Origin of the sequence: Streptomyces sp. NBC_00273 (assembly GCF_036178145.1) — a bacterium.
Taxonomy (GTDB): domain Bacteria; phylum Actinomycetota; class Actinomycetes; order Streptomycetales; family Streptomycetaceae; genus Streptomyces.
In genome coordinates, this window is record NZ_CP108067.1 from 9579209 (window position 1) to 9692390 (window position 113182).

General features: G+C 69.4%; 107 protein-coding genes and 12 pseudogenes (2 of these 119 cut by a window edge). 61 read left to right on the plus strand and 58 right to left on the minus strand.

Annotated elements, in window-relative coordinates:
- Positions 1-428, plus strand: partial view of an HAD family hydrolase gene (locus OG386_RS43090; RefSeq protein WP_328792747.1) — the 3' portion only. It extends 259 nt beyond the left edge of the window; only the last 428 of its 687 coding nucleotides appear in the window; its start codon lies beyond the left edge, outside the window; its stop codon occupies positions 426-428.
- Between the two features lie 7 nt (positions 429-435).
- Positions 436-543, plus strand: a pseudogene (locus tag OG386_RS43095) (IS5/IS1182 family transposase); the annotation flags it as partial.
- 260 nt (positions 544-803) lie between these two features.
- Here OG386_RS43095 and OG386_RS43100 read toward each other — a convergent pair.
- Positions 804-1391, minus strand: coding sequence for a TetR/AcrR family transcriptional regulator (locus OG386_RS43100; RefSeq protein ID WP_328792748.1), 588 nt, complete (start codon positions 1389-1391; stop codon positions 804-806).
- Between the two features lie 54 nt (positions 1392-1445).
- Here OG386_RS43100 and OG386_RS43105 point away from each other — a divergent pair, with 54 nt between their 5' ends.
- The 5 genes from OG386_RS43105 to OG386_RS43125 all read left to right on the plus strand — a co-directional run bounded on the left by OG386_RS43105 (position 1446) and on the right by OG386_RS43125 (position 9014).
- On the plus strand, positions 1446-2330 hold the full coding sequence (locus OG386_RS43105) for a DUF2867 domain-containing protein (protein ID WP_328792749.1): 885 nt from the start codon (positions 1446-1448) through the stop codon (positions 2328-2330).
- A gap of 954 nt (positions 2331-3284) precedes the next feature.
- Entirely contained in the window at positions 3285-3749 is a 465-nt protein-coding gene (locus OG386_RS43110; protein WP_328792695.1) for a lamin tail domain-containing protein, read from the plus strand.
- Between the two features lie 904 nt (positions 3750-4653).
- On the plus strand, positions 4654-7155 hold the full coding sequence (locus tag OG386_RS43115; RefSeq protein WP_328792750.1) for a WD40 repeat domain-containing protein: 2502 nt from the start codon (positions 4654-4656) through the stop codon (positions 7153-7155).
- Between the two features lie 215 nt (positions 7156-7370).
- On the plus strand, positions 7371-7634 hold the full coding sequence (locus OG386_RS43120) for a hypothetical protein (RefSeq protein WP_328792751.1): 264 nt from the start codon (positions 7371-7373) through the stop codon (positions 7632-7634).
- Positions 7635-7943: 309 nt separating this feature from the next.
- Positions 7944-9014 carry an outer membrane protein assembly factor BamB family protein gene (locus OG386_RS43125; RefSeq protein ID WP_328792752.1) on the plus strand — a complete coding sequence of 357 codons (1071 nt, stop codon included), beginning with the start codon at positions 7944-7946 and terminating at the stop codon, positions 9012-9014.
- Positions 9015-9253: 239 nt separating this feature from the next.
- On the opposite strand, the gene OG386_RS43130 is transcribed toward OG386_RS43125, so the two are convergent.
- Both OG386_RS43130 and OG386_RS43135 read right to left on the minus strand, forming a co-directional pair.
- The gene (locus tag OG386_RS43130) at positions 9254-10705 is read right to left on the minus strand and encodes an NF041680 family putative transposase (RefSeq protein WP_328792753.1); all 1452 of its coding nucleotides are present in this window, start codon (positions 10703-10705) and stop codon (positions 9254-9256) included.
- 148 nt (positions 10706-10853) lie between these two features.
- Positions 10854-11639, minus strand: coding sequence for a hypothetical protein (locus OG386_RS43135; RefSeq protein ID WP_328792754.1), 786 nt, complete (start codon positions 11637-11639; stop codon positions 10854-10856).
- A gap of 235 nt (positions 11640-11874) precedes the next feature.
- Between OG386_RS43135 and OG386_RS43140 the strand changes: the two genes are divergently transcribed.
- The 6 genes and pseudogenes from OG386_RS43140 to OG386_RS43165 form a co-directional block, all read left to right on the plus strand.
- Positions 11875-12729 carry a class I SAM-dependent methyltransferase gene (locus OG386_RS43140; protein ID WP_328792755.1) on the plus strand — a complete coding sequence of 285 codons (855 nt, stop codon included), beginning with the start codon at positions 11875-11877 and terminating at the stop codon, positions 12727-12729.
- A gap of 257 nt (positions 12730-12986) precedes the next feature.
- Positions 12987-13634 carry a helix-turn-helix domain-containing protein gene (locus OG386_RS47090; RefSeq protein WP_443053281.1) on the plus strand — a complete coding sequence of 216 codons (648 nt, stop codon included), beginning with the start codon at positions 12987-12989 and terminating at the stop codon, positions 13632-13634.
- Positions 13635-13897: 263 nt separating this feature from the next.
- On the plus strand, positions 13898-14839 hold the full coding sequence (locus tag OG386_RS43150; RefSeq protein WP_328792756.1) for an endonuclease/exonuclease/phosphatase family protein: 942 nt from the start codon (positions 13898-13900) through the stop codon (positions 14837-14839).
- A gap of 35 nt (positions 14840-14874) precedes the next feature.
- Positions 14875-15102 carry a hypothetical protein gene (locus OG386_RS43155; RefSeq protein WP_328792757.1) on the plus strand — a complete coding sequence of 76 codons (228 nt, stop codon included), beginning with the start codon at positions 14875-14877 and terminating at the stop codon, positions 15100-15102.
- Positions 15103-15174: 72 nt separating this feature from the next.
- The gene (locus tag OG386_RS43160) at positions 15175-15363 is read left to right on the plus strand and encodes a hypothetical protein (protein WP_328792758.1); all 189 of its coding nucleotides are present in this window, start codon (positions 15175-15177) and stop codon (positions 15361-15363) included.
- 439 nt (positions 15364-15802) lie between these two features.
- A pseudogene (locus OG386_RS43165) lies at positions 15803-15918 on the plus strand (TIGR03842 family LLM class F420-dependent oxidoreductase); the annotation flags it as partial.
- 105 nt (positions 15919-16023) lie between these two features.
- Here OG386_RS43165 and OG386_RS43170 read toward each other — a convergent pair.
- Positions 16024-16260, minus strand: a complete 237-nt coding sequence (locus OG386_RS43170) for a hypothetical protein (RefSeq protein ID WP_328792759.1) — start codon at positions 16258-16260, stop codon at positions 16024-16026.
- A 369-nt stretch (positions 16261-16629) separates the two neighbouring features.
- Between OG386_RS43170 and OG386_RS43175 the strand changes: the two genes are divergently transcribed.
- Positions 16630-16914, plus strand: coding sequence for a hypothetical protein (locus tag OG386_RS43175; protein ID WP_328792760.1), 285 nt, complete (start codon positions 16630-16632; stop codon positions 16912-16914).
- On the opposite strand, the gene OG386_RS43180 is transcribed toward OG386_RS43175, so the two are convergent.
- Positions 16915-17742: a transposase gene (locus OG386_RS43180; protein WP_328792761.1), complete on the minus strand. Its 828-nt coding sequence runs from the start codon at positions 17740-17742 to the stop codon at positions 16915-16917.
- Between the two features lie 152 nt (positions 17743-17894).
- On the opposite strand from OG386_RS43180, the gene OG386_RS43185 reads away from it, so the two are divergent.
- Positions 17895-18221: a hypothetical protein gene (locus tag OG386_RS43185; protein WP_328792762.1), complete on the plus strand. Its 327-nt coding sequence runs from the start codon at positions 17895-17897 to the stop codon at positions 18219-18221.
- A 50-nt stretch (positions 18222-18271) separates the two neighbouring features.
- Here OG386_RS43185 and OG386_RS43190 read toward each other — a convergent pair.
- Positions 18272-19063 (minus strand): annotated as a pseudogene (locus OG386_RS43190) (IS5 family transposase).
- A 124-nt stretch (positions 19064-19187) separates the two neighbouring features.
- Positions 19188-19847: an NADPH-dependent F420 reductase gene (locus OG386_RS43195; RefSeq protein WP_328792763.1), complete on the minus strand. Its 660-nt coding sequence runs from the start codon at positions 19845-19847 to the stop codon at positions 19188-19190.
- Between the two features lie 76 nt (positions 19848-19923).
- Here OG386_RS43195 and OG386_RS43200 point away from each other — a divergent pair, with 76 nt between their 5' ends.
- On the plus strand, positions 19924-20274 hold the full coding sequence (locus OG386_RS43200; protein ID WP_328792764.1) for a winged helix-turn-helix transcriptional regulator: 351 nt from the start codon (positions 19924-19926) through the stop codon (positions 20272-20274).
- Between the two features lie 40 nt (positions 20275-20314).
- On the opposite strand, the gene OG386_RS43205 is transcribed toward OG386_RS43200, so the two are convergent.
- Positions 20315-21129, minus strand: a protein-coding gene (locus tag OG386_RS43205; RefSeq protein WP_328792765.1) for an IS5 family transposase whose coding sequence is annotated in 2 segments (ribosomal slippage) — positions 20315-20800 and positions 20803-21129 — 813 coding nt in all. Because the reading frame shifts where the segments join, the coding sequence is not laid out codon by codon here.
- Between the two features lie 222 nt (positions 21130-21351).
- Here OG386_RS43205 and OG386_RS43210 point away from each other — a divergent pair.
- Entirely contained in the window at positions 21352-21894 is a 543-nt protein-coding gene (locus OG386_RS43210; protein ID WP_328792766.1) for a nuclear transport factor 2 family protein, read from the plus strand.
- A 660-nt stretch (positions 21895-22554) separates the two neighbouring features.
- The gene (locus OG386_RS43215; protein WP_328792767.1) at positions 22555-22983 is read left to right on the plus strand and encodes a hypothetical protein; all 429 of its coding nucleotides are present in this window, start codon (positions 22555-22557) and stop codon (positions 22981-22983) included.
- A gap of 110 nt (positions 22984-23093) precedes the next feature.
- On the opposite strand, the gene OG386_RS43220 is transcribed toward OG386_RS43215, so the two are convergent.
- Positions 23094-23786: a hypothetical protein gene (locus OG386_RS43220; RefSeq protein WP_328792768.1), complete on the minus strand. Its 693-nt coding sequence runs from the start codon at positions 23784-23786 to the stop codon at positions 23094-23096.
- 407 nt (positions 23787-24193) lie between these two features.
- Complete coding sequence (locus OG386_RS43225) at positions 24194-25642, minus strand: NF041680 family putative transposase (RefSeq protein WP_328792769.1); 1449 nt, start codon at positions 25640-25642, stop codon at positions 24194-24196.
- A gap of 282 nt (positions 25643-25924) precedes the next feature.
- On the opposite strand from OG386_RS43225, the gene OG386_RS43230 reads away from it, so the two are divergent.
- Positions 25925-26431, plus strand: coding sequence for an N-acetyltransferase (locus tag OG386_RS43230; RefSeq protein ID WP_328792770.1), 507 nt, complete (start codon positions 25925-25927; stop codon positions 26429-26431).
- Positions 26432-26869: 438 nt separating this feature from the next.
- A complete protein-coding gene (locus OG386_RS43235) occupies positions 26870-27046 on the plus strand; it encodes a hypothetical protein (RefSeq protein WP_328792771.1) in 177 nt (58 codons plus the stop codon).
- A 229-nt stretch (positions 27047-27275) separates the two neighbouring features.
- Here OG386_RS43235 and OG386_RS43240 read toward each other — a convergent pair whose 3' ends face one another.
- The gene (locus OG386_RS43240; protein ID WP_405790569.1) at positions 27276-27851 is read right to left on the minus strand and encodes a helix-turn-helix domain-containing protein; all 576 of its coding nucleotides are present in this window, start codon (positions 27849-27851) and stop codon (positions 27276-27278) included.
- Between the two features lie 176 nt (positions 27852-28027).
- On the opposite strand from OG386_RS43240, the gene OG386_RS43245 reads away from it, so the two are divergent.
- The 5 genes from OG386_RS43245 (at position 28028) to OG386_RS43270 (ending at position 33105) form a co-directional block, all read left to right on the plus strand.
- Entirely contained in the window at positions 28028-29014 is a 987-nt protein-coding gene (locus tag OG386_RS43245; RefSeq protein WP_328792773.1) for an alpha/beta hydrolase, read from the plus strand.
- Positions 29015-29323: 309 nt separating this feature from the next.
- Complete coding sequence (locus OG386_RS43250) at positions 29324-29926, plus strand: hypothetical protein (protein ID WP_328792774.1); 603 nt, start codon at positions 29324-29326, stop codon at positions 29924-29926.
- Entirely contained in the window at positions 29923-31530 is a 1608-nt protein-coding gene (locus OG386_RS43255; protein ID WP_328792775.1) for a hypothetical protein, read from the plus strand. Before OG386_RS43250 ends, OG386_RS43255 begins: the two co-directional genes overlap by 4 nt.
- A gap of 210 nt (positions 31531-31740) precedes the next feature.
- Entirely contained in the window at positions 31741-32181 is a 441-nt protein-coding gene (locus OG386_RS43260; protein WP_328792776.1) for a hypothetical protein, read from the plus strand.
- A gap of 633 nt (positions 32182-32814) precedes the next feature.
- Complete coding sequence (locus OG386_RS43270; RefSeq protein WP_328792777.1) at positions 32815-33105, plus strand: hypothetical protein; 291 nt, start codon at positions 32815-32817, stop codon at positions 33103-33105.
- A gap of 501 nt (positions 33106-33606) precedes the next feature.
- On the opposite strand, the gene OG386_RS43275 is transcribed toward OG386_RS43270, so the two are convergent.
- The 6 genes from OG386_RS43275 to OG386_RS43300 all read right to left on the minus strand — a co-directional run bounded on the left by OG386_RS43275 (position 33607) and on the right by OG386_RS43300 (position 39489).
- The gene (locus tag OG386_RS43275) at positions 33607-33903 is read right to left on the minus strand and encodes a hypothetical protein (RefSeq protein ID WP_328792778.1); all 297 of its coding nucleotides are present in this window, start codon (positions 33901-33903) and stop codon (positions 33607-33609) included.
- Between the two features lie 142 nt (positions 33904-34045).
- Complete coding sequence (locus OG386_RS43280; protein WP_328792779.1) at positions 34046-34672, minus strand: SMI1/KNR4 family protein; 627 nt, start codon at positions 34670-34672, stop codon at positions 34046-34048.
- Positions 34673-35388: 716 nt separating this feature from the next.
- Positions 35389-37107 (minus strand): amidohydrolase, encoded by a 1719-nt coding sequence (locus OG386_RS43285; RefSeq protein WP_328792780.1) that lies wholly within the window; start codon positions 37105-37107, stop codon positions 35389-35391.
- A gap of 418 nt (positions 37108-37525) precedes the next feature.
- A complete protein-coding gene (locus OG386_RS43290; protein ID WP_328792781.1) occupies positions 37526-37681 on the minus strand; it encodes a hypothetical protein in 156 nt (51 codons plus the stop codon).
- A gap of 169 nt (positions 37682-37850) precedes the next feature.
- The gene (locus tag OG386_RS43295; protein WP_328792782.1) at positions 37851-38678 is read right to left on the minus strand and encodes a HEAT repeat domain-containing protein; all 828 of its coding nucleotides are present in this window, start codon (positions 38676-38678) and stop codon (positions 37851-37853) included.
- A 403-nt stretch (positions 38679-39081) separates the two neighbouring features.
- Positions 39082-39489, minus strand: a complete 408-nt coding sequence (locus OG386_RS43300; protein WP_328792783.1) for a hypothetical protein — start codon at positions 39487-39489, stop codon at positions 39082-39084.
- A 53-nt stretch (positions 39490-39542) separates the two neighbouring features.
- Here OG386_RS43300 and OG386_RS43305 point away from each other — a divergent pair.
- Positions 39543-40289, plus strand: a pseudogene (locus tag OG386_RS43305) (TIGR02679 domain-containing protein); the annotation flags it as partial.
- Here OG386_RS43305 and OG386_RS43310 read toward each other — a convergent pair.
- Together OG386_RS43310 and OG386_RS43315 are read right to left on the minus strand one after the other, a co-directional pair.
- A complete protein-coding gene (locus tag OG386_RS43310) occupies positions 40177-41094 on the minus strand; it encodes a Vgb family protein (RefSeq protein ID WP_328792784.1) in 918 nt (305 codons plus the stop codon). The pseudogene OG386_RS43305 and the gene OG386_RS43310 overlap by 113 nt on opposite strands.
- A gap of 54 nt (positions 41095-41148) precedes the next feature.
- Positions 41149-42828 (minus strand): ABC-F family ATP-binding cassette domain-containing protein, encoded by a 1680-nt coding sequence (locus OG386_RS43315; protein WP_328792785.1) that lies wholly within the window; start codon positions 42826-42828, stop codon positions 41149-41151.
- 124 nt (positions 42829-42952) lie between these two features.
- Here OG386_RS43315 and OG386_RS43320 point away from each other — a divergent pair, with 124 nt between their 5' ends.
- Positions 42953-43597, plus strand: coding sequence for a TetR/AcrR family transcriptional regulator (locus OG386_RS43320; RefSeq protein WP_328792786.1), 645 nt, complete (start codon positions 42953-42955; stop codon positions 43595-43597).
- Positions 43598-44250: 653 nt separating this feature from the next.
- Here OG386_RS43320 and OG386_RS43325 read toward each other — a convergent pair.
- The 3 genes from OG386_RS43325 to OG386_RS43335 all read right to left on the minus strand — a co-directional run bounded on the left by OG386_RS43325 (position 44251) and on the right by OG386_RS43335 (position 45679).
- Positions 44251-44682: a DUF5958 family protein gene (locus OG386_RS43325; RefSeq protein WP_328792787.1), complete on the minus strand. Its 432-nt coding sequence runs from the start codon at positions 44680-44682 to the stop codon at positions 44251-44253.
- An 83-nt stretch (positions 44683-44765) separates the two neighbouring features.
- Positions 44766-44963, minus strand: coding sequence for a hypothetical protein (locus OG386_RS43330; RefSeq protein ID WP_328792788.1), 198 nt, complete (start codon positions 44961-44963; stop codon positions 44766-44768).
- Between the two features lie 83 nt (positions 44964-45046).
- On the minus strand, positions 45047-45679 hold the full coding sequence (locus OG386_RS43335) for a hypothetical protein (protein ID WP_328792789.1): 633 nt from the start codon (positions 45677-45679) through the stop codon (positions 45047-45049).
- Between the two features lie 973 nt (positions 45680-46652).
- Between OG386_RS43335 and OG386_RS43340 the strand changes: the two genes are divergently transcribed.
- Positions 46653-47432 carry a hypothetical protein gene (locus tag OG386_RS43340; protein ID WP_328792790.1) on the plus strand — a complete coding sequence of 260 codons (780 nt, stop codon included), beginning with the start codon at positions 46653-46655 and terminating at the stop codon, positions 47430-47432.
- Positions 47433-47532: 100 nt separating this feature from the next.
- A complete protein-coding gene (locus tag OG386_RS43345; RefSeq protein ID WP_328792791.1) occupies positions 47533-48186 on the plus strand; it encodes an alpha/beta fold hydrolase in 654 nt (217 codons plus the stop codon).
- A gap of 570 nt (positions 48187-48756) precedes the next feature.
- On the opposite strand, the gene OG386_RS43350 is transcribed toward OG386_RS43345, so the two are convergent.
- Positions 48757-49896: an abortive infection protein gene (locus OG386_RS43350; protein WP_328792792.1), complete on the minus strand. Its 1140-nt coding sequence runs from the start codon at positions 49894-49896 to the stop codon at positions 48757-48759.
- Positions 49897-50047: 151 nt separating this feature from the next.
- Here OG386_RS43350 and OG386_RS43355 point away from each other — a divergent pair, with 151 nt between their 5' ends.
- Entirely contained in the window at positions 50048-50272 is a 225-nt protein-coding gene (locus tag OG386_RS43355; RefSeq protein ID WP_328792793.1) for a hypothetical protein, read from the plus strand.
- A 269-nt stretch (positions 50273-50541) separates the two neighbouring features.
- Positions 50542-51171, plus strand: a complete 630-nt coding sequence (locus tag OG386_RS43360) for a hypothetical protein (RefSeq protein ID WP_328792794.1) — start codon at positions 50542-50544, stop codon at positions 51169-51171.
- A 332-nt stretch (positions 51172-51503) separates the two neighbouring features.
- Here OG386_RS43360 and OG386_RS43365 read toward each other — a convergent pair whose 3' ends face one another.
- From OG386_RS43365 to OG386_RS43375, 3 genes and pseudogenes are all read right to left on the minus strand, one after another.
- Entirely contained in the window at positions 51504-52001 is a 498-nt protein-coding gene (locus OG386_RS43365; RefSeq protein WP_328792795.1) for a hypothetical protein, read from the minus strand.
- A 242-nt stretch (positions 52002-52243) separates the two neighbouring features.
- Positions 52244-52420: a hypothetical protein gene (locus OG386_RS43370; protein ID WP_328792796.1), complete on the minus strand. Its 177-nt coding sequence runs from the start codon at positions 52418-52420 to the stop codon at positions 52244-52246.
- 312 nt (positions 52421-52732) lie between these two features.
- Positions 52733-53420: pseudogene (locus OG386_RS43375) on the minus strand (NAD-binding protein); the annotation flags it as partial.
- Between the two features lie 184 nt (positions 53421-53604).
- Between OG386_RS43375 and OG386_RS43380 the strand changes: the two are divergent.
- A complete protein-coding gene (locus OG386_RS43380; RefSeq protein WP_328792797.1) occupies positions 53605-54267 on the plus strand; it encodes a class I SAM-dependent methyltransferase in 663 nt (220 codons plus the stop codon).
- Here the strand turns inward: OG386_RS43380 and OG386_RS43385 are convergent.
- The 3 genes from OG386_RS43385 to OG386_RS43395 form a co-directional block, all read right to left on the minus strand.
- The gene (locus tag OG386_RS43385; protein ID WP_328792798.1) at positions 54237-54734 is read right to left on the minus strand and encodes a hypothetical protein; all 498 of its coding nucleotides are present in this window, start codon (positions 54732-54734) and stop codon (positions 54237-54239) included. The genes OG386_RS43380 and OG386_RS43385 overlap by 31 nt on opposite strands.
- Positions 54731-55984: a molybdopterin-dependent oxidoreductase gene (locus OG386_RS43390; protein WP_328793555.1), complete on the minus strand. Its 1254-nt coding sequence runs from the start codon at positions 55982-55984 to the stop codon at positions 54731-54733. The genes OG386_RS43385 and OG386_RS43390 overlap by 4 nt, the downstream gene beginning before the upstream one ends.
- Before the next feature lie 317 nt (positions 55985-56301).
- Complete coding sequence (locus OG386_RS43395) at positions 56302-56478, minus strand: hypothetical protein (protein WP_328792799.1); 177 nt, start codon at positions 56476-56478, stop codon at positions 56302-56304.
- Between the two features lie 897 nt (positions 56479-57375).
- Between OG386_RS43395 and fabG the strand changes: the two genes are divergently transcribed.
- On the plus strand, positions 57376-58167 hold the full coding sequence (gene fabG / locus OG386_RS43400; protein ID WP_328793556.1) for a 3-oxoacyl-ACP reductase FabG: 792 nt from the start codon (positions 57376-57378) through the stop codon (positions 58165-58167).
- A gap of 379 nt (positions 58168-58546) precedes the next feature.
- On the opposite strand, the pseudogene OG386_RS43405 reads toward fabG, so the two are convergent.
- The 3 genes and pseudogenes from OG386_RS43405 to OG386_RS43415 form a co-directional block, all read right to left on the minus strand.
- Positions 58547-59356, minus strand: a pseudogene (locus OG386_RS43405) (IS5 family transposase).
- Positions 59357-59925: 569 nt separating this feature from the next.
- Positions 59926-60525, minus strand: a complete 600-nt coding sequence (locus OG386_RS43410) for a hypothetical protein (RefSeq protein WP_328792800.1) — start codon at positions 60523-60525, stop codon at positions 59926-59928.
- A gap of 394 nt (positions 60526-60919) precedes the next feature.
- Positions 60920-63283, minus strand: a complete 2364-nt coding sequence (locus tag OG386_RS43415; protein WP_328792801.1) for a hypothetical protein — start codon at positions 63281-63283, stop codon at positions 60920-60922.
- 394 nt (positions 63284-63677) lie between these two features.
- On the opposite strand from OG386_RS43415, the gene OG386_RS43420 reads away from it, so the two are divergent.
- Positions 63678-64685 carry a terpene synthase family protein gene (locus OG386_RS43420; protein WP_328792802.1) on the plus strand — a complete coding sequence of 336 codons (1008 nt, stop codon included), beginning with the start codon at positions 63678-63680 and terminating at the stop codon, positions 64683-64685.
- A gap of 292 nt (positions 64686-64977) precedes the next feature.
- Here the strand turns inward: OG386_RS43420 and OG386_RS43425 are convergent, their stop codons facing one another.
- The 4 genes from OG386_RS43425 to OG386_RS43440 form a co-directional block, all read right to left on the minus strand.
- Entirely contained in the window at positions 64978-65169 is a 192-nt protein-coding gene (locus OG386_RS43425; RefSeq protein ID WP_328792803.1) for a hypothetical protein, read from the minus strand.
- Positions 65170-65549: 380 nt separating this feature from the next.
- The gene (locus OG386_RS43430; protein ID WP_328792804.1) at positions 65550-66788 is read right to left on the minus strand and encodes a hypothetical protein; all 1239 of its coding nucleotides are present in this window, start codon (positions 66786-66788) and stop codon (positions 65550-65552) included.
- On the minus strand, positions 66785-67750 hold the full coding sequence (locus tag OG386_RS43435) for a hypothetical protein (RefSeq protein ID WP_328792805.1): 966 nt from the start codon (positions 67748-67750) through the stop codon (positions 66785-66787). Before OG386_RS43435 ends, OG386_RS43430 begins: the two co-directional genes overlap by 4 nt.
- 142 nt (positions 67751-67892) lie before the next feature.
- Positions 67893-69113, minus strand: coding sequence for a phospholipase D-like domain-containing protein (locus tag OG386_RS43440; protein ID WP_443053283.1), 1221 nt, complete (start codon positions 69111-69113; stop codon positions 67893-67895).
- 747 nt (positions 69114-69860) lie between these two features.
- On the opposite strand from OG386_RS43440, the gene OG386_RS43445 reads away from it, so the two are divergent.
- The 12 genes from OG386_RS43445 (at position 69861) to OG386_RS43500 (ending at position 79114) form a co-directional block, all read left to right on the plus strand.
- Entirely contained in the window at positions 69861-70211 is a 351-nt protein-coding gene (locus OG386_RS43445; protein ID WP_328792806.1) for a MerR family transcriptional regulator, read from the plus strand.
- Between the two features lie 383 nt (positions 70212-70594).
- Positions 70595-70798: a cold-shock protein gene (locus OG386_RS43450; RefSeq protein WP_328792807.1), complete on the plus strand. Its 204-nt coding sequence runs from the start codon at positions 70595-70597 to the stop codon at positions 70796-70798.
- 323 nt (positions 70799-71121) lie between these two features.
- The gene (locus tag OG386_RS43455; RefSeq protein WP_328792808.1) at positions 71122-72642 is read left to right on the plus strand and encodes a DEAD/DEAH box helicase; all 1521 of its coding nucleotides are present in this window, start codon (positions 71122-71124) and stop codon (positions 72640-72642) included.
- 46 nt (positions 72643-72688) lie between these two features.
- Positions 72689-73093, plus strand: a complete 405-nt coding sequence (locus OG386_RS43460; RefSeq protein ID WP_328792809.1) for a CBS domain-containing protein — start codon at positions 72689-72691, stop codon at positions 73091-73093.
- Between the two features lie 129 nt (positions 73094-73222).
- On the plus strand, positions 73223-74026 hold the full coding sequence (locus OG386_RS43465; protein ID WP_328793558.1) for an alpha/beta fold hydrolase: 804 nt from the start codon (positions 73223-73225) through the stop codon (positions 74024-74026).
- Positions 74026-75312 (plus strand): PP2C family protein-serine/threonine phosphatase, encoded by a 1287-nt coding sequence (locus OG386_RS43470; protein ID WP_328792810.1) that lies wholly within the window; start codon positions 74026-74028, stop codon positions 75310-75312. Before OG386_RS43465 ends, OG386_RS43470 begins: the two co-directional genes overlap by 1 nt.
- On the plus strand, positions 75309-75668 hold the full coding sequence (locus OG386_RS43475; protein WP_328792811.1) for an STAS domain-containing protein: 360 nt from the start codon (positions 75309-75311) through the stop codon (positions 75666-75668). The genes OG386_RS43470 and OG386_RS43475 overlap by 4 nt, the downstream gene beginning before the upstream one ends.
- 148 nt (positions 75669-75816) lie before the next feature.
- Positions 75817-76260: a hypothetical protein gene (locus OG386_RS43480; protein WP_328792812.1), complete on the plus strand. Its 444-nt coding sequence runs from the start codon at positions 75817-75819 to the stop codon at positions 76258-76260.
- Positions 76261-76403: 143 nt separating this feature from the next.
- Complete coding sequence (locus OG386_RS43485) at positions 76404-77630, plus strand: PP2C family protein-serine/threonine phosphatase (RefSeq protein ID WP_328792813.1); 1227 nt, start codon at positions 76404-76406, stop codon at positions 77628-77630.
- A gap of 202 nt (positions 77631-77832) precedes the next feature.
- Positions 77833-78408, plus strand: coding sequence for a DUF5994 family protein (locus OG386_RS43490; RefSeq protein ID WP_328792814.1), 576 nt, complete (start codon positions 77833-77835; stop codon positions 78406-78408).
- 5 nt (positions 78409-78413) lie between these two features.
- A complete protein-coding gene (locus OG386_RS43495) occupies positions 78414-78602 on the plus strand; it encodes a hypothetical protein (protein WP_328792815.1) in 189 nt (62 codons plus the stop codon).
- Positions 78603-78805: 203 nt separating this feature from the next.
- Entirely contained in the window at positions 78806-79114 is a 309-nt protein-coding gene (locus OG386_RS43500) for a hypothetical protein (RefSeq protein WP_328792816.1), read from the plus strand.
- 13 nt (positions 79115-79127) lie between these two features.
- Here the strand turns inward: OG386_RS43500 and OG386_RS43505 are convergent, their stop codons facing one another.
- The 5 genes from OG386_RS43505 to OG386_RS43525 all read right to left on the minus strand — a co-directional run bounded on the left by OG386_RS43505 (position 79128) and on the right by OG386_RS43525 (position 83745).
- On the minus strand, positions 79128-80369 hold the full coding sequence (locus tag OG386_RS43505) for an HTTM domain-containing protein (RefSeq protein WP_328792817.1): 1242 nt from the start codon (positions 80367-80369) through the stop codon (positions 79128-79130).
- Positions 80359-81099 carry a DUF5819 family protein gene (locus tag OG386_RS43510; protein WP_328792818.1) on the minus strand — a complete coding sequence of 247 codons (741 nt, stop codon included), beginning with the start codon at positions 81097-81099 and terminating at the stop codon, positions 80359-80361. The genes OG386_RS43505 and OG386_RS43510 overlap by 11 nt, the downstream gene beginning before the upstream one ends.
- A 110-nt stretch (positions 81100-81209) precedes the next feature.
- The gene (locus OG386_RS43515) at positions 81210-82544 is read right to left on the minus strand and encodes an ice-binding family protein (protein WP_328792819.1); all 1335 of its coding nucleotides are present in this window, start codon (positions 82542-82544) and stop codon (positions 81210-81212) included.
- 642 nt (positions 82545-83186) lie between these two features.
- Positions 83187-83360, minus strand: coding sequence for a hypothetical protein (locus OG386_RS43520; RefSeq protein ID WP_328792820.1), 174 nt, complete (start codon positions 83358-83360; stop codon positions 83187-83189).
- Between the two features lie 28 nt (positions 83361-83388).
- Complete coding sequence (locus tag OG386_RS43525) at positions 83389-83745, minus strand: PRC-barrel domain-containing protein (protein ID WP_328792821.1); 357 nt, start codon at positions 83743-83745, stop codon at positions 83389-83391.
- Positions 83746-84131: 386 nt separating this feature from the next.
- On the opposite strand from OG386_RS43525, the gene OG386_RS43530 reads away from it, so the two are divergent.
- Positions 84132-85010 (plus strand): helix-turn-helix domain-containing protein, encoded by an 879-nt coding sequence (locus OG386_RS43530; protein WP_328792822.1) that lies wholly within the window; start codon positions 84132-84134, stop codon positions 85008-85010.
- A gap of 171 nt (positions 85011-85181) precedes the next feature.
- Here OG386_RS43530 and OG386_RS43535 read toward each other — a convergent pair whose 3' ends face one another.
- Positions 85182-85550 (minus strand): PRC-barrel domain-containing protein, encoded by a 369-nt coding sequence (locus tag OG386_RS43535; RefSeq protein ID WP_328792823.1) that lies wholly within the window; start codon positions 85548-85550, stop codon positions 85182-85184.
- A gap of 259 nt (positions 85551-85809) precedes the next feature.
- Between OG386_RS43535 and OG386_RS43540 the strand changes: the two genes are divergently transcribed.
- Positions 85810-86253 carry a hypothetical protein gene (locus OG386_RS43540; protein WP_328792824.1) on the plus strand — a complete coding sequence of 148 codons (444 nt, stop codon included), beginning with the start codon at positions 85810-85812 and terminating at the stop codon, positions 86251-86253.
- Between the two features lie 43 nt (positions 86254-86296).
- On the opposite strand, the gene OG386_RS43545 is transcribed toward OG386_RS43540, so the two are convergent.
- From OG386_RS43545 to OG386_RS43560, 4 genes and pseudogenes are all read right to left on the minus strand, one after another.
- The gene (locus tag OG386_RS43545) at positions 86297-86878 is read right to left on the minus strand and encodes a DUF2231 domain-containing protein (protein WP_328792825.1); all 582 of its coding nucleotides are present in this window, start codon (positions 86876-86878) and stop codon (positions 86297-86299) included.
- Positions 86879-87014: 136 nt separating this feature from the next.
- Positions 87015-87482 (minus strand): hemerythrin domain-containing protein, encoded by a 468-nt coding sequence (locus OG386_RS43550; RefSeq protein WP_328792826.1) that lies wholly within the window; start codon positions 87480-87482, stop codon positions 87015-87017.
- A 188-nt stretch (positions 87483-87670) separates the two neighbouring features.
- Positions 87671-89911, minus strand: coding sequence for a catalase (locus tag OG386_RS43555; protein ID WP_328793559.1), 2241 nt, complete (start codon positions 89909-89911; stop codon positions 87671-87673).
- 81 nt (positions 89912-89992) lie between these two features.
- A pseudogene (locus OG386_RS43560) lies at positions 89993-90213 on the minus strand (NADPH-dependent oxidoreductase); the annotation flags it as partial.
- 191 nt (positions 90214-90404) lie between these two features.
- Between OG386_RS43560 and OG386_RS43565 the strand changes: the two are divergent.
- A complete protein-coding gene (locus OG386_RS43565; protein ID WP_328792827.1) occupies positions 90405-90572 on the plus strand; it encodes a hypothetical protein in 168 nt (55 codons plus the stop codon).
- A gap of 55 nt (positions 90573-90627) precedes the next feature.
- Here OG386_RS43565 and OG386_RS43570 read toward each other — a convergent pair whose 3' ends face one another.
- On the minus strand, positions 90628-90846 hold the full coding sequence (locus OG386_RS43570; protein WP_328792828.1) for a hypothetical protein: 219 nt from the start codon (positions 90844-90846) through the stop codon (positions 90628-90630).
- A 268-nt stretch (positions 90847-91114) separates the two neighbouring features.
- On the opposite strand from OG386_RS43570, the gene OG386_RS43575 reads away from it, so the two are divergent.
- The 6 genes from OG386_RS43575 to OG386_RS43600 all read left to right on the plus strand — a co-directional run bounded on the left by OG386_RS43575 (position 91115) and on the right by OG386_RS43600 (position 95196).
- The gene (locus tag OG386_RS43575) at positions 91115-92164 is read left to right on the plus strand and encodes a YihY/virulence factor BrkB family protein (protein WP_328792829.1); all 1050 of its coding nucleotides are present in this window, start codon (positions 91115-91117) and stop codon (positions 92162-92164) included.
- 193 nt (positions 92165-92357) lie between these two features.
- The gene (locus tag OG386_RS43580) at positions 92358-92735 is read left to right on the plus strand and encodes a DUF3618 domain-containing protein (protein WP_328792830.1); all 378 of its coding nucleotides are present in this window, start codon (positions 92358-92360) and stop codon (positions 92733-92735) included.
- Positions 92732-92998: a DUF4235 domain-containing protein gene (locus OG386_RS43585; protein ID WP_328792831.1), complete on the plus strand. Its 267-nt coding sequence runs from the start codon at positions 92732-92734 to the stop codon at positions 92996-92998. The genes OG386_RS43580 and OG386_RS43585 overlap by 4 nt, the downstream gene beginning before the upstream one ends.
- 269 nt (positions 92999-93267) lie before the next feature.
- The gene (locus tag OG386_RS43590) at positions 93268-93909 is read left to right on the plus strand and encodes a HemK2/MTQ2 family protein methyltransferase (protein WP_328793560.1); all 642 of its coding nucleotides are present in this window, start codon (positions 93268-93270) and stop codon (positions 93907-93909) included.
- The gene (locus tag OG386_RS43595; RefSeq protein WP_328792832.1) at positions 93893-94159 is read left to right on the plus strand and encodes a CDGSH iron-sulfur domain-containing protein; all 267 of its coding nucleotides are present in this window, start codon (positions 93893-93895) and stop codon (positions 94157-94159) included. The genes OG386_RS43590 and OG386_RS43595 overlap by 17 nt, the downstream gene beginning before the upstream one ends.
- An 11-nt stretch (positions 94160-94170) precedes the next feature.
- Positions 94171-95196: an iron-containing redox enzyme family protein gene (locus OG386_RS43600; RefSeq protein WP_328792833.1), complete on the plus strand. Its 1026-nt coding sequence runs from the start codon at positions 94171-94173 to the stop codon at positions 95194-95196.
- A gap of 113 nt (positions 95197-95309) precedes the next feature.
- Here the strand turns inward: OG386_RS43600 and OG386_RS43605 are convergent, their stop codons facing one another.
- Together OG386_RS43605 and OG386_RS43610 are read right to left on the minus strand one after the other, a co-directional pair.
- Positions 95310-95759 (minus strand): hypothetical protein, encoded by a 450-nt coding sequence (locus tag OG386_RS43605; protein WP_328792834.1) that lies wholly within the window; start codon positions 95757-95759, stop codon positions 95310-95312.
- Between the two features lie 218 nt (positions 95760-95977).
- Positions 95978-97738, minus strand: a complete 1761-nt coding sequence (locus OG386_RS43610; protein WP_328792835.1) for a SpoIIE family protein phosphatase — start codon at positions 97736-97738, stop codon at positions 95978-95980.
- 405 nt (positions 97739-98143) lie between these two features.
- Here OG386_RS43610 and OG386_RS43615 point away from each other — a divergent pair, with 405 nt between their 5' ends.
- The 3 genes and pseudogenes from OG386_RS43615 to OG386_RS43625 form a co-directional block, all read left to right on the plus strand.
- The gene (locus tag OG386_RS43615) at positions 98144-98467 is read left to right on the plus strand and encodes a helix-turn-helix transcriptional regulator (protein ID WP_328792836.1); all 324 of its coding nucleotides are present in this window, start codon (positions 98144-98146) and stop codon (positions 98465-98467) included.
- Between the two features lie 1321 nt (positions 98468-99788).
- On the plus strand, positions 99789-100061 hold the full coding sequence (locus tag OG386_RS43620) for a delta-60 repeat domain-containing protein (RefSeq protein ID WP_328792837.1): 273 nt from the start codon (positions 99789-99791) through the stop codon (positions 100059-100061).
- 29 nt (positions 100062-100090) lie between these two features.
- Positions 100091-100374: pseudogene (locus OG386_RS43625) on the plus strand (glutamate-cysteine ligase family protein); the annotation flags it as partial.
- A 646-nt stretch (positions 100375-101020) separates the two neighbouring features.
- On the opposite strand, the gene OG386_RS43630 reads toward OG386_RS43625, so the two are convergent.
- The gene (locus OG386_RS43630) at positions 101021-101308 is read right to left on the minus strand and encodes a DUF6207 family protein (protein WP_328792838.1); all 288 of its coding nucleotides are present in this window, start codon (positions 101306-101308) and stop codon (positions 101021-101023) included.
- 133 nt (positions 101309-101441) lie between these two features.
- The gene (locus OG386_RS43635) at positions 101442-102791 is read right to left on the minus strand and encodes an Ig-like domain-containing protein (RefSeq protein ID WP_328792839.1); all 1350 of its coding nucleotides are present in this window, start codon (positions 102789-102791) and stop codon (positions 101442-101444) included.
- Between the two features lie 332 nt (positions 102792-103123).
- Between OG386_RS43635 and OG386_RS43640 the strand changes: the two are divergent.
- Positions 103124-103225 (plus strand): annotated as a pseudogene (locus OG386_RS43640) (MerR family transcriptional regulator); the annotation flags it as partial.
- A gap of 259 nt (positions 103226-103484) precedes the next feature.
- On the opposite strand, the pseudogene OG386_RS43645 reads toward OG386_RS43640, so the two are convergent.
- From OG386_RS43645 to OG386_RS43660, 4 genes and pseudogenes are all read right to left on the minus strand, one after another.
- Positions 103485-103844: pseudogene (locus tag OG386_RS43645) on the minus strand (transposase); the annotation flags it as partial.
- 55 nt (positions 103845-103899) lie between these two features.
- Complete coding sequence (locus OG386_RS43650; protein WP_328792841.1) at positions 103900-105537, minus strand: beta-1,3-glucanase family protein; 1638 nt, start codon at positions 105535-105537, stop codon at positions 103900-103902.
- Positions 105538-105669: 132 nt separating this feature from the next.
- Positions 105670-106929, minus strand: coding sequence for a family 16 glycosylhydrolase (locus tag OG386_RS43655; RefSeq protein ID WP_328792842.1), 1260 nt, complete (start codon positions 106927-106929; stop codon positions 105670-105672).
- Positions 106930-107203: 274 nt separating this feature from the next.
- Positions 107204-107584, minus strand: a pseudogene (locus tag OG386_RS43660) (S1 family peptidase); the annotation flags it as partial.
- Between the two features lie 1164 nt (positions 107585-108748).
- On the opposite strand from OG386_RS43660, the gene OG386_RS43665 reads away from it, so the two are divergent.
- Together OG386_RS43665 and OG386_RS43670 are read left to right on the plus strand one after the other, a co-directional pair.
- A complete protein-coding gene (locus tag OG386_RS43665) occupies positions 108749-109291 on the plus strand; it encodes a hypothetical protein (RefSeq protein WP_328792843.1) in 543 nt (180 codons plus the stop codon).
- Positions 109292-109420: 129 nt separating this feature from the next.
- Positions 109421-109625 (plus strand): annotated as a pseudogene (locus tag OG386_RS43670) (HNH endonuclease); the annotation flags it as partial.
- A gap of 612 nt (positions 109626-110237) precedes the next feature.
- Here OG386_RS43670 and OG386_RS43675 read toward each other — a convergent pair.
- The 3 genes from OG386_RS43675 to OG386_RS43685 all read right to left on the minus strand — a co-directional run.
- The gene (locus OG386_RS43675) at positions 110238-111443 is read right to left on the minus strand and encodes an aromatic ring-hydroxylating oxygenase subunit alpha (protein ID WP_328792844.1); all 1206 of its coding nucleotides are present in this window, start codon (positions 111441-111443) and stop codon (positions 110238-110240) included.
- Positions 111440-112135, minus strand: a complete 696-nt coding sequence (locus OG386_RS43680) for a VC0807 family protein (protein ID WP_328792845.1) — start codon at positions 112133-112135, stop codon at positions 111440-111442. Before OG386_RS43680 ends, OG386_RS43675 begins: the two co-directional genes overlap by 4 nt.
- A gap of 345 nt (positions 112136-112480) precedes the next feature.
- Positions 112481-113182: the 3' portion of an MFS transporter gene (locus OG386_RS43685; protein WP_405785943.1), read on the minus strand. 330 nt of this gene lie beyond the right edge of the window; 702 of the gene's 1032 nt are visible here — the last part of the coding sequence; its start codon lies beyond the right edge, outside the window — the gene reads right to left on this strand; it ends in the stop codon at positions 112481-112483.

Below are 113182 nucleotides of genomic sequence, written 5' to 3' on the forward strand. Positions count from 1 at the left end.
GCACCTATGCGGCTTTCGATGGTGCCTCGGAGCTGCTGAACGCTCTGCGGCCCGGGGCCTGGGCGTTGGTGACGTCGAACTATGAGCACCGGGTACGTGGACGTTTCGCCCGAACGGGCTTGCCGGTCCCGGAAGTCCTCGTGGACGCCGCCGCGGTGGAGGAGGGCAAGCCGTCGCCGGTGCCGTACCTGCAGGCAGCTGCGCGACTTGGTGCCCAACCGGAGGACTGCCTGGTCGTCGAGGACGCCCCCTCCGGAGTGCAGTCCGGGCTGCGTGCAGGGATGACGGTGTGGGGCGTCAACACCCCCGCAGGGGTGGACGGCGCGCATCGCCACTTCGGCACCTTGCGCGAAGCGGTCCGCGACATCCTCGCCTTCGTCTCCCGACCCCACCCTCACCAGCTGGAGGGTTCCGCCAGAGTGCAATGATCTTGCTGTGGCTGGTGTGATCACAGCGTCGGAGCCGTCTTGGATAGTCCCGTTGACCGGGTTGAGCCCGCGCCGGTTCACGAAGCTGGTGACGGCACTGCGTCGCACGGGAGCCTGCCGATCCCCCCAAGAAGGGTTGGCTGCGCAGGTGACCAGCCGTCTTCAAGGATGTCGCCATCCGCGTCGCGCGGCGCATGTGTCAGCCGCGCCGATCTGACACAACCGCAAGACCGCATGCCGCGATCTCTGATGGGTTATGACGTGATCACATCGGAATGACTCGTGTAGGGCTGACGGCCAGGGATAAGGGTGCATCGCACCGCAGAGCGGTGACCGCCGTCCTTGCCTGCGTCGAGCGAGAACCGCTGCGGTTGATCAGCGCTTAAGCAGTGCGGCCGACACCTCGGCCAGATACGTGGGGTCGGTGGGCACGGCGCCCGGTACCGCATGGGCGAGCTGGGCGTGGCCCAGGTAGCTCGTGTAGGCGAAGAAGCCGCGGCGGCGTGCCTCGGGGGCAGGGAATCCGAGCAGTTCGAAGAGGTGGGCGAGGTAGCCGACCCTGCGTTCGGTGACGCGGGCGAGTGCGGCTGCAACCTCGGGATGGTCGCTGGCAGCCAGCAGCCGCACCTCCCGCGGGTCGTCGACCGCGGCGGCGGTTGCCCCGCGCAGGAGCGCGTCGAGCCGGGCGGCGGGGTCGGGCTCGACCGCCTCCATCGCTCGGATGATCCGCTCGGTGGACGACTCCTCCCAGCGCGCGAGTGCGGCGGCTACGAGGGCATCGCGGTTGGCGAAGTGCCAGTAGAAGCTGCCTTTGGTGGTACCGAGTCCGGCCGCGAGAGGCTCCACCGCCACCGCGGCGAGGCCGCGTTCGACCAGCGCGGCAAGGGCGGCGTCGGCCCAGTCGTCGGCGGTGAGCCGCTCGCGGGCGAGGCGGTGCTCCTGCTGGCCGGATGATTCGCTCACATCTCCATACGCTACCGTATGGTGGAAACATACGCTCCCGTATGGAGGTCCGGCATGCGCGCGGTACGCAACGTTCACGAACGGATCATCCCGGCATCAGCCGACTGCGTCGGGGCGCTCCTCGACCGGGTGTCTGCACCCGACGACCCCATCTTCCCCACCCCGGTCTGGCCTGCGATGGTCCTCGACCGTCCGCTTGGCGTCGGCGCGGATGGCGGCCACGGCCGGGTCCGTTACTGCGTCACCGCGTACGTGCCGGGCCGCTCCGTACGCTTCGACACCACCGGTGGGGCGATGGGGCAGGGGTATCACCGTTTCGACGTCGAACCGCTCGGCACTGACCGGTGCCGGGTCGTCCACGTTCTCGAACTGACGATGCCGGTACGGCGGTTTCTCCAGTGGAAGATGGCGATCCAGCCGGTGCACGACACGATGATCGAGGAGGTCTTCGACAACATCGAACGGGGCGCCCTCGGCCGTCCGCCCCACGCGCCGACCCGTCGACGGCCGCGCGCACTGCTGGTCAACTGGCTGTTCTGGGCCCGACCGCGCGCCGTTCCCGTGCCTTCACACGCCCGGCTGCTGCACGAGGACGTACCCCGGCCGGACTTCGCCGACGCCTGGCGCCTGCCCGTGCCACCGGGGATGTCCCGCGACCCACGGGACTGGAGGCACTTGCTGCCGTTCCCCGTACGCGGCACCGCCGACCGCGAGCTCATGACCGGCAAGGACGCATCCCACCTGGACTTCCGCTCCTCGATCGTGATCGAGGACGACACCGTGACCCTGGCAACGGCCGTACGACTCCACAACACCCGTGGACGCCTGTACTTTGCGGTGGCGGGCCTCGCCCACCCGTATATGGCCCGCCTGATGCTGCGCCGGGCTCACCGCCGGCTTGCCTTCATAGCGCGACCGGCGGGCGAGCGGAACGCCTGAGCACCGGCCGACCTGCGGCCCGGAGGTGACCGGCTCCGGTGACTGGAATACAAGCGCAGTAGCGGTAGTTGGGGCGGGGTGTTGCGGGACAGCAGGGTGCGGATCGCCCCGGTCCCGGGTTGTGGGGGTGCTTGGGGTGTCTGCTCGCCATGACCGCGACCATGGGCACCTGGTGGCATCCGCCGAGTCGCAGTTGCCGCACGGCCTGGTCCTTGACGGCGAACTCGTCGTCGGGGACATCGAAGCAGAGCGCTTGTCGTTCGAGGCGTCCGGTCCGGCCGCGGGTCCTCCTCGCGGGCCGCCGTTCCGTGCGCCGGCGGGGCGGCTTCCCGGGGGACCGATCACAGGAGGCCGGGTTTCCCACTCGATGTGCCTCACCGTGCCCGTGAGTCCGAGGATGGTGGCGCCGGCCGAGCCGATCGCGACGAGTGCGGCTCCGATGTGACGGGTGAGCAGGAGGACGGCGAGTGCGCTGAGGATTCCGCAGAGGACGGCGATGTCTGCCTGGAGCGCCGCACCATCCTGCTGGTGGCCGAAGCCCCCTCTCCTCGTATGTCGTCGGCCCGCCGTAAGAATAGACATGTGCGCGAATAGCGGACTTGGGTGCGAAGAATTCCGGAGAACGGTTGTTACTCGATCAACTAGCCCGGGCGGGTGAGGCGGGCGAGGAGTGCGCCCGGTGGTGCGCCGGAGCACGCCGCGCCGTAGGTGCGGTTCCCGGGGCGGGTGGGTGTAGCGGTCAGTGAATGTCAGGGGCACGTTCGGGGGGAATGCGTGCAGTGTGCAGGCGAGTGTGACGGATATGTCCGTGTCTGGTAACCGGCGTCGGTGGGGGCTGCGGTGGGGTCCGTGTCGGGTCGAGAGTGTGGCCAACGGCTCACCCCGAGCCACCCCCGCAACTGCCTCTCCTCGCTGTTTCGGCTGGTGGGCACTGTTCTTGAGGGAGCGTCACCCATGTCTTCTGCTTCTTCCTCCGTTCGTCGTATCGCCGCTACCGTCGTGGCTGCCGGTGCCGTCGTCTCTGCCGTCGCGCTGCCGGCGGCCGCCGCGGATGGTGACCGTCACCACCAGCGGCCGCGGGTGGAGATCAGCCGGGTCCAGGCCGACAGCCCCGGACGTGACGACCACTCGAACCGCTCCCTGAACGCGGAGTGGGTGGAGATCACCAACACCACCCGCGACGCCATCAACCTCCGCGGCTGGACCCTGCGTGACAGCGACGGCAACCGCTACCGCTTCGACAACGTCCGCATCGGTAGCCGCGCTACCATCCGCATCCACACCGGCAACGGCCGCGACACCCGCACCGACCTCTTTCAGGACCGCCGCGAGTACATCTGGGGCAACCGCGCCGACACCGCCACCCTGCGCGACGACCGCGGCCGCACCGTCGACACCGAAACCTGGGGCCGCCGCTAACCCCCACCACACGCAGGCCGCAGAGCCTGCGTGACATGACCCACCCGCAGCCGGACCGCATGGCAACCAGCCACTGACCGGCACGCGCACACGGGCCGTCGCCTCGACCAGGCGACGGCCCGCACTGCTGCGTCCGGCAGGCGGTCCGAAGGGGGCTACCCGCGGTGTCGTCTTGCCCGAAGGCGGTGACGGCGATGGGGTGCCAGCCCTCCTCCCTGGTGGCTGTCCCGGCCTGTTCGGACCGCTCGAAGGCTGACCAGGCACCAGCTGGGCGGATGGGGACGTTCACGTGTACGCCGACGGAACGCGCCCGGCGGGGTTCCTTGGTGACCGGCACGACCGGGAGGACGCTGGTGGCGTGACCAGGAAGATCGTTCGGCGGTGCTCTCAGTGCGGCAGCAGGTTCCCTCCGGAATCGAGGAGGTCGCGTCGGTACTGCACAGCGACCTGCCGCACGAGGGCTTGGCGGTAGTTGTCCGCCCATCGGGCCGCCCTCGACGCCGGCGGCGAGGCGATGCGGGCCCTGCTCGCAGGTGACCCCCACCCTTGGCCCCAGTTCAAGTGCGCCTAGCGCACCTCGGCCGGGTACTCCAGCGGCGCGCCATCCGGCCTGCGGAAGCGGCGGGCAGCCGGCACAGCTCGTCGAAGTGCAGGACGAGGGCATGGCGTCGCCGCCAATCCGGTTCAGAAGACGTCACAGCAAGCACCTCCCTGCTGTGAGCGTCCCCCTCGCGGCGGTCGGCCATCGGATGACGAAGGGGAGTTCCGGTAAGCCTTCTGAACCCGTGCACACCCACCGGCCAATGTCAGTGGCTGTCTGTAGCATCCGTGGCCAGGTTGGTGACCCGTCCACCCGCAATGCGGAGGGACGGGGCCGTGAACGGGCTGCGAGGAGCGTGTGGCGATGGCGAACGGTAACAAGGCCGTCGGGCCGACGCTGGATTCCGACGACGAAGCCGCGCTGTTGCGGCCGTTGGCGTTCGCCGAAGGCGGGGGTCTGCCACTTGCCCTGTGGGTGGTCCTGGCACGTGCCCTGTCGGGTCACCCGTGGACGGCTCAGGACGTGAGCGTGTTCCGGGACCGGGCGGGCGAACTCCTGGTCGAGACCCAGACACCGGAGGGTGTGGCCTACCGGTTGCGTGCCCGGGGAGCTCGGTCGGACGAGCAGCAGACACAACGGGCGGTCACGAGCGCGCTGCTGGCCGAGGTGCCCCTTGACCGGGACGGCGGGCACCGCGACTGGCTGGCTGCCGCACCGTACATCGTCGACCATCTCGCCGCCCACGCCGCCGCGGCCGGTGCCCTGGACGAGATGCTCGAGGACGCCGAGTACATGGTGCACGCGGCCCCGCGGGGGCTGCTCCGCGCGCTCAACATCCCAGGCTCGTCCCAGGAGACGGTGCGGCGGAGTATCTACCGGGCATCCGTCCAGGTCCATGCCACCGCGACCCTGCCCGAAAGACGGGACATCCTCGCCATCGACGCCGCGCGCCACGGTGAGACCGGCCTCGCCCGGGAGCTGTCTCGCGGCCGCCCGTGGCGGCCGCGCTGGGCGACCGGCACGATGGTTCATCCAGCGCTGCGCTTCACCAAGACGGGACCGGGCGTGGACGCCGCCGCGTGCACCGTCATCGACGGGCGTCCCCACGCGGTGACCGGCTGCTACGACGCGAACGTCCGCGTGTGGGACCTGGTCGACGGAACCGAACGCCTTGTCATCACCGAGGACGACGGGGTCTACGCACTGGACTGCGTCGAGATCGACGGGCGTCCCCATGTCGTCACAGGAACCTGCTCCGGCGGCCTACGGGTGTGGGATCTGGATACCGGGGCCGAGCGGTTCGCCCTCGGAGGTCACAAGGGTTGGATACACGCGGTGGGCTGCACGGTGATCGACGGCCGGCCGCACGCCGTCACTGCGGGAGAGGACTGCCTGGTCCGGCTGTGGGACCTGGTCGATGGGTCGGAACGTGCGCGGATGCCCGGCCACACCGAGGAAGTACGAGCGGTGGCGTTCAGCGAGGTCGCCGGCCGCCCCGTGGCCGTGACCGGGGGCTATGACAACACGGTGAGGCTGTGGGACCTGGAGGACGGCGTCGAGCGGGCCGTGCTCACCGGTCACACGTCGGCCGTCTACTCGGTGGCTTGCACGGTGATCGACGGCATCCCCCACGCCATCACCGGGAGCGGCGGGGAGCAGGCGGCACGGGTCTGGTGCCTGACCGACGGCTCGCAGCGCGCCGTGCTGGACGGGCACACCTCGTGGATAGCTGCCGTGAGCTGCTTCGACCTCGGCGGACGCCCGCACGTGTTGACCGCCGGTGGTGACTGCACGGTGCACGTGTGGGATCTGACCGAGGACACGGAGCGCGCCGTCCTGACCGGACACCACGGCTATGTGGACACGCTGGCCAGCACGGAGATCGACGGGCGCCCGTACGCTGTGAGCGGCGGCCATTCCGCGGCCCCGCGCGTATGGGACCTGGGTGACGCCGCCCTGCCCGCGGGACGCAAGGGCCACACCGGGACCGTGCAGGCCGTGGACGCCGTGGAGATCGACGGCCGTCCGCACGTCGTCACCGGAGGCGACACCACAATACGGGTCTGGGACCTGGCCGATGGGACGGAACGAGGCACCCTGCCCCACGGACACCGTGTGGAGGCGCTGGCGTGCACAACGGTCCACGACAGCCCCTACGCTGCCGTCGGAGGCTGCTGCGGCGTCGCCCGGGTCTGGGACCTCGCCGCAGGGACCGGGCTTCGGGACCTTCCCGGACCCGACCGCCGGGTGGAGACCGTGGCGTGGGCGGATGTCAACGGCCGTCCCTACGTGGTCACCTCCGACCAGGACCGCACCGTACACGTGTGGGATCTGGACGAGGACGTGGAGCACCCGCTCCACAGCGACCGCACCCGGTCGGCGGTGCGGGCCATGGAGCCCGTCACCATCGACGGCCGCCCCCACCTCCTCACGGGCAGTGATGACGCCGCACTGCGGCTGTGGAAGCTCACGGAGAAGGGCCGACGTGTCACCGCCACCGTCCACACAGGGCACCACTGGATACGGGCACTCGCCGGCACCGTCCTGGAGGGCCGTCCCCACGCGTTGACCGTGGGAGGGAACGACACCGCAGTACAAGTGTGGGATCTGACGGACGGCACCCTGAGTTCCACCCTTGCGGGACACCCGTCAGGAGTTCTCGCGGTGGCCTGCACCACGCGGGACGACCGTACGGACGCCATCACCTTGGACGGCAGCGGTACGGTCCACGTCTGGGATCTCGCGCCGGCCCGACTCCGGGAGAAGGTCGCGCTGCCGACGCGGGCCCAGTGCGTGGCTGCCGTCGGCCAAGGCCTCGTCATCGGCATGGGCGACGACGTGGTCGTACTTGACCGCAATCGCTGAGGCAGGAACGGGGTGGACGGTGACGCATCCCGGTGCCGCGAGCAGCGCGGTATGGAGCAGGGGCAGGGACCGGCGACGCCTGCCGCCACCGTGCCGCGGAAGCCCCGCAGGGCGCCTCTGACGGGTCCGGCGCCCTCGGATGGATGATGCGACGGTCGTCCTGCAGAGCCGCCTCCGGCTGGTCTGGCGGACCCTGAAAGAGGGGCGGGCAAGCCGTGAGGGAGGCCCCTGTGACGCTCGGGCCGCCAGTGGAGCTGATGCTGGCGCAGGCCGCGGAAGCCGTGCCAGGCCCGGCCGCTTTGCGGGCGGGGGTGGCGTACGAGCAGAAGCTGGACGGGCACCGGGCGCTGCTGTTCACCGCGACCGTGCCGGGCGGCACGGCGCTGGTGCAGACCCGCCGCGGGGCGCTGGTCCAGGAGTGGCCTGCCCAGGGCGGCGTGAGGAACCGTGCAGTTGCCCCGCCAGTCATGTTCAGGTGACCGCCCCATGTCCAGGCCCTGCTTTAGAGTGATCGTTTGACTCCGGAGAAGGTGGGGCGACTTGTGAAGTTCAGTACTGCACAGCGGTGTTATGTGTTCGTCGCGGTCTTGGCGATGGCAGCCGCCGGCTGTACGAAGGAACCGGCTCCGAACGCCGTGGGCGCTGCTCCACCGGCGTCCACCGGCACATCTGGCAAGCCACCGCGGGCCGTGCACGATCCGCCGGCACGTTTCGATGGCGGCGCCGGTGTTCTCATGCCGCAGGAGGCGAGGTCGGGCCGGCTGACATGGCCGGGGGGAGGGACGCCGGTGGCTCTCTACAAGCAGACGGCATATGTGGCTCTGCCTGATCGTGTCCTGGCGGTCGACACGGCTAGCGGCGCGGTCACCACCGCGGTCACTTCTGAGGCCGAGCCGCTCGTGAAGTTGACCCCGAACCTTGAGAACGACCTCCCGGCCCCCTTTGTCACCGGAGCTGAGTCACCGCTGGTCCTCACCACCTTCTTCGTTCACCAGCCGGGCGTCGGAACGCAGGCCCCGCGTGCCTTCCTGGAGTTCACGGCGATCCCCACAGCCGCGGGCGCCACCCCGTGGCGGATGCCGCTGGAGCTTCCGGAGTGGACGAAGCGTAGCCAGGCTCCGATCGCTTCTTCGGTCGTCGGGGTGTCGGGCAAGGTCGCTGTCTTCACGCTGTTTCCCACCCGGTCGACGGTCTCATCCGGAGCCACCACCTATGCCGTCGATCTCGACAGCCATCGTGTGCTGTGGACCAAAGACCTGTTCCAGGCGGCGTCGGTCACGGACGGCATCGTGACGGGCGAGACGCGGGACAAGGCCGACAGCGACTACTCGGCCGTGGCCGGATACGACCTGGCCACCGGTGCCGAGAAGTGGCGGGCGGAGGACCGCATCAACCTCCAGGTGACGCCGGCGGGGCCCCACCTCGTTCTGGCCACGGCGAAGAACAAGTCCGACTTCCGGATCCAGTACCGCCAGCTCCTCGACCCCGCCACCGGCAAGGTGAAGCGGGATCTGCCGGACGACCTTCCCGGCAGTGACTGTGCTCACGACGGCGCGAGCACCCTCGTGTGTGCCGGGCGTAGCCCCGAGTCCTATGCCTGGGCCGTCGACGACACCACTGGTGCCACCCGTTGGCAACTGCCGGACAAGAACGCCGGCCGCATCGCACCCCAGGTGACCACGGTGTGGCACGGGCGGATCTACGGCAAGACCAGTGACGGCCCCCTCACCTTGGACGCACGTACCGGCGCCGACCTACCGACACGGCCCGGCGTCGCCCCCTACCTGGTCAACGAGTACATCGGACTGGCCCTCTCCGATGGCGGCGACGCCTTGACGGCCTACCCGGCCAACGGATGACTGTGACATCAGGAGGGCCCCGGTCGTGGAGGATGCAGAAATCGGCCTGGGGTGGCGGACTGCTCGGACCGTCGATCGGGGAAGGCGATCCGCCGTTTTCTGGCCGTTGGCACTGGCTTCCTGCTCCACTGGGATGAGCGCCATCACCCCGCCTGGCCGCGGCCTGGCCGGAAACCAGCTGTCCCCTCCAACGGTCCTGGGCCCCAGGACTGATCCGCCCCGGGCCGTGAGCTTGTGCTTTATGGTCTGATCCGGTCGCGTTCGATGATGCTCTCGGGGCGCCGGACGGTTTTTCCCACGTCGTAGCGGGTGGCGGGCCTCTGGTTCTTCGAGCCGAGTGGGCGGCCGGGACCGGGCCGGGTGGGTTTGGGCGCACGGGCCGGGCAGGGCAGGTGCGGGCGGAGGTTCCTGAACCCGCGGCGGACCCGGGCCGGGGTCAGCCTGTTCGGTTCTGCCGGCCGTTCCCAAGGCCGGCGGACGTCCTCGGCGAGCGGCCGGGCGAGACGGAGCTGGGTGTGCGCGACGATGATCAGCCACGTCCACCGGTCCGCAGCTTCCGGTGTGCGGAGCTTCGGCCGGGTCCAGCCGAGGGTCTGCTTGATCATCCGGAACGTGTGCTCCAGGTCGAAGCGCCGGAGGAACGCCTGCCAGCGCAGATCGACATCGGGGCCGGCCATGCCGGTGGCGGAGGACCACAGCCACAGCGGCAGCGGTTCTCCGCCGCCGGGCAGGTGGTCGGCGTCCAGACGGATCAGCGTCCCCTCGATGATGGGGAGTTCACTGTCGTGGTCGATCCACGCGGAGCGGGTGGTGAGGCGGGGGTGGATGCGGTCCCAAGCCATCGCCCGGGCGGTGCCGTAGCGGTCGGTGACCTGAATGGTCGCCGCGTCGGGGTCGCCCCAGGTGGCAGGCTTGGCGAAACGGAATTCCTTGCCGTGCTTCGGTGGCCGGCCGCCCTGGGGATAGGCCAAGGCGTACTCCAGTTGTGTGGGTGTCGGCCGTCGCATGACACGGTCCGATCGCATGCGCCCCAGGACCTCGACGGACAGTCCGTTGAGAAGGTAGGCCATGCGCGGGGCGTCGTAGCCGGCGTCGAAGACGATGAGGATGTCGGGATCGCCCTCGCGCCAGCGTCCGCCGGTGATCAGGTCCTCGACTAACCGGCGGACCTGGCGGGCGGTGACCTCGGCGACATCGTCCTCGGGACCGAGCCGCACGGCGTCCAGCAGCTGGCACCAGGAGGTGCGGCCCGATTCGAGAGCGGCAACGAACGAGTACGGCCAGCCCGGGATCATCAGATGCTGGTCCCGGCCACGGCCGAAGGTATGGCAGAACAGCCTGTCCGCGCTGCACTCGGCATCCGGCCGCAGCCAGTTGGTCACGTCCACGGCCAGGACGAGACGGTCATCGGCCGCCCTCGGCTGGGGCAGCGCAGCCAGTGTCCGCCGCAGCCCGTCGATGTCGATGCGGCCATGGTTGAGAGCGTCATACAGCGCGCCGTGCCCACGGCGGTGCTCGGCCAGCAGCGTCAGGTCCACCGGCGCGGTCACCGGCCCTTCGGCGCAGAGCAGAGCGTCGGTCAGCTCGAACAGCTCGTCACGTCGGGAGGTCAGACACGCATAGAAATCGTCCCGGAAGTGTGACGACACAGCGAACGCATCCCGCTGGACATCGTGATGCAGCAAACTCATTCCCCCACGGCCTTCGTGCTGGCCAGGTGTCTCTTCGGTCGGAGCACAGGATCAAGCGAAGGCCGCGTTCACGTCCCAGGAACCCACGTACGGGGGATCACGTTCGGGGGCATCGTTCGAGGTCAGACACTATTGAACAAGTCCAGATTCAGGACTGTCTGCCCGCCGAGTGCTCGTTCCGCTGGTATTCCATGACTTCCTCTTGCCCGGGTACCGGGCTGCTGAGGGCGGTGGCCAGAGCCTGGGCTTGGTCCGGCGTGATACCGAGGGCGAGGGGTACCTGGCGAGGGCTGTACGGGGATGAGCACACGGCGATCGGGCTGTCGCCGGTCGGCGTCCACCGGGGTCCGTTCGCCGGGTCCTGTTCCCCCAGCAGGACCGCGGCCAAATCGCTAGCAGCTTCCGCGCGGATCCCACAGTGGGACAGTGCGCGTGCCACGGTGTCGCACGCCTCGCCGGGCATGTCGGCGTCGCCGAGCATGGGCAGCAGGAGTAGGAGGCGCTCGGATGGATTGGTCAAACCCTCGGTGCCTTGTGTGCTCGTGGCGAGGGTGAGGAGCTCCGTCCAGGACAGGCCAGGGCCGGCCTCGTCGGCGCCGCACTGACCGAGAAAGCCGAGGCGCCCCCACTTGGGATGGCGGATGAAGTAGTCGACGTTGTTCTGGTCGTCCCAGTTGGCATAGACGGCGTAGACCGTATGGCCACCGTCGAAGCAGACCCGCAAGACTGGCCAGGGCTGCTCGGGGTCACCGAGGCGATCCACCATTTCCTCGTAGGCTGACGTGTCCACCCCGTATGGCTCGGCTGGTTCGCCGGGATCGCCCATCGTCAACAGGACATGAGCTAGCCAGAACGTGGGGTCTCGCGCGAGGTCCTCGCTCGCGACCAACTCGCAGTCCTGTACGTACTCCGGGATGTATACGCCGATGCTCATGGGAGGAGGCTAGGGAACACCGGAGGGCGACCGTGCGTCGGGGCTGGGTTTCCACACCGATGGGCAGAGCAAGACATCCTCAAATCAGCGTACGCGGTTAAAATTCAAGGTGAGTGCGTGTTTCTAATCTGCTCAGGCTGCGGCACCACAGCATGCCCAGGAAATCGGAGGCGCCACTGCCCGAGCGTCTCATACCATCGGCTCGTACCGACCGCCGAGTATCACCAAGGACTTTGTGAATCACTCCGATCTCCGCGCCAAGGCCCCGTCGCTCGCGGCCAGCATGGCCGCCGCCGATCACAGCCCGGACATCCAGTTGTCCCAGACTCGCCACCGCGCCGCGCTCGTGGCGAGCTGGCACATCACACCCGGCTCCACTGTCCTCGAACTGGGATGCGGCCAGGGCGACATGACCGCCGTCCTCGCAGAGGCGGTTGGCCCCAATGGGCGCGTGGTGGCCATTGACGTGGCCGACCCCTCCTATGGGACGCCGGTCACGCTCGGGGAATCGGCAGCCCGGCTCGCGGCGGGCCCTCTCGGGCCGCGCATCGACTTCCGCTTCGGCACCGACGTCCTCGACCGATCAGTCGACTTCCCCGAAAGTACCTTTGACCATGTGGTGCTCGCACACTGCTCCTGGTACTTCGCATCGCTCGGACAACTGCGAGACACACTGGCCCGGGTACGGCCGTGGGCGCGGCGGCTATGGTTCACCGAGTGGGACTTGACGCCTACATCTGGCGACCAGTTGGCGCACCTGCTCGCCGTGCTGATCCAGGGGCAGGCCGAGGCCGCGGGATCGCATGGCGAGGGCAACGTCCGCACGGCTTTCTCGCGTGAGGGGCTGCTGCGGCTCCTGCCTGAGGCCGGATGGACAGCTGACGGCAGCGAGCCGGTCGATACCGGAGAACTGCAGGACGGTGACTGGGAAATCGCTGCTTGCCTCGACCTGGTCGGAACGGAGGAGCGTCTGGCTGCGCTGCCCGAGCCGGTGCGACAGCTCGTCCTGAGCCAGGCCGACGTTCTCCGGGCCATCGCCAAGCCGCGCGGCAACCGTGCGCTCGCCGCGTATTCAGTCACCGCGCGCTGACATATGGCCCCAGCGGCTGGCCGGTCAAAGTTCATCGACATCGGCCAACCTTGACCCACCTCCGCTTCCAGACCGGGGATGTGAAGGTGTCCGGCGAGCCCTCTGCCGGGCCTGGACATCGACCACATGGTTCCGCGGTGGCCGCGTTGGTGGCGGGGCGGGACCGTGGGGACGTAGCGGCGGTCTTCGGGGTGTCGCTGTAGGCGGTCGACACGTGGTCGGCGAAGTGGCAGGCCGGCGGTCGTGGTGCGCTGGTCATGCAGCCGCGGGGCAAACCGGTCGGGGTGCACCAGGTGCTCGGGGAGGCAGAGCAGGCCGCTGTGCGGCAGGCGGTCGTCGATCACCGGCCCTGCAACGTGGGCTTGAGCGGGCAGCTGTGGACGCGGCGGCTGGTGGGAGAGCTGATTGCGGGGCTGTACCGGGTGCGGCTGACCGAGCCCGGGGTGGGCAAGCACCTGAGGCGTTGGGGGCTGTCCTTCCAGCGTCCGGACAAGCGGGCCGTGGAGCAGGACCCGGAGGCCGTGCGCCGCTGGCACGAGGAGACCTGGCCGGCGATCCGGGCGAAGGCGAAGAAGGACGGCGGCGAGGTCCTGTTCGCCGACCAGGTCGCTCGAACGCGTGAGCACGACCTTCGGGCACGGACCGTACGTGATCGAAGCCCACCGCAACCGAGTGGAGTGACACCCGCCCCATTCGCGGGCCCTGGAGGGACCCGGTGGTCCGTCCAGGGCCTCTTTCGTATCCCCGCGCCTTCTGGACCGGTCGCAGCCCAGGCGACAGCGTTCACCACGAATGCGAGAGGGCGTGTACCCCGGGCACTGAGGCCCAGCTGGGTCTGGCCGCCGACAGCGGCCCCCACGTCCGCAACGTCCTCGACGGGAACCCCAAGAGTTTCTGATCAATAGCATCCCGACGCTTGTTTCGCTGCGTCGCCGGCATGCCTTCTCTCTGCTCCACCAGTCCAAATGATTCGCCGTCCGCTGGGAACATCGCACTGAACCCGAAACGCCTCACCAGGCCCGACTTGTGATCGTGCTACGAGTGCTACGCCTACCCGTACCCCTCCGAGCTCCTCCACGGACTGTGGTTGCAGGCCGGTCGTGTTGGAGGAGACTGGAAGTGCGGGGGTTCATGTTGCTGGTCCTTACCCCTCTATGGGAGGACTCTCATGACCACACTGCGATTGGCCACTTTCAATGTGGAGAACCTCTTTGCGCGTTGGCGCTTCAAGGAGGACGTGAATCCATCGGATGCCAATACACGGGGCTGGATTGTGGACCAGACCCAATTCGTCGAACTGGGCCAGGACGACAAGGCCATCACCGGAGCCGCGGTGCGTGAAATCGACGCGGACGTGCTCGCGCTCCAGGAGGTGGAGAATGTTGACACACTCAAGCACTTCCGTGCCCGCTCGCTCGGTGGGCGGGAGAAGTACCCGTACGTGGCGGGGGTGGACGGAAACGACATGCGGCTGATCGACGTGGCCGTTCTTTCCAGGTTCCCGATCACTCACATCCGCTCCCACCAGCACCTCCTGGACCCTGCCACCCCCACGGCAGGGCTGTTCTCTCGAGACTGTCTCGAGGTCGACGTGCAGGTCGGGACGGGCAGTTCGAAGAGGACCGTGACAATCTACGTCAACCACTTCAAGTCGATGATCGGTGGGCGGAACCAGACCCGGGCGAAGCGGGAGCGGCAGTCCGCGAAGGTGATGGAGATCGTCACCGAACGGTTCGGCCAGGCCTCCCCGGGTGACAGTCCGTTCGTGATCCTGGGAGACCTCAACGACTACATGGAGACGAACGGGGACGGGAGTCCGGGCATCGACGAGCTGGTCAGCTGGGATCAGGTGCAGAACGTCGTGACCCGGCTGCCGTTGGAAGACCAGTGGACCCACTACTGGGCCGGCGGGGAAGAATACCGTCAGCTGGACTATCTGCTGCCGTCGGCATCGCTCGCCACGGCGACACAGACGGCCCCGGAGATCTTCCGTATGGGTCTGCCGCTGCGGGCGATTCGCTACAAGGGCCCCCGGTTCATGGGCATCGGATTCGACAAGCCGAAGGCCTCCGACCACTGCCCGGTCATCTTCGACATCGAGGTCGGCTGAGGCGAGGTCGGCCCGGCGCGATGGAGGCCGCGCACTTGGGCGCTATGTTCGCCGACGCCGATGACGCCCTCATGGAGTATGCGAAGTACTTCCAGAACAGCATCCGGGAAGAGGCGCTGGTGGCCAAGGCCAGGACGGGAATCATCTACGCCCGGGGCGGTGGTGGCACCCTCCGTGAGATCTTCCAGGACGTCGAGGAGAACTACTACGAGGAGGAGACCTCCAAGTTCACGCCGATGATCTTCTTCGACCCTGTCGGATAGTGGCAGAACGACGTCGACATCTACCCGGAGACCGGGCGGAACCTACGCCGCCAAGGCGTCAAGCTCGACGGCGTGCTGGATGAGATCTTCAAGATCGCCCGAGCAAGGCATCAGGACACCGCAGAATGCCTTTCGGAGATCCGGTTCACGATCGACTTCGATGACATCGTCAGGCTGTTGAAGAGTCACCAGGACGCCGTCCAGGAGAACCGCGCACTGATGCCGGAGCACTACGCCGTCGATGGCCCCACCGCCGACTGACGGCGCTGTCGGGGGCCTGCTTCAGCCACAAGGAACGCGCCGCGCACCCGAACGGCCAGCCACGGCGCCGCGGGTAGCGTCGTGAGCACGGCGGCCGTCACGCGGGCGCGGTCGATCACTCGGTGTCCCGGGTGAAGTGGGCGGCCGCCGGCCGTCGATGCGGTGGAGGCCGCCCGTACCGCCGGCGAGGCTGTCCGTCCGGGCAACCCGTACTCGACGGCGGGCCGGGGGGCGTTCGAGCTGATCTTCGCGACGAACACCGGACCGGCCGCGTGGACTTCCGACTGCCGCGATGCACGGTAGCGGCCGGCCCCTCCGGTTGTGCCGCTCCAGCTACACCGTGCGGAGGGCCGGGAAGGAGGACACCTCGGCCAGGGTCGTCACCTCGTAGGTGCGACCCCGCGCGTGCTGGTCCGGGGATGGGCCGACCTCATCAACCCGCGCCGGGAACCCGTCCGCGGACTTCGTGCCCGACGAGATCGTCGACCGCCTCTGGCTGCTAGGCCCGGTCGAGGCACACATCGAGAAGCTTCGGACCTGCGCGACCTCGGCGTCACCGGCGAGGTCGCGGGGGCGTTCCGCCCAGCGTCCAGGGGATGTTGACGGTCGAAGGTCCTTGGGGCCCGCGGACAGCGCCCGTCCGTGCAGGGGAGCGTTCTGCTATCCGGATCCGGGCTCCTCGTACACGTGCGGCCTCCCGCCCTGCCACGCGATGACCTCGGAGTCGGAGAGGACGAGGTCGTCCGGGTCGGGGATGTCGATCCGCCGCAGGAACTCCACCAGATCGCGGTCGCTGTAGGCGACGCCGAGGACGGTGTCGACGCCGCGGATCCGGATCACGACCTGCCGGCCGCCCGAGGCGGAAATCCGGTGCACGAGGATCGGCGCCTGTTCCATGGCTCCAGCCTGCCCCCGACACCCCGCCAGGGCATCCGGAGCAATCACTCGCCCCAATCCTGCGGGCCCCGAACGCTGAGCAGAGCGCGCAAGCCGCCCACGCGAAGGCCGTCATCCACTCCTAGGTGGGATTGGGAAGGGGCCAGCACCCCATGGGTGCCGGTCCCCGGGGCATCCGGTTGCCGCCGCTCGGCTGGCGGCCTCGTCGGCAGTCGGATCGGCGGCCGCGCGTGGGGCCCAGAAGATGTGCATCGAAGTCGGCCATCCGGGCCATCTACCGCGCACAGTCACAATCGGCCGTAGGCCCGGTGGTAGAGCGCGGCCACGGCAGGGCTGGTGACGCCGTGCGCAGCGCGGCACAGCTCCGTCATGTCCGCGGCCCCGGCCCCTGGGGCGCGTGCCGGACGGCGCGGGGCGTGCGTACGGTTCGGCCACTTCCCCTTCTACTGGTGGGGCGAGGATGGACAGTGGCGTCTCAACGAGGACCGGTTCGAGAAGGCCGGGGTGAGCACGCACTACTGGCGGCATCCGGACGGCGTTGCGCGCCTGGGCGCCGTGTCCTCGTACGGTCGCACCGGACCGCAGGTCCTCCACGCCGGCGTCCCGCTCGCGGTCCGCCCATCGGGCCTGCTTGCCTGCGGTCCCGCAACCTGATCACGAATCCGAAGTCAGCCGGTCGAGGAGGGCATCGAGGTCCACCCCGAGTTGTTCCTCGCCGCCTCGGACCGCCAGGGCGGGGCCCAGCGCCCGCAGGCGCGGGAAGTCACGGGCGGGGAGGCGGTGGAGGCCGAGCCGGAAGGCCGGATCGGGTTCGTCCGGGTCGTCGACGACCTCACGCAGCTCCACGACGATGTAGCCCAGGACCCAGGAGACGAATGCCCGGTACAGCTTCAGGGCGGCCGCGTCCGTCAGCCCTGAAGCCTGAAGGATGGCGAGCAGGCGTTCGTGGCAGCGCAGAACCGGCAGGGGTCTGCGGGCCATGGGGACGGTCAGAGGGCGTGTCGCCACGAGCGGGACGACGTGAGGGTGGGCGAAGGCGAGCCGGTACATCGCCAGCGCGATCCCGCGCAGCGCTTCACGCCGGTCGGTCACGGCCGCGGTGCCGTCGCCGACTGCGGCTGGCTCAGACGTGCCGGGTCCGAGGTCCAGCATCATCCCGGCGGCGTGGTGGTGAGCCCGGGCAGACGTGGAGTCCACGCTCACCAGCCCGAGCTCCGCCTGCCCCCGGGCGGCCGCCTCAGCGATCACCGCTTCCATCAGTGCCTGGAAGACCTCCGCACCGGCCCACAGGTGGAACCGCCCGTAGACGGTGAACCAGGACTCGTATTGCTGGGGCATGTCCCGCCACGGACTGCCCGTACGGAACCGCCACATCACGCCGTTCACCAGTCGCCGCAGGTCAGGAATCGGACCGCGCTCGCCCAGCGGCAGCAACGGCTCAATCACCGCCCACTCGTCGTCCGTGAGATCACCCCGAGCCAACCCGCCTGTCTACCGCCCCGGATCCAGCCAGGGCAGCAGAACGTCCAGACTCGTGATCCCGGTAAACGCCTAAGAGCTGGTAACGCGATCTTGTGACCTCTGATTCTGCATCGCTGACACATGGCTGCCTGCTCGCTCGCGATACTTGGACCATGGACAGCTACGAGGGCACCGCGACGCTTGAGTGGTGGGCCAATCGCTCGACGTGTCTGGGCAGGCTCCGTGTGCAGGTCGTGGTCCGTGCCGCCGGAGACAACTGGACGTCCGAGGCGACCCTCGAAACTCCCCTGGCCGCGGAGGACAGGGAGAGCTTCGACTTCCTGATGCAGCTCGATCCGCACTTCACCCTGCGCTTTGACGACGCGAGCACGCTGCTGGTCAAGGTCGTCGAAGCAGGAGTCGAGGGACGACTCATCCTCACCGCAGCCGAGACAGACCCTGCAGAGCCGACCGGAACCAGGCACGCACCGCACCACTAGCCCCAGGGCCTTTTGAGATGCTGGGCTGGCTGTGATCGCTTGGGGCGTGATCAGGAGCGTGTCTTCTTGAGGCGCCTCCAGCAGATGAGGCTGCAGGCCAGGGAGACGAAGGCGTCATGGAGTTCGGTGCGGCGCTCCCAGCGGACGGCGAGACGTTTGAACTGATGGAGCAGGGCGAAAGTCTGCTCCACGACGTAGCGGAGCTTGCCCATGCCCTTGATGTTCGGTGAACCCTTGCGTGAGATGACAGGCAGGATCCGCCGTTGTCGCAGCACGTTGCGGTGGGCATTGGAGTCGTAGCCCTTGTCACCGAGCAGGGCGTCGGGCCTGCGACGGGGCTGGCCGGGGCGGCCCGCAACGGGCGGGATGCCGTCGACCAGGGCGAGGGTCTGGGTGACGTCGTTGACATTGGCCGCAGTCGTGATGACCTTGAACGGGGTGCCGCGTCCGTCGCAGATCAAGTGGTGCTTGCTGCCCGTTTTCCGCCGGTCGACCGGCGACGGACCGGTGTCGGCCCCCCCTTTTCGCCCGGATGTGGGAACCATCCACGCACGCCCGTGAACCAGTCGAGTTCACCGGCCGCGTTCAACTTCGCGAGCAGGACCCGCTGGAGCTGATCGAAGACCCCGGCCCTCTGCCACCGGTCCAGACGCCGCCAGCAGGGTCTGACCCGATCCGAACCCCAGCTCCAGCGGCAGCAGTTGCCAGGCGATGTCGTTGCGCAGCACATACAGGATGCCCTGCAGGCACAGCCGGTCCGGAACTGGCCGCGGACCGGGCGCCTTCTCCCGCCAGGACGGCAGCAACGGCTCGATCAGCGCCCACAAGTCGTCATCCACGATCCACGGTCGAGTACTCACGCCATCGCGAACGGCCGAACCCTCACGCCGGTCACGGCCAACCAGGACGTTGCTGCAAGATCGTGTTACGGGCTCTAAGAACTCCTAACGCAATGACCTGGACACCTCACGCGCTCTCGGCTCGCGGACCTGTCGCATAGGTCAGCGGTGGCGCGATCGCCCGTACGTCTGCCTGCTCCGCCACCCACAGTCCGATGAACAGCGCGGCGGTCGCCTCCAGCAGCCCGGCGCGGTCCAGTCCGCCCCCGGCCACTGGCTCACAGCCCGTGTCGCGCACCAGCTTGCGTGCCAGTGCGAGTGCCGCCTCGTCGTCCCCGCAGATCGGAACGGTCAGGGGCTGGCCGTCGAAGACGGGCGGGTTCATCCGCCACACGTCCTCGTGGCAGAGGTTGAACGCCTTGACGACGTGCACGCCCGGTGCCGCCGCAGCCAGTCGGAGCGCCGCCGAGGGGCCACCTTCCGTCAGCAGCCGGAAGCCGGGCCCGACCGGATTGGCGCAGTCGAGCAGGACCTTCCCCTTCAGCGCCGACTGATGCTCCCTGGCGACGTCCGTGCCCGCACCGTACGGCAGCGCGGCCAGCACCACCTCGCCGAAACTCACCGCCGCCTGCAGGCTCCCGTGCCCCGCAGCGCCCCCGATGCGCGTCGCGAGCCGCTGGGCCTTCTGCTCGTCCCGGCCTCCGACGAACACCTCGTGTCCGGCCCGCACCCAGTGCGTGGCCAGTGCGTCCGCCATGTTCCCCGTTCCCAGCACACCGATCTTCATCGATACGCCCCTTTCCGCATCTGTTCCAACCGCTTTCGGGACGACGCTAGGAAACCCGTCAGGCACCATTTGGTATGTGACGACCGACGCCTTCCTCGCTGACTGCCGCGCCCGCCTCGCCTTCGACCTCCTCTCCAACACCTGGAACGCCGTGCTGATCTGGGTCCTGCGGGAGGGGCCCAAGCGCCCCCGCGAACTACGCGAGCGCATCGGCGGCATCAGTCCCAAGGTCTTGACCGAGACGTTGCGCCGGCTGGAGTTCAACGGGCTGGTGACACGGAACGCCTATGGCGAAGTGCCACCTCGTGTCGAGTACGAACTCACTGCTTTGGGGGAGACGTTGCTCGGCCCCATCGACGCACTTGGCGCGTGGGCCTTCGAGCACGGCGATGAGGTCATGGCCGCCCAGGAACGAATGAGCGGGTGAGCTCCCAGCCCGTGACCTTCCCTGCACGCGTTGACGTACTTCATCGGGATGAATGCAAACGCCGCCAGCAGATCAGCACGCATCCCAGAGTGAGGAACGCTTCGTGGATGTCGTCGCGGACCTCCCAGCGGATCCGCAGGCGGCGGAACCAGTGCAGGTGGGCGAACGCGCGCTCGACAACCCAGGGTTGAGTGCCCAGCCCGGATCCGTGCTCGGTGCCTCGCCGGGCGACCAGCGGCTTCACGCCGAGCCTCCACACCAGGCGACGGTACTTGTCGTGGTCGTACCCGCGGTCAGCAAGAACGACGTCCGGTCGGTGCCGTGGTCGGCCGCGCTTGCCCCGCACGGGCGGCACGGCTTCGAGGAGCGGGATGAGCTGGGTGACATCGTTGCGGTTGCCGCCGGTCAGCGTGACGGCGAGCGGGATGCCGGTGGCGTCGGTGATCAGGTGATGCTTGCTGCCCATCCTGCCCCGATCCACCGGGCTTCGTCCGGTCTTGGAGCCCCCTTTAACGCGCGGATGTGGGAGCCATCGACCGCTGCCCGGGAGAAGTCCAGAGCGTCCGCGCTGCGGAGCTTGGCGAGAAGGGCCTCGTGGAGTCGGGGCCACACGCCGGCCTCGGTCCACTCGGCCAGGCGCCGCCAGCACGTCATGCCCGAGCCGAAGCCGAGCTCCTGCGGCAGGTGTTCCCACGCGATCCCGGTATGCAGCACGAACAAGATGCCCTGGAACACCAGCCGGTCCGGATGCCGCTTCCGCCCGGGATGGCGGGCTCGGCGCTCCACCCTCGGCAGCAGCGGTTCGATCACCGCCCACAGCTCGCCATCAACATGCCACGGCTTCGGCCGAGCCACCCCACACCCCCGGATCGTAAGTCCTGGAGTGATCCAACCACCTCGAAGATCATTTCGTTCGGAGTTCTAAGAGTGCGCGCGGACCCACACCTGCCTATCCTGAATCTGCGGTGTCTTCCTCGCGTCCAGAAGAAGGGGATGCGGCGCAATGGGCGGCGGCGTATGGCTATCCCGAGACCCGAGACACCCGCACAGCCGAGACGCCTACTGTCAGGAGCGGGCATGGCTGATCGCGCAGCGATGGAGCGTATCTGGGAAGCCCACACCGCCGGCGAGTTCGTGGCGCAGGACGTGGAGGCTACGATGGCCACGATGGACGACGACCCCATCGTCGTCCATGTGCCGACCGCCATGGGCGGTAGTGGGTACGACGGCGTCAAGGACTTCTACGCACGCTGGTTCATTGGACGGAACCCGGACGATTTCACTGTGCGTTCGATATCCCGCACGGTGGGAGACGGCAGCCTCGTAGACGAAATGATCGTGTCGTTCACCCACGACATCGAGGTGCCCTGGGTTCTGCCTGGATTGGCACCCACCGGGCAGCAGGTCCGTATACCCGTCATCGCCGTCGTGGACTTCCGAGGCCCGCGGGTGCGGAGCGAGCGCATCTACTGGGATCAAACGGCGGTGCTCGCGCAGACGCAGTTGCTGAACGACGACATCGTCCGGCGCCTGCCCGTGATCACCACACCGTTGGACGTACTGGACGGCAGGGTCCCCCTCAACCAGCTGACGTCGCCCCGCCTTGATGTCGAACCGTGAAGGTCAATCCTCTCGAACCCGGAACCGGTCGTAGATCGTCGACCAGCATCCGTACCGGCGCGGAACGTTGCGCCGGGGCTCCCCGAACGGAACCTCCACATCACCGCATTGAAGCAGGTAGCTGCGCAGGTCAGTGATCGGCCCACGTTCGCCCAACGGCAGATGCGGCTCGATCAACTCCCATCGGCATCAGTCACATCACCACGCGTCACAGATCGTTCCTGCAGCAGCCGGAAGCCTCCCGGGAGCCGAAGCAACCCACCAGTGATCTGAACTCAGAACAGGCCCTAGACGGGCCATGGCATCGGAGGCCCTACTACGAAGTCGACGGTGCCACGGTGTCCGATGACGCCGATCAACAGCGAAACGACGACGCCCTGCGCCCGCGGGCCCCGGCGGACGAGGCCGACCTGCACCCCAGCAACTTCTCCGACCCAGCGGACCGTACCCTCTTCCAGCACGGCGTGACCGGGATCCGACCCGTCCCGTCTCGCGGCTGCCGTGGCCGCACCGCCTGTCCAAGTGCCCGCACTTCCCACGCGCGGAAGCGATCGAGAAGGCCGACCCGCACGACTGGTACGTCGGACAGGTTGTCCACGGGGAACTCTTCACCCGCCTCACGCCGGCAGACTGCCCTACCACCAGGGGGACTGGGCCGCGATGGCCGAAGCCGCCACCGCATGCGCGGCCGCCGATCCGGACGACGACACCGAGCGCGGCCGAGCCACGCACACCATGGAGCACCTCGACGAACGCGACCGCGAGTGGGCCCGGGCATTGGTCCAGGACCCCATCTGCTCGGACGACAACCACGACAGCCTCACCAACGGCCAACACCGCACCTGCGCCCTACGCGCGGCCGGCGTCCCGTACCTGCCGGTCGAAGGCCGGCACCTGCCCGACACAGCCAAGCCCGACACCCTCGACGCACGCACGCACACCCAGCAGACCGACCATGGGTTTTGGCGTGACGTGCTCGCTGCTGTCTCCGGTCCCACACACCCGCTGGTCAACACAGCACTGCCCCTGCTCCTGCGATTTCCGGCCCTACGGACACTGCTCTCCTCGGCGCGAGAGCGCAGGGAGTAGAGCCAGCCCGAGGTCCGCATGTTCGGTCGAACACCACACTGATACCTGATCCATATCCCGTGGCATCCGCCGACGTGGTCTGGTTCTACGCAGCCTTTCAGTGAGAGGGGCTAATAGGAGGGATCCTCTGCGCAGCCCTTCAGGGGTCGTGGGGCTACGGCGTGCACCACCCCCCATGACTCAACTGTCGGGCTCACCGGCGGAGCATCGCGGGTCAGGCGGCCTCCCAAGCGTTGCCAATCAACGCCGTCGCGGTCGGCGAATTCGACCGCGCCGGTCACAATGAGAGGGTTTTTTGTTCCCGTAAAGTTCAGCCACTCATCTGCGGGTAGATCCCCGGAAGGGGAGGACCATTCTGCTGGCTTGCTTTCTTTGCTGATCTTATATCTCATGTCATTTAGTGTGAATGTCAGGTCAGAGCATGGGGGTAAGCCCTGCATAACTACAGTGAATGAGACGAGGTGCCTCCCAGCTGTGTCGGTTACCTCCACGGCGAAAAACATGTGGACATTGGAGATGGGATCCGGCGACCTGTTCATCAAGTGCAGGCGGGGCGTACCGTCTGGCTGGAGGTCTCCCCAGTAGGAGACCCGGGCAGCCTGGGCCCGTTGCCTCTCCTCTGCAACTTGCTGTGACTGATCGAGCTGGTCATGCGCCACGAGGGCGCTGAACAGCGTCGCTACGCCCGTCGTAATGAGACCGACGATGCTTGCGACGATTGTGACGACCACCCCGAGTTTGACTGTTCGGGATGGAGGGCGTTCCTTCTCTTCTCCGCCCTCTTGCCCGGTTGTCTGTGTCATCTCTTGACCATGCGAGATTCTGGATCCAACGGGTACCTTAAAGCGGCCATCTGGCCCGAGCGCACCATCCATTGGCCTGTATCGCGGGCAGGGTGCAGGTGCAGGATGACTGGTCCCGCCTGTTGGTTGGTACGGTTCGGGTCCTGCCTAACCGAGCTCCAGACCCAGGGGCCGCGCCGCGCGCCATCCGGCGATATAGGTGAAGGTGGACCTTCAAGATCGTTGGCTGGTCAAGGTGCTGGCAGTGCGGGCCACGATGCGCGGCGGCGAATGGAGTTGAGTCACCCCGATACGTGTACCCCTGGGGCAGGCTGAGGACGTTTCCCCAGCCGGCGTCCTCGGGGGTTTTTCTTCCGGCGAGTCTCCACGGGTTCTCACGGTGCGGTTTGTGAGGCTCAGCTTGGCGTTTAACCTCGCTGCTGTTCGTGTTCCTTGATCGTTTCGGCGCGTTTCACGGTCTTGCCGACGTCCTGGATGCGGGCCTTGTGCTGGTTGCGGCTGCCGGGCGGACGCCCAGGGCCGGGCCTGCCCGGTTTCGGTGCGGCTGCGGGACGGGCCGCCTTCCGGCGGAGGTTGCGAAACCCCCGCCGGACGCGGGCTGGGGACAGCCGTTCGGTCTTCACGGGGCGTTCCCAGGGGCGGCGTAGGACCTCGGCGAGGGGGCGGGCGAGGCGGAGCTGGGTGTGTGCGGCGATGATCAGCCAGGTCCACAGGTCGGCCGCGGCGGGGTGACGGACACGGGGTGCGGTCCAGCCGAGTGTCTGCTTGATCATTCTGAAGGTGTGCTCGATGTCGAACCTGCGCAGGAACGTCCGCCACCACAGGTCCACGGTGGCCGGGGCGGCGCCGGTGGCCGAGCACCACAGCCACACCGGCTTGGGGGTGGCCTCGCCGGGCAGTCGTTCCACGGTGAGACGGATCAACGTGCCGTGCAGCAGCGGGAGTTCTTCTGCGGCATGCTCCAGCCAGGGTCCGCGATGGGTCAGGCGGGGGTGCATGCGGTCCCAGGCCATCGCCTCCGCCTTCCCGTAGCGGGTGGTGTCCGTCAACGTGGTGACCGCCGGTGCGTGCCAGGACTCCGGCTTGGCGAAGGTCAGCACGCCGCCGTGCTTGCGCGGCCGCCCACCCCGAGGGCCGGAGCGGGACGGGCCCGCGTCGCGGAGCATGACGCGATCCGAGCGCAGGCGCCCGACCAGAACCACGGGCAGATCGGCCAAGGCGTGGGAGAGGTAGGCGCTGTCGTAGCCGGCGTCCATCACAACCAGCATGTCGAGGTCACCGTCGTGCCAGTGGCCTGCGGCGATAATGCGGGTGACGACTTCACGCAGCTGGGCGGCGGTAACCGTGGTGGCGTCGTCAGCCGGCCCCAGGCGGACGGCGTCCAGCAGGGCACACCAGGAGGTGCGGCCCGATTCGAGGGCCGCGACGAAGGAGTAGGGCCAGCCGGGGATCAGCTGGTCGCAGCTGCGGTCGGCGCGGCGGCCGTGGACGTGGCAGAAGAGCCGGTCAGGGCTGGTGTTCGCGTCGGGACGCAGCCAATTGGAGACATCCACCGCCAACGCGATGCGGCCGTCGGTGACGCGGGGCAGCGGGAGGTCGGCCAGTGCCCGGCGCATACGGGCCGGTTCGCACCAGCCCTTGTCCAAAGCCGCGTACAGGGCGCCGTGCCCGCGCCGCATCTCATGCGCGAGGGAAAGCTCGACCAGTGTCTTGACCGGGCCATCGGTGCACAGCACCGCGTCGGTCAGCTCGAAGAGCACGTCCGCGCGGGCGTACAGGCTCTCGTAGAACTCAACCCGAAAGCGGGACAAGACGTCCAACGCCTCGCTTGCGGACGTGGCGGCAGGGAAACTCATCAGCAGCGGCCGTTCTCTGGTGCCTCGTGACTCGACATCTCGAAGCGTGGAGAACGGCCGCCCCTGCTGTCCCGGGAAGAACCGCAGATCAGCAGGTCGGGTGACCTGCGAGGTTAAACGTCAAGCTCAGAAGCCGTTGCCATACCGATCATGGAGTCTGTCGATCGAACGGGAGTCTCGATCGGGTGATCGCGGGCACTGCCCGGCATGAGAGCAGGACCTGGCGGTATACGGGGAAAATCCAGGGGAGCGGACGGCCGCGCGCTGCTACGGTCGGGCGCTATGAGCTGGCTCCCCGATAACTTCGTCCATCCCGTCCTGGTACCGCTGCCGGGCAGTGGTCATCACCTGCGGCCGATCCGGGAGGCGGACACCCCGCTCGACTATCCGGCTGTGATGGGTTCGCGCGAGCGGCTGTGGACCATCTACGGCCCAGCCTGGGGCTGGCCCGCAGCCACCATGACCTACGAGGCCGACCAGGCCGACCTGTTGCGGCACGAGAAGGAGATCGCCGCACACCAGTCTTTCAACTACGCGCTGTTCGACGCGGCGGAGACAGCTCTGCTCGGCTGCGTCTACATCGACCCACCGGAGAGGGCCGGCGCGGACGGCGAGATCTCCTGGTGGGTGGTGGACGAGCTGGTGGACAGCAAGGTCGAGCAGGCCCTCGACGAGCTGGTGCCGCGGTGGATCGCCGCCGACTGGCCGTTCGAGCAGCCGCGCTTCCTCGGCCGAGAGATCTCCTGGTCGGACTGGCTCGCCCTGCCGAACACCCCGACGCGTAAGTAGCTTCTGTCGTAATGCCCTGGGGGCTTGGTACTCGAACGGCCGTCTCGATTGGGTGGTCGTCGGGTGCTCGGCGCATGCGAGAAGGGCCTTTGGGCGGGGCAGGGTCGCAGACGTGATCCGGCCGGTCTGTCGGCGGGAACGTGGGCGAGGGCGGTGTGCTGGTGGAGTGGGACTGGTGGACGGTGGATTTTGGGGACGCGCACGCCGGCGCGCTCCGGGCGGTGTGTGCGTGCGGATGGCGCGGCGCTGCAGAAGACCCGCTGGACCGGGCAACGGTCGGTAGCCGGCCCCTGTAGGAGGCGGACGTCGACCTGTCGGGACCGCTCGCGGACTGGACCGCGCACCTGTCCGTGGTCGGTGAGGCGGCCGTGCCCCTGCCCGAGCCGCTGGCTGCGTCGTTGGTTGAGATGGCCGAGCAGCTGAACGCCGCTTCCGCGGATGCGCCGTTGGCCGCGCTGCGCTTCGCCGGGGTGCTGGAGCGGATCGTCTCCCGCGTCGGCGGAGGGCCGCTGGCGCGCTTCCGACGACGGCATGTCCGCCGAGACGGTGGCCACAGCGCTCGGCACCGCCTACTCCAAGGCCCTGGTCATGCTCCTGACCGCGCAGGACCGGTGACGGCACGCAGCACAGCATCGGGGCCCTGTTGGCATTTCGGGCCGGAGCGGATCTCGCTCTCCGGGCTGGGCGATACCGTGGTGACACCACGCCAGATGACAGTGCAGGAGTCCCGGATGAGTCTGACGCCGGCCACCGCGCCGGCCGGCGGCTACCACTGCGAGTACGTCGCTCAGTGGACCGCGACCGAGCTGCGCTGGAACCTCGCAGCCGACACCGGGGCCGCGGGCTACCGGGTTTCGCGACCGGGGGTCGGTTTGGTCCGCGGCCGCAGTCGTTCGCCCTGCGGCCCGAACAGGATCAGGTACTCGACCGGACCGCCGGGGCCGGCGTTCGCCACCCCGTGCGGGGTGCGGGTGTCGAACTCGGCGACGTCCCCGGCGGCCAGGACAAGATCCTGGCTGCCCAGCGCGAGCCACAGCCGCCCGTACAGGACGCACAGCCACTCGTAGCCCTCGTGGGAGACCTGCCGGGGCCGCGCGGGCGGATCCTCGACGGCGGGCAGTACGTGCTTGTGGGCGTGCAAGCCGCCGACGTACCGGGTGAGCGGCAGCACCGCCTTGTCGTCGCCGAAGCTCAGCGGCGCCGAGGTGCGCGGCCCGGCCACCGGGGCGGGCGCGTTACCGGCCAGCTCGTCCAGGGAGACGCCGTACTCCTTCGCCAGCTGCAGCACCACCTCCAGGGTGGGCTTGCGCCGGCCGGTCTCGATCCGCGACAGCGTGCTCGGCGAGATGCCGGTCGCACGGCTGATACCGGCGAGCGTGGCGCCGTGCCGCTCGCGCGCGGCTCGCAGCCTGGGCCCCATCGCCGCCGCCGTGCCGTCCAGTTCGTCGCCTGTCACCGTTCCCGCTCCTTCCGGCCGCACCGCTCCACCGCCCGTCCTGCGAGCTTGCCAGAATGGCAACGCTGATCGCGTCGGGCGACCGCCGCGCCGCATGATCGACGGGTACCCGCCTCCGCCCGCGACCGAAGGAGAAGCTCATGCAGCCCGAGCCGACCGCCGAGCTCCGCCACCGCACCATCGAGACCCCGGCCGGTCGCCTGCACCTGGTCGAGCAGGGCGCCGGCCCGCTGGTCCTGCTCGTGCACGGCTTCCCCGAGTCCTGGTACTCCTGGCGCCACCAGCTCCCGGCCCTCGCCGCCGCCGGCTACCGGGCGGCGGCGATCGACGTACGCGGCTACGGCCGCTCCTCCAAGCCCGCCGCGACCGACGCCTACCGAATGCTCCACCTGGTGGAGGACAACGTCGCCGCGGTGCGCGCCCTCGGGGAGGAGAGCTCTGTGGTCATCGGCCACGACTGGGGATCCAACATCGCCGCCACCTCCGCCCTGCTCCACCCGGAGGTCTTCCACGCCGTTGGCCTGCTGAGCGTCCCCTACGCGCCGCCGGGCGGCCCCCGCCCCACCGACATCTTCGGCCAGATCGGCGGCCCTGAGCAGGAGTTCTACGTCTCCTACTTCCAGGAGCCCGGCCGCGCAGAAGCGGAGATCGAGCCTGACGTCCGGGGCTGGCTGGCCGGCTTCTACGCGGCGCTGTCCGCCGACACCATGCCCGCCCAGGGCGAGCCCGCCCCGCACTTCGTCGCCCACGGCGGCCGGCTGCGCGACCGCTTCCCCGCAGGCAGGCTCCCCGCCTGGCTGAGCGAGGACGACCTCGGCGTCTACGCCGCGGAGTTCGAGCGCACCGGCCTGACCGGCGCCCTCAACCGCTACCGCAACATGGACCGTGACTGGGAGGACCTCGCCCCCCACCGCGGAGCCCCGATCAAGCAGCCGTCCCTGTTCATCGGCGGCACCCTGGACGCCTCCACCACCTGGATGGCCGACGCCATCAACGCCTACCCCTCCACCCTCCCCGCCCTGTCCGCCTCCCACCTGCTGGAAGGCTGCGGCCACTGGATCCAGCAGGAACGCCCCGACGAGGTCAACCGCATGCTGACCGACTGGCTCACCACCCTCCAGGGCTGAACCAGACGCGCTGCTTCAGGGCGCCGACCCCGGCACCGGCGTGGGTCGGCAACGGCGTCGTGCCCGTCCTCGGCGTCACCCCCAACCTCCACGGACTGGCTGTGCGGACTGCGGCCCTGTGACCCCCGACCGTCTGACGGATCCTGCCCGGCTTCGCTGGGCATGGACGTTGAGTCCGGGGCACGAAGGTGTATCCAGTCGGTTTGCGGCTGATTGGGGGCTATGGCGGGTTCAAGGTTTTAGGGCGCTCTAGCGTTCACTTTGAGTGACTGATCCGTCACTGTGAATCGCTGGTGTGGGGAGTTTCTGGTGACTGAGCAGAGGGTGGAGCCGACGGAGCATGACCGGCTGGAGCGGCTGCGGGGCCTGTTGTCGGGGTCGCGCGCCAAGGAGGGTGTGGGGCGGGCTCTGGGGCAGGGTGCGTTCGGGAACGTGCTGGTGGGGGCGATGCTGCACGGTGCGGACAGGATGCGGCAGGGGCACGAGCCCACCGATCTGGAGAAGCTGGTCCTGGACGCCGTGGGGACGGTGCTGTCCGAGGAGGAGTTGAAGGCGTGGGGCGGGGTCTACCGCGAGGCGGTCGATGCGGGAGGCCGGCTGGCGGTCGTGCCGCAGACGTTCGCGAGCCGTTCCGCGGAGGAGGGCTACTCGATCGAGGACCTGCGGGCAGACCTTCCGCAGATCACCGCGGACGCGATGGCGGCTCCGAACGTCCAGATCGTCGACCCGCGGGCTGCGGACCGCCATGAGGACGCCCCGGCGTTCCTGGAGGCGATGCGGGAGGCGAAGTTCGCGGTCACCGCGTTCGGTGTACTCGGTGAGACCTTCGGCCTCGACGACGCCCCGCAGGACGGCGCCGCGCAAACATTCGGCGAGGGCACGGGCACGGTGTCGCGCAGTCGTACGGGGTGAAGCTGGAGGCGGAGAGCTTCTACGTCGAAAGGGCGGTGGGCGACCAGGGAGGCGGCAGGGACGAGATCTTCTGGGCCGCCTCCGCCGGCACCGCTTCCGGAGGCCGCACCTTCACCTCGGAGGAGTTCGGAGCCGTCGAGAAGGGCAACACGCGCCACTTCTCCCTCAGTAACAGGGTCCTCTTAGAGGGGAGCACCACCGGCGACTACCTCGGTGTGAACGTCATCTGCTGGGAGAAGGACCAGGACAACGACGCCTGGTGGGCGGCCCTGACCAAGGCGCTCAACGACGCGATGAAACAGCTCAACAAGGCACTGGCCTTCGATGACTTCATCACCCACGTCCTTCCCGTGTGGGTGTCGATCGCCAGCACCACCGTCGGCCTGTTCCTCCTCCTCATCGACGAGTTCCGCAACTACAGCGACATCTCCTGCCAGCGCGCCATCGGGATGGGCCGCTACGAACTCGCGATGCTCTCCCGCAGCGGCGGCACCACCTGGAGGTTCAACGGAGACGGCTCCCACGACCTGCGGGTGAAGTACACCGGCACCCCGGTGCCCTTCGCCGAAGGCACCCTGGAATACGCCGTACGGGGCGCCACCGGCTGGGGAACACCGCAACCCCTGCCCTTCCGCACCATCACCACCCCTGCCCTGAGCCCCTACATCGACCGGCTCTACGCCTGCTACCTGCGACCCAGCGACCAGGCGGTCATGTGGGCCAGCATGGACAGCAACGGCAACTGGACCACACCCGCGCAGATCGGCGGCGACCAGAGCTGGTTCGCCCCGGCCCTGACCTGGGCCCACGGCAAACTCATCTACGCCGTCACCGGAAAGGACGGCGGCATCTACACCCGCACCTTCACACCGTCGCAGGGCTGGAGCGCACCGATCAAGCTTCCCGGAGCCGCGAAGCAGGCCCCGGCCCTGGGCACCTTCGCCGAACGGGCGTGGCTGACCCACGTAGGCGCCCACAACACGCTCCACCACAGCCTCTACAACGGCAGCACCTGGAGCGGATGGGGCGGGGACCACCTCCACTGGGAGGTGCCCAGCCACGTCGCCATGGCCCCGCAAGGCGACCGACTCTGGCGCGTCGCCACCATCAACCAGCAAATCCACACCAGCATCAACGGCGGCGTCAACGGGGGCAACTGGGTCAGCCAGGGCGCCGTCGGCAGGTGGCGCTCCACCCACGCCCCCGCGCTCGCCAACAACACAGGCACCCTGCACTTCTTCGCGCGCGGCCTGGACGGCACCCTCTGGGCAGGCCACTACAACGGCACCTTCAAGGAGGCCCACCAAATCCCCGGCGCCAAAATCCAGGACGCACCGGCCGCCGCGTCCTTCAACAACAAGCTGCACGTGATGTACCGCCGCCAGGGCCTGAGATCCGCTGCCGCTGTGCCCCAGGCCCCGGGGCGCAGCGGCAGAGGGCACCGCGGTGGCTGCACCGGCAGGGCGCCTTCCCACGCGACGTACTGCGCGATGGCCCCACGCCTTCTGGAACGCCTTGCCGCCCCCCACGTGGCCCGGAGGCTGCGGCAGCCTTTACTGGACGCACAGCCTTCTCGACGCCGAGATTCGCCGAGCCGGATGTGAATGTGTGTGGGTGGCAGCGGGTGGGCGTCAGCCAGGACGGCGCGGGTGTCCCTGCTCGCGCTGCCCAGCTGTAGTGATCTTGGCTGTCACGAGGCGAGCAGGTTGCTGCCGTCGGGCGCCAATCCCGAAGATGGTCGGCTGTCATGGACATGCCCGTTCACGCCAGGGCCTTGGTGCGCGGGTGGCGGCCGGGCAGGCTAGTTTGCTCGCATGAGTCTCCTTGATGATGTGGCCGAGCGCGACGGCTGGCGCTGCTGGGTGTGTGACGAACCGGTCGACCCCGACGAGTCGGTGAACGACCCGCGGGGGCCCAGTGTCGACAGCCGGACCGCGGACCGGAAGGCCAAGGTGGCCGAGCGGCTCGCGCACCGCGGGTGCAACACCCGCAAGGGTGCGGTGAAGGTGGTCATCGCCTGGCCGGAGCGCCTGTACGTAGTCGAACCCGCACCGCTGATCGCCGTCGCCGAGAGGTTGGAGCGCAAGGGTGGCCGCGAGATGGTGGGCCGTTGTCCGACCAAGAAGGACGCCCAAGAGGCGGCGGATTGGCTGGTGGACCGGTTCTCCCGACTGCTACCAGGGCTGCCGGTGACCGCCGACATCCAGGCGGGCGGCGGCCAGTTCCTCGTCATCCTGGCCACCGGCCGCCGCTGATCGGGGACCACCCACACACTCGCGTCGAGATGGTGGTCATCTGACCGCCGTTGCGCCCGCCGCGCCCGTTGCGCCGCGGGTGCGGGAGGCCTGTCCAGGGGCGGACTCTCTGATCAGTAGGTCGTGATTTGGCCTGGGCTGATCAGTTTGGTGTCTGGTGGTGGTAGCGCTTCAAGCCCCGGTCGCAACGGCTCGGTGGCAGAGGAGATGAGGGGATGGGTGCGTGCTGAGCTGGCACTTGATCAGGTGGAGTGAGCGTTGTTCAACTGTGGTCAGTTTCTCCGAGTGGTGATCAGGTTCGTTGAGTGTTCCTATGCGCTGGTCGTGGTGTTGGCGGGGTGGTTGATCCAGTACAGGGCGGTGTCCATGCCTCGTGGAGTTCAGTTGCGAGGCGGGGCTGGGGCTGCGGTCACCGCCGTGATGTACCTCGAGGCCACTGGAAGCACCGGTTAAACCCGCTCGCGAGGTCGCCATTCCCCTCAAGGACCTGCTCCTGGACCCGGCCTGCACTGTAGGGAAGCTCTGTTGCGGAGCGAGGTGGGCCACCGCCTGAAACGACGCGGTGGCCCGGCCCCGCATACTGAGACAGTTCTCGCGGCGTCAGGACGCCAACCGTCAAGGGATGGAGCGCAGATGGATGTGGGATCGGTGCTTGGCAGCATAGGTCGAGCGGCGGTCGGGGCGGGCCGACTGGTGTGGGCAGTGGTGACCGCACCGACAACAGGCACCGAGTATGACGTCCACTCCAAGATCGACAGGCTTGCGGAGAAGATCGAGAACGAGGTGCCGGAGGAGCTGCGGGACCGGGCATGGGGTCTGGTTCTGGACGCGCTGTACTCGGTTCCCCAGGAAGTCGATCAGTTGGTGGAGAGACACCAGACGCCCGATGACGAGGCGACCGAGGGCCCGTCGGCCAAGTACTGATGCCGGGAACCGAAGAGCCTGAAGGGTCGGCGTGCCGATGAGCTGCGGATGCTGGGGTGCGTGCGGATGGCCACGGTGCGGTAGATGGCTCCTCGGCCACCTGCCCGCCAGCCCTTCGTAGTGGGGACGCGGCGGACCTCGAAGGGCCCTCGGCTGCTTCTGTTGGGCCAACTACTTGCCCATGACGTCGCCGTCGAACGCACGCCCAGCTCGATGCCCAGCAGGACGCCGTCGGGCCAGCCAGCCAGCCAGCCTGTCGGCCCGCCCCCCGGCGTCCATAATCTTGCCGGTTTGATTGGACGGCCCGACCATCACGCAGAGACTTCCTCCGCAGTCCAGGACGAGGTGGAAGGTCGGGCCCACCGCTCAGGGAGCTCAACTCACGCAACCACGGGGCCACACGCTCGTGCGGCGCAGGGATGTTCGGCAGCTCGAGCCAGAGACGCAAGAAGAACATGGCTGTGAACAGGACGGCTTCGATGCTCGACCGGTCGTTTTCTGTCACGGCACATGAGCCTGCTCCGACCAGACCCGGAATGGAATGTTGTACGGGTGGGCGCGCATGGGATCCGACGACAGCCTGGCAAGTTCGGCCGTGTCCTTCCGATACCAGCTCGGTACCCACCTCACTGAGCCGTCCTTCTTCGGCTTTCCCTGGAAATCACCGATGTCGTTCGCCAGATGGTGATCCACCATCGCGGCCAACCGGACGTCGAACGGATGCCCCTTCTCCTGCTTGTAGGCAACCTTCCTCTGCTGGGCAAGCAGCATCTGAAGCAGAACGAACCGGGCGAACAACAGAGTTCCCTCCCGACGGTCCTCCAACGCGCCTAAGACTTGTCCCGTAACTTGCTGGTCACAGGTGAGATGGTCTCCACTCGCTCCGAAGTAGCCCCCTACCTCACTGCTCGCTGCCGTGTCATGACCAATGCAAAGTCCGTCAACTCTGCAGAGATATGGAGTCCCAGCGGAGCCTTTGATCCTCGTCCACTACGGGCATGTCGCGGTCGAGGGGTTGGTTGGTCTCGAGCGACGTAGCGATCGTCTCCATGAGCACTGGCAGGGACGTCCACATCTCATGCGACTGACGCGAAATGCCTTCCTCTGCGTCAGCATTGTGGACGCGCCCCCGGTCGATCTCGGGACGGTGGTCCAGTACGAGGAGCCCTCCGCAGATGTCCCGCGCGATGGGGATCACCTGCGGATGTCCGTACATGTAGAAGCTGGACCCGATCCTCATGAAGTCGTAGTCCAACTCCTCCTCGCCTATCCCGTCCACCGTAGGCTTGTCGTAGTAGCGGGCCCAGCTTTGCCACTCAACCACTATCTCGCGCGCACTCAGCGGTCTGTAGAACCCTGGAAGCAGCGAAAATCCGTGGCCGACGAGACCATCGTGCCGCAACAGAGACATCCTCAAGGGCTTCAGCAGGGGCCGTCCGATGACGCGTTCGGCTGCGACGATGTCCGCCGGGTCCGCGGGCGGCGCCAACGCGGAGTAGGTTGCTGGGGCGTGCTCGGCCAGCCAGTTCTCGATTCGGGTCCAGGACTCACTGATCAATGCTGTCATGGCACAGCATCCTGCCACCGGGTACTGACAACCTCAGGGGAGCACTCAGACTGCGGCCGGCTCTGGGCCGCGCGAGGTGGGCTTTCACCACCCCGAGCGGACCGGGCACGGCACCAAACGCCGTGACGGAACGCGGTCCGCCGCCCTCACAGCGTCAGACCGAAACCCCACTGATCGCAACGAACCCCGTTGAACTGAACGGACTTGGACATAGCGTGACCGGATGGGCGTTCGCGTTGCGGTTACTGTGACTGTTCGCCGAACGAATCGTTCCGGGCCCTCCAGGCCCTCACCTTGCACCGGCCCGAGCAGTAGACGGCGTTCGACCGCCGGTCCAGCCCGGCGACCCACCTCGTCCCGCAGACGGTGCACTCCATCAGGCCGGCCCCGTCCCGGACGGCCGCCAGCCGCTTCCGCAGCCTCTGCTGGCGGCGCCATGACCTGGAACGACAAGCCGACGAACAGAACACCGCACCCAGGCCAGCCACCGGCGCCAGAGCCTCGTCACACCCCCGGCACCGACGCTCACCAACCCGGCCAGCGGCAGCAGACACCCCACTAGATTAGGCCGTCCAAGCAGCCAAATCACGGGATCGGAAACAAGTAGCGCAGGCTGACGAGCGTCAGGGGGTGTGACTGGCAGCGGCTGGCCGCAGCGACATCTGGACGCCTGGCGGCCGCAGCCGCCGGGCGTGGTGGGGCAGGGGCGCGCCGGTTCAGCAGGAGCAGCCCCACTGCGGGGTGGGTGCGGTCGAGGGGGTTCCGCAGGCCCGGTCGGTGGGTGCGGGCGGGTGGACGGTGGTGCCGGCCTTGATGGTCTCGATCACCTTGATGTCGCGGATCTGCTCGGGGTCGACCGTCAGCGGGTTTGCGCTGAGGATGACCAGGTCCGCGAGCTTGCCGACCTCGATACTGCCCTTGCGGTCCTGCTCGCCGTACTGGTGGGCGGCGTTGATGGTGATCGCGCGAACCGCGTCCAGGGCGGAGACCTGCTGGTCGGGGCCGAGGACATGGCCGCTGCGGGTGCGGCGGGTCACCTGGCTGGACAGCACGGCGATCGAGTTCGGCAGCGCCACCGGGGCATCGTGGTGCGAGGTGTAGCGCAGGCCCCTGTCGAGTGCCCACCGGGCGGGGGAGATGCTCTCCGCCCGCTTCTCGCCGAGGACGGTCTCGCGGTACCAGTCGCCCCAGTAGTAGGTGTGCATCGAGAAGAAGGACGGCAGGACTCCCAGCCGAGCGAACACGTCGACCTGGTCCTCGCGGGCGGTCTGCGCGTGGATCGCCACGGTCGGCCGCCGGCCCGGCCCGGCGGCCGCGACCGCCTTGAGGAACTGGTCGATCGCCGCGTCGCCGTTGACGTGCGCCAGAACCTGCCAGCCCCGCTCGACCGCAGTACCGATCTGCTTGGCCACCACCGCGTCGTCCGGCACCGCCGGGTACCCGCAGTAGCCCTCGGGCTGTCCGGGCGGCGGCGTCAGGTACGGCTCGGTGAGCCACGCGGTGCGCCCCTGCGGCGAGCCGTCCAGGACCAGCTTCACGCCGGCCGCGCGGACGCCGTCCACGTACTCGTCACTCACCCCGATCGGGTCGTCGAGCGTGGACGAGATCGCCTCGTCGGCCTTCACGTACGCGACCACGTCGACCGGGAGCGGCACGGCGGCGGCCGTGTCACGCAGCGCCTGGAGGTTGGCGAGGGTGGTGCCGCCCTCCTGCACCGTGGTGAAGCCGAAGCTCGCTGCCGTGGCCGCGCCCGTCGAGAACAGCATCAGCAGCTCCCGTTCCGGGAGCCCCACGAGCGCCAGGTCCGAGGCCGGGGTGAACGCCTTCTCCTCCAGCACGCCGTCGGGCTCGCCGTACGAGGGCGGGACGGCGAGTTCGCGCCGCCGGATCACCCCGCCCTCGGGGTCGGGCGTGGCGGCCGAGTAGCCGAGCCGCTTCAGGCCGAGGCTGTTCACCGCGCCGAGGTGGAAGGACTGGTGGATGGCGAGCACCGGGCGGTCCGTGGACACCTCGTCGAGGTCGTCGCGGGTGGGGTGCCGGCGCTCGGCGAGCATCGCGTCGTCGTACCCGAAACCAGTGATCCAATCGGAGGCCGCACCCACCGGGCCCGCAGCCCAGGAGCGCAGCTTGTCCTTCAGAGAGGCGAGGTCGGTGACGTCGCCGTCCGGGTCGGCGAGCAGGTTGGCGATGACGGCCTGCAGGCCGATGCCTCCGAGGTGCCCGTGCGCGTCGATGAACCCGGGCAGCAGGGCGCGGCCCCCGAGGTCGCGCACGACGGTCTGCGGGCCGCGCCAGCGTTCGAGCACCTCCTGCTCTGGGCCGACGAAGACGATGGTGCCGGCCTTGACGGCCACCGCTTCGCCCCGTTCGTCGTCGCGCTCCGCGAGCGTGACGATGTCACCGCCGTGGAGGATGAGGTCGGCCTGCTCGGCCATGCTGGTCTCCCGTTCGGTAGAAGGATGGTGAAACCGGCCCAGAGCCTAGAAGCGACGTGGGCAAACTTCGCCGAGGACGGCCGGACTTCACTGGAACGGGGCAGCGCGGTCGGGGTACCGGGCCAGGAGAGGGGGCAAGGAAGCCGTCTCCGAGGTCACCGGTGTGGCGGTAGCACATCAGGCCCCGGACCAGCCCGGCCCTGATGCCAGCCGACAACCTCAGCGTGACCAGCTCCTCGCCCCTGGTCTCCGGGTCGACGTGGTCGATGGTCCCGATCTCCAGGTCGACCGGGCCCTCGGAGAGTGGCAATGAGCTCCGGGCGCGCCACACTGGACCTGGCTCGCGGTCGCATCCCCCGGGGTGCGCGGCGTGGCACCCGTCTGGGACCCAGACCCGCCCCCGGCCACCGCCAGTTGGTCAGGTAGCAGGGTCGTAGGTGATGCGGGCGTTGGGGCAGTCGGCCGCGTAACGCAGCAAGGCCTCGCGTTCGGCGGGGTCGATGGCGAGGCCCCAGCGGTGCTTGGTGGCGACCCTTTCGCCGAGGTAGCGGCAGTGGACCGCGGGCATCGGCATCCAGGTGGCCGGGTCCTGGTCGGGCTTTTGGCGGTTGGAGCGGGCGGTGACGCCGGCGAGGGTGACGTGGGAGCCGAGGTCGTTGGCGTAGCGGCGGCGGCGTTCGGCGGTCCAGCCGTAGCCGCCAGCTGGCGCGGAGCGTCATTCGAACCGTGCGGTATTCCCGGCTTCAGATCAGCTGACAGGCACAGGCGGGGGACGTCCAGCGGCCGTCGCGGCGCCATTCGTAGCGCCACACTGCGTCGAGGTAGCCCTCTTCTTCCAGGGAACCGCGCTGCGGCGGGGCGAGAAGGCGTGCTGCTTCCACGCACCGTTCGTCGTCGTGGAGGGCGAGCCCGTAGACGGCGGCCAGCTGGACCAGACGGTTCGTGTCGTCCAGGACAGCAGCCATGGCGTCCGCGAAGACGGGATCGTGGTCCCTGCCCTCGGCAACCACGCGGCATGCGGTTTTCCGTACCACCGCGTCCGGATCGGTCATCAGCCGCAGCAACGCCGTGCGAGCATCGCCGGAAAAGGCCGGCGGCGAGGACAAAGCAGTGAGCCCTTGCGCCACCGCACGCCGTATCCGGGCATCGGGATGGCCGGCGTGAGGCAGAAGGGCCACCTCCGCGCGGGGGCCGATGTGTTCTCCAAGGGCGACCAGCACCTCGGTGAGCACGGCGAGGTCCGTCTCCTCGGCCGACCAGTCGGTGAACAGGTCCAGAGCGGGACCGGCGAACGCGTCCTCCTCGCTGTCGTCGAGCAGATGGGTCACCCGGAGTACCTCGGCACCGAACAATCGGCGGGACGGGTCCGGGTGCGTGCGCAGCGTCGCGGCGGCTGTCCAGGTCGCCTGGTCGCGTCGGCCGGCCAGCAGGAGGGTGACCCCGCCCCATGTCGGGTGGTTCTGGTCGGCGATGGTCAACGCGCGGTCCATCAGATCCTCGAACGAGGTCCGGACCCCGAGCAGTTCCTCGACGGACGTGAGGATCGCCCCGTGGCCGTCCCGCACGGTCATGCCACCAAGGGTGCACTCGTCGGGCCTGTTGTACTCGTCGTCTTGCACCTGCGTACGGACGACGGCATCCCGGAAACCTGTACGGCGTCGACCGACTCGGACGTGCCCGTCCCGACTGACTGAGTCATAGTCTGGCCCAGAAAGACTCACTTGACGACCTCCCCCTGACGTGCGGCCAGGCCGCACGTGCGAAGGGCCGCCGCCCGGGCGCGCGCGGCACCCGGACATCCCACGTTCCGGCCCCTTCCCCCGGCCGGAACCCGGCGACCTGGCGGGACTGCTCCGGGCGCAGCGGGACGGGTGTGCAGGCGGCTGGTCGGAGTGTGGCAGCCCTGGACCAGCAACTGCGGCTGGGGGGCGCCCGCGCTGCGCTTCGCTCCCAGAGTGAAGAGATGTTGAAAAATCAGCCCTGCGACCGTACGCCGGACGCTTCGCCGTGAGCCAGGCGGGATAGGACCTTGGCGTACACCATGGTCGCCGCAGCGGTAACGGTCGCTACAACCGCCAACGCGAGGATGCTCAGCAGCGCGGGCCACTGGCGCAACTCGTCGCTGCGGCAGACTCGGTCTTGGGGCGACGGCTCAACGAGCGGGCCCTGGCACAAACTGCGGCTCCCCTGATACGACGGGACATCGGGGCCATAGTCGGCGAACATCAGGAACGCGAACCATCCCCAGATCACCATGGCCAGGAGCATCCACACGATCGACCACATCTCGATCCGGCGAGCGTCCTGGCCCGTCTTCCCAGCGCGCCCCGGTACGGCATCTGTGGTGGCGGATACGTCCAGTGCCGTTTCATCGCCTGCCATCTTCCCCCCCAACCCTCGACTAACGATCTCCAGTTCATCACACTCCGCACTGCCTCATCGACGCCCTGGCGCGCGTCCACGCACTGCCGCCCCGGCCGAGGCCGCTCTCACTGGCCTGCCTCGCTCATCACTGCGCCAGAAACCCGCACTGCTTTGACCTGAAGGAGAACGGCCGCGGCGCGCTGCTCGTCCTCCTGGCCCGCGACCTACTGAAGACAGAACAACCGGACACGCCAACGAGGAAAAGCGGGCTCTTGACCTGGTTTGGCATCGTCGCTGACCGCTTGTCTCAGGTCGTCCTCCTGATAGCTGCGCACCGCCCAGACCAGCCTTTCACTACTGACTACTCCGCCCGTGCTGGAAAACCTGGTGTGTCTGCCTCGGCCGTCCGCCACCGCAGTTCTTCTGCCGAGAAGCAAAGCGACCAGGCGGATAGTGCACCGGTGTTACGGAGCCCCTCCACGGCCTCCCTGAGACGTTCCTCGGGTAGGGCGCAGATAGGCGCGAAGTCCGTGAGGTCGATGCTTCCGCAGACGTCGCCAGGAGGTAGAAACGCAGCCAGTGCGACGGCCGTCAGCCGCACTGTCGCCCGGCCGTGCTGCTGCGGCCTGACCGGCGCCCCGCCACCGGGGACACCAGGCTGTCGCTGCCGTGGCCGTTCTGTCGGCCTTGCCGTCTGTTGGGGTGTCAGGCGGTGTGGTGTACCTCCCACCTGGAGATGCCGCTGTGCTCCTCTGCGACGTACAGCGTGCCGTCCGGGCCGAAGGCGAGTCCGTGGGGTTCGCGGTTGCGGTGTGTGAGCGGGTGCTCGGTGATCGTCCCATCCGGGGTGACGGAGCCGATCCGGCCGGTGGCCCACTCGGTGAACCAGCAGGTCCCGTCCGGTGCGACCGCGACAGCGTGGGGGCGGCAGTCGGCTTCGGGCAGTGCGAACCCGGTGATCTCCACGCCTGCCCTGCCGGTCGTGAGCCGTCCGATCCGCCCGGCGCCGATCTCGGCGAACCACAGGCTCCCGTCCCAGCCGGCCGCGATCCCGACCGGGGCGGCGCCGGATGTGGGCAGGGGGTGGAGCCGGACCTCGCCGGAGACTGTGATCCGGCCGATCGCGTTCGCCTGGTTGAGAGTGAACCACAGGGCTCCGTCGGGTCCCGCCGTGAGGAAGGACGGGAATCCCCCCTCGCACGGCAGAAGGAACTCGCGGACCTCGCCGTCCGTGCCGATCCGGCCGATGCGGTTGGTGTTCGTCAGGGTGAACCACAGGGCGCCGTCGGGCCCGGCCGCGATCCCGTAGGGCCCGCCCGCGTTGCCGGGAAGCGCGTACGAGCGGGTCTCGCCGTCCACTGTGATCCGGCCGATCTGGTGGTCGCGGTAGCGGGTGAACCACAGCGCGCCGTCCGGGCCGGCGGTGACCAGGGTGGGGCCGCAGTCGGGGGAGTCCAGTGCGAACTCCTCTACGCGGCCGGTCGACGGAGTCAGGCGGGCGATGCGCCCGGCGTGGACGAGGGTGCACCACAGATGGCCGTCAGGCCCGACGGCGAGCCCGTACGGGCCGGAGCCGGCGGTGGGCGGGGTGAGGGTGCCGAGCGGGCTTACGGAGGTGGTCAAGAGGGGCGTCCATTCGAGGGGGAGGAGGGGAGGGGTGGAGCGGGCTGCCGACCGTCACGGGTGGGCGGCGGCTGCGGCGGGCGCCGGGGCGCGCAGGGTGAGCCGGTCGCCCGGCCAGCGGGCGCACAGCCGCCGGTCGTGGCTGACGACGACCACTGCGCCGGCGAACCGGGCCAGCGCCTCCTGCAGTTCCTCCGCCAGCGCGGGGGAGAGGTGGTTCGTGGGCTCGTCCAGCAGCAGGACGTCGGCCGGTTCGGTGACCAGGCGGGCCAGGGCCAGCCGCTGCCGCTGCCCGACGGAGAGGGAGCCGACCGGAGCGGACAGCCGGTCGCGGGCGAACAGGCCCAGCGACAGGAGCCGTTCGGCGTGCTCCTCGGGAGTCCCGGGGCGGCCCTCGGCGTAGGCCGCGAGCAGCGTCCCGCGGCCTGTGCCGGCGTCGGTGTGCTGGGCCAGCAGCCCGGTTTGGCCGTGCCGGACGACCTGCCCGAGGTCGGGGTCCAGGGCGCCGGCCAGAACATGCAGCAGGGTGCTCTTGCCCGCTCCGTTCGGGCCCGTGACCAGCAGCCGGCCGCCGGCCGGCACGGTCACGTCCACCGGCGCGAGCCGCCCCTCGACCGCGACGCCCGCCGCGGCCAGCAGTACCCGTCGCGCGTCGTCGGACCCGGCTGGCCCGGCGGGTGCCTCAGGCCCGGCTGCGGTGGTGGCCGTGCGCGGCACTGCGGTGAACCGCAGTGGCTCCGCGGGTGGGTGTACCGGCTGGGCCAGCAGCCGGGCGAGCCGTTCCTCGGCGTTGCGGACCCGGCTCGCGAGGGACTGCTGGACCCGGCCGGCAGCGCGGTCGTACGCCATCTTGTTGCCGTCCTTCATGGCTCGGCCGGGCGCCACCCGGCGGGCGGTGACGGCGGCGGCTTCGCGCAGCCGGGCCGCCTCGGCCCGCCAGGCGGTGTGGGCCTCCGCGCGGCGCCGCCGCTCGGCGGCGCGCTCCGCGAGGTAGCCGGCGTAGCCGTTGCCGTACCGCACGGTCCTGTGCAGGTCACCGTCGACCTCCAAAAGGGAGGTGGCGACGCGTTCCAGGAACGCCCGGTCGTGGGAGACGGCGACCGTGATGCCGCGCCGGGCGCGCAGGTGGTCCTCCAGCCAGGTCAGGGCGGCGCCGTCGAGGTGGTTGGTGGGCTCGTCGAGGAGCAGCACCTCCGGGGCGGCGGCGAGCAGTACGGCCAGGCGCAGGCGCACGGCCTCGCCGCCGGACAGGCCGCCGACGGCGCGCTCGCGGGGTAGGCCCGGCAGGCCGAGGCCGTGCAGGGAACGCTCCACGCGGGCGTCCGCGTCGTACCCGCCGCGCAGTTCGAAGGAGGTGAGGGTGTCGGCGTACGCGGTGAGGGTCTCGGCGTTGGCGTCGCCGCCGGCCATGCGGGCCTCCAGCCGGCGCAGGTCCCGCTCCAGGGCGCGCAGTTCGGCGAGGGCGCGGTCGACCACCTGCTGGACGGTCAGGTGCGGGGGGAGGCTTTCCTCTTGCGCGAGATGGCCGACGCCGCCTTCGGCGCGAAGGACGACCTCGCCGCGGTCGGGGCGCTCGGCCCCGGCCAGCAGCCGGAGCAGGGTGGACTTGCCCGAGCCGTTCTCTCCGACGATACCGAGACGTTCGCCGGTGGGGACGGAGCAGTCGACGGAGTCGAGGATCAGGCGGCCTTCGTAGGACTTGGTGAGGTCAGACGCGGTGAGCTGCGCGGTCACAGGGCGGCTCCAGGAGTTCGGGGGCGGGGATCGTCGTCACGACGGCGGTGCGGTGGGCGGCAACGCGGTGGATGACCACGGGACTTCTCCTTTAAGGCGACGAATGTTGCGTTAAAATGCTGGCATGGATTCCCCCATGCAGGCAAGCGAAGATTCCAGCCGACAGGAACCGGCCACGAGGCGGCGCCGGACCGGCGGCCGTAGCGCCCGCGTCCGCACCCAGGTGCTGGAGGCGGTGGGCGCGCTGCTCCTGGAGGCCGGGTACGACGGGCTGACAGTCGACGCGGTCGCCGAACGCGCCGGCGTCCACCGCACGACCGTCTACCGGCGCTGGCGCGACGTCGGACACCTGCTGGCCGACGTACTCGACACCGCATCCGACGACACGTGGACCCCACCGGACACCGGGTCGCTGGAGGACGACCTGACCGCCCTCAACCAGGAGGTGTACGAGGCACTGGCGGGCGGCGGCCCGAACCTGACGATGGCCCTGATCGCCGCCGGATTCCGCTCGCCGGAGGCGGCAGCGGCACTGTCACGCTTCTGGGATGACCGCTACGCACGGTGCGCGGTGGTCGTGACCCGAGCAGCCGACCGGGGCGAACTGCCCGGCCCCGCCGACAGCCGGGCGCTGCTCGTCGCGGCGACCGCCCCGCTCTACCACGAACTGCTGCTGATCCGGGCCGTCCCCGACCCGACGCTCCCGAACCGCGCCGCCCGGGTCGCCGCCGCGGCGGCACGCGCCGGCACCTTCGGCACGCCGCAATGACCTCGGACATAGCGCCCGCAGCCTGCCGGCCCGGCACCTGCACCCGCCCCGGCGGTGACTGCCGTTACCTCGGCCTCGCCCGCCCTGCAGCCGGCGCCGCGGTACCGGCCAGGGACGTGCTGCCCGCGCAGGTGCGCGGCCGGTGACCCGCGGGTCGCGCCTGCCCGGCGAGCCCCGTGCCCGCTGCGGCCGCCACCCCGAGCCCCCTGTTCCCGCCGCTGCCGAGCCGTCGGTGCGGGAGGCCGTCGATCCGTGGGCTGCACCCGTGAGCACGGACGCGAGGCGCTCCCGGGGGTCCCTGACAGAGGGTCTGGAAGTGGAGCAGCTGAAGGTGTACGCGGCCGCGCAGTCCCAGTGCCGATGGTCCCGAGGACGTCTTGCAGGACCACGAAGCGGGCCGGTTGGCTGCTCCCGCCTGGCCACGGCCGGTCGGCCCGCGTGCAGGTGTGGCGCACAGCCGGGTTCCGCCGGAACCCGCTCTCGTGGACAGGGCCCACGATGTCCGTGAGGCTGCGCGGCCTGTGAACACGTGCCAGCCGTGCTGGTCAGGGCGGTCTGGGTTGCTTGTCGGAACGATTCAACTGGTGCAGCTTGTCGCCGGCATCCGCGTCCAGGGCGGCGAACGCACCGGCCGGAGTTCGGTGCAGCCGCTGCTACGGCTCTTCGGCGGCCGCGGGCAGGTTGTGCCATGCGTGTCCGCAGGTGCCCTTGCAGTACGTCTCCCTGCGGCGGGTGTCGGCAACAGCGAACACGGAAACGAGGACACGGAACGCCTTCACGTGCTCGTCTGCGGGGAGGCCCGCGAACCCACTGCGGGGCGGGTCCATGCAGATCATCACTGAGGGGTTGGCTGTGGGCTTGACCCCGGACCGCGCGACCCCCGCGCGGCCGTCTGCGGCCGTGATGTGTGCCTGCATCGCGTAGCCGGCGATCTCCCGCAGCACCTCCTGCCGATCCGCAGGGGAGAGGCCGGAGAACCAGGCCGCACCGTCGTCCAACATGCGGAGCCCTTGGGCTATCTCGTTGACGACCCGCTCGGTCTCGCGCCGGATGGCGCGGCCGTCCTCACTGCTCGGTTCGATCACCTCTTGATCATTCCACGCTGCCGGTTCGGGGCGAGAGCCCGGCTGGGCAGGCTGCCTTTCCGCACGCTTGAGAATGGACAAGCCTACTGAGGGCGAGCCGTGGTTCGGGCTGGGCTGCCCTCCACGACCTCTCGTGCTGCCCGCAGACTGCTGGGGTGGTCGCCCAGGAGTCGGGTGGTGATGAGGATGGCTTGGATGATGTCGACGCCTTGATCTTTCAGATGCTGCTGGACTTCATGGATCATTTCGTCAGTGATGTCACCGGGTCTGAGTACGCTCATCGCCCCACCTTGGACGACCGCCTCCGCCGCTGGCCATACCCGGAGTGCTCCAAGCCTGTCGCAGCCCCCGGGCAGAGCCCCGGTCAGGGTGCGAACGATTCCGTGATGACCCCTTCGGCGCTGACGCTGAGGTGGGCCGGTTGCTGCCCGGTGGCGGGGACGCGGCGGCCGGTGGCTTGGAGGTCGTTCTCGTCGAAGGGTTCCAGGGTGTCGCGGCCCTCGGGCATCACGTAGTGGTACCAGCAGCGGAGCAGGGGGTCGGGCTGGTCGGAGTTGTAGCCCGCACTGTGCACGACGGCTTCGGCTCCGGCCAGTCCCTCCGCACGGGCGTCGGCGCAGTCACGGATCACCACGATGTCACCGGCCCTGAACAAGGGCGGTGCGGAGGCTTCCTCCTCGCCGACCTGGACGCCGTAGACCGCGGGGTGCAGAAACACACCACCGTCTGCGGGCTGCTCCCAGTCCCGCCATAGACCGTCCGGATCCTGCACACACCCTAGGGCGTGAAGGCAGTCCGCGGTGGTTCCGGAGGGTACGAGCGACACCTGGTACTCAAGCATTTCCGGAGTCCGCCAGTACGGCCCCTTCGCTGTGACGAGCACCTCGCCGTACGGCGAGAGGGCTTTGGTGAGCGCTTCGGTGAGCGCCGCACTGTCACTGGCCGAGGCCTGTGCCCAGATGTTCATCCAGATCCGGCGGAAGGGGGCTATGGGCACGGCGCAGTCACATTCTTCTTGGTCAGAGGCGGTACCCCAGCGTATCCGCCGCGCAGCTCTCTGTCGCCGTACTTCATCCACAGGCGTAAGGACGTGAACTGGAGCTGTCCGGTTTCGGGTGTGAAGTGCCCGGACACACAGTGAAGGCGAGGCGCAGCCGTGGCGCAGTGCAAGTTCGGCAAGCAGTTGGAAGCAGACTCCGAGTCGGTGGCGCGGGGGATCGGAAGGATCCTTGCGGGGACCTGGACGGGATACGCAGGACCAACGCCACGTTCTGGCGGTCGGGGACGCGGGTCCTGCCGAAGGTGAAGGGCGGTGTCCCGCGCCGCTCCTACCGGGCCATGCGTTCTCCCGCGAGGCTGATGCTCTGCGGGGGAGTGTCAGTGGAGATTCGTCAGCTGGTTGTCAGCGGTGTAGCCCCAGCGACCTGGTAGTTCACACTGCCAGGCCGTGACGCACTGGTGCTGACACGAGTGACGAATAGCCACGTCATTCTCACGCCGACCGTCACCTTGCAGTCCCCGGCATCCGGGGAGGTGTCTCCCGGCCGCCGATTGAGCGGTGTTGAGTGCGGGGCGGCCCTCCACGGACCGCCCCACACGGTCATCCGGCAGCCCAGTGGATGCCGAGTTCGGCGAGTGCGGTGCGCTGGGCCCGGTCGAGTTTGTCGCGCCTGCTCTTGGCGTGCTCAGCCAGATTCCGAGCCTCACGGCATGCTTCTCGCCGTCAACGACCACGGCCTCCTCATGCCCCCTGGGGACCGTCACCGACCTGGTGCGGGCCTTGTGCTGGGTCAGGGCGGCTACGCTGTCGGTCCGACTGCCGAGCAGCCATAGGCATCGGCCCGCCGTTGGGATGTGCCCGTCAGGCCTTTGATCGGGCGCGCTTCGACGGAGGATGGGGGCAAGAGAGCGGGTCTGCGTGGTGAAGTATGGGCCTCTGATAACTCCGGCAACAGGGAGCGTATCTTCTGATGACCGCACAGCCCGCACGCCCTGAGAGCAGCGGTCCCGAGACCGCATCGGTCATGGGTGTCTCGCCGTTCAAGCCTTCTCTCGTCAAAGCGGTGTTCAGGGACGTGACCCCGATGCACGTCTCTCGGTCGGCCGCGTGGGCGGCCGCGTCGGTGACGCGGACAGTGCTGACGGAGATCATCGATGGCGCGAGGAGAGCGGCGGCGGAGGAGGCCCGGAGAAAGCTGTTTCCCAAGGACCTTCTCTCGGCGATCGACCGGAACGTCGAGCTCGAGGTGGGGGACAAATGGTACGACCACAGCCCGACGTTCAAAGGCTTGACCGGTGCCCTGTACGACGCCGAGGGTGTCATCGCGCCTTCTCGTAAGCGCAGCAGGTCACGCAAATCAAGTGCTGTGGTCGGCGCTCACAGGTTCGAGGCCGGGGTCAAGAAGCTGCTGTGGAGCCAGGGGGTGACGGCAGTCCCGGCGATGGTCCGCGACCTGGACGGGATCGCGAGCGTGTTCCTGACGGACCTCGCCCGGGACGCGGCCATGGTCGTCCGCGAGGGCGGGGTCAAACGTTTCGGTACGGTCACCCTCGTGATGTCGGGCGAACCGGCCCCACCCCCGTTCCTCAATGATCCCCTCCGGGCCCTGTCCGCCCGGAAAGGGGGCAGCCGGACCATCGGTACGGATGACATCCTGGCCGCCACCACGATTCAGCTGTTCGGCGGCAACCTGAGGCAGCGAGCCCTCACCGAGGCGTGCGAGGCGACACAGAACACTTCGGCCGGCTGATGGGTGCGACCAACAGTGTCGCCTGCAACCTCATTACTGACCTTGAAGGTGGGTTGTCGTAGGGGCTGACGATGGTTGATCGTCGCGGTATGTCGGGTGTATGAGGTATCCGCAGGGTGGGGGTCTGACCGCGGAGGGGCAAGCCTTCTGTGTCCGCCCTGGGGCAGGGCGACTTCGAGGAGGCCTACCGGCAGTCAACGCTCATCACGCCCCCCGGAACACTGCCGCCCTTCGCCTCGCACGCGATCTGGACCGTCATGGACCTGGCGGAAGCGGCCATCAGAACAGGCCGTCGCACCCAAGCCCAAGGCAGGTGAACGCACTCGTCTACATCGCCGCATTCGCCCCCGACAAGGGCGAGTCCGTCAGCACCCTGATCGCCGACCCGCCCCCCCCGGCGCCCCCGTCCCGCCGATCCTCCCGCCCGACAACGGCTTCCTCTTCCTGGACCGCGACAAGTTCGCCGAATCCTTCGCCGGCGACCTGCCCCGCGCCCAGGCCGACTTCATGGCCGACTCCCAGGTCCCCTGGAGGGGGCGACGCGCTGGCCGGCACGGTGTTCCAGCCGGCCTGGCGGACCAAGCGGGCCTGGTATCTGATCGCCACCGACGACCGCATGATCCCGCCCCCGGCCCAGCACGCCATGTCCGAGCGGATCGGCGCCCGGACCGTCGAGGTCGCCGCCAGCCACTCCGTCTACGTCTCACAGCCCGACGCCGTCTCCGACCTGATCCGGCAGGCAGCCCGCAGCTGAATCCTGACAGCCCACACCCTCCCCGACAGGGGACTGCCTGAAGCCCCCACGGCCGCTCCCGCGTTCTGATGGGAGCCGCCTTCGGACGGGCTGTGCCCTGCCCCCGTGGCGCTGCCGGCCGCGGGCAGGGCCCCGGCTGCCGTCACACGTCGCCGGTCACCGCTCCGGCCGGCGGCTCTTCCGCCCGGAACCACTGAACCGTCTCGGTGGGTGGGCCCTCGGCAGCGGTGTGCCTGCCGGCGGCGAGGGCAGGCCAATGGTCTACAGTTCAATCGCCGGTGTGTCCGTCCCCGCTGCGGCAGCGGATCGGGACACCCGACTACAGCCGTAGGATCCTCCCCCCCATTCAGCGGCCGTCCGGGGCCGGCGCCCCTTCCCCCGTGGCGCGCCGGCCTCGTATCGGTCGGTGGCGTTTCGGCTGCGGCGTTTCAACGGACCCGGGCGGGGCCTCCCGCATTGGCTTCCCGCGTTCTTCGAGGGCCGGGCCGCACCGACGAACGGCTGGCGGCCGTTTCTCTCCTCATCCGTCGTGGAGGGGCCCAGAGCCATCAACCCGGGGAATCTTCCCGGTCACAGCACCAGGGGGTGCGTCAGCGGAACCGGTCGGCCACCGCGCGGAAGGACTGCTTGGGTGTCCACTGCCCGGTTTCGGCGTAGCCGCGCCGCGTTCCGGACGGATACGTCCTGACGAGTGCGAAGCTGGCGATGTCTAGGTCGTGGCAGCGCTGCGGCGAATACGGGGAGTCGGGCGCGATGAAGTTGTAGACGAACGCCCCGTCCACGCGCTCGGCCGCGTAGAGGTCCAGCAGCGCCCCGACCTCGGCGGCCTGCTCGTGCTCGTCGCGCACGTAGCCGTCCTTGACCAGGGGGGGGTTCCCGCTCCCAGTCCACCGCGGTGAAGCCCAAACCGCCCTGCTCCCCGGCCCCCGTGAAGGTGCAGCAGCCGAACTCGGTGATGACGACCGGTTTGCCGTGACGCTGCAGGGCGCGCAGCGCGCGGGTGTAACTGGTCATGTTGTCGCCGTTGCGGTACAGGTTGGCGCCGACGACGTCGAAGCCGTGCCAGTCGACCTGCTCCCAGTCGCCGGAGCCGTAGGTGACCGGCCCGTGGAACAGCGGCCGGACGGTTCCGACCGCCTGGCCCAAGAAGGCGTTCAGCCGCTCCTGGTAGCCGGCCGACTCCGGGCGCCCCAGCGCCTGACCGCGCTCCTCGTAGTCCTTTCCCGGCACCAGGCCGGACATGAAGATGGTCAGCTCCGTGCCGATCGAGAGGCCCACGCGGGGATACTGGGAGCGCAGCGACTCTGCGGCGCGCGCCACCGAGGCGAGGAAGGCGAGGGTCTGCTCGGCGTCCTGGTCGAACTGCCGCGGCTCGAGCCAGACGAACAGGCCGTGCGCGGCGGCGATCGACGCAGCCTCGGCGAGCCGGTCGAGCCGGTGGCCGAGCAGGAGAACAGCGTTGCCGTGTAACTGGTCCTTGACGGCCGCGATTTCCCTGCGCACGTACTCCGTCCGCCAGACCTCACGGTCCGTGTCGAAGTTGACTCCCTTGTACGTGAGCGATGCGGGTGTCCGCGAGGATGCCGTGGCTGCGGCGTCGTCCGCGTTGGGTGTCCGGGCCCGGGCGGTGGCGGTGGCGGTGGCGCAGAGGGTGGAGGCGGCGGCGACACCGGCCAGCAGGGTCCGACGGCCGATCAGTGGTGAGGTCATGCCCCCAGCCTCTACGGAGGGCGGGTCCCGGCCCATCGTCCGCAAGTATCGCAAGCCCAGACCAAAGTTGCCTCCCGCTTGCGGAGTCGGGGCAAGGCCGGTTGGAGTAGTGCGCCCTGCCAGGTGATGCCACCTGTGGTGGCATCACGCCATGAAAGATCCCTTCTCCTCCTCGGAGGTACCGACCCTGCTGGCCCCGGTGGACTGTGTGGACCGGGACGCCGCGCGCCGCGCGGTCGCCGACCGTGCCACTGATCATGCCGACCTCGCGCAGCTGCTCGACTTGCTGGGCCTGTGGCCACGCGATGATCCGCCCGCACCAGGCATGGCCGGCACACCGGTGGACCCCGGGCTGGGCAAGAACCGGCCGGACTGACCACCCCTGCTTCCCGCACCCCGTCGTACGCCCCGGGTGATCTGATCGCAGAGGTACGAGACGAGGTCGTGAACGGGCAGAATCGACCTGGCATGAACTCACCAACACCCTCAGCCTCCACGCAGACCCGCACTGCTGGCAGGGATCGCAAGCAGCCGCTGCGGTCCCGGGTCAGGCACGGCAGCCCCACCTGCGCCGACTACGGCTGCCCGCGGCCGGAATGCAGGGCCGCGGCCCGCCGGGACCGAGCCCGGCGCACCAGCGAACTCATGGCGGGCCGCCCCGCCCGCATTCCCTCATCCGATGCTGCCGCGGCCGCACGCCGGCTCCAGAGCACGGGCCTGTCGGCATCGGACATCGCCGAGATATCCGGCGTCGCCGTCACCCTCGTCCGGCGCCTGCTGCGCCCGGCCGCAGCTCGGCCGGCCCGCATCCACCGCACCACCGTGGAAGCCATCCTCGGCATCCCAATGAACGCCGCCCGCCGACGCGAACGGCCACTCCCCGGCCTCGTCGAAGCGGACAGAGCGGCCAACAGCCTGCAGGACCTCGCCGAACACGGCTGGCCCACGAGCTTCCTCGCCGAGCAGCTGCGCACCAGCACGCAAACCCTCGCGGCCATACGAAGCCGGAAACGCCGGCGCCTGGCCCTCGCCCTGGACCGCAAGATCCAGCGCCTCGCCACGCGGCTGCTCGCCAGCGATCCAGCCGGCCACGGCATAGCCGCCCACCGGAGCCGCCGCGCACAGGCCGCCGCCCGCCACCGCGCTCCGTCAGTGACCCTCACGGACGAGGACCTTGATGACCTCGATGCACTGCTGGCCGTGCTCCGACAGCCCCAAGACAGGAAAGCCGACGAGCAGCTCATGCCCGGTGCTGCCGAGGCGTGCCACGGCTGAATTGGCCACCGCTTCGACACAAGTGCTCCGCGAGCATGCCGAGAACCGAGGCCCCCGCAATGTCGTCGCCAACCGAACCAGCCCCTGGCTCTTCCCCGGCAACCGCCCGGGGCAGCACATTCACTCCCCCTACCTGATGAACCAGCTGGCCAAGAACGGCATCCACCTTCTCGGCACTCGGCTCGCAGCGCTCCGCGCCCTGGTCCAGGAGATGCCGCCCGCTGTCGCCGCTCAAGCGCTCGGCTACACGCCCGAGTGCGCCGAGGACCACGCCATTCAGGCCGAGGCACCCTGGGCCTCCTACGCCTCCCACCGACGCCAAGCGACCGAATTCAGACGAAGTGATGCCACCAATGGAAGGGAACACCTCCATGCCCGATGAACTCGAACGGCCACTCAGCGAGCTCCATCCCGGCGAACGCGTCCAAGCAACGATCACCAGCCACCAGCCCTGGGGCTTCATCGCGACGATCGATGGATACGAGCCGGTCGGCGCGTCGCTGGACGTCATCCGTCGTGGCAGAGAGCCGGGAGTGCGTGAACTGGCCCACAATCTCCCGGCGGTGGGAACCACCATCGAGCTGGTTGTCGGCGAAGTACGCCGATGGGACCACGCGCCCTGAAGGGGCGGCGAGCCGTACGGTTTGCGCCGCCGCCAGGTGGTCCCGTATCAGGCCGCGCAGCGGCAGACCGGCCTCCGCTGCCCGCTCGCCTTCCGTCCGGCAGGACTCGCGCTCGTCGCGGCTCAGGCGGCGGCCCGTGACGCAGGCCGCGGCGACGATGTCGGCATAGCCGGCCAGATGATCCGCTGCTGCCGTACGGTCCGTCACTCATTTCCCCCAGTCATGACGCGTCCCTGATGATCCCTTGACGCGGCCACCAGGGTGCCACGCCTCCGGAACGAAGCCCTCGTCGGCATCAGAGCGGCGTAGAGACTGCCGGTCACCGGCAGTGTGCGCCGGGTGGTGGGAACGGCAGGATCAGGGCACGGGGAAATCAAGCACGGCCCGGATGCCGAGGCACAGCAACGGGGGCGGCGTCCGGGCCGTGCTGGGTCGTACGGCTGCCGCGCTCAGCGCTGCCGGGCCGAGAGCCAGACCGCGACCGTTGCCGCCAGCGCGAAAGCACCGAGAGCGAGCAGCGGAAGGCCGGGACCCGGGTGCAGGTGCAGGGCCGTACCCGCGGCGGTGAGGACGGCCCCGAAAACGAATAGGGAGGACACCCGCCCGGTCGAAGGGGGGCGGGGCACGGGGTGTCTCCTGGCAGGGCGGAAGCGAAGGTGGCCCCAGGCTCCCATACGGCGGGCCAGGGGTACAGGACCACGCCCGCCGTTCACGTCACAGGGCGCGCAACTTGGTCGTGAAGACCTGGTTGGCCACCTTGTCGCCGAGGGCGAGGCCGTCGGTGGCCAGCCACCGGAAGTGGGGCACCGGACGGTGGTTCGCACTCGGTTGTGGATCGTGGCGGGCATGGGTGGCTCCCCTGGTCACGGACCTGTGGATCACCGAGGCTGCGGCGGCGAGATCATGGCCTGACCGGGATGAGGGGCGCTTGTGACAAACGGCGGCAGTCGCGGAATGGCCGGTCCCGCGCGGGACGACGGCTTGCAGCGAGCCGCGCCCTCCGCGCCGACCGGGTCGCTCGTCGTCGCGGAGAGGAGGGCGAGGGTGCATAGTCCCGGATCGGTCACCTCACCCATTCCCGGAGGCGTACGCTCCACCGCTCGTAGCAGGAGGCCGTCGGCCTGGACCACCTCGCTGGTACCGGCGACAGCGCTGGCCGCCAGTGCGGGGGCGGCGGTGTCGGCGTCCGAGAGCACGGTCGTCGAGGAGTCCAGCTCCCGCAGGTCGATCGCCGGCTCCGCCACCACCGCGGCCTGGTCGAGGAGTTCCTCAAGGTGCTGGCCGAGCTTGCGGTTGTACAGTCGGATCACGAGCCGCAGCCTCGGGTTGAGCCGACGCGCGACCAGGGCCGCCCGGACGTTGGTGTCGTCCTCGTACACCAGGGCCAACGCGGCGGCCCCGGCCCCCCCGCGCTGCGGCCAGCACCTCCTCGTCGCGTTCCGCCGCCTCTAGGACCCACGGCTCCCGCGCCGGCGGCCGCTCCCCGGCAGGGCAGCCGGGTGCACGGCCCACGCTCGGCTGTGCATCACGGCCGGCAGGCGCCACGAGCGTCACCCGTTCCTTGTAGACCTCCTGCAGCTCGGAGGCCAGACGACGGGCCAGCCCGTCGTCACCGCACACGACCATCCGCCCATCGGCGTAAGGCGGTTGAGGCTGCGCTGATATCGAAGACACCGCCCCAGGATGCCCTCAACAGCGGTCGCTCCCGCGCCGGCCGACCACGTTTCGCGGTGATCACGGAAGGAGGCCGTCCGGGGGAATCAGCGGTCCGGAACGCACCATGGTCACAGGTCGTGGCGAGACATGGGGGGTGACCGCTCATGAATACCGGGCCTGGAGCACCGCCTCCTACGCGCGGGCGATCCACGCCCCGCAGCGTGCCCTGCCCCTGTCCCTGGGTGATGCGGAGGGCTGGTCCTTCCCCCTGGACCTGGAAAGGTGGTGCGCCCGGGCGGACGCGGCCGACCGGACCGTGCTGCGGCGGTGCACCGGCCGGGTACTGGACATCGGGTGCGGCGCCGGGCGTATGGTCGAGGCGCTCGCGGGGCGTGGCCACCACGTCCTCGGTATCGACGTCTGTCCAGTCGCCGTGATCACAACCGCCTGTCGGGGCGGTTCTGCGGTGAGCAGATCGGTATTCGAACCGCTCCCCGACGAGGGCGGGTGGGGAACGGCGCTGCTGATCGACGGCAACATCGGGATCGGTGGCGAGCCACGACGGCTGCTGCACCGGATCCGGGAGGTCGTGGCTCCGGAGGGGCTCCTCCTGGTGGAGACCGATCCTGGTGAGGTGGACGAGCGTCGTCGCGTCCGGATCCACGCCGGTCACCAGCCGGTCAGCACAGTCTTCCCCTGGGCCGTGGTCGGGGCCACCGCCCTCGGCCGCCATGCCGCGGATTCGGGGTGGACCGAGGCCGAGCGGTGGGCCAGCGCCCGAGGACGTCACTTCGTCGCGCTGCGCGCCTGCCGCTGAGCCCGGTTCCAGCGCCATGTCCGTACGACCAGGACCACGGCCGAGGCCGCGAACAGTGCCGCGGTGATCAGGAGCCAGCGTGTGAGGAACCCGTCCGCCGGCAGGGCGGTCGCGGTCGTGTAGTGCGCGACCCGGCGAAGGACCAGCGGCCACCAAACGAGTAGCAGCACCCCGGAGACGAAGGCGGGTACGCGGACGTAGTTCACGCTCACCCGTGGCACGGGCCGACCATCGCTCGGCCTTTGGGGGAACAGCGCTTGCGCCGCGCGGTCGGTGACCGAGTACAGGGGGAGCAGGACCAGGTCGTGGAGGAGGGCCGCTCCGACGAACCAGATGGCGACCCCCACGGTGTCCCCCTCGAACAGGCGCAGACCGGCGTAGAGGGCGAGGGCGAAGGAGGCCAGTACGAGGAGCAGGTGCAGCGGGGAGGCGCCGTAGCGGCGCCGGAACGCGGTCGGGGTGCTCATGCGGGCTCTCCGAAGGTGAGGCGGGTGACCCATTTGGTGTTGTGGACCCCCGGAGCCCCCGCGATGATGGCTCGCGCCGGGTAGCCGTGGTCGGCGGAGAGGGTCGCCCCGTTGACGCGGACGGCCAGGAGCGAGCGGCTGTCACGGACCTGGTGGTCGCTGAGCACGGCCGAGCTGAACGAGCCGCCGCGCTGCACCGATTCGACGAGGACCCGGGGGGTGTTCACCCCGAGCCCGACGAGTGCGGCCAGATCGGTGAGCCGGACCCCGCCCCACCGCTGGTCGGGGGTCGACCAGCCCTCCACGCAGGCGATGGGCAGGGCCGACTCGTGCTGCGTCATGGCCAGGAGCTGCTCGTACGTCAGGTCGACCTGACGTCCCGGGCCGCGTACGGTCAGCCGCCACGCGGGACCGACGTCGCTGGGCCGGATGCCGACCGAGGCGGCGGTCTTGTTGATCTGGAACCCGTTCGGGCCCGAACCCGGGTCCTGGCCGTGCGGGGCCAGCAGGGCGGTCCGCCGCCACCATCCGCCGATGCTCTGCCCCGCCGTGACGACCAGCAGCGCGACCGACCCGAGCCCCACCATGGCCAGGGCACCCCGGCGGGAGATGGTCGGCTCCGCGGGGCGTGGCGAGACCAGCTCGACCGCTTCCCCGGTACCCGCCGCAGGCTCCCCGAATCGTGCCCGTACGGCCCGCAGTGCCCTGGGCAGCCGGAAGGCCACATGCACGACGAACGCGCCGATGAACACCCAGGCCCCGTAGAAGTGCAGGGTGTAGAAGGAGCCGGGGAAGATGTAGTGGAGCTGGACGTTGAGGATGCCGGTGACGAACTCGAAGCCGGCGCCGCCGACCAGCAACAGCAGCGACAGCCGCTCCATAGCGTGGCTGACCGAGCGGATCGGTGGCCACTCGAACAACTTCGGGATGACCGACCACAGCTTCGCCAGCAGTACGGGCACCAGGACGATGCCCAGCGTGACGTGGACGCCCTGGGTGAGCCGGTATAGCCAGTAGGGAGAAGTGGGCCAGGAGAACAGGTAGAAGCCGAGCCATCCCTTGTTCGGCGTCTGGTCGTTGACCGCCGCGAGATCGGGGTTGTACGCCGCGTACGACAGCAGGCCGGTTACGAAGAGCACCGTGATCCCGAACAAGAGGACCAGCCCGAACACTGCGGTCAGCCATGGACCGCGGAGTGGACTCCGCCAGAACTCCGGACGGGCCGGCCCCGGGGGCGGCCCCGCTCCCAGAACCGCGCTTCCGCCCTCTCGCAGCCGCGCCAGCGGACCGGACCGAACCTTCGGCGGCGCGGGTTTCCGGGCACCGGTAGCCCGGCCGGGTGGAGGTCCGGCCACAGGCGGGGCGTCAGGCTTCGCCGGCCTCTTGCCCGTTGTCGGCGGCACGTCGTCCGGCTGGCCCTGCCCGATGCCACTCGCACCCATCGGGCACCTCCATCGACCACCGATTTCTGCTGTTTCTTCGTATTTCGCCAGTTAGAAGAACATGCCGCACCAGTGCCGCACCCGCGCCGGCGACACGCCAAGTGAGGGGAATCCCCGCCGAGCTCTCACGCGGCCAGGCCCACGTCGGGGATCTCGGCGGCTGTGCCGACGGAGCCGGGCACGAGGTGGCGGACGGACGCTTCGAGGGCGGCATCGTCGAGTCCCGAGGCGTGCAGCAGCCCCAGAAGTTCCTGGGGTGTACTGGGCGACAACAGCTGATCGGTGGAGACTTCCTGGCTCATCTCGCCTGGGTCCTTTCTACGGCCCGCTCGACCGGGTGGCCAGTCTCGGCGAAATCCGCAGGCAGCCCCCACGCCTCGAGGCTTCCGGCTACTGCCAGTGCTCAACGGCTTGACTCCGTCAAGGAGACGGGCTGGCACCACGAGGCTCACGTCCAGGTGAAACTCACGGCCAGCCTCGTACACCGCACCTGTTGCACCGGATCATGCTTTGAGGTCAGGGCCGTAACGGAGCCTTGTCCGGTCTGCGTGACGCGGCGGTCCCCAAGGCCGTCTACGCCTTCGAGACCCGTCGCACAACGTCCAGGCTGGACTTCGTCGACCTGAGGCAATGTGGCCACCGGCTACGCCCTGGACGGTACCGGTGACACCAGTGCCGACCGGGTGCCTGTCTACGCGAACCGGAATGCCGCCAGCCTGTCCGACAACCTCAAGTGGACCTACGACCCCGCCACGCAGCAGATCGTGAACGTGGGCACGGGCTATGCCCTGGACGGCGGCGGTGACACCAGTGCCGAGCGGCTGACCCTCTGGGCCGGATCAACTTCCTGCTGCACCTCAAGACAGCCAAAGCCGTCGCCGCCTCGCTCGGAGTCAGCCACCAGTCGATGGAGCGCTACCGCAAAGGCGACCGCAAGACCCCGCCCCAGCGCGTCGTGGACCGCATCGACCCAGCCGTACGGGACCGCTGGCAGCCTCTCGTCCGCAAGCGCCGAAGCCGTGACGGTGCTCTCGCAAGCGCGTTGTCCCGGAGTGGCGGGGACTGCGGCGGAAGCGCTGCCGCTCTCGGTACCTCGCCGAACGCTCTTCAAGGTGAGGTCAGGAACGATCGGTTCGGGCGGTTGCGGCGATTGGCCTGTGCCGGTGGCGCCGCGACGCCAGGAAGGGAACGGACGAAGGATGTTGGGCACTGACCGGCGCAAGCGGTCGGTGGTCGTAACTGGCGCAACGCGCGGGATCGGCCGGGGCATCGCGGAGTTGTTCGCCTGCCGCGGGGCGACCGTGGTCGTCACCGGCCGGGACGAGGCGGTCGCCCGTACGGTCGCCGACGGGCTCGCCGACACCACCGGGGGCCGCGTGCTCGGCCTGGGTGTGGATGTGCGGGATCCGGAGGCGATCGAGGCGATGGCCGCCGAGGCTGAACGCCGTCACGGGCATGTGGACGTGCTGTGCGCGAACGGGGGGATCTTCCCGGAGAAGCCCCTGCGCGAGATGACGGCCGAGGACGTGGACGAGGTCTTGGCTGTCAACCTGCGTGGCTCGGTCCTGACCGTGAAGGCGTTCCTGCCGGCGATGGAGCGTGCCGGGCACGGCCGCATCGTGCTGACCTCCTCTATCACCGGCCCCACTACCGGGTACGCCGGCTGGACGCACTACGGTGCCAGCAAAGCCGGGCAGCTCGGTTTCCTTCGGGGCGCGGTCCTTGAGTTGGCTCCCGCCGGCATCACGGTCAACGCCGTCCTGCCCGGCAACATCCGCACCGAAGGTCTCACCGACCTGGGGGAGGAGTACTTGCGGCGGATGTCCGCGGCGATCCCGCTCGGCCGACTGGGCGAGACCGCCGACATCGCCCACGCCGCTCTCTTCCTCGCATCTGACGAAGCCGCGTTCATCACCGGCCAGACCCTCACGGTCGACGGTGGCCAGACACTCCCCGAATCCCTCGACGCCTTCACACCACCGCGCACCTGACCCAAGGCAGGAGCCCCCACACGGCCTCCGCTCACCGTCTGACCTGCCCCCTGCCGGGATCGGAACGCCGGTGCCACCGACTAGCGCCGCCGTGCGGGCCTCTACCGGCGGCCCGCACTCAGGCAGTCGCAGTCGTGAGCGCCAAGCCGGCGGGCACGGGTCTGGTCCCGGCGGCGGACGTCGGGGCGGGCCGGTGGTTACGTGCGGTGGTGGGGCCATAGACCCGGGGGCGGTCCGGGCGGCGCTGCGGGAGCCGCGGTGTGGGTCGACACCGCGCCCAGGGCGCCGCCGATCGCGACCTGCGCGCGATCGGCGCCGAGGGGCTTCAGAGGGCGTTTCATCCCGTTGTTTCATCCCGGATTACCGGGTTGAGGGCGGTTCATGCGCCGCGCCAGCTGGGGGTGGATTCGGCGGTGAGTCTGCGGGTCATGAGGTTGATCATTGCGAGGTGGATCATGGCTTCGGAGCGGTGTGGATGGCTTCGTAGTCGCGGGCGAGGCGGCGGTGGTTCATGAGCCGGCCGAGAGTTCTCTCGATGGTCCAGCGGCGGGGCAGGATCGTAAATCCCCTGGTGGCGGGGCTGCGGCGGACGATGTGGCGTGCTCGACGAGGTGCTGGCGGTAGCCGCCGTCGACCCAGGTTTTACGGATGGTGGGGTGCTCGGCTGCGACCTTCTCGATGAGGGTCTGGCCGGCGATGGAGTCCTGGACGCTCGCGGCGGTGACCGCGACGGCCAGGAGCAGGCCGACGGTGTCGATGACGATGCTCCGCTTGCGGCCGATGATCGTCTTGCCGGCGTCGATGCCTTGCTCGCAGGCGGGGACATTGGTGGAGGTTTTGATGCTCTGGGAGTCGATGACGCAGGCGGTCGGTTCCTCCTCGCGGCCCTCCTGCCTGCGGAGTTGGCGGCGCAGGAGCCTGTTGAGTTGGTCGAAGACGCCTTCTTCCTGCCAGCGGGCGAAGTAGGCGTAGACGGTGTTCCAGTGCGGGTAGTCGCGCGGCAGGTAGCGCCAGGGGATGCCCGTCCGGTTCACATAGAGGACCGCGTCCAGCAGGCTGCGCAGGTCATGGTCGGGAGGCCGGCCGATGTCCAGGAGCGGCGCTCGGACCGCCACGCGGTCAGGACCGGCTCGACCAACTCCCACCGGGCATAGGGCAGATCACTCGGGTGTCGGCGACGTTCAGGCATGATCCTGGGCTACCCAGCCGGCCCGGGCGTGCGGACCGGCGCCCGAAGCATACGGCGCGAAACCCGGCGCTTTGTGATGAAAAAGGAGGAGGCGGAGCAAGACGCCCGCCTGGCAGCCGCTTTCGCATCATGAACCACACCAGCCCCATAAGCCTCGAACGAACACAAGCCCATATCGACTCAAGAATCTCAGAAAAGCACTAAACGCCCTCTCAGTGTCTGCTTCTGAACCCCGGTCAGGCCGGGACCGGTAGCCTGATAGCAGGTCGGCCTAGAGCGAAACTGCTGACCGTCGGTGCCAGATTGATCAAGCTGCCGGACTTCGGGGCGCTCCGGTTGGCGTTGACCACGGTCAAGGCGCGGCATTCGTTGCTCCCTTCCCTCGTGCCACTCCAGCCGCAGTCGCTCGCGCTTGGGGAACGGTCACCGTGACTGCTCCCCGCACGCTTACGCAAAGCGCCTATTGCGGACCGGCAACCCTTGACCTGCTGGTTCTGAGGCACTCAGCGTGGTCGATGCCTGCCGGAGGTCGATCGTGCGCCGCACGGCGGCTGCCGGCGTAGGTCCAGTCAGAAGCCAGTGCCGTCCTGCCTTGCGACGGTGGCAGTGTTGTTGCTCTGGTCGACGTCGGTAATCCCCGGGGGCAAGGAGGTGACCGTTGCGGTCCCTGCCACGCGGTGCCACGGCGCGTAGTGGCCAACGGTCCAGCGGTACGTGACTGCTTCGCCGGGGGCGAGGTCCCTGGTGGTGATGATCATCCACGGAGGGACGGCATTGTCAATGACGGGGGTGGGCACCGCGGTGGTGCCGTCCCCGCCGAGCACACCGACGGCGTGGATTTCGCTGCACATCCGGCTGGAGTCGCCGTGTGCGCAGATCAAGGGGGGTACGGCGAGATTGCGGACAGTGAAGTACACCTTGACACCTGCGGGGATGGTGGTGTCCCCCGTGTTCGTGATCCAGCCGCGGCCGGACCCCCCGAGGACGGTGTTTGGCTCCCATTGCCGCGGCGAGTCCAGGGCCAGGGAGACGGCGACGTCGGGTCCTGTCGCAGCCGATGCCAGGCCGCCGGCGAGCAGGGTTCCCAGGACAGCGGTCGCTGATACCAGGGCGATCCGGCTACGGTGCCGTGCCAGGCGGTTGGCACCGGTCAGCATGTTGTGCGTCACGGGCTTCCTTTCTGTAGGGGAGTACCGAGGGGAGGATCTTGCCCGACCGGAATGACGCCGCGAAGGGAGGGAAACGCCGATTCAGGAAACACGACTCGCAGGGGTGACGCCCCACCATGGCCACCTGGCGGATCGACCAGAACGCGAACAGCGTCGTCGCAGCAGCAGCTGGATTAACCCGCCGACCAGGCTGCTCCACCGCCAACGTTGATCGGCAAGTCCCCGCGGTTCCCGTAGGGGGTGCTCATAGGGCGCTGAGGACGCGCTGCTGGCCGCGCTGCGTGCTGCCGGTGTGCTGGAGCGGATGGCGGGCCGGGCCGGGCGGGAGGCCGCCGGCGCGCTGTGCGACGACGGCCTGTCTCCCCGAAGCGGTGGCCGCCGGGCTCGGGACGACCTACTCCAAGGCTCTGGTCATGCTCCTGGCCGCGCAGGACCGGTGGCACCGCGCATTACAACATCGGCCCTGTTGGCTTTCGGGTTCGCCGGACTGGTCGCGGTGACGGCGCGTTCGAACCGGCTGAAGGCGGGTCAGGGTCCGGCTGCCGTTGCCGGAGGCGCTGCGCCGGAGCGGCGCCGAGTGGACGGCGACGAGGCTCCGTTGGGTCCTCGCGGTGGACACGGTGGAGCGGGTCCGGCTCTGGGACATCGCGGTCGGCTGCGGTGGCACGGACGTGGTGTTCACCCCCGCCCCGTAGGGCTTTGTAGGCCGAGGGCCGCCACCCTGGCGGGGTGGCGACCCTTCGTCGGGCCGTGGGGATCGCGTTCTGACTGCGGTGCTCAGGTGGTCAGGTACATCCCGTAGAGCTTGTTGTTGTAGTAGGCCGCGGCCGGTGCTCCTGTGGGGGCGGCGGCGGTGACAGTGCGGGCTGTCTGCCAGGAGCCGTCGTAGTCGGAAGCCCACAGGGCGCCGTCGGTGCCGCGCATGAGGATGGTCAGGGTGCTGCCGTGGGCAGCGAGGGCGGGGGCGTGGCTGGCGCGCCAGTTGGGGACGACGCCCTGGTGGGCCCAGGTGCCTCCGCCGTTGAAGCTGGTGTGGATGTGATTGTCCATGCCGGTGACGACCCTCCAGATGCGGTCGCCGCGGGTGGCCAGGGCGGCGTGGGTGTTCAGTTTCCAGCCGAGGTTGTCCTTCTGCCAGGAGGCCCAGGCGCCGTTCTTGGCGTGGTAGAGGTGTTCGTCGAGGCCGTGGATGACCAACCAGGGCTGGTCCTTGTAGGTGGCCAGGGCGGGGGCGTACTTCCATCCCGCCGCCGCCGACTTTCGCCGGGGTCCATCCGGTGGCGGGTGTGTAGGTGCGGGTCCACAGACTGCCGTTCTTGCCGGTGACGGCGTAGTGCAGCACGCCGCCCGCGGAGGTCAAGGCGGGGGCGTACCAGCTCTGGTCGCCTCCGAGCGGTTCGGCGGGGCTCCAGGTTCCGCTGCTGTCCATGCTGGTCCACATCACCACCTGGTCGCTGGGGCGCAGGAACAGGGCGTGGAGACGGTTGCCGTGCACGGCGAGGGCGGGAGCGGTGATGGTCCTGAAAGGCAGTTTGGCCGGCGGCTGCCAGGCGGTGCCGGTGCGGATGGAGCAGCGCAGGAAGCCTTCGGCGAAGGGGATCTTGGGGCCGGACCACCTCACGCGCAGGTCGTGGTGGCCGTCGCCGTCGAACTTCCAGGTGGCCGTGCCGCCCTGGGAGAGCATGGCCAGCTCGTAGCGGCCCATACCGATGGTGCGCTGGCACGAGATGTCGCTCATGTTGAGGAAGTGGATCATCACGGAGATGAACATGTTGGCGACCTGGACGCCGATTGAAATCCACAGCGGCAGCACACCGGTGACGAAGTCATCGAAGGCCAGGGTCCGGTTGAGGGTGTTCATCGCGTCGTTCAGCGCCTTGTTCAGCGCCTCCGTCCACGGGTCGATCTCGTCGTCCTTCTCCCAGCAGACGATGTTCACCCCCAGATAGTCACCGGAGGTCCACCCCTGGAACAGAATGTTGTTGCCGGCGGAGAAGGTGCGGGTGTCGCCCTTGGTGACGGCGCCGAACTCCTCCGAGCGGAAGCGGTGCGTTCCGCTGCCGCCGCCGCCGGCGGCGGTCCAGAAGATCTCGTCCCGGCTGGCCCCCGCGTCGCCCACTGCCCGGTGGACGTAAAAGCTGTCCGCCAGCACGCGCACATAGAACGGCCCCGAGCGGCCGTCCCGGTCTAGGCCGCCATCCTGCGGCGCCTGCTCGGCGCCTTCCAGGCCTGCGGCGTCGGGGATCATGCGGTCGTCTACGGCGGCGAACGCGGTGATGCCGAACTTCGCCTCCCTCATTGCCGCGAGGAATGCCGGGTCGTTCACCTCCCGGTCCGGCGTCCGCGGGTCGACGATCTGCGTGTTCGCCATCGACATCGCGTCAGCGACGAGGTCGGGAAGGTCCCTCTTCAGGTCCTCGATTGAGTAGCCCTCTTCCGCCGACCGCCGCGCGAACATCCGCGGCAGCACCGTCGGCTGGCCGGCGTCGGCCACCTCCCGGTACACCCCGCCCCACGCCTTGATCTCCTCCTCGGAGAGCACCGACCCCACCGCGTCCAGCAGCAGTTTCTCCAGACCGGTGGGCTCGTGCCCCTGCCGCATCCGGTCGGCGCCGTGCAGCATCGCCCCCATCAGCGTGTTGCCGTAGGCCCCGCGCCCCAGCGCCAGCCCCGCATGCTCCTGCTCGTGCGTCCCGGACAGCAGCGCCCGCAGCCGCTCCAGCCGGTCGTTCTCCCTCGGATCCACGTTGTCGGACACCCAGAACTCCTCACACTGGCGATTCTCCGTAACCGATCAGTCACAGACGGTAAGTACGATAGGGGTGTAGGGGCCACGCAATACGCCAAAGCGTCCAATCGGCCACAAACGGACTGGAAAATGCCGTCTTGACCTGCGCGCCCCCACCATGGCCAGCGACTCCTTTGCGCGGGTGGCGCGTCTTCACAGCTCAGGCCGGGTATGGGTGGCAGGGGCGCCGCTGGTGACACGCTCGAGCCCGCCAACTGCAAGTGCGCGATCAGTGCCGGTGGAAACCGGCCACTATCTGGCCGGCAGGCCGCTTCGTGACGCTGCGGAACCGGGAGACCGTGCACTCGACAGAATGCCGGCGGTGACTTCCCCCGCTGCGACCAGCCAGTTTCGTGGAGAACACATGCCGCAGGACATCGAGTTCCATCTCCCCTTCCCGAAATCGGTCAGCCCGGATCTGGAGGGCGCACGCCGGCGCAACCTGGCGTGGGTGCAGCGCACGGGCCTCGTCGGGGAGGGCCGATCGCTTCAGTGGTACACCTCGTGGGACATGCCGCTGCTGGCCGCCTGCGGCTTCCCCTATGCACAGGGCCCGGCCCTCGACCTGTGCGCGGACGCGATGGCGTTCTTCTTCGTCTTCGATGACCAGTTCGACGGCCCCCTCGGCCAGGACCCCGCCCGGGCTTCGGCCGTGTGTCGGCAGCTGATCGGCATCGTGCACGGCGCCGGGCCGGCCGCGGGGGCGGATGCGTGCTCGGTGGCGTTCGCCGATCTGTGGGCGCGCTGCAGGGACGGCGCGCACCCGGGCTGGGTTGCCCGTACCGCGCACGAATGGGAGTACTACTTCGCCACCCAGGCCCACGAGGCGATCGGCCGACTCCGGGGGACTCCCACCGACATGGAAACCTACCTCCAGGTCAGACGGGGCATAGCCGGCACCGACCTGCCCCTGTCCCTAGGCGAGCGAGCCGCCGGCATCCTCCTCCCCGCAGCCGCCTTCCACAGCCCCCAGCTGCGCATCATGCGCCAGGCTGCCATCGACGTCACCCTCATGTGCAACGACGTCTACTCGCTGGAGAAGGAGGAAGCCCGCGGCGACATGGACAACCTCGTCCTCGTCCTCGAACACACGCAGTCCTGCACCCGCGATGAAGCCCTCGCGGCCGCGGGCCGGGAGATCGGCGGGCGCATCGAGAGGTTCCAGGAACTCGCCCGCCAGGTCCCGGCCATGTGCCGACAGCTCGGTCTCACCGGCCCGGAGCGCACCGCTGTGGCCACGTATGTCGAGGTCATGGAGGTCTGGATGAGCGGCTACCAGGCCTGGCAGGCCCAGACCCGCCGCTACACCAGCGCCCTTCGGATCGTCCCCCACACCGGGCCCGGCTACTTCGACGAGGTCCTGGGGGCGTAGACCCGCACCCGGGATGGGAGCCCTGAGGAGAGGGTGCCATCCCTGATGCTCACCCGCGACGGGTCCTCCCACCGGCCTGTCCCCTGGTCGTCGGCCCACGGCATCGATGCCTTTGGCCAGGCCATCTGGTATCAGCCGCTGGGCCGAAACCTGTCGGATCCCTCTTTCCGGCGGACCTTGCCCACCTGCAGAAGCTGTACCGGGAGATCAACGGAGCAGAGCTGCCCGGCGGACTGCCGGACACCGTCTGGCACCACCAGCCGCAATCACGTCGGACAGTGGCGAGAGCCGGCTACATGGGTAGGGCCAGCCGGGAGCCGATGCGAAAGCGCATCTCCTCGGCCGCGTGACGGACCTCCTCGGGCTGCGCAGCATCGTCGAGCACTCCGAGGAGGATCATCAGGGCCCGCGCCTCGTCGCCGCTGATCAGTTTCAGGCGCGGCTCAGTGACCCCGTCGAGGAGCACGTCCAGCATCTCGTCCATGCAGGCAACAACGCCGAACCGCCCATCACGTCACCCCGTCCGGCCCAGCGGTGCGGTCCGGTCCGGAGCGGGAACGGCATGACGCATTCAGGAGGCTGGCAGTCGGGGCTCGGGCGGGCGCACCGTGAACTCTCCGCCGCGGTACTTCACGACGAGCTCGGGTTCCCCGCCCGGCGCAGCGACGGCCTGGTGGTGCGGCCTTCCAGACCTGGTTGTGGGTCTGGAAGGCCGACGAGGTTGTCCAGATTCGGCCATCGGGTCGTCCGGCGAGGCCGCGAGCCGGCCTCAACACCCACCAGGGCGAGGAACGGATGCGGCTGCCGTACCCCCCGGGGGGGCGTACCCCTCGCGTTCGGCCAGAGGCCCGGCGCCCGGAACACTCAGGGCGGGGAGATCAGCGTGCTGTGGTGGAAGCCGAGTCGAGGGTCGTGCCACCACGGGAGCCCGTCGACGTACTGCCGCAGTTGTGGCATGCGCACCCGCTGCCGGACCGTGTTGGCGGGATAGTCGTACACGGTGATGGTGTTGAGCCCCCGGTTGGCGGTGAACAGCAGGGTCTGGTCGGCGGAGAGCTGACAGGCGTACACCGAATCGAGCAGGGTTCCGCGCGAGACCCGCAGAGCGGCGAGGAAGTGCCTGCTGCTCGCAGCCGGCGAGCCGCGCGTGAAGGCGTCGGTCACCTGGTGGAGTGATTGCCGTCCGGCGAGTAGCTGTTCGGGCAGGTCGGGGCGTTCGTCGATGATCCGATGGGTGGCGAAGTCGACCAGGTCGATCATGACGATGGTGCCGCTGCCGCCGTTGCAGTAGATCAGCTCACGATCGGAGACGCAGACGTCCGAGTTGATGTGCGCCGGGGTCTCCCGCGGGGCCGTCCAGTGGCGCAGGACCTGCCCGTGCTCGGCGTCGATCTCGAAGACGTACTCCTTGAGGTAGGCCATGGCCCACTCGTGCCAGTCGTGCCCTTCCTGGGGCAGGACGCGGAAGGAGAGGGCGTAGAACCGGTCCTCTCGGGGGTGGACGGCCACGTGCCAGCAGGTGGCGGGCACGTCGATGCGGCGGGCCGTGCCGGTGCGCAGGTCGAAGATGCCGACCTCACGTGCCTCGCCGCGCCCGGGGTGGTCCATGCCGCCGTAGACGAGGTACCGGCCCGACGCCGTGGTCTTCATGGCGTGGGGCAGCTTCAGCCCGTGCGGGCCCAGGCGCTCGGGAGCATCGAGCTTGTCGAGGTCGAACCGCCACAGGTGCTCGCCGATCGCGCCGACGATCTCCCGGTCGTCCAGCCAGGCGATGTGCGTGGTGCCCTTGACGGACGAGTCGGTGGGTTCGATCCGCAGGGTGGACAGCCGGGCGGTCTCGTCGAGGGTCGCGGTGTCGTAGAAGAGCAGGTGCTGGCCGGTGTTGCCGAGGAATCCGAGCGCGTGGTCCGGGCTGACGCTGACGGCATGGCCGCCGGCGATGCCGTCGAAGTAGTCGATCTTGTACGCGTACCTGCCGGTGGCCGGATCGTAGCGGAAGACGCAGATGCCGGCCCGGCCTTCGAGTCCGTTGAGGCCGTTGCCGTCGAGGGCGATGTGGAAGGCGTACGGGTATTCGTGCGGCGGGCCGGCGGGCGGCGTCACAGGGGCTGCCTCTCGGGCCGGAAGTGGCGGAATCCGGAACTGTCGGTGCACTCGGGCCGCGTCGGCTTCCACGGGGCCGACCCGGCCAACAGCGTCAACGGCTCGGCCACGCGGAAGACGGTGTCCCAGAGCGAGGAGGTGGCACTGGCCGTCTCCTCGACCGGTTCGGCGCCGCCCTGCCCGCGTGCGGCGATGGTGTGCAGGGTGATGCGGAAGGACTTGCGGTAGGCGTCCTCCACCAGAGCGCGCCGGACCGCGGGCCACAGCACGGGGGTGATCGCCCGCCACAACGGGGGGAGGGTGAATTGCTGATGGGCGCGGACGGTCACTCCGGTGCCGCCGCCCGGGGTCCGGGCGAACGACACCGAGCCGTCGTCCTGAACCGCGGAGCCGTTCGCGCTGTGGACCTGCCGCCAGCGCAGCACCTGTTCGTCCGGGCCGTAGTCGATGGTCTCCAGCTTGCAGACGTCGAGTACGTCGGCGCCGGCCAGCGCCAGGTAGGCGGGCTGGGCCCGGCTGATGCTGCGCTCGAGCTGCCGGATCGGCCTTCCGGTCGCGTCGCGCGCCAGGACCTCCGTACGACCGGCAAGGTAGCCGCTGGTCAGACCGATCACCCGGCTGATGTCGACGCGCGCGGTGAACTCGTCGAAGGGCGTGCTCACTTCCGCCTCGCAACGGAACAGGACGGCTTCGTCCAGGTAGCGCCATCGCATCCCGTCGGCGTCCGGCGGGACGGCCGCGATCAGCTGGTCCAGCAGTTCCAGATGCCGGGCCACCGCTTCGAACTCCGCAGGCCCGAAGGCCAGTACATCGACCCCGAGAGGTATCGCTGCCGTGCGGACCGCGGCGTCGTTCGGGCGCATCCGAAGGGTGGTGGCCAGCTCCGTGGCCAGCTCCGCCGTCCGGTCGACGACGGCCAGCACCCTTCGCAGTGCCTCTTCGGCCGGGGGGATGTCGGGCATGGTCCCGCCCTACCCGGCGCCGCCATCTCCCACACCGACCGTCCCCGTCAGGGATGAACCCGTTGGACGGCGGCAGGGTGGAACTTCAGCTCCTGCTATGGGCGGTGCCGGAGGGTGGGCGCCTTCCGGCACCGTGCGGGAGTCACAGGAACCGGCGGATGGGGGTGACCGCAAGCTCGCGCAGGCGTTGCGCCGCAGAGCGGCGGTTCCAGCGCGCTGGAACCATCGGCTCGCTGGCCTGCACGTCCTCGTCGAAGTGGCGGTCCAGGGTTGCGGTGAAGTCTTCGTCAAGGACCGCGAGCATGACCTCTTCGTCGTGGTCCAGGGAGCGACGGTTGAAATTGGTGGAGCCGATGAGTGCCGCGACCTGGTCGACGGTGATGACCTTGGCGTGCATCATCGTCGGCTGGTACTCGAAGATCTTCACCCCGCAGGCGAGGAGGTCCGCGTAGAAGTTCTGGCCGGCCAGCCGGCAGACGCGCTTGTCGGTGTGGGGGCCGGGCAGGAGTATCTCGACCTCGATGCCGCGACGTGCTGCCGCACACAGCAGCTCGATGAAGTAGGCGTCCGGGGCGAAGTAGGCGGTGGACAGGCGGAAGCGATGCTGGGCGGATTCGATGGCGACCCGGATCAGGGTCTGCATGTCCTGCCAGCCGATACTGGCCGATCCCCGGACGACCTGCACCACTGCCCCGCCCTGCGGTGCGTGCTCGGTGAAGCGGTCCCGGTCGTCGAAGAGGGTGTCGTGGCACTCGGCCCAGTTCTGTGCGAAAGCGGCGGCGACGCCGTCCACGGCGGGCCCGCGCAGCCGGACGTGGGTGTCGCGCCACTCGTTCTCGTTGCGGGCGTTGCCGCACCACTCCTCGGCGATGCCGACTCCGCCGGTGAACGCCGTCTGTTCGTCGACGACGAGCACTTTGCGGTGGCAGCGGTGGTTCTGCTTGAGCGGGGAGAGGTAGAGGGGCTTGCGGAACCACGCGACGTCGACCCCGGCGTCCTCCATCAGATCGAGCAGGTCCTGCTCGATGAGCCGGCTGCCGAAGCCGTCCAGCAGCAGCCGCACCCGGACACCCGCGCGGGCCCGGTCCGACAGCGCCTGGGCGAACTGCCGGGCTATCGCGCCGCGCCAGTACACGAACGTCATCATGTCGACGGTGTGTTCGGCGGCGCGGACGCTGTCCAGCATCGCCGTGAAGATCTCGTCCCCGTTGCGCAGGGCGAGCAACGCGTTTCCTTCGGTGGCGGCGATGCCGATCAGCCGCTCGAGGCGGCGCCGCATCCGCTGCTTGCGCTCGGCCATCGACAGCGCTGGGGCGATGGCCGTCCCGCCGGACGGTCGCGACCCGCTGGTTGCACTCGTCATGACTCCACCTGACCGGTCGGGGACGCCGCCCCGGACGTCCGGCAACCGCCGGGGCGAGCCGACTGTACACAGCCGCCGACCGGGAAGGGGTGTGTACCTACCCTCGTCGCGTGTTCATGGCGCTGAGCGGGCCGCTGCGCCGTCTCCCGCTGCCCGCTGCCCCGGTGGTCCTTCCCGCCTGCCACCGTTGCCGCTCGAAGCCGATTTCCTATCTGCCGAACACGCGAAAATCTATGTTGGCCAGAGTAGACATTGGGTGGTGACCCAGTTATGGTTTCTCTCGTAGCCCAGAGAGACAGCAGGGCCCGGCAGAGGTGAACTGCCGGGCGTGGTGCCGTAAGTGCAGTGCGCAGGACGGTGCGGTGGTGGAGTTCCGAAGCCAGGGTTGTTGCAGCAGGGCGACGGGGCTGATGACCGGACCGGTTGGCCCGCGGTGATCAGGGGCCGCCGTGAGCAGTAGTGCAGTTGACGCAGCAAGCAGGTTGATCACCGAGGGAAGAACGGAGGAACCGCGCCATCAGGATCGCCCGGGCGGAAGTCCTGAGCCCGGGTACCGCAGGACATCGATAGTGATGTGGTCTCCGGTCAAGCAACCGCGATCCCCGTACCCCCGGCATCGTTCGAGTCGGGCATGCGGAAACAGAAGGTCGGCTCGGAACTGGTGCCGGCAGATGGTGTAGAAGTTCCCTCGGGGCCCTGGTGCCGTACGGCACCAGGGCCCCTCCATGTGTTCACGAGAGAGGTGCAATGACAGCAGAGAATCCGACAGGCTCGCTCGGCGGCCACCTGGACGACGACGATTACCCCGCGTACACCATGGGTCGTGCCGCAGAGATGCTCGGCACCACTCCGGGATTCCTCCGCGCCATCGGCGAGGCCCGCCTGATCACGCCGCTCCGCTCCGAGGGCGGCCACCGCCGCTACTCCCGCTACCAGCTGCGCATCGCGGCCCGAGCCCGGGAACTCGTCGATCAGGGAACCCCCGTCGAGGCCGCCTGTCGCATCGTCATCCTCGAGGACCAGCTCGAGGAAGCCCAGCGCCTCAACGCCGAGTACCGCCGCGCCGCCGCGTCGTCCGGCCCGCCGCCCGCGGTCTGAGGTGAGCGCGCCCGCCGGTCCCCGGTGGGCCGTGCGCCACTGGGGCCGAGGCGTGGTGCGTGCTCCCTTCCCTCCGCTCGGAAAAGCGTTGCGCCCGGGCTGCCAATATCTGTCACCGCGATGCAAGGATTTAGCGGTTCATGCTGAGAGGGTTTTTGGTGCGGCGGCCGCGGTGAATTGTTATTCGTACGCAGATCGCTACGGCATGCTATTGTCGATCTCAGTTGCAGTCGTGGTTCCCAAAACTTCAAGCCCTCCAGTCGGCCTCCGTGCCATATGGGAGTGCTTCATAATTCCGGGTCATTTCCCGGCGGGGCATCATCGCGGCGACACGGTGTCCGTACAGTGCGGACGCCGGTGTACTGCCCCAAAGGAGATCCGACATGGCATCTGGCACTGTGAAGTGGTTCAACGCGGCAAAGGGTTTCGGCTTCATCGAGCAGGACGGTGGCGGCGCTGACGTGTTCGCCCACTTCTCGAACATCGCCGCCCAAGGCTTCCGTGAGCTGGCTGAAGGCCAGAAGGTCAGCTTCGACATCGCGCAGGGCCAGAAGGGTCCGACGGCCGAGAACATCGTTCCTGCCTGACGCTGACGCGCACTTCGTAGCTGGGGCCCGCATCCTTCGGGGTGCGGGCCCCAGCTGCAGGCACCTCCCGCAGTGGGTTCACCTGCGGGATGCCCCTCACCACCCGGAGATTTCTCTCCGGCACGCGGACCTCTACGGACCTGCACCCGAGTCGATCTCGGGGATTTCACGTCCGGCACCACCCATTTTTATAGCGGCGCCCGCACGGACTCCCTGCGGTCGGCTTCGCTTTCGCATTCCATTCGGCCCGTTCTTGCGATTCCCCGCGCTGTTCTTCGGCTCCCGGAATTCCTTGATGCGCGCCGTATCGAGGAAGGTTCTGTATGAACCCCGTACGTACGAACAACCGCTCCGCTCGCACCCGCAGCCGCACCGGCGGCCCCACCTCAGGTTCCGCCGCGGGTTCGGGCCGCGGCGGCCGCTTCGGTTCCTCCGCCCCGAGCCGTTCCGGCGGCCCGAGTCGCTCGGGCGGGTACGGTCGCCGGCCCGCCGCGGTGCAGGGTGAGTTCGCCCTGCCGAAGACGATCACCCCGGCTCTGCCCGCCGTCGAGGCCTTCGCCGATCTCGCCATGCCCGCGGAACTGCTCGCCGCGCTCACCGCGGAGGGCTTGACGGTACCGTTCCCGATCCAGGGCGCGACCCTCCCGAACTCCCTGGCGGGCCGCGACGTGCTCGGTCGCGGGCGGACCGGCTCCGGCAAGACCCTGGCCTTCGGGCTGGCCCTGCTGGCCCGTACGGCCGGTCAGCGGGCCGAGCCCCGCCAGCCGCTCGCACTGGTCCTCGTACCGACCCGTGAACTGGCCCAGCAGGTCACCGACGCGCTCACCCCGTACGCCCGCTCGGTCAAGCTCCGGCTGGCCACGGTGGTCGGCGGGATGCCCATCGGGCGTCAGGCGAGCGCGCTGCGCGGCGGCGCCGAGGTCGTCGTCGCCACGCCCGGGAGGCTGAAGGACCTCATCGACCGTGGGGACTGCCGACTGAACCAGGTCGCGATCACCGTCCTGGACGAAGCCGACCAGATGGCCGACATGGGCTTCATGCCGCAGGTCACCGCCCTGCTCGACCAGGTGCGCCCCGAGGGCCAGCGGATGCTCTTCTCCGCCACCCTCGACCGCAACGTCGACCTGTTGGTGCGCCGCTACCTGACCGACCCGGTCGTCCACTCCGTCGACCCGTCCGCGGGCGCGGTGACGACGATGGAGCACCACGTGCTGCACGTGCACGGCGGTGACAAGCACGCCGCCACCACCGAGATCGCGGCGCGCGACGGTCGCGTCATCATGTTCCTGGACACCAAGCACGCCGTGGACCAGCTCACCAGCCACCTGCTGAACAGCGGCGTGCGGGCCGCCGCCCTGCACGGGGGGAAGTCGCAGCCGCAGCGCACGCGCACCCTGGCGCAGTTCAAGACCGGGCACGTCAGCGTGCTCGTCGCCACGAACGTCGCCGCCCGCGGCATCCACGTCGACAACCTCGACCTGGTCGTCAACGTGGATCCGCCCACCGACCACAAGGATTACCTGCACCGCGGCGGGCGCACCGCCCGTGCCGGGGAGTCCGGCAGCGTCGTCACCCTGGTCACCCCGAACCAGCGCCGCGACATGGCGCGGCTCATGGCCGCCGCCGGGATCACCCCGCAGACCACCCAGGTCCGCTCCGGCGAAGAGGCCCTCAGCCGGATCACCGGCGCCCAGGCCCCCTCCGGCATCCCGGTCGTCATCACCGCCCCGGCAGCGGAGCGGCGTGAGCGCAGCGGCTCCGCCCCGCGCAACCGACGAGGTCCCGCTTCGGCGGCCCGGCGCTTGAACGTGCGCCGGGCCGCCTTCGACGCGGCGGCGGCCTGAGAACCACGTGATCAGAAAACTGACCCATCTCTGCAGGAGGCACGTTTTGACGCTGGTCCAGATGCAGTTCCGCTCGGTGAGTGCCAACCCTGTGCACCCGGTGGTGGTCGATGCCATGGAGGCCGCCGGGCCGCAGGTCTGCGACGACATGACGGTCGAAGTGGCCTTGTCCGTCATGGCCAGTGCCCGCTCGGGCCATCTGCTGGTCTGCGACGAGGACGGCCTGTTCGCCGGCCTGGTCACCCCGGCTCAGCTCGCGGCCGTCCGCGACGGCGACGCGTACACGGACCGAGTCCGGCTGCGCGACGTCCTCGGTGACCGCGGGCCGTTCACCTCACCTCTCACCACGATGGCCGAAGCCGAGCACGCGATGCGCTACCGCAGGCTCGACGCCCTGCCCGTCGTCGACGAACAAGGCAGTGCCCTGGGCGTCCTCGCCCTTGCACGCTGAACCGCCTCACCGCGGTCGGACCGTTCCCTCGATTGCTCCGCTGACCGTCCGACCGACGGGACCAGCGCGAGCCCACCCTCGATTGCGTCGGCAGTGCTGACGCTGCAGACCGACGAACAGGACGACGGGATGGACATCCTCCGCAGGAACAACGTGAAGGTCAGCGGATCACCCGGCAGCCCCGTGGTGATGCTGGCGCACGGGTTCGGCTGTGACCAGAACATGTGGGGCCTGGTGGCCCCGGCACTGGCCGAGGAATTCCAGGTGGTCCTGTTCGACTACGTCGGGTCGGGCGGCTCCGACCCGTCCGCTTGGAGCGCCGAACGGTACGGGGCGCTCGACGGATACGCCCGCGACGTGGTCGAGGTGTGCGAAGCCCTCGACCTACGGGACGTGGCCTTCGTCGGGCATTCGGTCAGCGCGATGATCGGGGTACGCGCGGCGGCCACCGCCCCCGAGCAGTTCTGCTCCCTGGTCATGGTCGGCCCTTCCCCCTGCTACATCGACGACGACGCCTACCGCGGCGGCTTCAGCGCGGAGGACATCGACGAGTTGCTGGAGTCGCTCGAGTCGAACTACCTCGGCTGGTCGGCCACGATGGCACCGCTGATCATGGGCAACCCCGAACGTCCGGAACTGGGGGAGGAGCTGACCAACAGTTTCTGCGCCACCGATCCGGCGATGGCCCGCGTCTTCGCCCGCACCACGTTCCTCTCCGACAGCCGTGACGACCTGAAGTCGGTGGGCGTACCGACGCTGGTACTGGAATGCGCCCAGGACGTGATCGCGCCGCGCGAGGTCGGCGGCTACGTCCACGCGGCCATCCCCGGAAGCCGCCTGATCACCCTGGACGCAACGGGGCACTGCCCCCAGCTGAGCGCTCCCGAGGCCACCACGTCAGCCATCCGCGCGTTCCTGCGGGAGCTACGGTGATGGGGTGCACCGCCCAGAACCCTGAGCGGCCCGACGGCGAAGAGTCCGCCACTGACGCGATGTTCTCCTCCCTGCTGGAGGACACCGCCGAAGAGCTCTACGAATCCGCCCCCTGCGGCTACCTGTCCACCCTGATGGACGGCACCATCGCCAGGATCAACGGAACGCTCCTGGACTGGCTCGGCCTCACGCGCGAGGAAGTCGTGGGCCGTAGACGCTTCACCGACCTCCTCACCATCGGCGGCAGGCTCTACCACGAGACGCACTTCGCGCCGCTCCTGAGAATGCAGGGAAAGATCAGCGAGATAGCGCTGGAACTCAAGGCGTCGGGCGGCGGCCGCCTCCCGGTCCTGGTCACCTCCCGCGTGAAGACGAGCGGCGACGGCGAGCCGACGCTGATCCGCACCACCGTCTTCGACGCACGACAGCGCCGCGCCTACGAAGGCGAACTGCTCCGCGAGCGTCAGCTGGCGGAGGAAGCCCGCCGGCAGGCCGAAGCCGACAGGGAGCGGCTGCGCGAAGCACTCGCGGTGCTCCAACAGAGCCTGCTACCAGCTGCCCTGCCCGCGGTGCCCGGAATGGAAGCGGCCTCCTACTACCACACCGCCTCCGTCGACCGGCTCGGCGGAGACTTCTACGACCTGTTCCCGCTGGACGAGAAGCGCTGGGCGTTCTTCCTCGGCGACGTGTGCGGCAAAGGCCCTCAGGCTGCCGCAGTGACCTCCCTGACCCGCTACACCCTGCGCGCCGCAGCCCTCCACGATTGCGACCCCGTAGCCGCGCTGTCCACCTTGAACACCGTGCTGCACGAGCGGTTCACGAGCGGGGACCCGCGCTACTGCACCGCGATCTTCGGTGTGATGGAACCCGACCCCAGCACCGGAACGGTCGCCGTGCACCTCGCGTCCGGGGGCCATCCCCCCGCACTCGTCGTGCGTGCCGACGGCCGGGCCGACTACCTCCCCACCCCCGGCGGCCTCCTCATCGGAATCCTGCCCGACCCCCGCTTCACCCCTGCTGCGACGACGCTCGGCCCCGGCGACTGCCTCCTCCTCTACACCGACGGCCTCACCGAAGCCCGCGTCGGCACGAACCGCGAGCTCTATGGCGAGGACGCCCTGCGGACTTTCACAGCCGGTCTCGCCCCGGCAGGTGCACATGAGCTGATCACCGCCCTCACCGGTCTCCTGGACGGCTTCGGTGAAGGCCTGGACGACGACACGGCTCTGCTCGCCCTCGGCGTGCCCCACCCCGTCCCCGTTGCACGAGAGCACGATCTGACATGAGCGCCCTGACGATCACCGCCCGAGACGCCACCACCGGCCCCGTCCTGGAGATCGCCGGCGACCTCGACTACGACCAGGCCCCCCGCCTTCGACAGGCCGTGACGGCGCTCGGCCTGGAGCCGGGACAACGCCTCGTCCTGGACCTCTCCCGCATACGGTTCTGCGACTCCAGCGGCATCACCGCCCTCATCGTCGCCCGCAACCACGCTGTCGCCGCCCAGGCTGAGATCGCGCTGGCGGCCGTCCCTGACAACACGATCCGCATCCTGCGCATCGTCGGCCTCGACCGGGTCTTCACCATCCACGCCGACGTCGGCACGGCCACAGCACACCGACCGGCCACCAAGCGTCCCTGACGGCGCGGGTGCCGTAGGAGGGCCCGTTCGGAACGCGTGACCCGGCCGCCAAGGCCGCGGAGAGGTTCGGCGGGTGCCCGGCAACCTTTCGGGCTCCGGCGGCAACTGAGGGGTGAACAGTGCACCTCACCCCAAGGAGCCACCGCCCATGTCCGCTTCCCCCACCGCCGCCGCCCCGTCCGCGGCCGGCCGCGCGGCGCCACCGACGGCCGCGGGCAGCCGGACCGAAGACGGTCCACTGTGGGCCGACGGGTCCGTCGACCCACACAGCGTCACTCTCAAGGCGGGGAAGCCGCTCACCGCGCTCGTCGTCGAGCTGCGCATCGCCCTCGCCGAGGGGGTGAAGGACACCGGTAGCTGGCGGACCTGCCCCGCCGCGGACTTCGACCTCTCCGCCCGCCAGGAAGGTGGCTTCCTCGTCTACCGGTGGACCCTCAAACCCGGCAGGACCGTCCCGCCCGGCGAGCACGTCTTCGCCGGCCAGTACGACCACGCCGCCGGCGGACGCGATGCGAAGGACGACACGTACCGGATCGACGCCACTGCCGGTGCTGCGGAGAGCGGAGCTGCCGTGTGGGGCGGGTTCGCTTAGGCCAGGCCGCGTCCACACCCCCCGGTCAGGGTGGGCCGACATGCCACGCATGGCGCAATGAGCCGCTCCGGCGGGTTCCCAGGTCACTTTGTGCGGAGGCGGTGCCCGGCGGGGTGGGCAGGGACGAGGTGGCGAGGCGGGTCATGAACGAGGAGAGCGTGGACCGGGCCGAGGGGTTCGGTGAGCGGCCGCTCGGCCTGCTGCTGCACCGGGCGCGGCTGATGCCACCGCAGTTGATCGGCCCACTGATCGCGGAGGAGATGGCCGGGATCGGAGGCCGTGACGTCGCCATCCTGCTCCAGGACTACGCGCAGGAGCTGCTGGTGCCGTTTCCGGGCAGGGAGCTGCACGTCAGCCGGCCCCAGCCGATGATCGACTCCCCCGCCGGCCGGGCCTTCCTGCGCGGGGAGGCCGTCGAGGTGCCGCAGGCCCACGGCGGCGTCCGGATGTACGTGCCGCTGCCGGACGGCAGCGACACGGTGGGCGTCATGGCCCTCACCCTGGACCACGTCGGCGGCGACGACCGGCGCCTGCTGCGCCGGCTCGCCGGCCTGGTCGCCGACCTGCTGGTCACCAAGAGCGCCTACACCGACCAGTTCTTCCTGGCCCGGCGGCGGGAGCCGATGAGCGTGTCCGCGGAGATCCAGTGGAGCCTGCTGCCGCCGCTGACGATGACCGTGCCGCAGGTCGCGGTGGCCGGCATCCTGGAGCCCGCCTACCGCGTCGCCGGAGACAGCTTCGACTACGCCCTCAACGACGACATCCTGCACATGGCCGTGATCGACGCGATGGGCCACGGCCTGGACGCCGCTGCGATGGCGACCATCGCCATCGGTGCCTACCGGCATGCCCGGCGCGTGTCCGTCAGTCTGGCCGAGAAGTACACGTACATGGACGACGCCATCTCCCGGCAGTTCGGTCCCGACCACTTCGTCACCGCCCAGTTGATGCACCTGAACATCGCCACCGGTGAGCTGGAGCTGGTCAACGCGGGCCACCCCGCGCCGCTGCTGATCCGCGACGGCAAGGTCGTGCGGCAGCTGGAGAGCGCGACGACGCTGCCCGTCGGCTTCGGCGGCGAGGAGCCCCGGATCGGAGAGCACACGCTCCGGCAGGGCGACCGCGTGCTGTGCTACACCGACGGCATCATCGAAGAGCACGTCGCCGGCGGGGAGCTGTTCGGCGAGGAACGCCTCATCCGTTGCGTCGACCGCCTCGGGGAAATGCCGTCAGAGGGGATGCGGGCAGACCTGCGCCGGCTCTCCCACACCTTGAAGAGCGAACGGGGCGGGCACACCAGCGACGACGCCACCCTCTTCATGATCGAATGGCGCGGGGGCGCCGCCGACCACCTCGCGGTTCTCGACTGAACGCCTCGAAGCCGAGGAGATCGGCGGTCCTCCCCAGCGCCTCCGCCGGAAAATACCTGGTCACAACGGTCTTTGCCCGCCGAATAGGCGTACAGTCAAAGGACCGGAAGTACTTCGAGCACCGCCTTTCACGCGGGTGTCATTTCCGGCGATCGCCTAAAAACCGGGCTGCCGACGGGCAGCCCGGGGGCAGGTCCGCATCATGACCACCACCCTCGACCGGACCGCGCCCCGCGATCTCGCAGCAGAGTTCCCGGCTCGCTTGTCCCTCACCCCGAAGACCACGCTCGCCGGCCAGCTGGACGGGGCCTGGTGGCCCTACTCCCGTGACCTCGAGGCCGAGCTCCCCCCGCTCGCCGCCGCCTTGGAGGAACCCTGGGGGCGCGTCACCCGCGTCAGTGTGAACCCCAGCCGCTGGCCGGTCGTTCCGCGCACGGTTGCCCTGGACGGGCGCACGCTGCACGTGGGCTGGTTCGCCGAACAGGACCCCGACAAGCTGATCCTGCTCTCCTACACCGTCGGCCGCTGGGACCTCCTCGTCATCCCGCCCGAGACCGCACCCGCAGCTGCGGCCCGGCTGATGGCCGCCGCCGCGATCCCGGGCAGCGTCCTGGCCGCGGGCGTCCTGATGGCCAACGAGACCGTCATCGGGTGCGGCATCCGGGACGCCCGCCGCCGGGAAGCCACCTGGGAGGACGAAGGCGGGGCCTGCATGTCCCCGTTCGGGGTCGCGATGGGACGAAGCGCCCTGCCGCTGTCCGCGAACGGCTGGAGGTGAGCTCCGTGGAGACCGTCGTCCTCATCGCGGTGATCATCCTCATGATCGGCGTCGCAATGCGCTGGATCCAGGTGCTGAACGCCCGGGACGAAGCGCGGATCGAGGCCTACCGCTTCAGCGACCCCCTACCGAGGCCTCCCGGCCTGCCGGACGACACCGGTCGTCGAGCCCACCACACGGATGCCGACCGGTGAGGAACAGACCTTCCTCCGACCGGGGGCAGCGGTCGGGGCGCCTCGGTGCCCCGACCCGCCGGCCTCCTCACCCGCCCTCGACGGCTACACCTGCCCCCGCGTAGGCCTTCCGCCGGCACCGGCGCACACTCCGACGAGATCTGAGGAGCCCCGACCGGCCCCGGAGCCCACCCGCCCCACCCCACACACGAAAGGACGCGGTCATGGCTACGCTGCGCGAACGCAAGACCTACCGCGACCAGGTGCTCCGGGTCCTGTACGAAGCCGTCGAAGGCAACCGCCTCCTCGGCACCACCGGAGCACAGCTGCGGCGCGACCTCCACGTACCGGAACAGGACCTGGCCGCCGCCTGCACCTACCTGGCGGGCGAGGGACTGATCACCGTCGACTGGGAACCCGGCAACACTCCCGCAATGGTCACCCTCACCCACGAGGGAATCCGGCACATGGAAGCCGATGAGGAGAGCACGGCTGAATCCCCTCACACACGTGAGGGCCTGGAACGCGGGTAGCCGGTCAGTGCTTTCAGTCGGGTTTCCGAGTCCCCGAGACCGAGGACGCAGGCCCAGTGGCAAGCGCAGTGCCCTGCTGCCCTGCCGGAGTGGCCCCATTGTTCGAGCTGGATTGGCTGGGCCGGCCCTGCGGAGGTACCGATGCGGATCCCGCCGCTCGGCCGGGTGCCGGCCGCCACATGCCCGTGCGCCGTGCTGCGCGTCGCCACAGGTGAGGCAGGAAGGCGTAGAAGCGGTCGGGAAGGAACACGGCATCCGCAATGATCATCGCGCCGGAGAAGAGAGGCAGTCCCAGGAGCACTGCGATGCCGATGTGCATGCCCAGCAGCACGGTCAGAACGGGGTACTTGAGCCTGCCGAAGAGTACGAACGGGAAGGCGACCTGCAAGAGCACCGTCACGTAGCTGGCGATCGCGATCACCATCGGGTACTCGTCCACGAGGTGGGAGAGCGCGGGCCAGGGCTGGAACAGCTCGAGGTTCAGCGCGTAGTGGAGAGCGGTGCCGCCGCCCCAGGTCGGGCCCTGGATCTTGTACAGGCCGGCCGATCCGTAGAGGAAGCAGACCTGTGCCGCGATGACGAGGATGCCGCAGTTGTGCACCACCGTCGTCAAGGTCGTACGAGCATCGTGGAGCTGCTGTGACGAGAAGCTCCTCACCGGCTCCGGCGCGTCGCACGCACGGGCTGTCTTGAGCCGGTTCCTGCGTGCGTCCAAGGACCAGCGCCGACCGCACGCGGTGAGGACGAGGTAGAGGGCCATCAGCAGGATCAGGTTGTCGCCCCCGTCCGTCATGAAGATCGATCTTGCATGGAACGAGGTCACCACGACGGCGAAGAGGACGGACATGGCTCGGGTCCGCCAGCCCAGCATGAACAACGCGGACGTGACGAGGGCCATCACGTAGCAGAGTTCGAAGTAGGCGCGGCTGTCGGACAGGAGCAGGATGCTGTTCCAGCCCGTCTGGTCGAAGAGCTGCTGTGCCAGTGCCGGTGTCCAGGGGGAGCCGGGGCCCCAGATCTCGTCACGGTGCGGGAACTCGCGGAGCAGGAAGACCAGGTAGAGAAGCCCGTAGCCGATGCGCAGAACCGACGCGGCGTACAGGGAGACCGGCCGGTCGGTGAGGAGCGCCCACAGAGCACCGATCCGGTCAAGGAGCCACCGGTGGGCGGTACCGGCGACCGGAGTCTCCTGAGCCGCTGGCCGGTGCGGTGCGGCCGCAGTGGAAGAGGGCTGGGGGATCTGTTCACTTCCCATGGGAGGTCACCTTCCACCAGGGCAGGAGCCGGTCCTCGATGGGTCCCGGCGGGCGGTTCCCGGCCGCTGTGCCGGGCGCAGCGACGGGCAATGTGACGACCCGGAGCTGAATGAAGTCGAAAGCGCCGCCGGCGTTGTGGGCGGCGACGCGGTCCGCGGCGATGTTGCGCAGGTACGTCTGCAGCATCACGGCGCGTTCCGAGCGTGCCGTGTCGCTTCCTCCGTGTGTCTCGACATAAGAGGTCCAGGCGCGGCGCAGGAGGTTCTGGGACGTATGGCTCGGAAATACATTGTGGTCGACCGCGGAATGGTCCACGGCAGCCAGGTCGAACCAGGGGGTCACCTGCACCGATCCTTCGGAGTCGGTGTGTGCGGTCCTCGCCAGGATCTTTCGGTTGAACGAGTCGGGGTCCGGGGCGAAGAGTCGCCAGTTCTGTTCGAAGAGCGGGTACACCCATCCGTTGACCTGTGCGCTGTAGCGCTTCGATACGGGGTTGGCGGGGGCCACATGAAGGAATACCAGGACGACATGGACCAGTGTCGTCGCCAGGCAGAGGGCTACTGCGGTGCGCAGCCCTGCTCTCACTGCGCGAACTCTCATGGGCCGCTCGCCCGGCATGGCCGCTTCGCCATGACGCTGTTGGGGGACCGTACCGGAATCGGACTGATGAAGTTCCTTCACGCCCGCAGCTTCAATTCCGCTCGACACCGCCCACCCGGTCCTTCTCATGTCTGCTGTTCGCCTGATGTCTCTGCGATTCACCGACGGCGCGCGGCGGATTCGATGAGGATTCCGCCGCGCGCCGTCATCCGGTGAACGGGGTTCGGGCCGCCTGCTGCCTAGCCCTCGTGGCCGTGGTGACCCTCGTGGCCCGCGGGCTTGTTGCCGTAGCCGTATTGGTCGCCCGGCTTCCCGTCGTGACCGTGGCCGTGGTCCGGCTTACCGGGTCCCTCGTCGTGGCCGTTGCCCGGCCCGCCGTGCTCCGGCCCGTGGTGCTCCAGACCGCCGTGGTCCGGTCCGCCGAGTCCGCCGTGGTCCGGGCCGCCGGGCTGACCGCCGTGCCCGCCGGTGACGTTGCCCCCGGTGATGGTCCCGCCGGTCGTGTTGCCGCCGGTCGTATTGCCGCCTGTCGTGTTCCCGGCCGTGTTGCCCGCGGTGTTTCCGGAGGTGTTTCCGGCGATGTTCCCCGAGGTGCCGCCCGACACAAGGTCGACGATCGGTCCGCCCAGGAGGCCACCACCGATCAGACCCACGGTCGTACCGGTCGTCGATCCTGGGGTCGGCGTTCCGGCGGTCGTGCCCGTGGTCGTGCCCGTGGTCGTGCCGGTGGTGGTCGTGCCGGTCGTCGTACCCGTGGTCGTGCCGGTGGTCGTACCGGTCGTGGTGCCCGTGGTCGTGCCCGTGGTCGTTCCGCCGGTGGCGCACCCGCCGAGGAAGATCCGGTTGTTGTCCATCGTCACTTCGCCGTTACGGGCCAGGGCCCGGCCCTCGATGTTCGTCCCGGTTCGCAGGAAGATCGAGGTCAGCGCCATGATGGTGCCCACAAAGGTGGTGTTGGTGTTGAGCTCCGCCGAACTCCCGATCTGCCAGAACACGTTGCACGGCGAAGCGCCGTTCGTGAGCAGGATCCGGCTGGAGGTCGCCGTCGTCAGGGCTGCAGGAATCTGGAACACCCAGACCGCGTTGGGGTTCCCCCCGGCATTCAGGACCAGGTCGCCGGTGAGTCCGACACTGCCGGCGGGGTCTCTCGTGTAGACGCCCGGAATCAGCTCTGTGGGGCCGGACGTTCCCGAGCCGATGGCCGCCGGAAGGTCGAAGTCCTCGGCCTGGCCGGCCGCATTGTTGTAAGCGATGATCAGATCGCTCTTGGCCTGGAGGGCCTGGGCATCCGCAGGGTGCACGGCGCCGAGGACCAGGCCGGGCGGGAATCCGGTGATGGCCGGGTTCGGGTGAGTCCCGAGGTCGTGGCTGATCACGGTGGGGCCGGTGTTGGTGACTCCCTGACCTGCCAGAACGGAGTAGCTGGCGGTGGTGCCCAGAGGTACGGCAGTCGCGATGGCCAGGGCCTGCGTCGGCAATCCGGCGACCATGACAGCGGCAACCGTTACGGCGACGGCCGAGGCCAGCCAGCCGGAAATAGTGCGGCGCTGAGCCGCTTGGAATTTCAGCTTCATCGAGGGGGGCCACTTCCTATGGGGGCCGTGGCATACCGGGCTCCTACCGATCGCCCGGGAAGCCTTGTCGTTGTTGCCGCATATTACGCAGCAACATTCACGTGGCAAAAATAGGCAAGGGGAGGGAGGGGGGATTACAAGCATATTCGACGCAGCGAGGCGCGATGAAAATACCAAAACTCGCCGCGCCGATCATGCGATAATCCCCCCGCCGGATGGGGCTGGATTAACTCGCACGAGGCGGAGCCGCTCATATGGAAATGCATTCAAACCCGCCAAGCGTGCGGAGTGCCGCCAGGAGGGTGATTTCACGAGTTGTTGGAGGGCGGGCGCGCCGATCGATCTTCCGTCTATCCGTATGACTCTGGTCGGGAGTGTTTACGCTCCCTTTCTTGCGCGGGATCGAGCACCGGCCTTGTCGAATTGGTGAGCGATGTCCGTTCCGTCGGATCGAGCGTGAGTTCACCCGCAGGTGACTTCCGACCGCTTTTCACATCCGGCAACGCCCGGGGCCCAGCTCGCGCACCGCCCAACGCCGCACCCGAGCCTTCACCCCGTACGTCGAGCGGGAGGAGAAGATGGTCGTCCCCCCGCCGGCGCACCGCTGCCCGACAGGCCAGTACCCGAAGCCCCGCAGAGGTCTCAGCGGAGCGTGCGGTGGCGCCGGCCGGAACGTCGGATGTGCACGACCAGGTACACCAGGGCGCCGATGAACACCACGATGCCGATGATCAACAGATAGAACAGCCCCTCGGCGACAGCGCCGATGAGGCCCAGCACGATCGCCACGATGACGAGAATCAGGAAGAGCGTCATGACGTAGGGCACCTCCTCGAAGGGCCGGTCAGCGGCGGGCGAGCTGCCGCTCGCCGTTCACGCCGGGCTGATAGGCCAGGCCGTAGTGCGCGAAGACGGCCGCCTCGTCCTCGGCGGGCAGGACGTCGTCCGTCCCGATCGCCGGGCACTTCTTCACCAGCGACCTGTCGTAATCGACCTTGACGTAGCCGGGCCCCACGACCGCGCCTGCCAGCGGGACGAAGACCAGGTGGCGGCGGGTGGGCAGCCCGACCAGGACGGTGGCCATGGCCGGCTCGTCGGTGCTGGTGTCCACATAGACCGCCTCCAGCACTCCGATCTTGTGGCTTGCGGCATCGACGACGTCGTGGGTACGCCACTCCCGGATATCCGCGATCGCGATCATCCCGAGCGCCCCTTTCCCGCAGTGTTGCGCCGGCAGGCGTTGTACTTTTCAGCCTGCCCCGCAAAGCCCGCCCGCACCAGCCCGGACACCCCGCAACGTCACACGGCAAGGACGACCCGTTCTCCCGTGTGCGCCGCACGGCCGCCGGACCCTGGCGACGCCCCCCAAGAGGCTTAGTAGGTGAGCGGTCGTTTCCGGCGAACGGGTGGAGGGCCGTGGCATTCGGGTGAATTCTGCTCGGGCTGTGCACGCGGCTCCGCTCGCGCCGCGTGACACTCGACAGCGGGGCCCACTGATCATCATTCCGCGGCGCATGCGTTCACCCGGGCCCGGCCGCGGCGATTTCCGTGGCTGGTAGACAGCCCCGAGGCGGAGGTAGGTCGCGCGTGGCGGTGAACGGAAACCCGACCGTCAGACGACGCCGTTTGGGCGCGGAGTTGCGCCGGCTCCGTCTGGCCCGCGGACTGACCAGCACGCAGGTGGCCGAGCACCTGTTGATCTCCCAGCCCAAGATCAGCCACTTGGAGACCGGCCGCCGCGGGATCAGCCCGCGCGATGTGCGGGACCTGTGCGGCCTCTACGGGGTCACAGACCAGCAGGTCGTCGACTCGTTGATGGAGATGGCCCGGGAATCGAACCGACAGGGCTGGTGGGTCGCCTGCGGGGAAGTCCCGTACGCCGTCTACATCGGCCTGGAGACGGCAGCCGCTTCTGTCCGGTCCTACGAACCCCTGGTGATCCCCGGCCTGCTGCAGACATCCGCCTACGCGGCAGCGGTCACTGCGGAAACGATCCCTCTGGTCACGGAGGAGGAGATCGCCGTGCGCCTCGAGGTACGGCTGCGCCGTCAGTCCCGCGCCCACCACCCAGCCCGGTCTTTCCGTCTAGAGGTAGTGCTGGACGAATCAGCACTGCGCCGCCTGGTCGGCAGCCCCGAGATCATGCACGAACAGCTCGAGTACCTGAACCGCCTCGGCGAGCAGCCGCACATCACCGTGCAGGTCCTCCCGCACAGCGCGGGAGCCCATCCGGGAATCTCTGGACAGTTCTCCATCCTCGACTTCCCAGACACCGCCACGGGGACGGTGTATCTGGAGCGGTTCACCAGCGACCTCTACCTGGAGAAACGATCCGACGTGCGGCACTACGGCGCCATGTTCGACCACCTGCAGAACCAGGCCCTGAACCCGGAGCACACCCGCCGCTTCATCACCCGTGCCGCCGAGGAGCTGCCGGCCGCCGCAGCGCTGCCCGCCCGGCCGTGACCGCCGCACCGGCCGCAGGTCGCTGCGGCGCGCGTGGTGACGCGCGCGTGGCGACGGCGCATCAGCGAGTGGGCGGTTCCTCCCTGCCGATGGAGGCGCGCAGCCCCAGGACGCGGCGAGCCCGCACCCCCGGCCGGGGGTGCGGGCTCGCTCGGATCCGGGCCGCAGGGATCAGGCGGGGCGGCCGCCGAACGGGCCGCCGGTGCCGTAGTAGGTGCCCAGCTCCTCCCGGTACCCGGCGTCGCCGAGGTGCTTGTCCCGGTGGAACTCGGGGGCGGCCTTGATCTGTTCCTTGGTGCGGTCGACGAAGATCTTCCGATCCTCGGGGTCGACCTTGACGACCGTGCTCGCGGGCAGCAGGACCTCCTTGCCGAAGATCCATACGCCGGTGTCCACGACCAGGTAGGCGTCACCGACCTCGTCGGAGTGCTTGTCGACCTTGCCGATGCTCCCGTCGGTCGCCTCGACCTTGTAGCCGGTCAGGTCCGTACCGGCCAGGTGGCCCGCGGTCGGCTGGTAACTCCACACATGTTCAGTCACGCGAAAACAACTCCTCCGGTCAACGGGGGACGGCGGGGAAATGCTTCTCCGCCGATCCTCCTTGTTCCGTACGTCGTGCTCGGCGGATGTGCTGCGTTCCGCCTGGACTTCGCCTGCCCCGCTTCAACCGCTTCACGCACCCGCATCGACGGCAGGACCGGGACGGTCCCCGCCATGTAGTGCCCGGGTCATGAGGACGCCTTGCTCCGTACGGCTCAATCGACGGCTCGGGAAGGCGGCTTGGGGGCAGGAGACCACCATGGACAGCAATCGCGAGATGGACTCGGAACACCAGGTGCCCGAAGGCGTCGACGAGAAGACACTGCGCGCCCTGGGCGCACTCTCGAAGGCTCTGGAGACCACGGAGCGGGCCCGCGGACACCTCTACGGATTCCACCAGCTGACCGGGACCGCGGACTTCGAGCTCGGCGACGCCGTCCGGCTCCTGCGCGAGGCGGGCCACGAGGAGCAGGCCGCACGCCTCGAGCGCGACATCGTGGGCCGCAACGTCATCCCGGGACACTGGACGTTCCAGATCATCGAGGCCTACGACTCCACCTACCATCGGCCCTTCACCGCAATGGAAGGCGACATTGTCGACGAGCTGGCCGGCGGGCGTGAGCACCTCCTGGAGGCCCGCCTGAAGACGATCCGCCGCACCCACGGCCATCCGGACCACACCGCCACGCCGCCCGCCTCCTGAAACGAGGGCCGAGTCCGGAGGGAGGGGAGCCCGCCGGTGTCGCTCACGCCGCCGGGTACCCTCCGACCGCCCGGCGATACGCCACGTGCCCGCCGAGGGCGCCGGTGACAGCGACGGCGGCCAGCCCGCCGAGGGACCACAGCCGGCCCTTCGCCGGGCGGCCGCGCAGCCGCGACGTCAGGGACACGGCGTAGCAGGCCACCGCGACCGCGTTCGAGGCCGCGTGGGCGAGGCCGACCCGGGCCTGTTCGGGAGGCAGGTCCGCCCAGTCCACCCAGCCGGCCACGGCTGCCGGGGCGATTCCGGCCAGGCCGACGGAGACGAGCGTCTTGCTCGCACGTTGCGTCCCGGGTACGACGTCGAGCACGGCGGACGAGAGCCAGCATCCGATGGGTACCTGCACCAGTACGGGATGCAGGGGGTGCCCGAGCGGCCTGCCACGCAGCACATCACGCATCCCGCCCAGGGGGAGTGCGCGGATGCCCCGCTGGAGCACCCTGATCGCCGGATCGGCGACCGTGGTCCGTTCCAGCCGGTCCAACGCGGTCAGCCACCGGGTCGAGGCAGTGTCGAGTACTGCGGTCCGCCCGGTCACGGCCGAGGCGTCGGGAGTGCGTGAGTTCATGCTCGACGCCTACCCGGTGTCACGCCGCGATCCCGCCCCGGTCCCCACTGGCACCCGAACGACAGGTCTCCCGTCAGGGCGCTCGCGCGGGCCTGTCCGTGCCCCCGGATCTCGGCGGTCCGGACGGCCGGAGAGGTCATGCGCTGGGGACGGCCAAGGGATCGGACGGGGCGGTCTTCTTCCCCGCTTCCATCTGTTCGCCGAGTTCGGTGAGGCGGTTGCGGCCCATGGCCTTGCGGACCTCGGGGAACCACTCCTTCTCCTCTTCCTCGACGTGGTGGCGGACGTTCTCCATGAGGACCGTCATCTTGGCGTCGAACCGCTCGTCGCTCGCGTCGAGCCCCTTGAGTTCGGAGAGCATCCACAGCACGACGTGGTGCTCCTCGATGCTTTCCAGGACGTGGTCCTTGGTGTCGGGGTCGGCCTCGCGGGCAGCGGGGTAGAAGATCTTCTCCTCGATCCAGGTGTGCGTGGTGAGTTCCTCGATCACCTGGTCGGCGATCTTCCGCTTCGTGGCGTGCGCGTTGTCGCCGGCCTTCTCGAACTGCTTGAACAGCTTCTCGACCGTTTTGTGGTCTTCCTTGAGCAGTACGATCCCGTCCACCAGGTCTCCTTCGATCGTCCATCGGGGGCGCGGTCGACCGCCCTGACCCCGTGTACCCGGTGGGGTGGTGGTGACACTGTTGGCCGGGTGGGATGCCTCGTACGGACGACCTTCCGTACGCCGAACGCCGACGCTTCTCCAGCCCGTCGGGGGACCCCGGTCCCGCGCGGGACCGGGGCGGGCACGGATCAGAGGGCGGCGGGGAACCGGTCCCAGGCCCGGTGCTCGCCCAGCGCCGTCGTGGCGGCGGCCACGACCGCGCTGCCGCTGTCGGCGACGGCGATGCCGGGGTCGTCTGCCGTGATGCCGGCGGATTCGAGGAGCCGTTCCGCGCCGTTCCAGCCGCCGATGGCCTTGCCGTGCCGGTACGCCTCGGTGAGGAGCAGCAGTACGCGCGGGTCGGGGGCTTCGGGGGGCTGGGCCGTGCCGGCCTTTGCGTCGCGGGCGCCGTACGCGTCCGCGCCGGACTGGGGCACTCCGGCCAGGAGCAGGGCGTCGAATTCGACGGAGCGGGCGGTGGCGAAGGTCCGCTGAACGGCGATCGGGTCGTCGTCGCCGTCACCGTCGAGGGTGCCGCCGGTCGGGGCGATGACGAGGGGCACCATTGCGGAGTCCAGGACGGCCTGGCGGGCGGCCCGTACGCCGTCCAGGTCGGCCGTGGCGTCGGCGACGATGCCGATCACGCGGCCGTCGGTCGGCCAGGTCCCGCCCATCTGGGAGAGGGCGGGGCTGGGGTCGGCCGCGACGAGTGGCACGGTGGCGGCCGGTGCCGGCAGCCCGAGGCCCGTGGCGACCTGCTCGCACAGCTGCGGATCGATGTTCGCCAACACCTTCAGGCTGCGTTCCTTGACGGCCTGCTCATAGCACTTGCTCAGCTCGAAGGTGTAGGCGGCGATGATGTGTTCGCGCTCGGGCGGGGTCATGCTGAGCCAGAAGAGGCGCGGCTGGGTGAAGTGGTCCGAGAACGAGGCGGGCGCCTCACGGACCTTGCTCGCCTCAGGAACGGTGAAGGGTACCTCGATGAAGGCGGCCGCATCGGCTCCGGCGAGGAACGGGCATCCGCCGTCGAGACTGTTGGGCCGGTAGGGGGCGACGCCCGTGTGGACGGCGCTCTGGTGCATGCCGTCGCGCAGCATGTCGTTGACGGGGGCGTGCGGCCTGTTGATGGGGATCTGGCCGAAGTTGGGGCCTCCGAGGCGGCTGATCTGCGTATCGAGGTACGAGAAGAGCCGGCCGGCGAGCAGCGGGTCGTCGGTGACGTCGATGCCCGGAACCAGGTGTCCGGGGTGGAAGGCGACCTGCTCCGTCTCGGCGAAGTAGTTCTTGGTGTTGGCGTTCAGGGTCATCAGACCGATCGGCTGAACGGGTGAGCGCTCCTCCGGCACGATCTTGGTGGGGTCGAGGAGGTCGATGCCCTCGAAGGTCTGGTCCTCGGTGTCGGGGAAGACCTGAATGCCCAGCTCCCATTGCGGGAAGGCGCCGGATTCGATGGCGTCGAAGAGGTCCCGGCGGTGGAAGTCGGGGTCCATCCCGCTGATCATCTGCGCTTCCTCCCAGACGAGGGAGTGCACGCCGAGTCTCGGCTTCCAGTGGAACTTCACCAGCACGCTCTCGTCGGCCGTGTTGACCAGACGGAAGGTGTGGACGCCGAAGCCTTCCATCATCCGCAGCGACCGCGGGATGCCGCGGTCGGACATGTTCCAGATGGTGTGGTGGGTGGCTTCGGTGTGCAGGGACACGAAGTCCCAGAACGTGTCGTGCGCGCTCTGTGCCTGCGGGATCTCGCGGTCCGGATGCGGCTTCGCGGCGTGGATGACGTCGGGGAACTTGACGGCGTCCTGGATGAAGAACACGGGGATGTTGTTGCCGACCAGGTCGAAGGTTCCCTCGTCGGTGTAGAACTTCGTCGCGAACCCTCGGGTGTCGCGCACGGTGTCGGCCGAACCGCGCGAGCCGAGGACCGTGGAGAACCGCACGAACACCGGCGTCTCCACGTCCTTGGCGAGGAACGCGGCCTTCGACACTTCGCCGGCCGTTCCGTAGCCCTGGAAGACGCCGTGAGCGGCGGCACCACGCGCGTGGACGACCCGCTCCGGGATCCGCTCGTGGTCGAAGTGGGTGATCTTCTCGCGCAGATGGTTGTCCTGCAGCAACACCGGGCCGCGGGGGCCGGCCTTCAAGGAGTGATCGGTGTCGGGCAGCCGTGTCCCTTGGGCCGTCGTGAGGTACGTGCCGCTCTGCGCCACGCGTGCCTGGTCCACCCCCGTCGCCTGTCCGGTCGGCCCCACCGTCTCGGGGCCGTCCTGGTCGGGCTTCGGCGGTAGGGGTTCCGTGGGCTCCGTCGGCTCGATCAGCGGCGGAGACTCGGGGGCGGGCTTGCCCGGCAGCCCGCTCTTGGCGGTGCCGGTCGATGACTGCTGCTTGCTCATGATCCTTCTCCTTGGGGCCGCCGACGTGGTTAGACGGGCGAGAGCCGTGACTTCCCCGGTCCGGGCTGCGCGGTGCGCGGCGTCCCGGATCTCCGGCCAGGCGTCACCGTCGCCCATGTCGGTCTTCACGCCGGTTTTCACGCCGTGGTCGGCGATCCGGACGGTCTTGCCGGTGACCCCGTGCTCGGCGAGGCGGCCATCGTCTGCTCGGCCAGCAGCTGGGAGCTCGACGGCGCGGCGGAGGGGGACAGAGTGCAGACGAGCGCGACAGCGCGGAGCGGCGTGTGATTGTTGGGGTCCATGGTGTTCCGGCTACCCGCCCATCCCTCTTTGATGTCGCAAGCTATGCGATTCGTCCATATTTGCTCCGTGGCGCGGGGGTGGAAGCCACGGAAACGGTACGTCCACGGGGCCTGCGGCGACGGGCGGGGAAGGCGGGACGCTCAGCGCCTCACGTCCGCGTCAGCCGCCGGTGAGCCCTCCGCGCAGCGGGGTGGACGGAAGTCAGCGCCAGTCTCATCCCGAGGGCGAGCTCGTGCAGCTGGCCGAGCAACTGGGCCTGCACCGTCTGGCGGTCGAGGACGCGGTCCAGGCGCGCCAGCGGTCGAAGCGGGAGCGCTTCGGCGACGTACTGGCCGTCGCGCTGCAGACCCTGTGGTAGGTCGACGAGGAAACGGCGGTGGAGACGGGCGAGTTGATGGTCCTCGTCGGGCCCGTCACGCACTTACCGTCCGCCACGTCCGGTGGACCCGGCAGCCGAAGCAGCCCGCCGACTGGAAGCCGACCCGTCCATGCTGCTCTGTGGCCCGCTGTCGGTGCTGCACGCCGTGCTCGACGTCGTCGTCCGCGCATACGGCGAGGCCGCCGAGACGGTGCGCGCCGCGCTCGACCGGCTGGAGGACCGCGTTCTCGCCGCCCTCTCGTGTCGACCGCACCGAGGACATCCACTCCCTGGAGCGAGAGGTCCGTGAGTTCCGGGACGCCGTGCAGCCGTTGGTGCCGTCCTGCCCGGTCTTCCGAGCGGTCTGGCCGGCGAAGGGCGTTCGGCGAAGGCCCTGCCCTACTTCGGTGACGTGGCCGATCACCTCCACCGCACCGACACGACGACGTGCGGCGCATCTCCAGGGGCGCGCCCCGCGCGAGGGGCCTCGTTTCCGCATGCCGTACGGGCATGAGTTGCGCTGCGGGGGAAAGCCGGGGGGTATGACACCCCTACCGAGCCGAGCTCAGGGCCGTGACCGTGATCGTGCCGACACCGGGCGGGACCACTCCCTCGCGGGCCCGAGCGAGCGGGTCGAGGAGCGGGCCCCGGATCAGCCTTCCGACCTGCCCGCACGCTCCTGGCGGGCCGTACTGCGCGGCACGGTCGAGGAGTTCCGGAACGACGAGCTGGCCGATCGCGCCGCGGCCTTGACCTACTACGGGGTGCTGGCGCTCTTCCCCGCCCTCCTGGTACTCGTCTCCCTACTGGGCCTGGCCGGGGAGTCGACGACCGCGCGGCTGCTGGACGACCTTCAGCAGCTGACGCCCGGCTCCGCTCAGGACGTGATCAGGGAGGCGGTCGAGCAACTGCAGGCCCGCAGCGGCGTCGGATCGCTGATGGCGATCGTCGGCCTCGTCGTGGCGCTGTGGTCCGCCTCGGGCTACGTGGCCGCGTTCATCCGGTCCGCGAACGCCGTCTACGACGTGCCGGAGGGCCGCCCGATGTGGAAGGTGCTGCCGCTGCGCCTGGCGCTGACCGTCACGCTGATGCTCCTCGCCTGCGCCGGCGCGCTGATCGTCGTCTTCACCGGCGGCGTGGCGCGGCGCGCGGGTACCGCCCTGAGAATCGGGGACAGCGCCCTCACGGTGTGGTCGATCGCGAAATGGCCGGTCCTGGTCCTCCTCGTCACCATCACGATCGCGCTCCTGTACTGGGCGGCGCCGAACGCCAAGGGCCGTGGATTCAGGTGGGTGACGCCGGGGAGCTGCCTGGCCCTGGTGATCTGGATGGCCGCCTCGGCCGGCTTCGCGTTCTACGTCGCGAACTTCGCCTCCTACAACAAGACGTACGGCACGGTCACCGGTGTGATCGTCTTCCTGGTCTGGCTGTGGATCACCAACCTCGCCTTCCTCCTCGGGCTGGAGTTCGACGCGGAACTGGCCCGGCAGCGTGCGATAGCCGGAGGGCTGCCCGAGGACGCCGAACCCTATGTCCGGCCGCGTGGAACCCGTGCATGGAGCGATCAGGACCGCCGCCGCATGGAGCGGTGATCGCACGGTGCCGCGGAGCCTCCGCAGAAGCATCTGCTCGTGGCGCGGGTGCTCGTTGGTTTACCGGGTAGGCGCGCCATGACAAGGGCGTGCGCATCGCAAGAGGGGTCCCCGAGGCCGGCGCATCCGTCCCGGAGCAGACCATCGACAGCGTCAAGGCCGATCCGGCCGTGATCAAGGAGAAAGCGTTCCGATGACGAACGAACCCCGAACCGATATCGGCACACCCACCCCCGACGAGCTGCGCGAGCAGGTCGAGCGCACCCGCGACGAACTCGGGCAGACCATCGAGGCGCTGGCGGACAAGGCCGACATTAAGGCACAGGCGCGAGAGAAGACGGCCGCCATGAAGGAACAGGTCGCCGCAACGGCCGGCGCGGTCGCCGACCAGATCCGTACGAAGACCCGGTATGCGGCGCAGCTGGTGAAGGACACGACGCCCGAGCCGGTCCTGGACCAGGCGGGCCGGGCCGCGAGCGTGGCTCGCACCCACCGCAAGCCGCTGCTCGTGGCCGGCGGCGCCGCTCTGATCGTCCTCCTCTTGGTGCGGCGCAGCCGTCGAAGCCGATGAAAGCGTCCGAGGTCGCGTACAGGCCGGTGGGTCTGGCCCTGGGCGCTGTCAGCGGCATGATCGCAGGGGCGGCATTCAAGCAGGTCTGGAAGATCGTCGAAGGGGAGGGCGACGCTCCCAGCGCTACGGACGAAGACCGCTCCTGGAAGCAGATCCTGATCGCCGCCGCCATCCAGGGCGCGATCTTCGCCGTGGTCAAGGCTGCTGTCGACCGCTCGGGTGCCGTGGCCACACGTCGCGTGACGGGCACCTGGCCGGCCTGACCCCCGCGCCGCCCTGCGCGCCACACCACCGGCAGGGCCCTGCCGAGACACCGAGTGGCCGCGTGTGGAAATAGCGGGAAAGGGCGAGGGAAGGCCCATATTCGTCTGATCCTCTGAAGATCGACGAGAATTCGGATGGGCCGCTCAGATCGGGGCAGCAGCAGGATGCCCGCCATTTTCCGCGGTCCGCTCCGCGGGCCGCATTCGAATCCGGGAGGTACGCGGTGCCCGCCACGGCTCTGTCCTTGCCCCCGTTCCCGGTCGCCCTGATGGCCCTTCCGGGCGTCTACCAGCCGCAGGCGGACACCCTGTTCCTTGCGGAGGCGCTCTCCCAGGAGGAGCTCGGGCCGAGGACCGACGCGCTGGAGATCGGTACGGGCACCGGTGCGTTGGCACTGCACGCCGCGGGCAGGGGAGCCCGGGTCACGGCGGTCGACGTTTCCTGGCCCGCCGTGGTCACGGCGCGGCTGAACTCCTTGCGCCGGCGGCTGCCGCTGCGCGTCCTGCACGGTGACTTCGCGGCGCGTACCGCCGGGTGCCGCTTCGACCTGGTGGTCACCAATCCGCCGTACGTCCCGGCCCCGGGGGTCCGGCTGCCGTCGCGCGGGCCGGAGCGGGCCTGGGACGCCGGTCCCGACGGGCGCGGGGTCATCGACCGGATCTGCGCCGGCGCCCCGGCCCTGCTGCGTCCCGGGGGCGTCCTGCTCATGGTGCACTCCGCGATGTGCGGGGCCGGTGAGACCCTCGATCGCCTGACCGGGGTGGGGCTGGCCGCAGAAGTCACGGCGAGTGCCTCGGTGCCGTGGGGACCCGTGCTGCGTTCGCGACGAACCTGGCTGGAGCAGCGGGGTCTGGCGGCAGCAACCGACGAGTGGGAAGAGCTGGTGATCATCCGTGCCCGGTCCCTCTGACAGCTCCCCGGCCCCGGCCCGGGCCTCCGTAAGGGCGCCGGCCCGCCGGGTATCGGTGGACCCGCAGGGCCCGGTCCTGGTCGAGGGGCCGGTCGAGATCGTCCTGGACGACGGGACGGTCGCCCGGTCCGACCGCTTCATGGTCGCGGTGTGCACCTGCCGCCGCAGCCGTGCCTACCCCTGGTGCGACACCAGCCACCGCTGTCGCGAGCGGGGCGGCTCGCCTCCCGAGGACAGGAACCCGCGATGACCCCTCCGCGCATGAGCTTGAGCTCGACCAAGGTGGCGTCGGCCGCCGGCCCCCGTCTGGTCGAAGGGTGCGGCGAGCTGTCCCGCGCCGTGACCGAGGCCCTGCGATCCGGCGGCCCGCCGGTGTACGCCACGGGGTCCGTACTCAAGGCGGACCCGTGGGGTGAGGACCTCCAGCTCGCCCTCTACCTGCTGTACGAGCTGCACTACCGCGGCTTCGACGGAGTGGACGACGAGCGCGAATGGGACCCGGAGCTGTTGCGGCTGCGCCAGTCGATGGAGACCCGGGTCCTGCACGCCCTGCGCACCGAGCTGTCCGACGCGCCCCGAACGGTCGAGGAAGCCTTCGCCCCGCTCCTCGTCGAGCCCGTGGACCTTTCCGGCAGTCTCAGCCACCACCTGGAAACCGGCGGCGAGCTCTGGCAGTTGCGCGAGTACGCGGCCCTTCGTTCGCTGTACCACCTCAAGGAGGCCGACCCGCACGCCTGGGTCATTCCGCGGCTCACCGGACGGGCCAAGGCCGCCATGGTCGCCATCGAGTACGACGAGTTCGGCGCCGGCCGCGCCGACCGCATCCACGCACGACTCTTCGCGGACCTCATGGTCGACCTGGAACTGGATCCCCGCTACGGCCGCTACCTGGACCGCGCGCCGGCGCCGCTGCTCGCGACCGTGAACCTGATGTCCCTCTTCGGGCTCCACCGAGCCCTGCGCGGCGCGCTCGTCGGCCACTTCGCGTGCGTCGAGGTCACCTCGTCGCCCGGATCCAGGCGCCTCGCCAAGGCCATGCGGCGCTGCGGAGCGGGACCTTCGGCCGAACACTTCTACGCGGAGCACGTCGAAGCCGACGCCGTCCACGAACAGGTGGTGCGCCACGAGGTGATCGGAGGCCTGCTGGCCGACGAGCCGGACCTGGAGGCGGACATCGCGTTCGGGTGCGCGGCGACCGTCCTGCTGGAGGACCGCCTCGCGACCCACCTCCGCAAGGCCTGGGACCAGGGGCGCAGCGCCCTGCGTTCGCCCTTGCCGGGGCCGTGAGGGCGGGCTCACGACCACAGGGAGCGACGCGCCGGCCTCTTCAGGCACGGCGCGCCGCTTCCTTCGGCGGATGGTGCATGGGCCACGGTTCTTCGGAACGACACGGGCTGCCGTCAGCGGTGGGCGGCTCGGTGGCCGAACCAGTGGCCTCGACCGCGGGGGGCGTCGGTCACCGGAGCACCGGTCTCGGCACGGGGGGCGTCGGCGATCGGAGTCCCGGTCTCGGCGCGGGCATCGTCGCGTTGCTTGATCAGATCGTCGCGCTCGCGGTCGACGACGGCGGCCTCACGGCGTGACGTGCCGAGTTCCCGTCGGGCCTGCGCCGAGCGACGGGCCGAGCGACGGGCGCCCATCATGACCAGAGTCAGACCCAAGAGGGCGGCGGCTCCGACGATGATTCCGCTGAGAAAGAGCGATCCGGTTGAACCGGTGACGTGGTAGCCGAAAATCGAGAAATCGCTGCCGACGCCGAGATCGTGCCCCGCGCCGGCATTGCCGAATACTCCGGCCAGGCCGACGATGATGGCGGCGATCAGAATGATGAGCCCGAGGATGAGAATCATGGAATTTCTCCTTGGATGCGCGCCCGAACAAACCGCCGGACACGGCTGGCGTCTACCCCGGTTGTGAACCGTCAAGCCGAAGCGGAGAACATCACTGCTCAAACGGGAATTGCGTCCTGTGGACCATCGGGCTCATTCTGCTCGTCATGACCTTTAGCCGGATCCTCGGCGCGGCCGGTCACGCGGTCGGCGGCCGCCGACATCCGGCGACAGCGCAGTCAGGGAAGGCGTAGCGCCAGTACGACGACGTCGTCTCCGGGAGCCGGGTCCGCGGGCCTGTTGCTGATCCGGTGGAGCAGTTCGGGCAGCGGACGGTCACCGTGGCGGGCGAGCAGGGCGACGAGTTGGGCGAGGGAGGCATCGATGTCGTGGCCGCGGCGTTCGATGAGCCCGTCCGTGTAGAACAACAGCGTCGAGCCCGCGGGAAGGCCGCGCCGAGCCTCGGTCCGGTGGAACGGCCCGAGGTCCCTGTGGAGGAGGATGTCGTGCTCCTCCAGGAGGGTCACTCGGCCGTCGGGGGTACGGAGCAGCGGCGGCGGGTGGCCGGCGTTCGACCAGGTCAGCGTCCAGTCGGGACCGCCGTCGGCGAGGTCGAGGCGTGCGTGGACCAGCGTGCCGCCGGCCTCGATGGGCAAGACCGAACAAGCGGCATCGAGGGCGGTCAGCGCCGTGGCCGGGCTGTACGGCGGGTGGTCGAGGGTGGCCTGCCGCAGCATGCTGCGGATTTGGCCCATGATCGTGGCTGCGTGCATGTCGTGGCCTGTGATGTCACCCACCGTCACCATGAGGGCTCCGGGTTCGCCGCCGGGTGAGGCGGGTGGTAGGTGATAGGCGTCGTACCAGTCCCCACCGATCATGTCGCCGACCGCGGCCGGCTCGTACAGGGCGCTGATCTCGATGTGGTCGGCAACGGGGAGGTCGGTGAGCATGGCTTCCTGGAGCTGCCGGGCCACGGAGATGCGTTCGTCGAGGTGCAGCGCGCGTTCCACCGCCTGTGCGATGTAGCCGGAAGCGGCGGTGAGCGTGGCCCGCTCCGTGACCCCCACCTCGTGCCGCTTGGCCCAACAGACGGCGAGTACGCCCAGCAGGGCGCGGCTGCCCCAGAGCGGCAGGCACAGCACGGTGGTGAAGCCCATGCGGTCGAAGAAGCCGACCGCCTCGGGGCTGTACCCGGCGACGAGCGCCTCACGGTCGGGCACGAAGACCGCCCGTCGTTCCCGCATGGCCCGGGTGCTCGGGAACGCCGCGCTCGCGGGCAGCGTGAGGACCTCCCGTTCCACCGAGTGCTCGACGTCTGGGTCGGCAACCCGGTGGAGTTCGTCCTTGTCGGCGACCAGCAGGCCGACGTACGAGGGCTTTCCGGCACCGACGAAAAGGTCCCGCAGCCGGCGCCGGACGTCCTCCAGCCCGGACGTCTGGGCCAGTTCCTCCGAGGCCCTCAGCAGCAGCTCGGCGTGGTCCATGCCGGCCTGGGCTTCCTGCTCCAGGCGCTCCGCGTCGCTCCGGGCCCGCTCGGCGGCGGCTCGCGCGGTCTCCAGCACCTTCTGTGCGGACCGGCTCTGCGCCGACAGGATGCGCAGGCGCAGCTCGGCGGAGCAGGCCGCGGCCAGATCCATCAGGTCGGCCAGTTCGCCGTCACCCCACGTCCGCGGCTCGTGGTCGACGGCGCACAAGGAGCCCAGGACCAACCCGTCGGCGTCGGTCAGCGGCGTTCCTGCATACGCGATGAGCCCGAGATCCCCGATGGCCGGGCTGCTACGGAGCCGGTCGTCGGCGCGGGCATCGGGCACGACCAGAGGCTGCCCGGAGGCCACCACGTACCGGCAGGGCGAGTGCGACAGCGGCAGCGCGCGGCTCACCGCCCAGGGCTCCTGCAGACCGAACAGTCCGGGCAGGATCTGCCGCTCCTCCTCGACCAGCGAAACGAAGGCCACCGGCACGCGGAGCAGTCGTGAAACCAGCCGGGCGAAGCGGTCCATCCCGGTATCGGAAGCTGCCGAAAGCCCCGCCAACCTCAGGGCCCGCGGCCGTGCGCCGCCCGGGTCCACTCCGGATTCCGCGCCCTGTTTCGGCATCTGCCCTCCGGCCGCGCTGCACTTGAAACCCTCAACGGCATGGTAGGCCAGCGGCGGGCTGCTTCGCCGGTCTACGGTGGTACGGGCGCGTGCGCCGAAGGGGCGGCTCCCGGCCGCCGGGTCGGTGCGAAGGGCTGAGCCGGCTCCGGCTACCGCCCGCCCGAGGCCGCGCGTGGTGAAAGTCGCGACTGCGAGGTGTGCACCCGGCCCACGGAGGATCTGGCGGAGCCGATGTTCGAACTGGCCCTGCTGCTCCCGAGGACCGGATTCGGGGAGCCGAGGCCCTAGAAGTCGAACCTGATCAGCTCCTTGCCCACGCTGGAGTCGTACGGTCCGTGCCGCGTTCTGAGCACCGGATCAACGGCGGACACTCCGAGGGAACAGCAAGTGGCACAGTTTGTCATCTACGGGATGTCGGACACCGAGATCTCTAAACGGCTCGGAATCTCCACGCACACCGTCAGGGACCATCTCAAGAAGGTCTTCGACAAGACGGGGACGAACAGCCGAGGCCGACTGCTCCACATCCTCTACTTCACCCACTACCGACCAGACATCGAAGCCGGCTGTGTCATGGAAACCCGCGGGTGGTTCACGACATCCAGCTCCGATCCGGCACAGGCTTTGCGCTGACAGAGGATCGAACGTGGAGCTGCGGTGGTCTTGACGGGAACACTCCGGCGAGGCCGGATTTGGTGATGAGTCCCGAGAGTTTTTGTCCGGGAGATCATCGAGGCGATGGTGACAGGTGACGACGTGCGGATCGACTGGCCGCTACGTCTGCCGGTGCAGCGGCAAGCCTTGCTGACCTGTTCGATCTACGGGGGCCGGCGCATGGACCTGCGCTCGGGCTGCGGGGAGAGGAACTGACCGATTGCCGATGTGGCTGCGGGCGAATTACGCGGTACTGGCGGCCTGGTCGGACGCGGGCTGGAACCAGCCCGCCTTTGATGCGAACACACCGGTGCCGGCCATCACGCTCCCCAAGCCAGGCCCGGCGCCCCGGCCGGGCTCTGCCGCATTCCCGTTGACGGGGCTGGCTCTGCCACCTGGGGGCGGTGGCACGCTGCCTGACGGCGGAGCGAAGCCCGCACGTTGCGTACGGCGTCGGTGGTGGCGGTATGGCGGGCGGGGTGGCCACGGCCATCACGACGCCGGTGTCCGCGCGGTGCCGGTACAGCCACAGCACGACGGAGACGGCTGCCGCGGTTCCGGCGGCCGGGCCGAGAGCGGCTACCAGACAGGCCGGGCGGTGCTCGTTGATCAGCCGGTCGAACTTCCTGGCCAGCGCTTCTCTCTGCTCGGTGCCGACCGGGTCGTGGACGGTGACCCGGCCCTTCGAACCGAGCACGCCACCAGTTCCGCACCCTGGCTGCCGGATGCGAACGTGGCAGTTCCACTCATCCGGCAGCCCTGCCAACGGCCCCAAGGCGGTGGCGCGGGCAGCCATTCGACTCCTGTGACCGGCTACGGGCACAGCCCCTCGTCCGGCGTCCCGTCAACACGGGGCAGCGTGTTGGGTGACCGTGCGGTGGCCTGCGCAGTTGCCTGTACGGAACTTCCGGCCCGCCAGCGCCATAGGTCACGGGCTTCGCGGTCAGTGCCCTGGCACCGCCTCGCGGGCGCGAAGGGGGTGCTTGGGCTGTTCAGGCGCTCCTTGGCGCCGCTTGGTCGAATCATGAAGCGTCATCAGGGTGTCCGGGAAGGCCGTGGTGGTGAGGGGCCCAGGTTGGCGCGTGCCGTCCTCCTGGGTCTGCCCCGAGCGGGTGCACGAGGTACCCGCGAGAGCCGTTGCCGAGATGACCGCTGGATGCGGTGGCGTGTGGCGGTCGGAAGGCGAGAGGCAGCTTGAATGGCTATTTCTATGTTCTCCCCTGATCCGCTCTTCGCGTCCAGGCGCCGCACCAGACGTGCCACAGGCTGGCAGCGGTCGAGGATCAGCCGAGTCGGGGCGGTGGCGGCCCTGGGTGCGGCGCTCGTGCTGTGCTGTCCCGGCGTCGCGCTGGCCGCCCCGGGCGACCTGGATCCCAGCTTCGACACCGACGGCAGAGCGACCGCCGACTTCGGCGGTACCGACGAGGGCCGCGCGATGGCGCTGCCGGCCGACGGCAGGATCATGGTCGCGGGCCGCACGGGCGGTGACTTCGTGCTGGCCCGGTACAACACCGACGGCAGCCTGGACACCACCTTCGACACGGACGCAGGTCGGCCACGATGTAAGGGGTGATCATGGTGCATCCCGGGGATCCGTAACAGGTGATCACGGTCGGCGTCGAAGAAGAGTACTTGCTGGTGGATCCAGCAACCGGGCTGCCGGCGCCCCTGGTCGAGGAGGTCCGCCGTGCGGCCGGGCTCGGACCCCTCGTGGAGGATGGTGAAGTCCAGCACGAGCTGCTGCAGGGTCAGATCGAGGTGGCCACTCCCGTGTGCACAACCCTGGACGAGGCGGGGGCCATCTGTTGCGGCTGCGCCATGCGGTCGCCTCGGCCGCAGAGGCGAACGGCTGCCGGATCGCTGCCACGGGTGCGGCGCCGCTGCGAGGGCCGGTGCGCCCCGCATGACGCCAGGGGGGAAGGGCGGCATGCGGCGGGGCCCGCTCCGGAAGACCCCCGCCCCCCAGGCGGCAGCTTCCGGTATCCACGCGTCTACTGACCTTGAAGCACGTAGCCCGCAGAGAGGGCCAAGTCCTTCTGCGCTCGGTCCGGGACGGGTACGCCAGGCACTTCGACTCCTCGGGTTGCCTGTCGGACAAGAACCTGGGCAGCCATCACAGCATGGAGGGCAGCTTCGATCCGGGCTTCGCCTGTGTTGCTCCAACGAGGCCCTAGGAGAGCCCGATGACGTGGTGGTCGTGCGGTTCGACGATGCCGGAACCCACAGAGGCCACCAGGATGCGCTGGACCGCCCGCAGCATGCCCACCCTGGACTTTCGGCCCGGACATCGCCCTGGACGTCATGGTCGGCAAGCGCCAAGACCTGGCCCGGCGCGATGACCACCTGAGGGGGCTGACCAGGTTCCTGCTCGACGCTGACGAAACCATTGGCGCGCCCGGCATCGCACGCCCGGGATACTGCGCACTGTGGTGGGAGTGCCCAGGACCGGCTGCTGTGAGCGCGCTCAGCACTGGGCAAGCCTTAGGGGGCCTGGGCAAGCCTTTCCGGTGCAGGGCTTGCCCAGACCTCCGGCTAAGGGCACTCCCGCCCCGGGCCCAGGACGTCGGCGTAGATCCGGGCCCGGACACCGGGTTTGCCGGGATCTCGATGCACCGGGCCGATGCCCGAAATCGCCCAGCGTTTTTCCAGCGCGGCCATAACGGCCTGGACGGAGTCCTCGCTCCCGCCGGTGATGTCCAGCACCACCAGGCCGGGCTCCGCGATGTCCTGCTCGTCGATCGGCTTCATCTCCCGGGCACGTTTTTGCTGGCCGAGCGGGACGCCGGCCGGGCACTGGCCGCCTGCGAGCGGTACTTCCACCCCACCCGACCCGACCCCGCACTGCCGTGACCCGCGTACTGCGTCGTATCTCACTGTGCCCCGGTCGTTGGCGCTACCGCGCTCCGCCGTCGATGGTGTTGCCTGGGACGGCGGGGCACGGTCGGGTGGCCCCCTACCAGGACCACTTCGTCGGCGGCTTCACTTCTTTCCTGTCCTTCTTGTCCTTCTTGACCTTGTGGATGAGCGTTTCCGGCGCGTCGCGGTTCGAACGGTAGCTGGCGTCACCGGAGTAGACGGCGGTGATCAGGTGGGTACCGTGTGCCGGTCCGTCCACGATCAAGGAGGCGACGCTGCAGTTGCCGCCGGCGGGCCTCAGCTGGGCCGTGCCGACGGGAGCGGCGTCGACGGCGAAGGCAACGGTGCCGGTCGGCCGGGGCACGTTCGGTCCGCTGACGGACGGGCACACGAGATCCGTCAGACGGACCGGCTTCCCCGGCTGCGACGGGTTCGGGTGGGACTCCAGGTAGGTGATCACGGCACCCGGCAGCGTGTACGAGATGGTGACCAGCCCGCTTCCGGCGTTCGCGCCGGTGGTGAAGGTACTGCCGGCCGGTCCCGCACTCGAACCGCCGCCACCGCCGCCCGCCCCCGAGAACTCGACGTTGGTAATGCCTCCGCCTCCGCCGCCTCCGCCGCCGTTCACTCCTCCGCCTCCGCCACCGCCACCGGTGATCCCGCCCGCGTCGCCGGTCCTGCCCGTTCCGCCGATTCCGCCCGTGCCCAGCACGCCGGGCTGGCCGTTTCCGCCGTTGTTGTCACTGCCCGTGCCGCCGGCCCCGCCCGTACCGGGGCCTGTCGGGGTGGCCCCGCCGCCGCCCTGGCCACCGGTGGTGTTGGCGCCGCCGGTGCCGTTGGTCCCGTTCACCCCGGACTGGCCGCCGGCACCGCCGCCACCGCCTGACAGCTCGTCGGTGGCACCTCCGCCGCCTCCGCCGCCGGCCGTGACGAGCCGGGAAGCCAGGTCCAGGGTTCCGGAGCGAACGTCCGACGCACCGCCACCGCCACCGCCGTAGGCGGAGTCCGAGGAGCCGCCGGTGCCACCGCCGTTGAAGCCACCGGTACCCGGGGCGCTGTCCGTCCCGACCCCGCCCGCGCCGCCGACGTTGACCTGGAGCGTCTGGCCCGACACGACGGTCAGAGTGCCGTCCACCTCGGCACCGGCACCCCCGACGCCTCCAGGGTTGTCATTGCCGGCCGCCGCGCCCCCGGAAGCGCCCCGGGCATCCACGGACAGCTGCGTCACCCCGCTGGGCACGGTGAACGTCTGCGCCGCCCCGGTGTAGTCGAACGTGCACACCACCTGGCTGCCGGTCTGCACACAGCCCTGGGCAGCGGCCGGGGCCGCCAGGAGCGGCACCAAGGCCAGGGACATCCCCGTGGCCAGGCTTGCTGTCGCCAGCGCGCGAAGACGCGGCCGGGGCCGGGGACGACGGGCGATGACAGGATCGTGTGGAACGGCCATGTGAGGTTCCTCCTCGTTGCTGCCGCATCGCCGGCCGCAGAGGAAGAGCGGTCAGCGATCGCAGCCGCGGCCCGAAGATGCAATGCCGACAAGACCGCGGGCTCTACGACGGGCCCGCAACACGGATGATCACCACGGTCCCCGCGCGTCTCTTGGCGGCGCGCCCTTCGGTAGCCCGTTCGGTCGAACACATGCGTGCGGGCCGGTGGACACCCGGCCGCCGTGCCGGAAGCGGATACACCGACCGGGAGGCACGCGCGGGTTGCCGCTCACCGGCAAATGTGTTCGCTCGCGGACCTTTAAGCCAGAGCAGATGCAGGTCGGGCGACGGGGCTGGCCGCCGCATCGTCATCCTCGAGGGCCAGTTGGAAGAAGCTCAGCGGATCAACGCCGAGTATCGCCGTGCCGCCGGTTCGGTGAACCCCTCGGCCTCGGCTTGCGGACGGCTCCCGAGCGGCGCGACCATCGGTTCGGGCCGTCTGGTGCCCGCATTCGGGCGGGCACGCATCAAGCCGGCCGATCGCGGCGAGGTGGGACGGCATGGACTTCCGTGTGATGCCGAGGCGTTTCGGGCCGACGGTGTACCTCGCCCCGTCCGGTGAGCCTGCAGCACGTAGGCCAGACCCCGGTCCTCCAGGCCGTGGCGGAAATCGGCGTTCGCGCCGTAACCGGTGTCTGCGACCAGCGCGGCGGGCCCAACGTGCCCGAGTACTGCCGGGACACCCTGGGTGATGCGGTGCCGTCTTTGGGGAAACCGGTGTCGTCCACCACCCACACCTCGGGCCGCACCGCCCGCACCGCCCGCCATGCCAGCCGAGCCCGCACGTCCTCGACCGGCCAGGTCGAGGACGTCATGAACTGCTGCAACCGCTGATGGTCCACCCCGAGGCGCTCGGCCATCGGCTGCATCGACTTGCGTCGGCCGTCCAACAGCAGGCCCCGCAGATACAACTGGCCCGCCTCCAGCCGGCCCCGCCGCACCAACGGCGCGAACACTTCGGAGGCGAACTCCTCCAACCGGCCCCGCATCGCAGCAAGCTCCCCAGCCCTCATACAACCAGCGAACTACCGAACACCCTACGTGACAAGGCCCAGTAACAAAGCACTACTAGGCGAAGGAGAACCAGTTGACGTTGACGAAGTCGGAGGACTGGCCGCTCTCGAAGGTCAGATAGACGTCGTGGGTTCCGGTGGTGCGGCGGATGTCGGCGGGGACGGTGCGCCAGGCCTGCCAGCCGCCGGTGTTGGCGACGGCGAAGCCGCCGACCGGGGTGGCTGTGGGGCTGTCGAGGCGGACCTGGACCAGGCCGCTGACTCCGCCGGCGGCCCCGGAAGCGACGCGGGCGTCGAAGCGGGTGGCGCCGGTGGAGCCGAATGCGACGGCCGAGAACTTGAGCCAGTCGCCGTTGGACAGATGGCCGACGTCGGATCCGCCGCCGTCGGAGCAGGCCTCGACCTGTGCTCCGGACTGGGCGTTGAACGCCTCGGCCTGGATGGTGGTGAAGGCGCTGACCCCGCGGCCCGGGGCGGTGGCGGTCGGCGTGGGGGTTGGTGTGCCGCCGCCGGCCACACCGCCGACCGTGATGGTCCAGCGGCCGGGGGTGCCGGATTGCACCTTGCCCTCGAAGTCGACTCCGGCCGGGTGAACGTCGTCATACGGGAAGGCGTACCCGAGATGGTCGGGGGTGGCGTTGTGCAGGATGCGGGCGTAGTGGTTGGTGCGCGGCCGGGTGTAGAAGGCGGCGGGCTTCTCGGCTGTCGGCTGGTGGGGGTTGTCCAGCAGGGTGGTGCGGTTGAAGGCGGCGGCGAGCCGTGCGCTGAGATTGCCCATCAGGTCGTTGCCCGTGGTGAAGGGCGCGTCGCTGCAGGAGAAGATCGAAAGGGTGGACGGCTTGGCGAAGCTGCCGACTCCGGGGAAGGCGAGGACGTCGCCGTTCACCCGGCCGGTGACGGTTCCCCAGGTGAACTGGGTGTCGATGCGCAGGTCAGTGGAGCGGTACTTGTTCCACACCTCGTTTACGTAGCCGTCGAAGTAACCGCGGAACAAGGCGCTGTTGCCGCGGATTGCCAGATTGGGGCTGAGTACGCGCAAGTCGCGGCCGCCCGCGGTGACGATCAGCCGGCTCCAGTCGCTGCTGTCGGCGGCGGACTGGGCCCGCAGCGCGGCGGCGACCCGGGACAGTCCGTCGGCGGGCAGCCCGCGCACCGTCTGGGTGCCCTGCCCGGTCTCCAGTTCGAAGGCGATCGGCAGCGAGACCATGTCGACGAACGTGATGTTGGCGTACAACTGATCGCTGTTGAAGGTGAATTCGCAGAAGTCGTGAGCAACGTTCGTGTTGGGGTCGGTAGGGTTGCTCACCGACGGCAGGGCCAGGCCGCCGCCGCGGTTCACCAGGAAGGTGAGCTTCGTGCCGACGGAGAAGTAGATACGGCCGCTGTCCAGGCGCGGCAGCGTCACCCTCCGCGCTTCGGCGCCGGACGCGTTGAGCGGGATGGCACAGTCGACCCCGAGCGGGGTCTGATCGTTGGCCGGAGCTGGCGGGTGGTACAGGCTGGAGCCGTTGGCCTGGATGAAGGCCCAGGCGCCGCCGGCCGCGGGGTCGCGGCCGAGTACATAGGCGTACACCGTGTTGTTGCCGGTGGTGTTCAGCAGGTCCAGGGGGAGCGTGGCGGTGGTGGACGCGTTGGCGCTCATTTCGAGCCAGGCTGCCGCGGCGGGCACGGCCAAGGCCAGGCCCGCTGTCACGGCGAGGAGTTTCCTACGGGGCATAGTTCGTTGGTGGCGAGCCGTCACGGTAGGGATCCGTTCTTCGTGAGGTCAGGCGGGGGAGCGGTCGGACGCAAGGACGGGGGAAGGGAGGGCGGCGGGGCTGGTGGGTCAGCCGACCGTCCACTTCTGGTTGGCAGCGTCGGCGCAGGTCCAGGTCTGCAACCGGGTGCCGTCGGCAGAGGAGTTGCCCTTGGCATCCAGGCACTTGCCCGCACCGGTGTTGGTGAGGTCACGGGCGGCGGTGTACGTCCACTTTTGGGCGTTGGTGCCGTTGCAGGTGTAGAGCTGGACGACGGCGCCGTCGGCGGTGGAGCCGCCCGCGACGTCTAGGCACTTGCCGAGGGCGCGGACGGTGCCGTCGCCCCCGATGGTCCACTTCTGGGCCGCGCTGCCGGTGCAGTCGTGCAGCTGGATGGGGGTGCGGTCGGCGGTGGAGCCGCCGGCGACGTCGACGCACATGCCGCCGATCCCACGGATCGGGCGTGCGGCGGGGGCGCTGGCGGAGGAGGCGCGGACATAGTCGACGGTCATCGTCTGTGGGAAGGCCGTGGAGGCGTCCGGGCTGCCGGGCCAGTCCCCACCGACCGCCAGGTTGAGGACGACGAAGAACGGGTGGTCGAAGACCCACTTGTTGCCACCGGTGTCGGCCGGCGTGAGGGTCTTGTACGTGGTGCCGTCCACCGACCAGACGAGCGAGTTCGGGCTCCAGTCGACGGCAAACACGTGGAAGTCGTCGGCGAAGGCGCGGCCGCCAGGCAGGTGGTTCGCGGCGCCGAGGCCGCCCGCTCCGGAGTAGCCGGGGCCGTGCACCGTACCGTGCACGGTGTTGGGTTCGCGGCCGATGTTCTCCATGATGTCGATCTCGCCGCTGTTGGGCCAGCCCACGCTGCCGAGGTCGTTGCCGAGCATCCAGAAGGCGGGCCAGATGCCCTGGCCGCGCGCGATTTTGATGCGGGCTTCGAAGCGGCCGTACGCCTGGGTGAAGGTTTTGGCGGTGTTCAGCCGGGCCGAGGTGTATTGGCACTGGCCGTACCAGCAGCCGAGGCTGGCGTCGGTGTTCTTCCGCGCGGTGATGACGAGGTTGCCCTGGCCGTCGAGCGCGGCGTTCGAGGTGCTGTTGGTGTAGTACTGCAGCTCGTGGTTGCCGAAGCCCGAACCGCCGGTCTCAAGCGTCCACTTGGTGGCGTCAGGAACGCGGCCAGGCGCACCGTCGAACTCGTCGGACCAGGTCTGCGCGACAACTGCGGCGCCGGCGTGCGGGGCGACCGAACGGGTGAAGGACATGAGCGCCACCGCGACCAGGGCGGTGGCCACGAGGAGCGCCACGCCGCCGAGAGAGCGGCGACGTGCGCGATGAGCAGCAGCCATGGGCATGGTTCCTTGTCTGGGTGGGGGAGGAGGAGAGGGGCCAAGCCGGGCGAGCCGTGAAGAGTGACGGGAGGGGTATGAGAGCGCTCCCACACGTGATGCAATGTCACCCGAGACAGCGAGTATTACGGAGGGGTAACCGTCATGGCAACGTCAGGTGCCACTCCTCGCACGCCTCTGAGCTGCGGTTTTCTCTTGTGGCCTTCGGCTTAACGATCTCTTAAGGCTGGCTTGATGCAGAGAGGTGTGAAACGGAGCGTCACGTGATCGTCGGCCGGCAGATCGAGGCGCCCACGGGTGCCTCGGCGGCGCCGCGTACCAGCTGGTCCGGGATGGTGTCCCAGCCGAGCACCACCGGTACGGTCCACCAGCCGCTGTGGATGCCGACGTACGCGTAGTCGTTGCCGGGGAACGAGGATCCTTGGAAGGTGCCCATCGCGGACCCGTCCCAGCCGCGCACGGCGGCCCCCGCCTGCCCGCAGTGCCCAGCCGTCACGAAGCCGCCGTACACGGAGAAGCCGATCGAACAGCGGACGTTGCCGGTGGAGGACGGGTCGCCGCCGACGGTGCCCGCGGCGTACGTACGGCCCGCCTGCGCCGTCTCGGCGACGGTGACGGGGCCGCCCGCCCGGGCCCGGTCGACGAACGCCCGTACGGCGGGGGCTTCGCGCTCGGTTCCTGGTGGGTGTCAGCCGATGGTGATGGGGGTGGGGGCCGGCCGCTCACCCACCTCGACCTTGACGCCACGGCGGGAGACGGCCGGGCCGCCCAGCGAACCGTCGACTACCTGCGCGGCCTTCTCGTCACCTACCAGGTGCTGCCGGAGCAGGACGAGCTATCCGCCCGGATCGAACGCCACCTTGACCGGGTCGCCGCCCGGTACCCCGAGCACGCCCTTCTGCTCCGCTCCTACGTGCGCTGGTCACTGCTGCCGCGCGCCCGACGCCACGAGCGGCTGCGCGGCGGCGGGTTCCTCGGCCGGGTCCGCGCGGCCTACTCCCGGATCAACAGGGCCGCCGAGTTCCTGACCGCGATGGCCGCGCACGGGCGGCTCCTGTGGGAGGTGACCCAGCAGGATGTCGACACCTGGCTCGCGATCAACCCGGGCACACGCTTCACGGTTCGGGACTTCATCGTCTGGGCTACCCGCCGCGGCCACGCCCGCACCCTCGACGTCGCCCACTGGCCCCAAAGGGACCCGGTCAGCCTGGACGAGGACTCCCACTGGGAACTTCTCCACCAGTGCCTTACCGACACCGACCTGCCCCTCGACGTACGCGGAACCGGGGCCATGCTCCTGCTATTTAGCCAGCACCTGACCCGGATCGCCGCCCTGACCACCCACGCCGTAAGCACCGTCTGCGAGGACACCTTCCTGATCCTCGATCTCACCCCCATCCCCCTGCCCGCGTCCTTGGCCAGCCTGTTGGCCGACCTTAGGGACATGCCGGCGCCGACCAACTGGGCGGCGAACTCCTCCCAGGACTGGCTGTTCCCCGGAGGCCGTCCCGGGCAGCATCTCTCCGCCACCGTCATCGGCCGCCGTCTGGCCGCCCACCACATCCCCAATCGGCCCGCCCGCGCCACCGCCCTCGTCGCCCTGGCCCGGGACCTGCCCCCAGCGGCCCTCGGGCCGATGCTCGGCCTCCACCCCGTCACCGCCGCCCACTGGCGACGAGGCGCCTCCACCGACTGGACCGCCTACCTCGAAGCCCGTCTGACCGCCCCGCCGCACTGACCACCGGTCGAAGCCGCGCCACGCGGCCGGTTTGGGAGGTGTCGCTTGCGGCTACCCCGAGGGAAGCCGCATTTTTTGAGCATGTTCAAATATGTCGAGGTGCGGCCACAGGCCGGACATCCAATCTCTCGGGAGAGGTCTGCGGACATGCGCGGATGGCGGGCGATGGTTCTTGCGGTAACTGGGCTAGTTCTCACAGCGTCTTGCGGGTACGGCGCAGCCATCCACGCGGCGGACATTCCGCAGGAGCAGCTGGTAGGGACATGGACCAGCCCAGCAGGGACGTCCCTGACCTTCTCGAAGGAACACACCTTCACTGGAACGGGATTCGACAAGGTCAAAGCGATGGCCGACTGCGCCCACCCCGAGAAGCTGTCCAACGGCCGATGGGCCTTCTACGCCAGCCCCAAAGGCGACGGCCTCAACATCCCCGACGAGACCGCCACACACGGCAATGATCTTCGGCTGTCCTTCACCGAGGATCCGACGTGCACGGTTTGGGTCTACCTCTACGGGGACTTCGGAGATGCAGAGGATCCCAGCATGTGCCCTACAGAGGACCCGGACGCGGGGTGTCCTCCTGACGGCTACATGAAGCCGAGCGAGGCCGACACTCGCCCCTGACACCCATCGAAACCGGGACACTCGCGCTCCTGCAGGCTCACAACCGCACCAACAGGCAGGCCGGCTCGAACCCCTCAACCACTGGGACCAGACAGGGATACCGCGCGATTCGAATCACGCTCCCCACCAGCTGGGGCGTCGGCGTGGACGGCGGCGCGGCGGGAGGCCTACGCGAACGACCAGGGCCAGCCGGCTTCCCTGGTCGCGGTGACGGCCAGGTCGAACCGGTCGAAGTCGGACCAGGATCCGGCGGAGTGGCTGCCGCCGTCCGCGGATGCGTTGTGCCGGTACGGCGCCGAGTGGACCGCGACGAAGCTCCGGTGGGGCCTCGCGGTCGACGAGGCGGAGAAGGACCAGCAGCAGGCCCCGGCCACCGGGCCGCACCCACCCCCGATAGGACGCCACCGGCTCCCCACCAGGTCCCACCACACCCGGGTCATCAACGTTGTCCAGCACGACCAGCCACCGGCCGGCACGCTCCAGCCGCTCCCACACCACGTCGGGCGGGCCGGCCCGCCCGGCCCGGGCCTCCTCCAGCCGTTCCTCGGTGAGCCCGCAGGCCAGGGCGATCCGGGTCATCTGCTCGGCGAGTTCGCCCTGACCGCGCCAGCGCACCCAGAACACGCGCAAGCCTTCGGCGCGGGCGATGTCCGCGAGGGCGGAGGTGATCCTGGTCTTGCCCACCCCGCCGACCCCGCACAGCACGCCCAGCCTGCCATCGGGTCGTTTCAGCATCCGACGCAGCGCCGCGACCGTCTGACCCGTGGTCAGTCGCCGGGGGCGGGCACGTCGTCCTGGCCGTGGGCGAGGATCGGCAGCAGCGCCTTGGTGGCATGGCACACGGTGCACGCCGTCGTGCCGGGGCGCGCGAGCGCATCCCCCTGGCACGGCTGATACCGCCTGGTGAGCTTGATTCTCAACCTCTGACGTCGATGCCTGACGGCAGTCACAAGAGTCGCTCTGCAAGGTAGCGCTGGAATTGCCACAACGGGCGCTCCAGATGGGAGAACCGGCCGTTGGACGGCGCCGGGTGTGAGGCCAGGCCGCGCTGGACGCCGCGGACGGCCACGAGATCCTCTTCCTGGATCTGCGCGATCTGGGCGCGCATGGCGGCCAGCGCCTCCGCGAAACCGGGAGTGCTCTGCGCTCCGGGTGGGACCATGGCCGTGATCTGTGTGTTGTGGGTGGTGGGACCGGTGGGCAGCCAGCGGATGCCGACCGCGCTGTTGGGCAGGACCGCCAGGACGAACTGCGGGAAGATGCCGGCAATGAGCATTCCCGGCTGCGATTCCCGACGGTGAGAAGAAGGCCTCCCGAGGCCGGTGCCGCCCTGCTCGGGGTCGGAGAGCGGCGTGAACATGGTGAACCACCGGCCGTCGCATTCGTCGACTTCCGTGTTTCGTCCCGGCAGTACCGGATCCAGGGTCGCCGCATGCGTGCCCATGTGGTGGTAGTTCTCCGAACCGTTCTCCACCGCCACTTTCCAGTTGGCGGGTACGCCTTCCCAGGTCTGGGTGTGGACACTGACCCAGTCAGCGATGCCGTGGCTGCTCAGGCGCAGGTCCAGCCCGCGCAATGCGGGTGCTGCCGGTGCAGCGTCGGGGTCGAGGTTGAGCATGACGAAGCCGTTCCAGACCTCGACGCGGTGGGCCGGGAGCCGGCAGCTGGCCCGGTCGAAGTCGACGCGCTGCATCAACGGAGCACCGGCGAGCCGTCCCGCATAGTGGCCGTTCAGCCGGTAGGTCCAGGTGTGGTACGGGCACGTTAGCCGTTCCAGGCAGCCGCGCTCGGGCGTGTTCTCCGGTGGCAGGAGGTCCATGAACCGGTGGCGGCACACCCGGGACAGGGCATGGAGCTCGCCCTCCTTATCCCGCGTGATCACCAGTGGTGTGCCGAGGATGTCCAGCCGCAGATAGCTTCCCGGCTGTGGAATGTCCTCGGTTCGTGCCACGCAGAGCCACTCGCGCCGGAAGATCCGCTCGACCTCCCATTCGTACATCTCGGGGGAGGTGTACGCGTGGGGTGGCAGTGTCTGGCCGCGTTCGAGTGGGAGCGTGGCCAGACGCCGAAGTTCCGCGAGCGTCTCACTCAGGGCCCCGGGGGCGGATGCGGGGTTGGCGGGCTGCTTGGCCGTGGTGTGGTGGACGGTCATGGTGATCGGCCTTCCTTTCTGGTGATCAGGGGTGTCGAACCGAAGAGGGACAGGGCGTGCTGGCGCCGGTAGCGGCGGCTGTAGGAGACGGTGGCGAGGAGGACAGCGCTCAGCAGCGCCAGTCCCTTGGCCCGGTTGAGCGCTGGAACCGTTTCCACCGGCATGAGCAGGGCGAGGAGCATTCCGGCAGCGCCGTCCAGGAGTTGCGCGCAGCCCCACAGCACAGTCAGCCGGGTCAGTCCGCTGCGCAGCGCGGGCGAGGCGTCCCAGGCTGCTTCCCGGGCGGCTGCGCTGGTGGGCGCGTGCCAGGACTGGCCGGCCTGGAAGGCGAAGGGCTTCGCCACGAGAAGCGAGCCCAGTATCCAGAGCCCGGCAGCCGTCCCGAGTCCGGCGTCCTTGACGAGGATGACCCGTGGACTGCCGGTGAGCAGCGACGTCACAATGCGTACCGCCAGCATGCCGATCATGAACGCCTCGAAGCTGTTCACATGACGCTGCGTGGCGGCCCGGACAGTCATGTGGACTGCGGGGACCGCCCCGCTGAGCGTCAGTGCCAGCCATTGGCTGATCCCCTGTGCCCGCAGAACGTAGAACACGGCCAGCGGGAGAACCACGGCGACCAGCATCGAAGTGGCCGCTGCCCGCCACGTCGGGATCTTGTGTGCTCCGGTCCGGCCGTTCAGTGATGCCATACGAAGAACCGTAGGGACCGACCAAGATCACCGAATCGACATAATGGGCGATATGTGCGTACATCCTTGGATGTACCGTTCTATTCTGATTCACCCCCATGTGCTTGTGGCGGGGCGATGCGGGTTCGGCCGGAAGGCTCCGTGAGGTCAGGCTCCGGAGTGGTTCGGCTCCTGCTGCGACTTCAGGAGCTGGGTGCGGCATGCCTGGCACAGCGGATTCTCTGCGGCTGCGGCTGCGGCTGCGGCTGTGGCTGTGGCTGTGGCTGTGGCGCGAGGCAGCGGACGGAGCGTTTGTGCAGCTCGATGCGCGGGTTTCTCACCGTAGTTGGTGCAACTGGTGCGGTGCTATCGCCGGTTCGGGTGAGTCGCTCCTTCCGCCGGTTGCGTGCGTGCCCCGAGTGCGGTGAGGGCGGCTGCGGCCCAGAGGGCGGCGAGCAGCGCGAACAGTGCGGGGTATCCGCCGAGGGGTCCGGCCAGGACTGCGCCGGCGAAGGGGGCGAGGGCTGCGGCTGCGTGCGCGGGTGCGCCGAGGAGGCCGGAGAGTCGGCCGTAGTGAGTGGTGCCCCAGCGGTCGGTGACGGCGGTGGCCTGGAGGAGGGTGAGGTTGCCGCGGATCACGCCTGCGAGGACGGATACGGCGACGAGCAGGGCGTAGGGGCCGGCCGCGTTGGCGAGGGCTGCGGTGGTGAGGGCGCCGAGGGCGATCAGGGTGACGGTGCGGGCGGTGACGCCGAGGTGGCGGGCGAGGGTCGCATACAGGGTGCGGCCGAGTCCGAGGGCCCATGCGGCCTGGGTGGTGGGGTAGCCGCGATCGAGGAGGAGGGGGACGAGGCCGATGACGACGGCGTACATCGCGAACGCGGACAGGGTGAAGGTGACGGCCAGCATCCGGAACGCCCGGCTGCGCACCACGCCTTCGTGGCCGCTGGTGACGTGCGGCGGGCTCGGCGGGGCCGGGGGCCACGGGGCTTTCAGCGCGATCGCGTGGGCCGGGACGGTCAGCACGGCGAGGACCACGTAAGTGGCGCGCCAGGACATGTGGTCGGC

Coding starts and splice junctions, on each gene's coding strand:
- OG386_RS43105 (WP_328792749.1), top strand. CDS start 1,446: ATGCGCGCGGTACGCAACGTTCACGAACGGATCATCCCGGCATCAGCC.
- OG386_RS43110 (WP_328792695.1), top strand. CDS start 3,285: ATGTCTTCTGCTTCTTCCTCCGTTCGTCGTATCGCCGCTACCGTCGTG.
- OG386_RS43115 (WP_328792750.1), top strand. CDS start 4,654: ATGGCGAACGGTAACAAGGCCGTCGGGCCGACGCTGGATTCCGACGAC.
- OG386_RS43130 (WP_328792753.1), bottom strand. CDS start 10,705: ATGAGTTTGCTGCATCACGATGTCCAGCGGGATGCGTTCGCTGTGTCG.
- OG386_RS43135 (WP_328792754.1), bottom strand. CDS start 11,639: ATGAGCATCGGCGTATACATCCCGGAGTACGTACAGGACTGCGAGTTG.
- OG386_RS47090 (WP_443053281.1), top strand. CDS start 12,987: ATGCAGCCGCGGGGCAAACCGGTCGGGGTGCACCAGGTGCTCGGGGAG.
- OG386_RS43150 (WP_328792756.1), top strand. CDS start 13,898: ATGACCACACTGCGATTGGCCACTTTCAATGTGGAGAACCTCTTTGCG.
- OG386_RS43170 (WP_328792759.1), bottom strand. CDS start 16,260: ATGGAACAGGCGCCGATCCTCGTGCACCGGATTTCCGCCTCGGGCGGC.
- OG386_RS43175 (WP_328792760.1), top strand. CDS start 16,630: ATGTCCGCGGCCCCGGCCCCTGGGGCGCGTGCCGGACGGCGCGGGGCG.
- OG386_RS43185 (WP_328792762.1), top strand. CDS start 17,895: ATGGACAGCTACGAGGGCACCGCGACGCTTGAGTGGTGGGCCAATCGC.
- OG386_RS43195 (WP_328792763.1), bottom strand. CDS start 19,847: ATGAAGATCGGTGTGCTGGGAACGGGGAACATGGCGGACGCACTGGCC.
- OG386_RS43210 (WP_328792766.1), top strand. CDS start 21,352: ATGGCTGATCGCGCAGCGATGGAGCGTATCTGGGAAGCCCACACCGCC.
- OG386_RS43215 (WP_328792767.1), top strand. CDS start 22,555: ATGGCCGAAGCCGCCACCGCATGCGCGGCCGCCGATCCGGACGACGAC.
- OG386_RS43220 (WP_328792768.1), bottom strand. CDS start 23,786: ATGACACAGACAACCGGGCAAGAGGGCGGAGAAGAGAAGGAACGCCCT.
- OG386_RS43225 (WP_328792769.1), bottom strand. CDS start 25,642: ATGAGTTTCCCTGCCGCCACGTCCGCAAGCGAGGCGTTGGACGTCTTG.
- OG386_RS43230 (WP_328792770.1), top strand. CDS start 25,925: ATGAGCTGGCTCCCCGATAACTTCGTCCATCCCGTCCTGGTACCGCTG.
- OG386_RS43235 (WP_328792771.1), top strand. CDS start 26,870: ATGCGCCGTTGGCCGCGCTGCGCTTCGCCGGGGTGCTGGAGCGGATCG.
- OG386_RS43240 (WP_405790569.1), bottom strand. CDS start 27,851: ATGGGGCCCAGGCTGCGAGCCGCGCGCGAGCGGCACGGCGCCACGCTC.
- OG386_RS43245 (WP_328792773.1), top strand. CDS start 28,028: ATGCAGCCCGAGCCGACCGCCGAGCTCCGCCACCGCACCATCGAGACC.
- OG386_RS43260 (WP_328792776.1), top strand. CDS start 31,741: ATGAGTCTCCTTGATGATGTGGCCGAGCGCGACGGCTGGCGCTGCTGG.
- OG386_RS43270 (WP_328792777.1), top strand. CDS start 32,815: ATGGATGTGGGATCGGTGCTTGGCAGCATAGGTCGAGCGGCGGTCGGG.
- OG386_RS43280 (WP_328792779.1), bottom strand. CDS start 34,672: ATGACAGCATTGATCAGTGAGTCCTGGACCCGAATCGAGAACTGGCTG.
- OG386_RS43285 (WP_328792780.1), bottom strand. CDS start 37,107: ATGGCCGAGCAGGCCGACCTCATCCTCCACGGCGGTGACATCGTCACG.
- OG386_RS43290 (WP_328792781.1), bottom strand. CDS start 37,681: ATGCCGATGCCCGCGGTCCACTGCCGCTACCTCGGCGAAAGGGTCGCC.
- OG386_RS43295 (WP_328792782.1), bottom strand. CDS start 38,678: ATGACCGTGCGGGACGGCCACGGGGCGATCCTCACGTCCGTCGAGGAA.
- OG386_RS43300 (WP_328792783.1), bottom strand. CDS start 39,489: ATGGCAGGCGATGAAACGGCACTGGACGTATCCGCCACCACAGATGCC.
- OG386_RS43320 (WP_328792786.1), top strand. CDS start 42,953: ATGGATTCCCCCATGCAGGCAAGCGAAGATTCCAGCCGACAGGAACCG.
- OG386_RS43330 (WP_328792788.1), bottom strand. CDS start 44,963: ATGAGCGTACTCAGACCCGGTGACATCACTGACGAAATGATCCATGAA.
- OG386_RS43340 (WP_328792790.1), top strand. CDS start 46,653: ATGACCGCACAGCCCGCACGCCCTGAGAGCAGCGGTCCCGAGACCGCA.
- OG386_RS43345 (WP_328792791.1), top strand. CDS start 47,533: ATGAGGTATCCGCAGGGTGGGGGTCTGACCGCGGAGGGGCAAGCCTTC.
- OG386_RS43350 (WP_328792792.1), bottom strand. CDS start 49,896: ATGACCTCACCACTGATCGGCCGTCGGACCCTGCTGGCCGGTGTCGCC.
- OG386_RS43355 (WP_328792793.1), top strand. CDS start 50,048: ATGAAAGATCCCTTCTCCTCCTCGGAGGTACCGACCCTGCTGGCCCCG.
- OG386_RS43360 (WP_328792794.1), top strand. CDS start 50,542: ATGGCGGGCCGCCCCGCCCGCATTCCCTCATCCGATGCTGCCGCGGCC.
- OG386_RS43385 (WP_328792798.1), bottom strand. CDS start 54,734: ATGAGCACCCCGACCGCGTTCCGGCGCCGCTACGGCGCCTCCCCGCTG.
- OG386_RS43395 (WP_328792799.1), bottom strand. CDS start 56,478: ATGAGCCAGGAAGTCTCCACCGATCAGCTGTTGTCGCCCAGTACACCC.
- fabG (WP_328793556.1), top strand. CDS start 57,376: ATGTTGGGCACTGACCGGCGCAAGCGGTCGGTGGTCGTAACTGGCGCA.
- OG386_RS43420 (WP_328792802.1), top strand. CDS start 63,678: ATGCCGCAGGACATCGAGTTCCATCTCCCCTTCCCGAAATCGGTCAGC.
- OG386_RS43425 (WP_328792803.1), bottom strand. CDS start 65,169: ATGGACGAGATGCTGGACGTGCTCCTCGACGGGGTCACTGAGCCGCGC.
- OG386_RS43435 (WP_328792805.1), bottom strand. CDS start 67,750: ATGCCCGACATCCCCCCGGCCGAAGAGGCACTGCGAAGGGTGCTGGCC.
- OG386_RS43440 (WP_443053283.1), bottom strand. CDS start 69,113: ATGACGAGTGCAACCAGCGGGTCGCGACCGTCCGGCGGGACGGCCATC.
- OG386_RS43445 (WP_328792806.1), top strand. CDS start 69,861: ATGACAGCAGAGAATCCGACAGGCTCGCTCGGCGGCCACCTGGACGAC.
- OG386_RS43450 (WP_328792807.1), top strand. CDS start 70,595: ATGGCATCTGGCACTGTGAAGTGGTTCAACGCGGCAAAGGGTTTCGGC.
- OG386_RS43455 (WP_328792808.1), top strand. CDS start 71,122: ATGAACCCCGTACGTACGAACAACCGCTCCGCTCGCACCCGCAGCCGC.
- OG386_RS43465 (WP_328793558.1), top strand. CDS start 73,223: ATGGACATCCTCCGCAGGAACAACGTGAAGGTCAGCGGATCACCCGGC.
- OG386_RS43470 (WP_328792810.1), top strand. CDS start 74,026: ATGGGGTGCACCGCCCAGAACCCTGAGCGGCCCGACGGCGAAGAGTCC.
- OG386_RS43475 (WP_328792811.1), top strand. CDS start 75,309: ATGAGCGCCCTGACGATCACCGCCCGAGACGCCACCACCGGCCCCGTC.
- OG386_RS43480 (WP_328792812.1), top strand. CDS start 75,817: ATGTCCGCTTCCCCCACCGCCGCCGCCCCGTCCGCGGCCGGCCGCGCG.
- OG386_RS43485 (WP_328792813.1), top strand. CDS start 76,404: ATGAACGAGGAGAGCGTGGACCGGGCCGAGGGGTTCGGTGAGCGGCCG.
- OG386_RS43490 (WP_328792814.1), top strand. CDS start 77,833: ATGACCACCACCCTCGACCGGACCGCGCCCCGCGATCTCGCAGCAGAG.
- OG386_RS43500 (WP_328792816.1), top strand. CDS start 78,806: ATGGCTACGCTGCGCGAACGCAAGACCTACCGCGACCAGGTGCTCCGG.
- OG386_RS43505 (WP_328792817.1), bottom strand. CDS start 80,369: ATGGGAAGTGAACAGATCCCCCAGCCCTCTTCCACTGCGGCCGCACCG.
- OG386_RS43510 (WP_328792818.1), bottom strand. CDS start 81,099: ATGAGAAGGACCGGGTGGGCGGTGTCGAGCGGAATTGAAGCTGCGGGC.
- OG386_RS43515 (WP_328792819.1), bottom strand. CDS start 82,544: ATGAAGCTGAAATTCCAAGCGGCTCAGCGCCGCACTATTTCCGGCTGG.
- OG386_RS43520 (WP_328792820.1), bottom strand. CDS start 83,360: ATGACGCTCTTCCTGATTCTCGTCATCGTGGCGATCGTGCTGGGCCTC.
- OG386_RS43525 (WP_328792821.1), bottom strand. CDS start 83,745: ATGATCGCGATCGCGGATATCCGGGAGTGGCGTACCCACGACGTCGTC.
- OG386_RS43540 (WP_328792824.1), top strand. CDS start 85,810: ATGGACAGCAATCGCGAGATGGACTCGGAACACCAGGTGCCCGAAGGC.
- OG386_RS43545 (WP_328792825.1), bottom strand. CDS start 86,878: ATGAACTCACGCACTCCCGACGCCTCGGCCGTGACCGGGCGGACCGCA.
- OG386_RS43555 (WP_328793559.1), bottom strand. CDS start 89,911: ATGAGCAAGCAGCAGTCATCGACCGGCACCGCCAAGAGCGGGCTGCCG.
- OG386_RS43575 (WP_328792829.1), top strand. CDS start 91,115: ATGACACCCCTACCGAGCCGAGCTCAGGGCCGTGACCGTGATCGTGCC.
- OG386_RS43580 (WP_328792830.1), top strand. CDS start 92,358: ATGACGAACGAACCCCGAACCGATATCGGCACACCCACCCCCGACGAG.
- OG386_RS43585 (WP_328792831.1), top strand. CDS start 92,732: ATGAAAGCGTCCGAGGTCGCGTACAGGCCGGTGGGTCTGGCCCTGGGC.
- OG386_RS43590 (WP_328793560.1), top strand. CDS start 93,268: ATGGCCCTTCCGGGCGTCTACCAGCCGCAGGCGGACACCCTGTTCCTT.
- OG386_RS43600 (WP_328792833.1), top strand. CDS start 94,171: ATGAGCTTGAGCTCGACCAAGGTGGCGTCGGCCGCCGGCCCCCGTCTG.
- OG386_RS43605 (WP_328792834.1), bottom strand. CDS start 95,759: ATGATTCTCATCCTCGGGCTCATCATTCTGATCGCCGCCATCATCGTC.
- OG386_RS43610 (WP_328792835.1), bottom strand. CDS start 97,738: ATGGACCGCTTCGCCCGGCTGGTTTCACGACTGCTCCGCGTGCCGGTG.
- OG386_RS43635 (WP_328792839.1), bottom strand. CDS start 102,791: ATGGCCGTTCCACACGATCCTGTCATCGCCCGTCGTCCCCGGCCCCGG.
- OG386_RS43655 (WP_328792842.1), bottom strand. CDS start 106,929: ATGGCTGCTGCTCATCGCGCACGTCGCCGCTCTCTCGGCGGCGTGGCG.
- OG386_RS43665 (WP_328792843.1), top strand. CDS start 108,749: ATGTTCAAATATGTCGAGGTGCGGCCACAGGCCGGACATCCAATCTCT.
- OG386_RS43675 (WP_328792844.1), bottom strand. CDS start 111,443: ATGACCGTCCACCACACCACGGCCAAGCAGCCCGCCAACCCCGCATCC.
- OG386_RS43680 (WP_328792845.1), bottom strand. CDS start 112,135: ATGGCATCACTGAACGGCCGGACCGGAGCACACAAGATCCCGACGTGG.